Source organism: Caballeronia sp. INDeC2 (assembly GCF_023631325.1).
Taxonomy (GTDB): Bacteria; Pseudomonadota; Gammaproteobacteria; order Burkholderiales; family Burkholderiaceae; genus Caballeronia.
Genome location: NZ_JALQDG010000017.1, coordinates 1 through 102233, shown reverse-complemented (window position 1 = coordinate 102233; position 102233 = coordinate 1). Strand labels below are relative to the sequence as shown.

111 protein-coding genes, 2 tRNA genes and 1 riboswitch are annotated in these 102233 nt (G+C 61.8%); of the genes, 103 read left to right on the top strand and 10 right to left on the bottom strand.

Features of this window, described 5'->3' with window-relative positions; genetic code table 11:
* The 46 genes from tuf (NCS28_RS12675) to dsbD all read left to right on the top strand — a co-directional run.
* Positions 1-1185: elongation factor Tu (gene tuf / locus NCS28_RS12675; protein ID WP_250477167.1), on the top strand; the 1185-nt coding region annotated here is incomplete at its 5' end.
* 67 nt (positions 1186-1252) lie between these two features.
* A tRNA-Trp gene (locus NCS28_RS12670) sits at positions 1253-1328 on the top strand.
* Positions 1329-1362: 34 nt separating this feature from the next.
* Positions 1363-1743: a preprotein translocase subunit SecE gene (gene secE / locus NCS28_RS12665; protein ID WP_008343790.1), complete on the top strand. Its 381-nt coding sequence runs from the start codon at positions 1363-1365 to the stop codon at positions 1741-1743.
* Position 1744: 1 nt separating this feature from the next.
* Positions 1745-2302 carry a transcription termination/antitermination protein NusG gene (gene nusG / locus NCS28_RS12660; RefSeq protein WP_014192489.1) on the top strand — a complete coding sequence of 186 codons (558 nt, stop codon included), beginning with the start codon at positions 1745-1747 and terminating at the stop codon, positions 2300-2302.
* Positions 2303-2449: 147 nt separating this feature from the next.
* Positions 2450-2881 (top strand): 50S ribosomal protein L11, encoded by a 432-nt coding sequence (gene rplK, locus NCS28_RS12655; RefSeq protein WP_062256081.1) that lies wholly within the window; start codon positions 2450-2452, stop codon positions 2879-2881.
* On the top strand, positions 2882-3580 hold the full coding sequence (gene rplA / locus NCS28_RS12650; protein WP_250514131.1) for a 50S ribosomal protein L1: 699 nt from the start codon (positions 2882-2884) through the stop codon (positions 3578-3580).
* Between the two features lie 301 nt (positions 3581-3881).
* Entirely contained in the window at positions 3882-4379 is a 498-nt protein-coding gene (rplJ, locus tag NCS28_RS12645; protein WP_061120230.1) for a 50S ribosomal protein L10, read from the top strand.
* An 83-nt stretch (positions 4380-4462) separates the two neighbouring features.
* Positions 4463-4837 carry a 50S ribosomal protein L7/L12 gene (rplL, locus tag NCS28_RS12640; RefSeq protein ID WP_014192486.1) on the top strand — a complete coding sequence of 125 codons (375 nt, stop codon included), beginning with the start codon at positions 4463-4465 and terminating at the stop codon, positions 4835-4837.
* A 368-nt stretch (positions 4838-5205) separates the two neighbouring features.
* Positions 5206-9312, top strand: a complete 4107-nt coding sequence (rpoB, locus tag NCS28_RS12635) for a DNA-directed RNA polymerase subunit beta (protein ID WP_250514130.1) — start codon at positions 5206-5208, stop codon at positions 9310-9312.
* A 21-nt stretch (positions 9313-9333) separates the two neighbouring features.
* Entirely contained in the window at positions 9334-13575 is a 4242-nt protein-coding gene (gene rpoC, locus NCS28_RS12630; RefSeq protein WP_061120228.1) for a DNA-directed RNA polymerase subunit beta', read from the top strand.
* A gap of 159 nt (positions 13576-13734) precedes the next feature.
* A complete protein-coding gene (gene recQ / locus NCS28_RS12625) occupies positions 13735-15582 on the top strand; it encodes a DNA helicase RecQ (RefSeq protein WP_250514129.1) in 1848 nt (615 codons plus the stop codon).
* A gap of 218 nt (positions 15583-15800) precedes the next feature.
* Positions 15801-16181 carry a 30S ribosomal protein S12 gene (gene rpsL / locus NCS28_RS12620; protein ID WP_006998493.1) on the top strand — a complete coding sequence of 127 codons (381 nt, stop codon included), beginning with the start codon at positions 15801-15803 and terminating at the stop codon, positions 16179-16181.
* Positions 16182-16362: 181 nt separating this feature from the next.
* Positions 16363-16833, top strand: coding sequence for a 30S ribosomal protein S7 (gene rpsG / locus NCS28_RS12615; protein ID WP_006053291.1), 471 nt, complete (start codon positions 16363-16365; stop codon positions 16831-16833).
* Positions 16834-16951: 118 nt separating this feature from the next.
* Positions 16952-19054, top strand: coding sequence for an elongation factor G (gene fusA, locus NCS28_RS12610; RefSeq protein ID WP_250514128.1), 2103 nt, complete (start codon positions 16952-16954; stop codon positions 19052-19054).
* Between the two features lie 67 nt (positions 19055-19121).
* A complete protein-coding gene (gene tuf, locus NCS28_RS12605; protein WP_061120225.1) occupies positions 19122-20312 on the top strand; it encodes an elongation factor Tu in 1191 nt (396 codons plus the stop codon).
* Between the two features lie 140 nt (positions 20313-20452).
* Positions 20453-20764, top strand: a complete 312-nt coding sequence (rpsJ, locus tag NCS28_RS12600) for a 30S ribosomal protein S10 (RefSeq protein ID WP_006998489.1) — start codon at positions 20453-20455, stop codon at positions 20762-20764.
* A 209-nt stretch (positions 20765-20973) separates the two neighbouring features.
* Positions 20974-21633: a 50S ribosomal protein L3 gene (rplC, locus tag NCS28_RS12595; RefSeq protein ID WP_061120237.1), complete on the top strand. Its 660-nt coding sequence runs from the start codon at positions 20974-20976 to the stop codon at positions 21631-21633.
* The gene (rplD, locus tag NCS28_RS12590; RefSeq protein ID WP_035506767.1) at positions 21633-22253 is read left to right on the top strand and encodes a 50S ribosomal protein L4; all 621 of its coding nucleotides are present in this window, start codon (positions 21633-21635) and stop codon (positions 22251-22253) included. The genes rplC and rplD overlap by 1 nt, the downstream gene beginning before the upstream one ends.
* Positions 22250-22564 (top strand): 50S ribosomal protein L23, encoded by a 315-nt coding sequence (rplW, locus tag NCS28_RS12585; RefSeq protein ID WP_035967599.1) that lies wholly within the window; start codon positions 22250-22252, stop codon positions 22562-22564. The genes rplD and rplW overlap by 4 nt, the downstream gene beginning before the upstream one ends.
* A gap of 2 nt (positions 22565-22566) precedes the next feature.
* Complete coding sequence (gene rplB / locus NCS28_RS12580) at positions 22567-23394, top strand: 50S ribosomal protein L2 (protein ID WP_250514127.1); 828 nt, start codon at positions 22567-22569, stop codon at positions 23392-23394.
* A 10-nt stretch (positions 23395-23404) separates the two neighbouring features.
* Positions 23405-23680 (top strand): 30S ribosomal protein S19, encoded by a 276-nt coding sequence (gene rpsS / locus NCS28_RS12575; RefSeq protein WP_035967602.1) that lies wholly within the window; start codon positions 23405-23407, stop codon positions 23678-23680.
* A 12-nt stretch (positions 23681-23692) separates the two neighbouring features.
* Positions 23693-24022 (top strand): 50S ribosomal protein L22, encoded by a 330-nt coding sequence (gene rplV / locus NCS28_RS12570; protein WP_007730533.1) that lies wholly within the window; start codon positions 23693-23695, stop codon positions 24020-24022.
* Positions 24023-24033: 11 nt separating this feature from the next.
* A complete protein-coding gene (rpsC, locus tag NCS28_RS12565) occupies positions 24034-24828 on the top strand; it encodes a 30S ribosomal protein S3 (RefSeq protein WP_035506762.1) in 795 nt (264 codons plus the stop codon).
* 2 nt (positions 24829-24830) lie between these two features.
* Entirely contained in the window at positions 24831-25247 is a 417-nt protein-coding gene (gene rplP, locus NCS28_RS12560) for a 50S ribosomal protein L16 (protein WP_008343852.1), read from the top strand.
* Positions 25248-25257: 10 nt separating this feature from the next.
* Positions 25258-25452, top strand: coding sequence for a 50S ribosomal protein L29 (gene rpmC, locus NCS28_RS12555; RefSeq protein WP_007180130.1), 195 nt, complete (start codon positions 25258-25260; stop codon positions 25450-25452).
* Positions 25449-25721 carry a 30S ribosomal protein S17 gene (gene rpsQ / locus NCS28_RS12550; RefSeq protein WP_008343854.1) on the top strand — a complete coding sequence of 91 codons (273 nt, stop codon included), beginning with the start codon at positions 25449-25451 and terminating at the stop codon, positions 25719-25721. The genes rpmC and rpsQ overlap by 4 nt, the downstream gene beginning before the upstream one ends.
* Positions 25722-26023: 302 nt before the next feature.
* Positions 26024-26392, top strand: a complete 369-nt coding sequence (gene rplN / locus NCS28_RS12545) for a 50S ribosomal protein L14 (RefSeq protein ID WP_006998478.1) — start codon at positions 26024-26026, stop codon at positions 26390-26392.
* Positions 26393-26401: 9 nt separating this feature from the next.
* Complete coding sequence (gene rplX, locus NCS28_RS12540) at positions 26402-26710, top strand: 50S ribosomal protein L24 (protein WP_250514126.1); 309 nt, start codon at positions 26402-26404, stop codon at positions 26708-26710.
* A 14-nt stretch (positions 26711-26724) separates the two neighbouring features.
* On the top strand, positions 26725-27264 hold the full coding sequence (gene rplE, locus NCS28_RS12535; RefSeq protein ID WP_016346472.1) for a 50S ribosomal protein L5: 540 nt from the start codon (positions 26725-26727) through the stop codon (positions 27262-27264).
* 7 nt (positions 27265-27271) lie between these two features.
* Positions 27272-27577, top strand: a complete 306-nt coding sequence (rpsN, locus tag NCS28_RS12530; RefSeq protein ID WP_016346471.1) for a 30S ribosomal protein S14 — start codon at positions 27272-27274, stop codon at positions 27575-27577.
* A 14-nt stretch (positions 27578-27591) separates the two neighbouring features.
* Positions 27592-27987 (top strand): 30S ribosomal protein S8, encoded by a 396-nt coding sequence (rpsH, locus tag NCS28_RS12525; protein ID WP_035506756.1) that lies wholly within the window; start codon positions 27592-27594, stop codon positions 27985-27987.
* 18 nt (positions 27988-28005) lie between these two features.
* Positions 28006-28539 carry a 50S ribosomal protein L6 gene (rplF, locus tag NCS28_RS12520; RefSeq protein WP_250514125.1) on the top strand — a complete coding sequence of 178 codons (534 nt, stop codon included), beginning with the start codon at positions 28006-28008 and terminating at the stop codon, positions 28537-28539.
* 12 nt (positions 28540-28551) lie between these two features.
* The gene (rplR, locus tag NCS28_RS12515; protein WP_008343872.1) at positions 28552-28917 is read left to right on the top strand and encodes a 50S ribosomal protein L18; all 366 of its coding nucleotides are present in this window, start codon (positions 28552-28554) and stop codon (positions 28915-28917) included.
* Positions 28918-28931: 14 nt separating this feature from the next.
* Positions 28932-29450 (top strand): 30S ribosomal protein S5, encoded by a 519-nt coding sequence (gene rpsE / locus NCS28_RS12510; RefSeq protein ID WP_008343875.1) that lies wholly within the window; start codon positions 28932-28934, stop codon positions 29448-29450.
* 10 nt (positions 29451-29460) lie between these two features.
* Positions 29461-29643, top strand: coding sequence for a 50S ribosomal protein L30 (rpmD, locus tag NCS28_RS12505; RefSeq protein ID WP_010106952.1), 183 nt, complete (start codon positions 29461-29463; stop codon positions 29641-29643).
* 31 nt (positions 29644-29674) lie between these two features.
* The gene (rplO, locus tag NCS28_RS12500) at positions 29675-30109 is read left to right on the top strand and encodes a 50S ribosomal protein L15 (protein ID WP_250514124.1); all 435 of its coding nucleotides are present in this window, start codon (positions 29675-29677) and stop codon (positions 30107-30109) included.
* Between the two features lie 41 nt (positions 30110-30150).
* Positions 30151-31497, top strand: a complete 1347-nt coding sequence (gene secY, locus NCS28_RS12495) for a preprotein translocase subunit SecY (RefSeq protein ID WP_008343935.1) — start codon at positions 30151-30153, stop codon at positions 31495-31497.
* Between the two features lie 8 nt (positions 31498-31505).
* The gene (gene infA / locus NCS28_RS12490) at positions 31506-31724 is read left to right on the top strand and encodes a translation initiation factor IF-1 (protein WP_004521905.1); all 219 of its coding nucleotides are present in this window, start codon (positions 31506-31508) and stop codon (positions 31722-31724) included.
* A gap of 20 nt (positions 31725-31744) precedes the next feature.
* Positions 31745-31861, top strand: a complete 117-nt coding sequence (gene rpmJ, locus NCS28_RS12485) for a 50S ribosomal protein L36 (RefSeq protein WP_004199844.1) — start codon at positions 31745-31747, stop codon at positions 31859-31861.
* A 41-nt stretch (positions 31862-31902) separates the two neighbouring features.
* Positions 31903-32268, top strand: a complete 366-nt coding sequence (gene rpsM, locus NCS28_RS12480; protein ID WP_008344037.1) for a 30S ribosomal protein S13 — start codon at positions 31903-31905, stop codon at positions 32266-32268.
* 28 nt (positions 32269-32296) lie between these two features.
* Positions 32297-32701, top strand: coding sequence for a 30S ribosomal protein S11 (rpsK, locus tag NCS28_RS12475; protein WP_035506748.1), 405 nt, complete (start codon positions 32297-32299; stop codon positions 32699-32701).
* A 151-nt stretch (positions 32702-32852) separates the two neighbouring features.
* Complete coding sequence (gene rpsD / locus NCS28_RS12470; protein ID WP_250514123.1) at positions 32853-33476, top strand: 30S ribosomal protein S4; 624 nt, start codon at positions 32853-32855, stop codon at positions 33474-33476.
* Positions 33477-33610: 134 nt separating this feature from the next.
* The gene (locus tag NCS28_RS12465) at positions 33611-34588 is read left to right on the top strand and encodes a DNA-directed RNA polymerase subunit alpha (protein WP_014192467.1); all 978 of its coding nucleotides are present in this window, start codon (positions 33611-33613) and stop codon (positions 34586-34588) included.
* Between the two features lie 139 nt (positions 34589-34727).
* Positions 34728-35123, top strand: coding sequence for a 50S ribosomal protein L17 (gene rplQ, locus NCS28_RS12460; RefSeq protein WP_008344047.1), 396 nt, complete (start codon positions 34728-34730; stop codon positions 35121-35123).
* 152 nt (positions 35124-35275) lie between these two features.
* A complete protein-coding gene (gene cutA, locus NCS28_RS12455) occupies positions 35276-35608 on the top strand; it encodes a divalent-cation tolerance protein CutA (RefSeq protein ID WP_250514122.1) in 333 nt (110 codons plus the stop codon).
* A complete protein-coding gene (dsbD, locus tag NCS28_RS12450; RefSeq protein ID WP_250514121.1) occupies positions 35601-37433 on the top strand; it encodes a protein-disulfide reductase DsbD in 1833 nt (610 codons plus the stop codon). The genes cutA and dsbD overlap by 8 nt, the downstream gene beginning before the upstream one ends.
* 52 nt (positions 37434-37485) lie before the next feature.
* On the opposite strand, the gene hemB is transcribed toward dsbD, so the two are convergent.
* Both hemB and yihA read right to left on the bottom strand, forming a co-directional pair.
* Positions 37486-38484 (bottom strand): porphobilinogen synthase, encoded by a 999-nt coding sequence (gene hemB / locus NCS28_RS12445; protein WP_250514120.1) that lies wholly within the window; start codon positions 38482-38484, stop codon positions 37486-37488.
* 256 nt (positions 38485-38740) lie between these two features.
* Positions 38741-39403: a ribosome biogenesis GTP-binding protein YihA/YsxC gene (gene yihA / locus NCS28_RS12440; RefSeq protein WP_250514119.1), complete on the bottom strand. Its 663-nt coding sequence runs from the start codon at positions 39401-39403 to the stop codon at positions 38741-38743.
* A gap of 302 nt (positions 39404-39705) precedes the next feature.
* Here yihA and NCS28_RS12435 point away from each other — a divergent pair, with 302 nt between their 5' ends.
* The 5 genes from NCS28_RS12435 (at position 39706) to msrQ (ending at position 45787) form a co-directional block, all read left to right on the top strand.
* Complete coding sequence (locus tag NCS28_RS12435) at positions 39706-40380, top strand: c-type cytochrome (RefSeq protein ID WP_250514118.1); 675 nt, start codon at positions 39706-39708, stop codon at positions 40378-40380.
* A gap of 175 nt (positions 40381-40555) precedes the next feature.
* On the top strand, positions 40556-42787 hold the full coding sequence (locus tag NCS28_RS12430; protein WP_250514117.1) for a cytochrome c biogenesis protein ResB: 2232 nt from the start codon (positions 40556-40558) through the stop codon (positions 42785-42787).
* Positions 42788-42791: 4 nt separating this feature from the next.
* Positions 42792-43994 (top strand): c-type cytochrome biogenesis protein CcsB, encoded by a 1203-nt coding sequence (gene ccsB, locus NCS28_RS12425; RefSeq protein WP_250514116.1) that lies wholly within the window; start codon positions 42792-42794, stop codon positions 43992-43994.
* A 149-nt stretch (positions 43995-44143) separates the two neighbouring features.
* Entirely contained in the window at positions 44144-45133 is a 990-nt protein-coding gene (gene msrP / locus NCS28_RS12420; RefSeq protein ID WP_250514115.1) for a protein-methionine-sulfoxide reductase catalytic subunit MsrP, read from the top strand.
* Between the two features lie 3 nt (positions 45134-45136).
* Positions 45137-45787, top strand: a complete 651-nt coding sequence (gene msrQ / locus NCS28_RS12415) for a protein-methionine-sulfoxide reductase heme-binding subunit MsrQ (protein WP_250514114.1) — start codon at positions 45137-45139, stop codon at positions 45785-45787.
* A 46-nt stretch (positions 45788-45833) separates the two neighbouring features.
* Here the strand turns inward: msrQ and lysA are convergent, their stop codons facing one another.
* Positions 45834-47096, bottom strand: coding sequence for a diaminopimelate decarboxylase (lysA, locus tag NCS28_RS12410; RefSeq protein WP_250514113.1), 1263 nt, complete (start codon positions 47094-47096; stop codon positions 45834-45836).
* A gap of 44 nt (positions 47097-47140) precedes the next feature.
* Positions 47141-47449 (bottom strand): LPS translocon maturation chaperone LptM, encoded by a 309-nt coding sequence (gene lptM / locus NCS28_RS12405; RefSeq protein WP_250514112.1) that lies wholly within the window; start codon positions 47447-47449, stop codon positions 47141-47143.
* Positions 47450-47484: 35 nt separating this feature from the next.
* Between lptM and cyaY the strand changes: the two genes are divergently transcribed.
* Positions 47485-47802, top strand: a complete 318-nt coding sequence (gene cyaY / locus NCS28_RS12400) for an iron donor protein CyaY (RefSeq protein WP_250514111.1) — start codon at positions 47485-47487, stop codon at positions 47800-47802.
* 54 nt (positions 47803-47856) lie between these two features.
* Here the strand turns inward: cyaY and NCS28_RS12395 are convergent, their stop codons facing one another.
* Entirely contained in the window at positions 47857-50265 is a 2409-nt protein-coding gene (locus NCS28_RS12395) for a penicillin-binding protein 1A (protein WP_250514110.1), read from the bottom strand.
* 247 nt (positions 50266-50512) lie between these two features.
* Between NCS28_RS12395 and pilM the strand changes: the two genes are divergently transcribed.
* From pilM to ugpQ, 12 genes are all read left to right on the top strand, one after another.
* Entirely contained in the window at positions 50513-51514 is a 1002-nt protein-coding gene (pilM, locus tag NCS28_RS12390; protein ID WP_250514109.1) for a type IV pilus biogenesis protein PilM, read from the top strand.
* Positions 51511-52194: a PilN family protein gene (locus NCS28_RS12385; RefSeq protein ID WP_250514108.1), complete on the top strand. Its 684-nt coding sequence runs from the start codon at positions 51511-51513 to the stop codon at positions 52192-52194. The genes pilM and NCS28_RS12385 overlap by 4 nt, the downstream gene beginning before the upstream one ends.
* Entirely contained in the window at positions 52191-53060 is an 870-nt protein-coding gene (locus NCS28_RS12380) for a type IV pilus inner membrane component PilO (RefSeq protein WP_250514107.1), read from the top strand. The genes NCS28_RS12385 and NCS28_RS12380 overlap by 4 nt, the downstream gene beginning before the upstream one ends.
* A 65-nt stretch (positions 53061-53125) precedes the next feature.
* Positions 53126-54565: a type IV pilus secretin PilQ gene (locus NCS28_RS12375; RefSeq protein WP_250514133.1), complete on the top strand. Its 1440-nt coding sequence runs from the start codon at positions 53126-53128 to the stop codon at positions 54563-54565.
* A gap of 138 nt (positions 54566-54703) precedes the next feature.
* Positions 54704-55210, top strand: a complete 507-nt coding sequence (locus NCS28_RS12370; RefSeq protein WP_502801182.1) for a shikimate kinase — start codon at positions 54704-54706, stop codon at positions 55208-55210.
* Positions 55210-56307 (top strand): 3-dehydroquinate synthase, encoded by a 1098-nt coding sequence (gene aroB / locus NCS28_RS12365; RefSeq protein ID WP_250514105.1) that lies wholly within the window; start codon positions 55210-55212, stop codon positions 56305-56307. The genes NCS28_RS12370 and aroB overlap by 1 nt, the downstream gene beginning before the upstream one ends.
* A 44-nt stretch (positions 56308-56351) precedes the next feature.
* The gene (locus NCS28_RS12360) at positions 56352-57572 is read left to right on the top strand and encodes a deoxyguanosinetriphosphate triphosphohydrolase (RefSeq protein WP_250514104.1); all 1221 of its coding nucleotides are present in this window, start codon (positions 56352-56354) and stop codon (positions 57570-57572) included.
* 45 nt (positions 57573-57617) lie between these two features.
* Positions 57618-58943: a sn-glycerol-3-phosphate ABC transporter substrate-binding protein UgpB gene (gene ugpB, locus NCS28_RS12355; protein WP_250514103.1), complete on the top strand. Its 1326-nt coding sequence runs from the start codon at positions 57618-57620 to the stop codon at positions 58941-58943.
* Positions 58944-58995: 52 nt separating this feature from the next.
* Entirely contained in the window at positions 58996-59880 is an 885-nt protein-coding gene (gene ugpA / locus NCS28_RS12350; protein WP_250514102.1) for a sn-glycerol-3-phosphate ABC transporter permease UgpA, read from the top strand.
* Complete coding sequence (ugpE, locus tag NCS28_RS12345) at positions 59877-60722, top strand: sn-glycerol-3-phosphate ABC transporter permease UgpE (RefSeq protein ID WP_250514101.1); 846 nt, start codon at positions 59877-59879, stop codon at positions 60720-60722. The genes ugpA and ugpE overlap by 4 nt, the downstream gene beginning before the upstream one ends.
* Before the next feature lie 16 nt (positions 60723-60738).
* Positions 60739-61815: a sn-glycerol-3-phosphate import ATP-binding protein UgpC gene (locus NCS28_RS12340; protein WP_250514100.1), complete on the top strand. Its 1077-nt coding sequence runs from the start codon at positions 60739-60741 to the stop codon at positions 61813-61815.
* Between the two features lie 14 nt (positions 61816-61829).
* Positions 61830-62585, top strand: coding sequence for a glycerophosphodiester phosphodiesterase (gene ugpQ, locus NCS28_RS12335; protein WP_250514099.1), 756 nt, complete (start codon positions 61830-61832; stop codon positions 62583-62585).
* A gap of 4 nt (positions 62586-62589) precedes the next feature.
* On the opposite strand, the gene NCS28_RS12330 is transcribed toward ugpQ, so the two are convergent.
* Positions 62590-62967, bottom strand: a complete 378-nt coding sequence (locus NCS28_RS12330; protein WP_250514098.1) for an ElaB/YgaM/YqjD family protein — start codon at positions 62965-62967, stop codon at positions 62590-62592.
* 291 nt (positions 62968-63258) lie between these two features.
* The gene (locus tag NCS28_RS12325) at positions 63259-63984 is read right to left on the bottom strand and encodes an OmpW/AlkL family protein (RefSeq protein ID WP_250514132.1); all 726 of its coding nucleotides are present in this window, start codon (positions 63982-63984) and stop codon (positions 63259-63261) included.
* 204 nt (positions 63985-64188) lie between these two features.
* On the opposite strand from NCS28_RS12325, the gene NCS28_RS12320 reads away from it, so the two are divergent.
* The 3 genes from NCS28_RS12320 to NCS28_RS12310 all read left to right on the top strand — a co-directional run bounded on the left by NCS28_RS12320 (position 64189) and on the right by NCS28_RS12310 (position 71473).
* Positions 64189-64896 (top strand): transposase, encoded by a 708-nt coding sequence (locus NCS28_RS12320; RefSeq protein ID WP_250514097.1) that lies wholly within the window; start codon positions 64189-64191, stop codon positions 64894-64896.
* Positions 64897-65221: 325 nt separating this feature from the next.
* The gene (locus tag NCS28_RS12315) at positions 65222-69925 is read left to right on the top strand and encodes a glutamate synthase-related protein (protein WP_250514096.1); all 4704 of its coding nucleotides are present in this window, start codon (positions 65222-65224) and stop codon (positions 69923-69925) included.
* A gap of 81 nt (positions 69926-70006) precedes the next feature.
* Complete coding sequence (locus tag NCS28_RS12310) at positions 70007-71473, top strand: glutamate synthase subunit beta (RefSeq protein ID WP_250514095.1); 1467 nt, start codon at positions 70007-70009, stop codon at positions 71471-71473.
* 52 nt (positions 71474-71525) lie between these two features.
* Here the strand turns inward: NCS28_RS12310 and NCS28_RS12305 are convergent, their stop codons facing one another.
* Together NCS28_RS12305 and NCS28_RS12300 are read right to left on the bottom strand one after the other, a co-directional pair.
* Positions 71526-71771 carry a hypothetical protein gene (locus tag NCS28_RS12305; RefSeq protein ID WP_250514094.1) on the bottom strand — a complete coding sequence of 82 codons (246 nt, stop codon included), beginning with the start codon at positions 71769-71771 and terminating at the stop codon, positions 71526-71528.
* A gap of 88 nt (positions 71772-71859) precedes the next feature.
* Entirely contained in the window at positions 71860-73602 is a 1743-nt protein-coding gene (locus NCS28_RS12300) for an ABC transporter ATP-binding protein/permease (RefSeq protein WP_250514093.1), read from the bottom strand.
* A 229-nt stretch (positions 73603-73831) separates the two neighbouring features.
* Positions 73832-73956: riboswitch (TPP riboswitch) on the top strand.
* A gap of 184 nt (positions 73957-74140) precedes the next feature.
* Here NCS28_RS12300 and NCS28_RS12295 point away from each other — a divergent pair.
* The 29 genes from NCS28_RS12295 (at position 74141) to tatC (ending at position 95522) form a co-directional block, all read left to right on the top strand.
* Complete coding sequence (locus tag NCS28_RS12295) at positions 74141-75289, top strand: FAD-dependent oxidoreductase (protein ID WP_250514092.1); 1149 nt, start codon at positions 74141-74143, stop codon at positions 75287-75289.
* A gap of 15 nt (positions 75290-75304) precedes the next feature.
* The gene (thiS, locus tag NCS28_RS12290; RefSeq protein WP_250514091.1) at positions 75305-75502 is read left to right on the top strand and encodes a sulfur carrier protein ThiS; all 198 of its coding nucleotides are present in this window, start codon (positions 75305-75307) and stop codon (positions 75500-75502) included.
* Positions 75503-75525: 23 nt separating this feature from the next.
* On the top strand, positions 75526-76332 hold the full coding sequence (locus NCS28_RS12285) for a thiazole synthase (RefSeq protein ID WP_250514090.1): 807 nt from the start codon (positions 75526-75528) through the stop codon (positions 76330-76332).
* Complete coding sequence (gene thiE / locus NCS28_RS12280; protein WP_250514089.1) at positions 76329-77414, top strand: thiamine phosphate synthase; 1086 nt, start codon at positions 76329-76331, stop codon at positions 77412-77414. Before NCS28_RS12285 ends, thiE begins: the two co-directional genes overlap by 4 nt.
* Before the next feature lie 98 nt (positions 77415-77512).
* On the top strand, positions 77513-78328 hold the full coding sequence (locus NCS28_RS12275) for an ABC transporter ATP-binding protein (RefSeq protein WP_250514088.1): 816 nt from the start codon (positions 77513-77515) through the stop codon (positions 78326-78328).
* Positions 78325-79092 (top strand): lipid asymmetry maintenance ABC transporter permease subunit MlaE, encoded by a 768-nt coding sequence (gene mlaE / locus NCS28_RS12270; RefSeq protein WP_250514087.1) that lies wholly within the window; start codon positions 78325-78327, stop codon positions 79090-79092. Before NCS28_RS12275 ends, mlaE begins: the two co-directional genes overlap by 4 nt.
* Positions 79093-79185: 93 nt before the next feature.
* Positions 79186-79770 (top strand): outer membrane lipid asymmetry maintenance protein MlaD, encoded by a 585-nt coding sequence (gene mlaD / locus NCS28_RS12265; protein ID WP_250514086.1) that lies wholly within the window; start codon positions 79186-79188, stop codon positions 79768-79770.
* Between the two features lie 10 nt (positions 79771-79780).
* Positions 79781-80665, top strand: a complete 885-nt coding sequence (locus NCS28_RS12260; RefSeq protein WP_250514085.1) for an MlaA family lipoprotein — start codon at positions 79781-79783, stop codon at positions 80663-80665.
* A 124-nt stretch (positions 80666-80789) separates the two neighbouring features.
* A complete protein-coding gene (locus NCS28_RS12255) occupies positions 80790-81419 on the top strand; it encodes an MlaC/ttg2D family ABC transporter substrate-binding protein (RefSeq protein WP_250514084.1) in 630 nt (209 codons plus the stop codon).
* Entirely contained in the window at positions 81416-81703 is a 288-nt protein-coding gene (locus NCS28_RS12250; protein WP_250514083.1) for an STAS domain-containing protein, read from the top strand. Before NCS28_RS12255 ends, NCS28_RS12250 begins: the two co-directional genes overlap by 4 nt.
* 205 nt (positions 81704-81908) lie before the next feature.
* On the top strand, positions 81909-82835 hold the full coding sequence (locus tag NCS28_RS12245) for an ABC transporter ATP-binding protein (RefSeq protein WP_250514082.1): 927 nt from the start codon (positions 81909-81911) through the stop codon (positions 82833-82835).
* Entirely contained in the window at positions 82832-83587 is a 756-nt protein-coding gene (locus NCS28_RS12240; protein ID WP_250514081.1) for an ABC transporter permease, read from the top strand. The genes NCS28_RS12245 and NCS28_RS12240 overlap by 4 nt, the downstream gene beginning before the upstream one ends.
* Positions 83588-83602: 15 nt before the next feature.
* The gene (locus tag NCS28_RS12235) at positions 83603-83842 is read left to right on the top strand and encodes a BolA family protein (RefSeq protein WP_016346412.1); all 240 of its coding nucleotides are present in this window, start codon (positions 83603-83605) and stop codon (positions 83840-83842) included.
* A 153-nt stretch (positions 83843-83995) separates the two neighbouring features.
* Entirely contained in the window at positions 83996-85267 is a 1272-nt protein-coding gene (murA, locus tag NCS28_RS12230) for a UDP-N-acetylglucosamine 1-carboxyvinyltransferase (protein WP_250514080.1), read from the top strand.
* Positions 85264-85956 carry an ATP phosphoribosyltransferase gene (gene hisG / locus NCS28_RS12225; protein WP_061120179.1) on the top strand — a complete coding sequence of 231 codons (693 nt, stop codon included), beginning with the start codon at positions 85264-85266 and terminating at the stop codon, positions 85954-85956. Before murA ends, hisG begins: the two co-directional genes overlap by 4 nt.
* Positions 85957-86000: 44 nt before the next feature.
* Positions 86001-87323: a histidinol dehydrogenase gene (hisD, locus tag NCS28_RS12220; protein WP_250514079.1), complete on the top strand. Its 1323-nt coding sequence runs from the start codon at positions 86001-86003 to the stop codon at positions 87321-87323.
* A gap of 71 nt (positions 87324-87394) precedes the next feature.
* Positions 87395-88468: a histidinol-phosphate transaminase gene (hisC, locus tag NCS28_RS12215; protein ID WP_250514078.1), complete on the top strand. Its 1074-nt coding sequence runs from the start codon at positions 87395-87397 to the stop codon at positions 88466-88468.
* A 32-nt stretch (positions 88469-88500) separates the two neighbouring features.
* Positions 88501-89088 (top strand): imidazoleglycerol-phosphate dehydratase HisB, encoded by a 588-nt coding sequence (hisB, locus tag NCS28_RS12210; protein WP_035506636.1) that lies wholly within the window; start codon positions 88501-88503, stop codon positions 89086-89088.
* A 38-nt stretch (positions 89089-89126) separates the two neighbouring features.
* A complete protein-coding gene (locus NCS28_RS12205) occupies positions 89127-89747 on the top strand; it encodes a MarC family protein (protein WP_250514077.1) in 621 nt (206 codons plus the stop codon).
* Complete coding sequence (gene hisH, locus NCS28_RS12200; protein WP_250514076.1) at positions 89744-90385, top strand: imidazole glycerol phosphate synthase subunit HisH; 642 nt, start codon at positions 89744-89746, stop codon at positions 90383-90385. The genes NCS28_RS12205 and hisH overlap by 4 nt, the downstream gene beginning before the upstream one ends.
* Positions 90386-90537: 152 nt before the next feature.
* Entirely contained in the window at positions 90538-91290 is a 753-nt protein-coding gene (gene hisA, locus NCS28_RS12195; RefSeq protein ID WP_250514075.1) for a 1-(5-phosphoribosyl)-5-[(5-phosphoribosylamino)methylideneamino]imidazole-4-carboxamide isomerase, read from the top strand.
* A gap of 78 nt (positions 91291-91368) precedes the next feature.
* Positions 91369-92142 carry an imidazole glycerol phosphate synthase subunit HisF gene (gene hisF / locus NCS28_RS12190; RefSeq protein WP_250514074.1) on the top strand — a complete coding sequence of 258 codons (774 nt, stop codon included), beginning with the start codon at positions 91369-91371 and terminating at the stop codon, positions 92140-92142.
* Between the two features lie 3 nt (positions 92143-92145).
* On the top strand, positions 92146-92550 hold the full coding sequence (hisI, locus tag NCS28_RS12185; RefSeq protein WP_250514073.1) for a phosphoribosyl-AMP cyclohydrolase: 405 nt from the start codon (positions 92146-92148) through the stop codon (positions 92548-92550).
* Positions 92547-92915: a phosphoribosyl-ATP diphosphatase gene (locus NCS28_RS12180; RefSeq protein ID WP_250514072.1), complete on the top strand. Its 369-nt coding sequence runs from the start codon at positions 92547-92549 to the stop codon at positions 92913-92915. Before hisI ends, NCS28_RS12180 begins: the two co-directional genes overlap by 4 nt.
* Positions 92916-92947: 32 nt before the next feature.
* Positions 92948-93340 (top strand): DUF4870 family protein, encoded by a 393-nt coding sequence (locus NCS28_RS12175; protein WP_250514071.1) that lies wholly within the window; start codon positions 92948-92950, stop codon positions 93338-93340.
* A 47-nt stretch (positions 93341-93387) separates the two neighbouring features.
* Positions 93388-93750, top strand: coding sequence for a histidine triad nucleotide-binding protein (locus NCS28_RS12170; RefSeq protein ID WP_061120170.1), 363 nt, complete (start codon positions 93388-93390; stop codon positions 93748-93750).
* A gap of 156 nt (positions 93751-93906) precedes the next feature.
* The gene (gene tatA / locus NCS28_RS12165; RefSeq protein WP_250514070.1) at positions 93907-94143 is read left to right on the top strand and encodes a Sec-independent protein translocase subunit TatA; all 237 of its coding nucleotides are present in this window, start codon (positions 93907-93909) and stop codon (positions 94141-94143) included.
* Between the two features lie 36 nt (positions 94144-94179).
* Positions 94180-94701, top strand: coding sequence for a Sec-independent protein translocase protein TatB (gene tatB / locus NCS28_RS12160; RefSeq protein ID WP_250514069.1), 522 nt, complete (start codon positions 94180-94182; stop codon positions 94699-94701).
* A 44-nt stretch (positions 94702-94745) separates the two neighbouring features.
* A complete protein-coding gene (gene tatC, locus NCS28_RS12155; RefSeq protein ID WP_250514068.1) occupies positions 94746-95522 on the top strand; it encodes a twin-arginine translocase subunit TatC in 777 nt (258 codons plus the stop codon).
* 87 nt (positions 95523-95609) lie between these two features.
* Here the strand turns inward: tatC and NCS28_RS12150 are convergent, their stop codons facing one another.
* Positions 95610-96836: a S1C family serine protease gene (locus NCS28_RS12150; RefSeq protein WP_250514067.1), complete on the bottom strand. Its 1227-nt coding sequence runs from the start codon at positions 96834-96836 to the stop codon at positions 95610-95612.
* Positions 96837-96856: 20 nt separating this feature from the next.
* Between NCS28_RS12150 and NCS28_RS12145 the strand changes: the two genes are divergently transcribed.
* The 7 genes from NCS28_RS12145 to NCS28_RS12115 all read left to right on the top strand — a co-directional run bounded on the left by NCS28_RS12145 (position 96857) and on the right by NCS28_RS12115 (position 101964).
* Positions 96857-97603: a Nif3-like dinuclear metal center hexameric protein gene (locus NCS28_RS12145; RefSeq protein ID WP_250514066.1), complete on the top strand. Its 747-nt coding sequence runs from the start codon at positions 96857-96859 to the stop codon at positions 97601-97603.
* 218 nt (positions 97604-97821) lie between these two features.
* Positions 97822-98442 (top strand): ubiquinol-cytochrome c reductase iron-sulfur subunit, encoded by a 621-nt coding sequence (petA, locus tag NCS28_RS12140; RefSeq protein WP_250514065.1) that lies wholly within the window; start codon positions 97822-97824, stop codon positions 98440-98442.
* Positions 98443-99825 carry a cytochrome b gene (locus tag NCS28_RS12135; RefSeq protein ID WP_250514064.1) on the top strand — a complete coding sequence of 461 codons (1383 nt, stop codon included), beginning with the start codon at positions 98443-98445 and terminating at the stop codon, positions 99823-99825.
* Positions 99826-99848: 23 nt separating this feature from the next.
* The gene (locus tag NCS28_RS12130) at positions 99849-100604 is read left to right on the top strand and encodes a cytochrome c1 (protein ID WP_250514063.1); all 756 of its coding nucleotides are present in this window, start codon (positions 99849-99851) and stop codon (positions 100602-100604) included.
* A gap of 93 nt (positions 100605-100697) precedes the next feature.
* Positions 100698-101309: a glutathione S-transferase N-terminal domain-containing protein gene (locus NCS28_RS12125; RefSeq protein WP_008344155.1), complete on the top strand. Its 612-nt coding sequence runs from the start codon at positions 100698-100700 to the stop codon at positions 101307-101309.
* A 63-nt stretch (positions 101310-101372) separates the two neighbouring features.
* A complete protein-coding gene (locus tag NCS28_RS12120) occupies positions 101373-101870 on the top strand; it encodes a ClpXP protease specificity-enhancing factor (protein ID WP_250514062.1) in 498 nt (165 codons plus the stop codon).
* 18 nt (positions 101871-101888) lie between these two features.
* Positions 101889-101964, top strand: a tRNA-Thr gene (locus tag NCS28_RS12115).
* Positions 101965-102233 lie beyond the last annotated feature (269 nt).

The window sequence follows — 102233 nt, the reverse complement described above, 5'->3', positions numbered from 1 at the left end:
AAAGGTAAATTCGAGCGGACCAAGCCGCACGTGAACGTGGGCACGATCGGTCACGTTGACCACGGCAAGACCACGCTGACGGCAGCAATCACGACGGTGCTCACGCAGAAGTTCGGCGGCGAAGCGAAGGCGTACGACCAGATCGACGCGGCGCCGGAAGAAAAGGCACGCGGCATCACGATCAACACCGCGCACGTCGAGTACGAAACGGCTAATCGCCACTACGCACACGTCGACTGCCCGGGCCACGCTGACTATGTGAAGAACATGATCACGGGCGCAGCGCAGATGGACGGCGCAATCCTGGTGTGCTCGGCCGCTGACGGCCCGATGCCGCAAACGCGCGAGCACATCCTGCTGGCCCGTCAGGTGGGCGTGCCGTACATCATCGTGTTCCTGAACAAGTGCGACATGGTGGACGACGCCGAGCTGCTCGAGCTCGTCGAAATGGAAGTGCGCGAGCTTCTGTCGAAGTACGACTTCCCGGGCGACGACACTCCGATCATCAAGGGTTCGGCCAAGCTGGCGCTGGAAGGCGACAAGGGCGAGCTGGGCGAAGTGGCGATCATGAACCTGGCCGACGCGCTGGATTCGTACATCCCGACGCCGGAGCGCGCAGTGGACGGTTCGTTCCTGATGCCGGTGGAAGACGTGTTCTCGATCTCGGGTCGCGGCACGGTGGTGACGGGCCGCGTTGAGCGCGGTGTGGTCAAGGTCGGCGAGGAAATCGAAATCGTCGGGATCAAGCCGACGGTGAAGACGACCTGCACGGGCGTGGAAATGTTCCGCAAGCTGCTCGACCAAGGTCAAGCGGGCGACAACGTCGGTATCCTGCTGCGCGGCACGAAGCGTGAAGACGTGGAGCGTGGCCAGGTTCTGGCCAAGCCGGGTTCGATCACGCCGCACACGCACTTCACCGCTGAGGTGTACGTGCTGAGCAAGGATGAAGGCGGCCGTCACACGCCGTTCTTCAACAACTACCGTCCGCAGTTCTACTTCCGTACGACGGACGTGACGGGCTCGATCGAGCTGCCGAAGGACAAGGAAATGGTGATGCCGGGCGACAACGTGTCGATCACGGTCAAGCTGATCGCTCCGATCGCCATGGAAGAAGGCCTGCGCTTCGCCATCCGCGAAGGCGGTCGTACCGTCGGCGCCGGTGTCGTGGCAAAGATCATCGAGTAAGAGCCAGAGATCTTTTCGGTAGTTAGTGGTTTCGGGGTCGGCGAAGTCCGTCGGCCCCAAATGGTTTAGGGGTATAGCTCAACTGGCAGAGCGTCGGTCTCCAAAACCGAAGGTTGGGGGTTCGATTCCCTCTGCCCCTGCCAAATTCTTGCGCCAAGTGGCGCTGTTTAAGGTGTTATGGCGAATCCTTCCGTCGAAACTGTAAATACTTCCGGCGACAAGTTGATGTTGGTGGCGGGCGTATTGTTGGTCTTGGCCGGGTTCGTTGGGTTCTTCTGGCTCTCGGGCCAAGAATGGTACGTCCGCGGCGCAGCGCTTGCTGTCGGTGTCATCGCGGGTGTCGCAGTCGGTCTCCTCTCTGCGCCGGGCAAAGGGTTCATCGCATTCGCCAAGGACTCGTACAAGGAAGTCCGCAAAGTTGTCTGGCCGACTCGCAAAGAGGCCACCCAGACGACTCTAGTGGTCTTCGCGTTTGTTCTAATCATGGCCATTTTTCTTTGGCTTAGCGATAAGTCGATCGAATGGGTGATTTTCTCGGCGATTCTGGGATGGAAATGATATGAGCGATACTCCGACATCCCCGAGTGGAAAACGTTGGTATGTGGTGCACGCCTACTCCGGCATGGAGAAGAGCGTGCAACGTGCGCTTCAGGAGCGCATTGAGCGTGCAGGCATGCAGGATCAATTCGGTCAGATCCTTGTCCCGACCGAAGAGGTCGTTGAAGTAAAAGGCGGCCATAAGTCGGTCACGGAGCGTCGTTTCTTTCCCGGTTACGTCCTGGTTGAAATGGAAATGACGGACGAAACGTGGCACCTAGTCAAGAACACGGCCAAGGTCACCGGTTTTGTCGGTGGCGCGCGTAACCGCCCCAGCCCCATCTCGCCGCGTGAAGTCGAAAAGATCATGTCGCAGATGCAGGAAGGCGTCGAGAAGCCTCGTCCGAAGACGCTGTTCGAAGTGGGTGAGATGGTGCGTGTGAAGGAAGGTCCGTTCACCGACTTCAATGGCAACGTTGAAGAAGTGAACTACGAAAAGTCCCGAGTCCGTGTCTCCGTCACGATTTTCGGGCGCTCGACACCGGTCGAACTCGAGTTCGGTCAGGTCGAAAAGCTTTAATCGAATACATCGCGCGTGGCTTTCGAGCCATCGCGCGATTCGCGCTTACGGTCCGCGTTCTGACCGTTGAGGAGCGTCAGTAGGCGGCAACGTCGAACACGCGCTATCACTCACCGAACGCTCACGCGTTCAGCAGAGGTTTTCAACATGGCAAAGAAAATCGTCGGCTTTATCAAACTGCAGATTCCTGCAGGTAAAGCCAACCCGTCGCCGCCGGTCGGTCCGGCGCTGGGCCAGCGCGGCCTGAACATCATGGAGTTCTGCAAGGCGTTCAACGCGCAGACTCAAGGTATGGAGCCGGGGCTGCCGGTGCCGGTCGTCATCACGGCATTCGCGGACAAGAGCTTCACCTTCATTATGAAGACGCCGCCGGCTACCGTTCTGATCAAGAAGGCAGCCGCCGTGCAAAAGGGTTCGAGCAAGCCGCACACCGACAAGGTGGGCAACATCACCCGCGCTCAAGCGGAAGAAATCGCGAAGACCAAGATGCCGGATCTTACGGCAGCTGATCTGGATGCAGCCGTGCGCACGATCGCCGGCAGCGCGCGTTCGATGGGCATCACTGTGGAGGGCGTGTAAATGGCTAAGCTTTCTAAGCGCCTTCAGGCATTCGCGAGCAAGGTTGATCGTCAGAAGCTGTACGCGATAGACGACGCGCTGGCTCTCGTAAAGGAATGCGCGAGCGCGAAGTTCGATGAGTCAATCGACGTCGCAGTTCAGCTCGGTATCGACGCGAAGAAGTCGGACCAGGTCGTTCGTGGCTCCGTCGTTCTGCCGGCTGGTACCGGTAAGTCGGTTCGCGTGGCAGTGTTCGCGCAAGGCGACAAGGCTGAACAGGCTCGCGCGGCTGGCGCGGACATTGTCGGCATGGAAGACCTCGCCGAGCAAGTCAAGGCTGGCAATCTGAACTTCGACGTTGTGATCGCTTCGCCGGACACCATGCGTGTCGTCGGTACGCTGGGCCAGATCCTCGGCCCGCGCGGCCTTATGCCGAACCCGAAGGTTGGCACGGTTACGCCGGACGTCGCTCAAGCGGTCAAGAACGCGAAGGCTGGTCAGGTTCAGTTCCGCGTCGACAAGGCCGGTATCATCCACGGCACGATCGGTCGCGCATCGTTCGAACCGGCATCGCTGCGTCAGAACCTTTCCGCGCTGATCGAAGCGCTGCAAAAGGCGAAGCCGGCAACGAGCAAGGGCGTGTATCTGCGCAAGATCGCCGTGTCGAGCACGATGGGCGTTGGCGTTCGCGTGGATCAAGCTACGCTGGCGCAACAGTAAGAATTTCGGGCGCGATCGATTGATCGCGCTTCAAAAGGGCTTTGGGCGGTTGCGAGGCTGCAGTATCGAGTCGAGCAACCGGTTGTCAAAGACCGTTGGTGGCGGTGCAGTAGGCAGGCATCGCCTTAATTCAAGCCAACGCAGATGGCGAACCCGAAACAGTTTTGTAGTGGTTGAAGTTGGTTGTCGATCATCCTGGATGATCACCAATCGATCGAAATACTCCTAACAGTCGGACGCCGTTGTCGAACGTGGTGCATGAGGGTTGTGGCCCGAGTGCATCGAATCTGGAGGTTTAACCGTGCCACTGAACAAAGAAGATAAGCAGGCAGTCGTCGCTGAAGTCGCCGCGCAAGTCGCGAAGGCTCAGACGATGGTGCTCGCTGAGTATCGTGGGATCACGGTTGGCGATCTGACCAAGCTGCGCGCGAAAGCGCGTGAGCAACAGGTGTATCTGCGCGTGTTGAAGAACACGCTGGCGCGTCGCGCCGTCGAAGGTACGCCGTTCGCTCCGCTGGCTGAGCAGATGACCGGTCCTCTGATCTACGGCATCTCGGAAGATGCCATTGCCGCTGCCAAGGTCGTCAACGACTTCGGTAAGGGCAATGACAAGTTGATCATCAAGGCTGGTTCCTACGAAGGCAAAGTGATGGACAAGGCAGGCGTGCAAGCGCTGGCCAACATCCCGAGCCGCGAAGAACTGCTCTCCAAGCTGCTGTTCGTCATGCAAGCACCTGTTTCCGGCTTCGCGCGCGCACTGGCCGCGCTCGCCGAGAAGAAGCAAGGCGAAGCTGCATAACGCACGCACTTGGGCGCCAGTAGCTCAGTTAGGTATTAGCTAGATCGCTAGCTCGATCCGAATTCAATTTAGGAGTATTTCAAATGGCAATCGCAAAAGAAGACATCCTGGAAGCCGTTGGCTCGATGTCGGTTCTCGAACTGAACGAACTGGTAAAGGCGTTCGAAGAGAAGTTTGGCGTGTCGGCTGCTGCTGTCGCAGTCGCTGGCCCGGCAGGTGGCGGCGCAGCTGCTGCAGTCGAAGAGCAGACCGAGTTCACCGTCAACCTGCTCGAAGCAGGCGCGAACAAGGTTTCCGTGATCAAGGCAGTTCGTGAACTGACGGGTCTCGGCCTGAAGGAAGCGAAGGACCTGGTTGACGGCGCACCGAAGCCCATCAAGGAAGCGGTGCCCAAGGCTGCTGCTGAAGAAGCCAAGAAGAAGCTGGAAGACGCAGGCGCGAAGGCTGAAATCAAGTAAGTTTCATTGCGCTATGCGAAGGCTGGCGGTTTTTCACCGCCGGCCTTTTTGTGCTTTGTGGGGACGCAGTTTTTATGCTTGTCGGCAAGCATAAAAGTCTCCACAGAAGCCAAAGAAAACACTCGGAGCGGCAGAATCTTCCGATCGTTCTCTTTGTCTTCTGAAGCGACTGCAGAAGGCAAGTTTGGTCGGGTAGCGGGAAACACAGGCATCCGCTGCCGTCAGCCAGCGGTTGGTAGCGGCCAACCACCAAGCTTCTAGATTCGCGCGTCCTCCCCGGACACGTGCGCGAGTCTCAGTCGGTGAACACCGGGCTGTGACATCGAGGTATCCCGCCTCGGTAACGCCCGCCGTGATTCGGAGATCGTATGCAATATTCCTTCACCGAGAAGAAGCGTATTCGCAAGAGTTTCGCGAAGCGCCCCATCGTTCACCAAGTTCCCTTTTTGCTGGCGACCCAGCTTGAATCATTCCAGACGTTTCTGCAAGCAGACACGTCGTCTTCGCAGCGCAAGTCAGAAGGCTTGCAGGCTGCGTTCACCTCTGTTTTCCCGATCGTTTCGCACAACGGCTTTGCGCGGCTCGAGTTCGTCAGCTACATGCTGTCGTCGCCGGCGTTCAACATCAAAGAATGCCAGCAGCGCGGCCTGACGTACTGCTCGGCCCTGCGCGCGAAAGTGCGTCTGGTTTTGCTGGACAAGGAATCGCCGAGCAAGCCGGTCGTCAAGGAAGTGAAGGAGCAGGAAGTGTACATGGGCGAAATTCCGCTCATGACGCCGACGGGTTCGTTCGTCATCAACGGAACGGAGCGCGTGATCGTGTCGCAGCTCCACCGTTCGCCTGGCGTGTTCTTCGAGCACGACAAGGGCAAGACGCACAGCTCCGGCAAGCTGCTGTTCTCTGCGCGCATCATTCCTTACCGCGGTTCGTGGCTCGACTTCGAGTTCGACCCGAAGGACGTGCTGTACTTCCGCGTCGACCGTCGCCGCAAGATGCCGGTCACGATTCTGCTGAAAGCGATCGGCATGACGCCGGAGCAGATCCTCGCGAACTTCTTCGTGTTCGACAACTTCGGCCTGATGAGCGAAGGCGCGCAAATGGAATTCGTTCCCGAGCGCCTGCGCGGTGAAGTCGCGCGTTTCGACATCCAGGACCGCGATGGCAACGTGATCGTCACGAAGGACAAGCGGATCAACGCGAAGCACATTCGCGACCTCGAGAACGCCAAGACGAAGTTTATCTCGGTGCCGGAAGAGTATCTGCTCGGCCGCGTGCTGGCGAAGAACGTGATCGATCCGGAAACGGGCGAAGTGATCGCGAACGCCAACGAGGAAATCACGGAAACGGTCCTCGAAAAGCTGCGCGAGGCGAAGGTCAAGGACATCCAGACGCTCTACACGAACGACCTCGACCAGGGACCGTATATCTCGTCGACGCTACGTATCGACGAAACCGCCGACAAGATGGCCGCCCGCATCGCGATCTATCGCATGATGCGCCCGGGCGAGCCGCCGACCGAAGAAGCGGTCGAGGCGCTGTTCAACCGTCTGTTCTACAGCGAAGATGCGTACGACCTGTCGAAGGTCGGCCGCATGAAGTTCAATCGCCGCGTCGGTCGTGACGAAATCGTCGGCCCGATGACGCTGCAGGACGACGACATCCTCGCGACGATCAAGATCCTCGTCGAGTTGCGTAACGGCAAGGGCGAAGTGGACGACATCGACCACTTGGGCAATCGTCGTGTGCGTTGCGTCGGCGAACTCGCGGAGAACCAGTTCCGCGCCGGTCTCGTGCGCGTCGAGCGCGCGGTGAAGGAACGCCTCGGCCAAGCCGAAAGCGAAAACCTGATGCCTCACGATCTGATCAACTCGAAGCCGATTTCTTCGGCGATTCGCGAGTTCTTCGGTTCGTCGCAGCTCTCGCAGTTCATGGACCAGACCAACCCGCTGTCGGAAATCACGCACAAGCGTCGTGTTTCCGCACTGGGCCCGGGCGGTCTGACGCGCGAGCGCGCGGGCTTCGAAGTCCGCGACGTGCATCCGACGCACTATGGCCGCGTGTGCCCGATCGAAACGCCGGAAGGTCCGAACATCGGTCTGATCAACTCGCTCGCTCTCTACGCGCACCTGAACGAGTACGGCTTCCTCGAAACGCCGTACCGCAAGGTCGTGGACAGCAAGGTGACCGACCAGATCGACTACCTGTCGGCAATCGAAGAAGGCCGTTACGTGATCGCTCAGGCGAACGCCGCAGTGGCCGACGACGGCACGCTGACCGACGAACTCGTGTCGTCGCGCGAAGCGGGCGAAACGCTGATGGTTACGCCGGATCGCATCCAGTACATGGACGTGGCGCCGTCGCAGATCGTGTCGGTGGCTGCATCGCTGATTCCGTTCCTCGAGCACGACGACGCGAACCGCGCGTTGATGGGCTCGAACATGCAGCGTCAGGCCGTGCCGTGTCTGCGTCCTGAGAAGCCGGTCGTCGGTACGGGCATCGAGCGTACGGTCGCGGTCGACTCGGGTACGACCGTGCAGGCGCTGCGTGGTGGCGTGGTCGATTACGTCGACGCGGGCCGTATCGTGATTCGCGTGAACGACGACGAAGCCGTCGCCGGCGACGTCGGCGTGGACATCTACAACCTGATCAAGTACACGCGTTCGAACCAGAACACGAACATCAACCAGCGTCCGATCGCGAAGGTCGGCGACAAGGTCTCGCGCGGCGACGTGCTGGCCGACGGCGCATCGACGGATCTGGGCGAGCTCGCGCTCGGCCAGAACATGCTGGTCGCGTTCATGCCGTGGAACGGCTACAACTTCGAAGACTCGATCCTGATCTCGGAAAAGGTCGTCGCGGACGATCGCTACACGTCGATCCACATCGAAGAATTGAACGTCGTTGCTCGCGACACGAAGCTCGGACCGGAAGAAATCACGCGCGATATTTCGAACCTCGCGGAAGTGCAGCTTGGCCGTCTCGACGAGTCGGGCATCGTGTACATCGGCGCGGAAGTCGAAGCGGGCGACGTGCTGGTCGGCAAGGTCACGCCGAAGGGCGAAACCCAGCTGACGCCGGAAGAAAAGCTGCTGCGCGCGATCTTCGGTGAGAAGGCGTCGGACGTGAAGGACACGTCGCTGCGCGTGCCGTCGGGCATGAGCGGCACGGTCATCGACGTGCAGGTGTTCACCCGCGAAGGCATCACGCGGGACAAGCGCGCGCAACAGATCATCGACGATGAATTGAAGCGCTATCGCCTCGACCTGAACGACCAGCTTCGTATCGTGGAAGGCGACGCGTTCCAGCGTCTCGCGCGCATGCTGAACGGCAAGGTCGCGAACGGCGGTCCGAAGAAGCTCGCGAAGGGCACGAAGATCGACCTCGCGTATCTCGAAGATCTCGACCACTACCACTGGTTCGACATCCGCCTCGCGGACGAAGAAGCAGCGGCGCAGTTGGAAGCGATCAAGGACTCGATCGAGCAGAAGCGTCACCAGTTCGACCTCGCGTTCGAAGAGAAGCGCAAGAAGCTCACGCAAGGCGATGAACTGCCGCCGGGCGTGCTCAAGATGGTCAAGGTATATCTCGCCGTGAAGCGTCGCCTGCAGCCTGGCGACAAGATGGCGGGTCGTCACGGTAACAAGGGTGTCGTGTCGAAGATCGTGCCGATCGAAGACATGCCGTATATGGCCGATGGCCGTCCGGCCGACGTCGTGCTGAATCCGCTCGGTGTGCCGTCGCGGATGAACGTGGGTCAGATTCTCGAAGTGCATCTGGGCTGGGCCGCGAAGGGTCTCGGCTGGCGTATCGGCGAGATGATGCAGCGTCAGGCGAAGATCGAAGAACTGCGTCAGTTCCTCACGCAGATCTACAACGAGTCGGGCCGCAAGGAAGAGCTGGAAAGCTTCTCCGACGACGAGATCGTCGAACTGGCGAAGAACCTGCGCGAAGGCGTGCCGTTCGCAACGCCGGTGTTCGACGGTGCGACGGAAGACGAAATGTCGCGCGCGCTGAATCTGGCCTACCCGGACGAGATCGCAACGAACCTCGGCATGACGCCGTCGAAGAACCAGGTCACGCTGTACGACGGCCGCACCGGCGAAGCATTCGAGCGCACGGTCACGGTCGGCTACATGCACTACCTGAAGCTGCACCACTTGGTCGACGACAAGATGCACGCGCGTTCGACCGGTCCGTACTCGCTCGTCACGCAGCAGCCGCTGGGTGGTAAGGCGCAGTTCGGTGGCCAGCGCTTCGGTGAAATGGAAGTGTGGGCGCTCGAGGCGTATGGCGCTTCGTATGTGCTGCAGGAAATGCTGACGGTCAAGTCGGACGACGTGACGGGCCGGACCAAGGTTTATGAGAACCTGGTCAAGGGCGATCACGTGATCGACGCGGGCATGCCGGAATCCTTCAACGTGTTGGTGAAGGAAATCCGCTCGCTCGGTATTGATATCGATCTGGACCGCAACTAATCGGACTACGGAGAGAAAGCAATGAAAGCTCTGCTCGATCTATTCAAGCAAGTCCAACAAGAAGAAGTTTTTGATGCGATCAAGATCGGCCTCGCGTCGCCCGACAAGATTCGTTCTTGGTCGTTCGGCGAAGTGAAGAAGCCTGAGACCATCAACTACCGCACGTTCAAGCCGGAGCGGGATGGTCTGTTCTGCGCGAAGATTTTTGGTCCGATCAAGGACTACGAATGCCTGTGCGGCAAGTACAAGCGCCTGAAGCACCGCGGCGTGATCTGCGAGAAGTGCGGCGTCGAAGTGACGCTGGCGAAGGTGCGTCGCGAACGCATGGGCCACATCGAACTGGCCTCGCCCGTCGCCCACATCTGGTTCCTGAAGTCGCTGCCGTCGCGTCTGGGCATGGTGCTCGACATGACGCTGCGCGACATCGAGCGCGTGCTGTACTTCGAAGCCTATGTGGTGATCGATCCGGGCATGACGCCGCTGAAAGCGCGGCAGATCATGACGGAAGAGGATTACTACAACAAGGTCGAAGAGTACGGTGACGAATTCCGTGCCGAAATGGGTGCGGAAGGCGTTCGCGAGCTGCTGCGCGCGATCAACATCGACGAACAGGTCGAAATGCTGCGCACCGAACTCAAGAACACGGGTTCGGAAGCGAAGATCAAGAAGTACGCGAAGCGCCTGAAGGTGCTCGAGGCTTTCCAACGCTCGGGCATCAAGCCTGACTGGATGGTGCTCGAAGTGCTGCCGGTGTTGCCGCCGGAACTGCGTCCGCTGGTGCCGCTGGATGGCGGCCGTTTCGCGACGTCGGATCTGAACGACCTGTATCGCCGCGTGATCAACCGTAACAACCGGTTGAAGCGTCTGCTCGAACTGAAGGCGCCTGAAATCATCGTCCGCAACGAAAAGCGGATGCTGCAGGAAGCCGTCGATTCGCTGCTCGACAACGGCCGCCGTGGCAAGGCGATGACCGGCGCGAACAAGCGTCCGCTGAAGTCGCTCGCCGACATGATCAAGGGTAAGGGCGGCCGTTTCCGTCAGAACCTGCTCGGTAAGCGCGTCGACTACTCGGGCCGTTCGGTGATCGTGGTCGGTCCGACGCTCAAGCTGCATCAGTGCGGTCTGCCGAAGCTGATGGCGCTCGAACTGTTCAAGCCTTTCATCTTCAACAAGCTGGAAGTGATGGGCGTCGCGACGACCATCAAGGCTGCGAAGAAGGAAGTCGAGAACCAGACGCCGGTGGTGTGGGACATCCTCGAAGAGGTGATCCGCGAGCATCCGGTGATGCTGAACCGCGCGCCTACGCTTCACCGTCTCGGCATTCAGGCTTTCGAGCCGGTGCTGATCGAAGGCAAGGCGATCCAGCTGCACCCGCTCGTCTGCGCGGCGTTCAACGCCGACTTCGACGGTGACCAGATGGCCGTTCACGTGCCGCTGTCGCTCGAAGCGCAGATGGAAGCGCGCACGCTGATGCTGGCGTCGAACAACGTCCTGTTCCCGGCGAACGGCGATCCGTCGATCGTGCCGTCGCAGGATATCGTGCTGGGCCTTTACTACGCGTCGCGTGAAGCGATCAACGGCAAGGGCGAAGGCATGACGTTCACGGGCGTGTCGGAAGTGATCCGCGCGTACGAGAACAAGGAAGTCGAACTGGCTTCGCGCGTCAACGTGCGTATCACCGAAATGGTGGCGAACGAGGACACGAGCGAAGGCGCGCCGGCGTTCGTGCCGAAGATCTCGCTGTACGCGACGACGGTCGGCCGTTCGATCCTGTCGGAGATTCTGCCGCCGGGCCTGCCGTTCTCGGTGCTGAACAAGCCGCTGAAGAAGAAGGAAATCTCGCGCCTGATCAACACGGCGTTCCGCAAGTGCGGTCTGCGCGAGACGGTGATCTTCGCCGACCAGCTGATGCAGATGGGCTTCCGTCTCGCGACGCGCGCCGGCATTTCGATTTGCGTGGACGACATGCTCGTGCCGCCGCAGAAAGAGACGATCGTCGGCGACGCAGCGAAGAAGGTGAAGGAGTACGACCGTCAGTACATGTCGGGTCTCGTCACCGCGCAGGAACGCTACAACAACGTGGTCGACATCTGGTCGGCGACGTCGGAAAGCGTTGGCAAGGCGATGATGGAGCAGCTCGCGACGGAACCCGTCACCGACCGTGACGGCAACGAGACGAAGCAGGAGTCGTTCAACTCCATCTACATGATGGCCGACTCGGGCGCTCGCGGTTCCGCGGTGCAGATTCGTCAGCTCGCCGGTATGCGCGGCCTTATGGCGAAGCCGGACGGCTCGATCATCGAGACGCCGATTACCGCGAACTTCCGCGAAGGCCTGAACGTGTTGCAGTACTTCATCTCGACGCACGGCGCTCGTAAGGGTCTGGCGGATACGGCGCTGAAGACCGCGAACTCGGGTTACCTGACGCGGCGTCTGGTGGACGTGACGCAGGATCTGGTTGTCGTCGAAGACGATTGCGGCACGTCGAACGGCGTGGCGATGAAGGCGTTGGTCGAAGGCGGCGAAGTCGTCGAAGCGCTGCGTGACCGTATTCTCGGTCGCGTTGCGGTGGCGGACGTCGTCAATCCGGAAACGCAGGAAACGCTGTACGCGTCGGGCGATCTGCTCGACGAAGACGCGGTCGAGGAAATCGAACGCCTCGGCATCGACGAAGTGCGCGTGCGCACGCCGCTGACCTGCGAAACGCGCTACGGCCTGTGCGCCGCGTGCTACGGCCGCGACCTCGGCCGCGGTTCGCGCGTGAACGTCGGTGAGGCAGTCGGCGTGATCGCTGCTCAGTCTATCGGTGAGCCGGGTACGCAGCTGACCATGCGTACGTTCCACATCGGTGGTGCGGCGTCGCGTGCGGCGGTTGCTTCGACGGTCGAAGCGAAGTCGAACGGTACGGTGCGCTTCACGGCCACGATGCGCTACGTCACCAACGCGAAGGGCGAGCAGGTCGTCATTTCGCGTTCGGGCGAGGCGATCATTGCGGACGACTTCGGTCGCGAGCGTGAACGCCACAAGGTGCCGTACGGCGCGACGCTGCTGCAACTCGACGGCGCGCAGATCAAGGCCGGTGCGCAACTGGCTCAATGGGATCCGCTGACGCGTCCGATCATCACCGAGTGGGGCGGCACGGTGAAGTTCGAAAACGTCGAGGAAGGCGTGACCGTTGCGAAGCAGATCGACGACGTGACCGGTCTTTCGACCCTGGTCGTGATCGACGTGAAGCGTCGCGGCTCGCAGGCTTCGAAGAGCGTGCGTCCGCAGGTGAAACTGCTCGACGCGAACGGCGAGGAAGTGAAGATCCCGAACACCGAGCATTCGGTGCAGATCGGCTTCCAGGTCGGCGCACTGATCACCGTGAAGGACGGTCAGCAAGTGCAGGTCGGTGAAGTGCTGGCTCGTATCCCGGTTGAAGCGCAAAAGACGCGTGACATTACCGGTGGTCTGCCGCGCGTGGCCGAACTGTTCGAAGCGCGCTCGCCGAAGGACGCGGGTATTCTCGCGGAAGTCACGGGCACGACGTCGTTCGGTAAGGACACGAAGGGCAAGCAGCGTCTCGTCATCACGGATCTCGAGGGCAATCAGCACGAGTTTCTGATCGCGAAGGAAAAGCAGGTGCTGGTGCACGATGGTCAAGTCGTCAACAAGGGCGAAATGATCGTCGACGGTCCTGCCGATCCGCACGACATCCTGCGTCTGCAGGGTATCGAGGCGCTGTCGCGCTACATCGTCGACGAAGTGCAGGACGTGTACCGTTTGCAGGGCGTGAAGATCAACGACAAGCACATCGAAGTGATCGTGCGTCAGATGCTGCGTCGTGTGCAGATTGTCGACAACGGCGATACGCGCTTCATTCCGGGCGAGCAGGTCGAGCGTTCGGACATGCTGGACGAAAACGACAAGATGATCGCGGAAGACAAGCGTCCGGCGACGTACGACAACGTGCTGCTCGGTATCACGAAGGCATCGCTGTCGACCGACTCGTTCATCTCGGCGGCATCGTTCCAGGAAACGACGCGCGTGTTGACCGAAGCGGCGATCATGGGCAAGCGCGACGATCTGCGTGGCCTGAAGGAAAACGTGATCGTCGGCCGTCTGATTCCGGCCGGTACGGGTCTCGCGTTCCACAAGGCGCGGAAGGCCAAGGAATCGTCGGATCGCGAGCGTTTCGACCAGATCGCGGCCGAAGAGGCATTCGACTTTGGTACACCGGAAACCCCGGCAGCGGAGCAGCAGCCGCATACCAACGAGTAAGCGTCTTTTACCCGTAGTCGCTACGAACCGCTCAGCTTCGGCTGGGCGGTTTTTTTTTGCCTCTTCCATTCGGCTAACGATTTATTCCTGCGCCTCGGTACGCGTGGATGCGTTGGTAGAATTCGTTATCTCTCACGTCGCAGTACGCACTCTTCCTCCATGGCTCGGTCGCTCGAAATACTCAACGAAATCTTCGGCTATCCCGCATTTCGCGGACAACAGGCGGAGATCGTCGAGCATGTCGCGAACGGCGGCGATTCGCTCGTGCTGATGCCGACGGGCGGCGGCAAGTCGCTGTGCTATCAGATACCGTCGCTCGTGCGCAGCGAGGCCGGGCTCGGCGCGGGCATCGTCGTGTCGCCATTGATCGCGCTGATGCAGGACCAGGTCGCGGCGCTGACGGAAGTCGGCGTGCGCGCCGCATATCTGAATTCGACGTTATCGGGCGCCGAGGCCGCGGCCACCGAGCGCGCGCTGCGCGAAGGCGACATCGATCTCCTTTACGTCGCCCCAGAACGCCTGATGACGCCGCGCTTTCTCGAACTGCTCGAACGCGCGCGCGTCGGGCTTTTCGCTATCGACGAAGCGCATTGTGTGTCGCAATGGGGGCACGACTTCCGTCCCGAGTACATCCAGCTTTCCGTGCTGCACGAGCGGTTTCCGGATGTGCCGCGCATCGCGCTTACCGCAACCGCCGACGCGATCACGCGCGATGAAATCGTCCATCGGCTCGCATTGGACGATGCGCGCATTTTCGTCTCCAGCTTCGATCGGCCGAACATTCGCTTTCGGATCGTCGAGAAGGACAACGCGCGCTCGCAGCTGCTCGACTTCATCCGCGCCGAGCATACGAACAAGGACGGCACGACCGATGCGGGTGTCGTGTATTGCCTGTCGCGCCGCAAGGTCGAGGAAACCGCGGAGTGGCTGAAAGGCCAGGGCATCCGCGCGCTGCCTTACCACGCGGGCATGGAATTCGAGACGCGTCAGAAGCATCAGGAGATGTTCCAGCGCGAAGAAGGCATCGTCATGTGCGCGACGATCGCGTTCGGCATGGGCATCGACAAGCCGGACGTGCGCTTCGTCGCGCATCTGGATTTGCCGAAGAGCGTCGAGGGCTATTACCAGGAGACGGGACGCGCCGGCCGCGACGGTATGCCGGCGAACGCGTGGATGGCGTACGGGCTGGGCGACGTCGTGCAACAGCGCAAGATGATCGACGAATCCGAAGCCGATGACGCGCACAAGCGCGTGCAGACCGGCAAGCTCGACGCGCTCCTGGGTCTGTGCGAGGTGGCGTCGTGCCGTCGCGTGCGCCTGCTCGCGTACTTCGGCGAGACGAGCAAGCCGTGCGGCAACTGTGACACCTGCCTCGAGCCGCCCGCGTCCTTCGACGCCACTCGCGAAGCGCAGATGGCGCTGTCGTGCGTGTATCGCGCGCACAAGGCGAGCGGGTTCCATTTCGGCGCGGGGCATCTCATCGATATTCTGCGTGGCACCCGCAGCGAGAAGGTTTTGCAGCGCGGGCACGAGAAGATTTCAACCTTCGGCGTCGGTGCCGCGCTGTCCGAGCAGGAGTGGCGCGCGGTGTTCCGGCAGCTCGTGGCGTTCGGCTACCTCGCCGTCGATCACGACGGTTTCGGCGCGCTCGTGCTGACCGACGCCAGCAAGCCCGTGCTGAAAGGCGAAGAGCATGTCACGCTGCGCAAATACGTAAAGCCGACGCGAGCCCGCCAGTCTTCCAGTCGCACGGGCGAACGCGCGGATCCGACAGCCGGCATGTCGGCGCGCGAGAAGGCGCGCTGGGAGCGTCTGCGTGCCTGGCGCGCGGAGACCGCGAAGAGCGACGGCGTGCCGGCCTACGTCATTTTCCACGACGCCACGCTCGCGGAGATCGTCCGCAGCGACCCCGATACCATCGACGATTTGCGTCATATTCCGGGCATCGGCGTGCGCAAACTCGAACGCTTCGGCGACGAATTGCTCTCCGTCGTCGGCTCCGATTGATGTCCGGCTTGCGAAAAGCCCGCGAAATCGTCGCAACCTATTGACCCAATTGCGATTTCCGGAATATCATGCTTGGTTCTCGTTCTTGGTCCGACTTCGGATCTGGCTTAGTGCCGGGTACGGACGGCGGAATTCACCGGCGAGATCGCCAAACGCGCCGTTCTTTTCGCTTTGCCCGAAAGAATTGCGCGGATTTTGTTCATTTTTAGGATTAAACAATGCCAACCATCAATCAACTGGTTCGCAAAGGCCGCGCGTCGGAAACGACGAAGAGCAAGTCGCCGGCCCTGCAGGACTGCCCTCAGCGTCGCGGCGTGTGCACTCGCGTGTACACCACGACGCCGAAGAAGCCGAACTCGGCACTCCGTAAAGTTGCCAAGGTTCGTCTGACGAACGGCTTCGAAGTCATTTCGTACATCGGTGGTGAAGGCCACAACCTGCAAGAGCACTCGGTCGTGCTGATCCGCGGCGGCCGTGTGAAGGACTTGCCGGGTGTGCGTTACCACATGGTTCGCGGCTCGCTGGATACCCAGGGCGTCAAGGACCGTAAGCAAGCTCGCTCGAAGTATGGTGCGAAGCGCGCGAAGGCCGGCAAGTAAGTCTCGGCCGGAAGTAAGAATCAGGTCGCCGCAAGGCGGTTAAGGCGATGGTGCCGGAAGTGCCGGTGCTGTCGAGTAAGTGGTCACCCGGCCAAGCTGGTTTAGTCGAATAGATGGATCGGGTTTGTTGGTGGCCGCGGAGTTGAAAACCAGCTCCAACTGAAAAAGTAAAGGAAGAATCATGCCGCGTCGTCGCGAAGTCCCCAAGCGGGAAGTGTTGCCGGATCCGAAGTTCGGTAACGTAGATGTAGCCAAGTTCATGAATGTGCTGATGCTCTCCGGCAAGAAGTCGGTTGCCGAGCGTATCGTGTACGGCGCTTTTGAACAGATCCAGACCAAGGGTGGCAAGGACCCGCTGGAAGTGTTCACGGTTGCGCTCAACAACGTGAAGCCGGTGGTCGAAGTGAAGAGCCGTCGCGTTGGTGGTGCCAACTATCAGGTTCCGGTCGAAGTGCGTCCCTCGCGTCGTATGGCATTGGCGATGCGTTGGTTGCGTGAAGCCGCGAAGAAGCGCAGCGAAAAGTCGATGGCCCTGCGTCTGGCGGGTGAACTCTCCGAAGCGGCCGAAGGCCGTGGCGGCGCGATGAAGAAGCGCGATGAAGTTCACCGCATGGCAGAGGCCAACAAGGCATTCTCGCACTTCCGTTTCTAAGCTCCCGCTCGTAGAGCAAACGGAAAAATCAGGGCGGGTGCGCTACCCCAGGCGCCTCGCCCGTTTGTGTTAGGGCGCGCTCGCACTCGCTGGCGCGTCGACCGAAAAAGGATCCAAAGTGGCTCGCAAGACACCTATCGAGCGCTACCGCAATATCGGTATCAGCGCTCACATCGACGCCGGCAAAACGACGACGACCGAGCGCATCCTGTTCTACACGGGCGTGAACCACAAAATCGGTGAAGTTCACGACGGCGCAGCAACGATGGACTGGATGGAGCAGGAGCAGGAGCGCGGCATCACCATCACGTCGGCTGCTACCACGGCCTTCTGGAAGGGCATGGGCGGCAACTATCCCGAGCACCGCATCAACATCATCGACACCCCGGGGCACGTCGACTTCACGATCGAAGTGGAGCGCTCGATGCGCGTCCTCGACGGCGCGTGCATGGTCTACTGCGCAGTGGGCGGCGTGCAGCCGCAGTCGGAAACCGTGTGGCGCCAGGCTAACAAATACAAGGTTCCCCGTCTCGCGTTCGTCAACAAGATGGACCGTACGGGCGCGAACTTCTTCAAGGTCTACGATCAGCTGAAGAACCGCCTGAAGGCGAACCCGGTTCCCGTCGTCGTGCCGATCGGCTCGGAAGAAAACTTCAAGGGCGTGGTCGATCTTCTGAAGATGAAGGCGATCATTTGGGACGAAGCGTCCCAGGGCACGAAGTTCGACTACGTCGAAATCCCCGCTGAACTCGTCGACACGTGCAACGAGTGGCGCGAGAAGATGATCGAGTCGGCTGCCGAAGCCAGCGAAGAGCTGATGGAAAAGTACCTCGGCGGCGAAGAGCTGAGCGAAGCGGAAATCGTCAAGGCGATCCGCGACCGGACCATCGCGTGCGAAATCCAGCCGATGCTGTGCGGCACCGCGTTCAAGAACAAGGGCGTGCAGCGCATGCTCGACGCCGTCATCGACTTCCTGCCGTCGCCGGTCGACATTCCGCCGGTTACGGGCGAACTCGAAAGCGGCGAGAAGGCCGAGCGCCGTGCCGCCGACGACGAAAAGTTCTCGGCGCTGGCGTTCAAGATCATGACGGACCCGTTCGTCGGTCAGCTGATCTTCTTCCGTGTGTACTCGGGCATCGTGAATTCCGGTGACACCGTGCTGAACGCGACCAAGGACAAGAAGGAACGTCTGGGCCGTATTCTGCAGATGCACGCGAACCAGCGCGAAGAAATCAAGGAAGTGCGGGCGGGCGATATCGCGGCCGCCGTCGGCCTGAAGGAAGCGACCACTGGCGACACGCTGTGCGACCCGCAGAACCCGATCGTGCTCGAACGCATGATTTTCCCGGAGCCGGTGATTTCGCAGGCTGTCGAGCCGAAGACCAAGGCTGACCAGGAAAAGATGGGCCTGGCGCTGAACCGTCTCGCGCAGGAAGACCCGTCGTTCCGCGTTCAAACGGACGAGGAATCGGGCCAGACGATCATTTCGGGCATGGGCGAGCTCCACCTCGAAATTCTCGTCGACCGCATGAAGCGCGAATTCAACGTGGAAGCAACGGTCGGCAAGCCGCAGGTTGCATACCGCGAAACGATTCGCACGACCGCAGCGGATGTCGATGGCAAGTTCGTCAAGCAGTCGGGTGGTCGCGGCCAGTACGGTCACGCGGTCATCACGCTCGAGCCGAACGAGCAGGGCAAGGGCTACGAGTTCCTGGACGAGATCAAGGGCGGCGTGATTCCGCGCGAATACATCCCGGCCGTGGACAAGGGTATCCAGGAAACGCTGAAGTCGGGCGTGCTGGCTGGCTTCCCGGTGGTCGACGTGAAGGTTCACCTGACGTTCGGTTCGTACCACGACGTGGACTCGAACGAAAACGCGTTCCGCATGGCCGGCTCGATGGCCTTCAAGGAAGCAATGCGCAAGGCGAGCCCGGTCATCCTCGAACCGATGATGGCCGTGGAAGTCGAAACGCCGGAAGACTACATGGGCAACGTGATGGGCGACCTGTCGGGCCGTCGCGGTATTGTCCAGGGCATGGAAGACATGATTGGCGGCGGCAAGATCGTTCGCGCCGAAGTGCCGCTGTCGGAAATGTTCGGCTACTCGACGTCGCTGCGTTCGCTGACGCAAGGCCGTGCCACGTACACGATGGAGTTCAAGCACTACGCTGAAGCTCCGCGTAACGTCGCGGACGCGATCATCAACGCCAAGGGTAAGTAAAACCCGCAAGCAATTCGGCGCAAGCCACAAGCTTTAACCGATAACCAAACTTTGAAAGAAGGTAATCATGGCAAAAGGTAAATTCGAGCGGACCAAGCCGCACGTGAACGTGGGCACGATCGGTCACGTTGACCACGGCAAGACCACGCTGACGGCAGCAATCACGACGGTGCTCACGCAGAAGTTCGGCGGCGAAGCGAAGGCGTACGACCAGATCGACGCGGCGCCGGAAGAAAAGGCACGCGGCATCACGATCAACACCGCGCACGTCGAGTACGAAACGGCTAATCGCCACTACGCACACGTCGACTGCCCGGGCCACGCTGACTATGTGAAGAACATGATCACGGGCGCAGCGCAGATGGACGGCGCAATCCTGGTGTGCTCGGCCGCTGACGGCCCGATGCCGCAAACGCGCGAGCACATCCTGCTGGCCCGTCAGGTGGGCGTGCCGTACATCATCGTGTTCCTGAACAAGTGCGACATGGTGGACGACGCCGAGCTGCTCGAGCTCGTCGAAATGGAAGTGCGCGAGCTTCTGTCGAAGTACGACTTCCCGGGCGACGACACTCCGATCATCAAGGGTTCGGCCAAGCTGGCGCTGGAAGGCGACAAGGGCGAGCTGGGCGAAGTGGCGATCATGAACCTGGCCGACGCGCTGGATTCGTACATCCCGACGCCGGAGCGCGCAGTGGACGGTTCGTTCCTGATGCCGGTGGAAGACGTGTTCTCGATCTCGGGTCGCGGCACGGTGGTGACGGGCCGCGTTGAGCGCGGTGTGGTCAAGGTCGGCGAGGAAATCGAAATCGTCGGGATCAAGCCGACGGTGAAGACGACCTGCACGGGCGTGGAAATGTTCCGCAAGCTGCTCGACCAAGGTCAAGCGGGCGACAACGTCGGTATCCTGCTGCGCGGCACGAAGCGTGAAGACGTGGAGCGTGGCCAGGTTCTGGCCAAGCCGGGTTCGATCACGCCGCACACGCACTTCACCGCTGAGGTGTACGTGCTGAGCAAGGATGAAGGCGGCCGTCACACGCCGTTCTTCAACAACTACCGTCCGCAGTTCTACTTCCGTACGACGGACGTGACGGGCTCGATCGAGCTGCCGAAGGACAAGGAAATGGTGATGCCGGGCGACAACGTGTCGATCACGGTCAAGCTGATCGCTCCGATCGCCATGGAAGAAGGCCTGCGCTTCGCCATCCGCGAAGGCGGTCGTACCGTCGGCGCCGGTGTCGTGGCAAAGATTATCGAGTAAGATATCGGGCTTGCTCGATTGAAGTTGCAGTAGCGCAGTAAAAATCGGAACCGGACGCTCGCCCCCAGCGAAAGTCCGGTTCCACGCTCTTTTGCCTAATGTGCGGTGCAATACCGCCTCGCTCTTTTCAAGGACTCGTCATGCAGAACCAGAAAATCCGTATTCGTCTGAAGGCTTTCGACTATCGCCTGATCGATCAATCGGCAGCCGAAATCGTCGATACCGCGAAGCGGACTGGCGCGATCGTTCGTGGCCCGGTGCCGCTGCCGACGCGTATTCAGCGTTTTGACATCCTGCGTTCGCCGCACGTCAACAAGACGTCGCGCGACCAGCTCGAAATCCGTACCCACCAGCGCCTGATGGACATCGTCGACCCGACGGACAAGACCGTCGACGCGCTGATGAAGCTCGATCTGCCGGCTGGCGTCGACGTCGAAATCAAGCTGCAGTAAGTCCCGAAGTTTGTCTGGTGCGCCTGCTGGCGCGTCAGAAGGTGCTAAGTCTTTGATTGCTTGCAGGATTCGAAAAGCCTTGTTATACTCCAAGGCTTTTCGCGCCTATTCGCACGAAGAGGACGCAAGCAAGCCGCCCCAGTTTCTCGTAACGAAGCCGGCATTTGTAAATCAGCCCCGACCAATCGCAGTTGGGAATGGAGAAAACGATGAGCCTTGGACTCGTAGGTCGCAAGGTTGGCATGACCCGTATCTTCACGCCTGAGGGGGACTCGATCCCTGTCACCGTGCTGGACGTGTCGGACAACCGCGTGACGCAGATCAAGACCGTTGAAACGGATGGTTATACCGCCGTTCAGGTTGCATTCGGTGCTCGCCGCGCATCGCGCGTGACGAAGCCGCTGGCGGGTCACCTCGCCAAAGCCGGCGTTCAAGCTGGTGAAATCCTCAAGGAATTCCATATCGAAACGGCCAAGGCAGGCGAACTGTCGAACGGCGCCGTGATCGGTACGGATATTTTCGAAGTCGGCCAGAAGGTCGATGTGCAAGGCACGTCGATCGGTAAGGGTTATGCCGGCACGATCAAGCGCTACAACTTTGCCTCGGGCCGCGCAACGCACGGTAACTCGCGTTCGCACAATGTCCCGGGTTCGATCGGTATGGCGCAGGATCCGGGTCGTGTGTTTCCTGGTAAGCGCATGACGGGTCACCTCGGTGACGTCACCGTCACGGTTCAGAATCTCGAAATCGCCCGCATCGACGCTGAGCGCAATCTGCTGCTCGTCCGCGGTGCTGTTCCGGGTGCGAAGGGCGGCAAGGTCTTCGTGACCCCGGCCGTCAAGACGCGTGCTGTGAAAGGAGCGAAATAATGGAACTTAAGCTCCTGAATGCCAATGGTCAGGAAGGCGCTGGCGTGAACGCATCGGACGTCGTGTTCGGTCGCGATTACAACGAAGCCCTGATTCACCAGATCGTCGTCGCTTATCAGGCGAACGCACGTAGCGGCAACCGCGCGCAGAAGGACCGCGAGCAGGTCAAGCACACCACCAAGAAGCCGTGGCGTCAGAAGGGTACGGGCCGCGCTCGTGCAGGTATGTCGTCGAGTCCGTTGTGGCGTGGCGGTGGTCGCATTTTCCCGAACTCGCCGGAAGAAAACTTCTCGCACAAGGTCAACAAGAAGATGCATCGCGCAGGCCTCTGCTCGATCTTCTCGCAGCTGGCTCGCGAAGGCCGTATCGCCGTGGTCGAAGACCTCGCGCTCGAAGCCCCGAAGACCAAGCTATTGGCCGATAAATTCAAGGCGATGGGTCTCGAATCCGTGTTGGTCATCACCGATACGGTCGACGAGAACCTGTACCTCGCGTCGCGCAACCTGGCCCACGTGGCGGTTGTCGAGCCGCGTTACGCCGACCCGCTCTCGCTGATCTACTTCAAGAAGATTCTGATCACGAAGGCTGCGGTCGCTCAGATCGAGGAGTTGCTGTCATGAGCGAAGTTCGCAAAAACGATCATCGTTTGATGCAAGTTCTGCTCGCGCCGGTGATCTCCGAAAAGGCGACTCTGGTTGCCGACAAGAACGAACAAGTCGTGTTCGAAGTCGCGCCGGACGCCACGAAGCAGGAAGTCAAGGCTGCTGTCGAGCTGCTGTTCAAGGTCGAAGTCAATTCCGTCAACGTGCTCGTCACGAAGGGCAAGGCAAAGCGCTTTGGCCGCTTCAACGGCAAGCGCAAGGACGTGAAGAAGGCGTACGTCTGCCTGAAGCCCGGCCAGGAAATCAACTTTGAAGCGGAGGCCAAGTAATCATGGCAATCGTGAAAGTTAAGCCGACCTCGCCGGGTCGCCGCGCGATGGTCAAGATCGTCAACAAGGATCTGCACAAGGGCAAGCCGTACGCAGCGCTGCTCGACTCGCAATCCAAGTCGGCGGGCCGTAACAACAACGGCCGAATCACCACGCGTCACCAGGGTGGTGGTCACAAGCAGCACTATCGTATCGTCGATTTCCGTCGCAACAAGGACGGCATCCCGGCAAAGGTCGAGCGTCTCGAGTACGACCCGAACCGTAGCGCGAACATCGCGCTGGTTCTGTACGCGGATGGCGAGCGTCGCTACATCATCGCGCCGAAGGGCGTGGCGGTTGGCGCGCAGTTGATGTCCGGTTCGGAAGCGCCGATCCGCGCAGGCAACGCCCTGCCGATCCGCAACATCCCGGTCGGTACGACGATCCACTGCATCGAAATGCTGCCGGGCAAGGGCGCGCAAATCGCGCGTTCGGCTGGTACGTCGGCCATGCTGCTGGCTCGCGAAGGCGTCTACGCGCAGGTTCGTCTGCGTTCGGGTGAAATCCGCCGCGTGCACGTCGAGTGCCGCGCGACGATTGGTGAAGTTGGCAACGAAGAGCATAGCCTCCGTCAAATCGGTAAGGCAGGCGCGAACCGCTGGCGCGGTATCCGCCCGACGGTGCGCGGCGTTGCAATGAACCCGGTCGATCACCCGCACGGCGGTGGTGAAGGTAAGACGGCAGCAGGTCGCGATCCGGTAAGCCCGTGGGGCACGCCGACGAAGGGTTATCGCACTCGCAGCAACAAGCGCACGACGACGATGATCGTCCAGCGCCGTCACAAGCGTTAAGGAGTAGGCAATGACACGTTCTGCTAAAAAAGGTCCGTTCTGCGACGCTCATTTGCTGAAGAAAGTTGAGTCGGCCGCATCTACGCGTGACAAGAAACCAATCAAGACCTGGTCGCGTCGTTCGACGATTCTGCCGGACTTCATCGGTCTGACGATCGCCGTACACAACGGCCGTCAGCATGTTCCGGTGTATGTGACGGAAAACATGGTCGGCCACAAGCTTGGCGAGTTCGCACTGACCCGTACGTTCAAGGGTCACGCGGCCGACAAGAAGGCCAAGAAATAAGGGGCTATCAAGATGGAAGTGAAAGCAATTCATCGCGGTGCCCGCATCTCGGCGCAGAAAACGCGCCTTGTGGCTGACCAGATTCGTGGTTTGCCGGTCGACAAGGCGCTGAACGTTCTGACGTTCTCGCCGAAGAAGGCGGCGGGTATCGTCAAGAAGGTCGTGCTGTCTGCGATCGCGAATGCGGAACACAACGAAGGCGCCGATATCGACGAGCTCAAGATCACGAGCATTTACGTCGACAAGGCTGCTTCGCTGAAGCGTTTCACCGCACGCGCTAAGGGTCGCGGTAACCGCATCGAGAAGCAATCCTGTCACATCACTGTGACGGTCGGGAATTAAGGAGCCATACGATGGGACAGAAAATTCATCCGACTGGCTTCCGTTTGGCCGTCAGCCGCAATTGGGCTTCGCGCTGGTACGCGAACAACAACAATTTCGCGGCGATGTTGCAGGAAGACATCGGCGTTCGTGAATACCTGAAGAAGAAGCTGAAGAACGCTTCGGTCGGTCGCGTCGTCATCGAGCGTCCGGCGAAGAACGCGCGCATCACGATTTACAGCTCGCGTCCGGGCGTCGTCATCGGCAAGAAGGGCGAGGACATCGAATCGCTGAAGGCTGAACTGCAGAAGCGCATGGGCGTTCCGGTTCACGTCAACATCGAAGAGATCCGCAAGCCGGAAACCGATGCTCAGCTGATCGCTGACTCCATCACGCAGCAGCTCGAGCGCCGGATCATGTTCCGTCGCGCGATGAAGCGCGCGATGCAGAACGCAATGCGTCTTGGCGCCCAGGGCATCAAGATCATGAGCGCGGGCCGTCTGAACGGTATCGAAATCGCTCGTACCGAGTGGTATCGCGAAGGTCGCGTGCCCCTCCATACGCTGCGTGCGGATATCGACTACGCGACGTCGGAAGCGAAGACCACGTACGGCATCATCGGCGTGAAGGTGTGGGTCTACAAGGGCGACACCCTGGGCCGCAACGAAGCGCCGGTGGTGGAAGAAGTGGCGGAAGAAAAGCGTCCGCGCCGCAACGCACGTCCGGGTGGCGATCGCCGTCCGCGCCGTGACGGTGAAGGCGCTCCGGCTGGCGCGCGTCGTGGTGCACCCCGTCGCGCTGGCGGTGACGCGAAGACTGGAGAATAACGATGCTGCAACCGAAACGCAGAAAGTATCGCAAAGAGCAGAAAGGTCGTAATACCGGCAAGGCGACGCGCGGCAACGCCGTGTCGTTCGGTGAATACGGTCTGAAGGCTATCGGTCGCGGCCGTTTGACCGCGCGTCAAATCGAAGCGGCACGTCGTGCAATGACGCGTCACATCAAGCGTGGCGGCCGGATCTGGATCCGTATATTCCCGGACAAGCCGATTTCGCAGAAGCCGGCCGAAGTGCGTATGGGTAACGGTAAGGGTAACCCGGAGTACTACGTCGCTGAAATTCAACCGGGCAAGATGCTGTACGAAATGGACGGTGTCTCCGAAGAACTGGCGCGCGAAGCGTTCCGTCTGGCTGCAGCCAAGCTGCCGCTCAAGACGAACTTCGTCGTGCGTCAGCTCGGCGCCTAAGGAGTAAATGATGAAGGCATCTGAACTTCACCAGAAAGACCAGGCCGCGCTCAACAAAGAGCTGTCGGACCTGCTGAAGGCGCAATTCGGCCTGCGTATGCAACTCGCGACCCAGCAGCTCACGAACACGAGCCAGCTGAAGAAGGTCCGTCGCGACATCGCACGTGTGCGCACCGTCCTGACTGAGAAGGCGAACCAGAAATGAACGATAGCGTAAAAACCTCGCTCAAGCGGACGCTGGTCGGCAAGGTCGTCAGCAACAAGATGGACAAGACGGTCACCGTTCTGGTCGAGCACCGCGTGAAGCATCCGATCTACGGCAAGTACGTCGTGCGTTCCAAGAAGTACCACGCGCATGATGACGCGAACACGTACAACGAAGGCGATCTCGTCGAAATCCAGGAAACCCGTCCGATTTCGAAGACGAAGGCTTGGGTTGTGTCGAAGCTGGTTGAAGCGGCTCGCGTGATCTAAAGCCGAAGTAGTAGTACCGCGATGCAGTAGTACATCGTGTCGCAGTAAGTTTCGCTTGCAAGACCGGGATTATTTGTTATAATCTCGGTCTTCCCTCTTTGTGGGAGCCCCGTCGCGGGCGAAACTGGTGGGGGAAGCCGGTTCGGGCGCCAGCCTGAATCGACAGATTCACCGGATTGCGATGGCGGGTTTCGTCTGCCCTCGCTGCCTGTTCTAACCCAAGCAGCCAGTTGGCTGACGGGACCAAGACTGACCGGCTGTGCCATGGTGGCGCGACCGGATTAAGTTGGGAAAGATAAACCATGATCCAGACCGAAACTCGGCTTGAAGTGGCCGACAACACGGGTGCGCGTGAAGTCATGTGCATCAAGGTGCTCGGCGGTTCGAAGCGTCGTTACGCTAGCATTGGCGACATCATCAAGGTGACCGTCAAGGAAGCGACGCCGCGCGGACGCGTGAAAAAGGGCGAAATCTATAACGCCGTGGTCGTTCGTACGGCCAAGGGCGTGCGTCGCCAGGATGGCTCGCTCATCAAGTTCGACGGCAATGCCGCCGTTCTGTTGAATACGAAGCTCGAGCCGATCGGCACGCGTATTTTCGGGCCGGTTACGCGTGAACTGCGTAGCGAACGATTCATGAAGATCGTTTCGCTCGCGCCGGAAGTGCTGTAAGGAGTCGCGATGAACAAGATTCGCAAGGGTGACGAAGTCATCGTCATCACCGGCAAGGACAAGGGCAAGCGCGGCACCGTGCTGGCCGTTGCGGAAGACCGTGTCACAGTCGAGGGCATCAACCTCGTCAAGAAGCACGTGAAGCCGAACCCGATGAAGGGTACGACGGGCGGTGTGGAAGCCAAAACGATGCCGCTGCATATTTCGAACGTCGCATTGGTCGACGCGGATGGCAAGGCATCGCGTGTGGGCATCAAGGTCGAAGACGGAAAGAAGGTTCGCTTCTTGAAGTCGACCGGCGCCACGCTCAACGCCTGACGCGGAGTTAAAAAATGGCTCGTCTGCAAGAGATTTACAAAGAAAAGGTTGTGCCGCAACTCGTCGAAAAGTTCGGCTACAAGTCTGTCATGGAAGTGCCGCGCATCACCAAGATCACCCTGAACATGGGTCTTGGCGAAGCCGTCGCCGACAAGAAGATCATCGAAAACGCCGTGGGCGACCTGACGAAGATCGCTGGCCAGAAGCCGGTTATCACGAAGGCGCGCAAGGCAATCGCAGGCTTCAAGATTCGTCAGGGCTACCCGATCGGCGCGATGGTCACGCTGCGCGGCCAAGCGATGTACGAATTCCTCGATCGTTTCGTGACGGTTGCGCTCCCGCGTGTGCGTGACTTCCGTGGCGTGTCGGGCCGTGCATTCGACGGTCGTGGCAACTACAACATCGGTGTGAAAGAGCAGATCATTTTCCCCGAAATCGACTACGACAAGATCGACGCGCTGCGTGGGCTGAACATCAGCATCACGACCACCGCGAAGACTGACGACGAAGCAAAGGCGCTGCTCGCCGGCTTCAAGTTCCCGTTCAGAAACTGAGGTTACCGTGGCTAAACTGGCACTGATCGAACGTGAAAAGAAGCGCGCGCGCCTGGCAGCCAAGTACGCTCCGAAGCGTGCTGAGCTGAAGGCTGTGATCGATGACGCAAGCAAGTCGGACGAAGAGCGTTACTTCGCGCGTCTGGCGCTGCAACAACTGCCGCGTAACTCGAACCCCACTCGCAAGCGTAACCGCTGCGCGATCACGGGTCGCCCGCGTGGCACGTTCCGTAAGTTCGGACTCGCACGCGGCAAGATTCGTGAAATCGCTTTCCGCGGCGAAATCCCTGGCCTGACCAAGGCGAGCTGGTAATAGGAGAAACATAAATGAGCATGAGTGATCCTATCGCCGATATGCTGACTCGCATCCGCAATGCGCAGATGGTCGAGAAGGTTTCGGTGACTATGCCCTCGTCAAAAGTCAAGGTTGCGATTGCGCAGGTTTTGAAGGACGAAGGTTATATCGACGACTTCGCAGTGAAGGCTGAAGGCGCGAAGATCGAATTGAACATCGCGTTGAAGTACTACGCTGGCCGTCCGGTGATCGAGCGCCTCGAGCGCGTCTCGAAGCCTGGTCTGCGCGTGTACCGCGGTCGCAACGACATTCCGCAGGTCATGAACGGCTTGGGCGTTGCCATCGTATCGACGCCGAAGGGTGTGATGACCGACCGGAAGGCGCGCCAGAACGGCGTCGGCGGCGAAGTCATCTGCTACGTCGCTTAACGCCTAAGGAGAAGAAACATGTCTCGAGTAGGTAAAAGCCCGATCCCGCTGCCGCAAGGCGCGGAAGTGGCCATCAAGGGCGACGTCATCACCGTTAAGGGCCCGCTCGGCACGATCTCGCAACCGGCCAACAAGCTGGTGAGCGTGACGAACGACAACGGCACGTTGAAGCTCGCGCCGGCCGACGAAAGTCGTGAAGCGAACGCGATGTCTGGCACGATGCGCGCCCTGGTGGCGAACATGGTGCACGGCGTCACCAAGGGTTTCGAGCGCAAGCTGACGCTGGTTGGCGTCGGTTATCGTGCGCAAGCGCAAGGCGACAAGCTGAATCTGTCGCTGGGTTTCTCGCACCCCGTGGTGCACCAGATGCCGGAAGGCGTCAAGGCTGAAACCCCGTCGCAGACCGAAATCGTGATCAAGGGGATCGACAAGCAGAAAGTCGGACAGACCGCAGCAGAAGTGCGCGGCTATCGCCCGCCGGAGCCCTACAAGGGCAAGGGTGTGCGCTATTCCGACGAGGTCGTGATCCTCAAAGAAACGAAGAAGAAGTAAGGGTGCGCAATCATGGATAAGACTCAATCTCGCCTGCGCCGCGCTCGTCAGACGCGTATCAAGATCGCTGAGCTGCAGGTTCCGCGTCTGGCCGTGCATCGCACGAATACGCATATCTACGCGCAAGTGTTCTCGGCATGCGGTACGAAGGTCGTGGCAAGCGCCTCGACGCTCGAAGCTGAAGTGCGCGCTGAACTCGCCGACAAGTCGGGCAAGGGCGGCAACGTCAACGCTGCGACCCTGATCGGCAAGCGTATCGCCGAAAAGGCCAAGGCTGCCGGCATCGAATCCGTCGCCTTTGACCGCTCGGGTTTCCGCTACCACGGCCGCGTGAAGGCGCTGGCTGATGCGGCGCGTGAAGCCGGGCTCAAGTTCTAAGGGAAGAATTCGTCATGGCAAAGATGCAAGCGAAAGTTCAGGCTGACGAACGCGACGACGGCCTGCGCGAAAAGATGATTTCGGTCAACCGCGTGACCAAGGTCGTGAAGGGTGGCCGTATTCTCGGCTTCGCCGCACTGACCGTGGTTGGCGACGGCGACGGCCGGATCGGCATGGGCAAGGGCAAGGCCAAGGAAGTTCCGGTTGCCGTTCAAAAGGCAATGGAACAGGCCCGCCGCAACATGTTCAAGGTGCCCCTGAAGAACGGCACGCTGCAACATGAAGTGCACGGAAAGCATGGCGCATCGGCGGTTCTCCTCGCTCCGGCGAAGGATGGTACCGGCGTGATCGCTGGCGGCCCGATGCGCGCAGTGTTCGACGTGATGGGCGTGCAAAACGTTGTGGCCAAGAGCCACGGTTCGACGAACCCGTACAACCTCGTTCGTGCAACGCTGGACGGCCTGCGCAAGCAGTCGACCCCGGCCGACATCGCGGCGAAGCGTGGTAAGTCCGTCGAAGACATTCTGGGCTAAGGTGGTCACCATGTCTGAAAAAACTGTCAAGGTTCAGCTCGTCAAGAGCCTGATCGGGACCCGCGAAACGCACCGCGCGACGGTGCGTGGCCTCGGCCTGCGTCGCCTCAACTCGGTCTCCGAGCTGCAGGACACGCCGGCAGTGCGCGGGATGATCAACAAGGTTTCGTACCTCGTTAAGGTCATCGGCTAAGCGGCTGACCCTAGGATCCAAGGAGTTGAACATGGAATTGAATAACCTGAAGCCGGCAGAAGGCGCGAAGCACGCTAAGCGTCGCGTCGGTCGCGGTATTGGTTCGGGCCTCGGCAAGACCGCTGGCCGCGGCCATAAGGGTCAGAAATCGCGTTCGGGCGGCTTTCACAAGGTCGGCTTCGAAGGCGGTCAGATGCCTCTGCAGCGTCGTCTGCCGAAGCGTGGCTTCACCTCGCTGACGAAGGAATTCGTCGGTGAAGTGCGTCTCTCTGATCTGGAGAAGCTGCCGGTCGACGAAATCGATCTGTTGGCGCTGAAGCAAGCGGGTCTGGTCGGCGAGCTCATCAAGAGCGCGAAGATCATCAAGACCGGCGAGATCACGCGCAAGGTCACGGTGAAGGGCCTGACGGCAACGAAAGGCGCCCGTGAGGCAATCGAAGCCGCTGGCGGCTCGCTCGCCGAGTAACGCGCTTTCGCCGTTACTAGCACTAGCATCGGAGAAGGTACTTGGCTAACAGCCCGAGTCTCGCAAAAACCGGTCGAAGCGCGGCGAAATTCGGCGATCTTCGCCGGCGTGCAGTGTTTCTGCTGCTGGCGCTGATCGTCTACCGCATTGGTGCGCATATTCCGGTACCCGGCATCGATCCGGATCAACTGGCCAAGCTGTTCCAAAGCCAGTCAGGCGGCATCCTGGGCATGTTCAACATGTTCTCGGGTGGCGCGCTGTCGCGATTCACGATCTTTGCGCTGGGCATCATGCCCTACATCTCGGCGTCGATCATCATGCAGTTGCTGTCGATCGTATCGCCGCAGATGGAGGCGTTGAAGAAGGAAGGGCAGGCGGGACAACGGAAGATCACGCAGTACACGCGTATCTTCACGGTGGTTCTGGCGACCTTCCAGGCGTTCGGTATCGCGGTCGCGCTGGAAAATCAGCCGGCTCTGGTACTGGATCCCGGCATGGTGTTCCGGCTGACGACGGTCGTCACGCTGGTGACGGGCACGATGTTCCTGATGTGGCTCGGTGAGCAGATCACGGAGCGCGGTCTCGGCAACGGCATCTCGATCATCATCTTCGGTGGTATCGCGGCGGGTTTCCCGAACGCAATCGGTGGTCTGTTTGAGCTGGTTCGCACCGGTTCGATGAGCATCATCTCGGCGATCATCATCGTCGTGTTGATCGCGGCGGTCACGTATCTGGTCGTGTTCATCGAACGCGGTCAGCGCAAGATCCTCGTGAACTACGCGAAGCGCCAGGTCGGTAACAAGATTTACGGCGGACAGTCGTCTCATCTGCCGCTGAAGTTGAACATGTCGGGTGTGATTCCGCCGATCTTTGCGTCGTCGATCATTCTCTTCCCGGCAACCATCCTGAACTGGTTCAGTTCGGGTACGCGCACCAACTGGTTCGCAAACACGCTGCACAACGTGGCCGAGGCGCTGAAGCCAGGTCAACCCGTGTACGTGCTGCTGTATGCGTTGGCGATCGTTTTCTTCTGCTTCTTCTACACCGCACTGGTGTTCAACAGCCGGGAAACAGCCGACAACTTGAAGAAGAGCGGTGCTTTCGTTCCGGGTATTCGCCCGGGCGATCAGACTGCACGGTATATCGACCGCATCCTCACGCGTCTGACGCTGGCTGGTGCGATCTACATCGTATTTGTGTGCCTGCTGCCTGAGTTTCTGGTGTTGCGCTGGAACGTGCCGTTTTATTTTGGTGGAACGTCGCTGCTGATCATTGTCGTCGTCACGATGGACTTCATGGCTCAGGTGCAGTCGTACGTTATGTCGCAACAATATGAATCGCTGCTCAAGAAGGCAAACTTCAAGGGTGGCAACGTCCCGATGCGTTAATAAGGACTATGGCCAAAGACGATGTTATCCAGATGCAGGGTGAGGTCATCGAAAACCTTCCCAACGCTACTTTCCGGGTGAAATTGGAAAATGGCCATGTCGTCCTGGGACATATTTCCGGAAAGATGCGGATGCACTACATCCGCATCCTGCCGGGCGACAAGGTTACGGTTGAATTGACGCCTTACGATCTGTCTCGTGCGCGGATCGTGTTCCGGGCGAAGTGATTTGAAAAAAGGGTAATATCATGAAAGTGATGGCATCGGTTAAGCGCATTTGCCGCAATTGCAAGATCATCAAGCGCAAGGGCGTTGTGCGCGTGATTTGCAGCTCTGATCCGCGCCACAAACAGCGTCAAGGCTGAACGCCGCGCTTTTGCTTGCGCTTTTTGTTTGAGGAAAAACAATGGCTCGTATCGCAGGGGTTAACATCCCGAATCACCAGCATACCGAGATCGGCCTGACGGCAATCTTCGGCATCGGTCGCACGCGTTCCCGCGGCATTTGCACGGCAGCTGGTGTGGAATTTTCGAAGAAGGTCAAGGACCTCACTGACGCAGACCTCGAAAAGCTGCGTGACGAAGTGGGCAAGTTCATCGTCGAAGGCGACCTGCGCCGTGAAGTGACGATGAATATCAAGCGCCTGATGGACTTGGGTTGCTACCGCGGCATGCGCCATCGCAAGGGTCTGCCCCTGCGTGGCCAGCGTACGCGCACGAATGCACGTACCCGCAAGGGTCCGCGTCGTGCAGCGCAATCGCTGAAGAAGTAAGCGGAACTGACAGTTACAGGAAAACGTAATGGCTAAGGCTTCGAACAACTCCGCGGCGCAACGCGTTCGCAAGAAGGTCAAGAAGAACGTCGCCGAGGGCGTGGTTCACGTTCACGCGTCGTTCAACAACACCATTATCACGATCACTGACCGTCAAGGTAACGCGCTGGCATGGGCGACCTCGGGTGGTCAGGGCTTCAAGGGCTCGCGTAAGTCGACGCCGTTTGCAGCTCAGGTCGCAGCCGAATCGGCTGGCCGCGTGGCATTGGAATACGGCGTGAAGAACCTCGAAGTGCGGATCAAGGGCCCCGGCCCTGGCCGTGAATCGGCGGTGCGCGCGCTGCATGGTCTTGGTATCAAGATCACCGCGATCTCCGACGTGACGCCGGTCCCGCACAACGGCTGCCGTCCGCCGAAGCGCCGTCGTATCTAAAGTCCGACGACGCGACCGCATGTTTCCTGTCGATGCGCAAGTATCGGCGGGTTTCGTGCGTTATGAAGTTTTGACTAAGCCCACCGTTCGACCCAAGGGGTTCGGACTAGCGCAGACGAAAGTGTGCGTGATCAATATTTAAGGATGCAAAGTGGCACGCTATACCGGTCCCAAAGCAAAGCTGTCCCGCCGTGAAGGCACTGATCTGTTCCTGAAGAGCGCACGCCGCTCCCTCGCCGACAAGTGCAAGCTCGACAGCAAGCCCGGCCAACACGGCCGCACCTCGGGCGCGCGTACGTCCGACTACGGCACCCAGTTGCGCGAAAAGCAGAAAGTGAAGCGTATCTACGGCGTTCTGGAGCGTCAGTTCCGCCGCTACTTCGCTGAAGCCGATCGCCGCAAGGGTCCGACGGGCGAAAACCTGCTGCAGTTGCTCGAGTCGCGTCTCGACAACGTCGTATATCGCATGGGCTTCGGCTCGACGCGCGCCGAAGCGCGCCAGCTCGTGAGCCACAAGTCGATCGTGGTGAACGGCCAAGTCGTGAACATCCCGTCGATGCAAGTGAAAGCGGGCGATGTCGTGTCCGTGCGCGAGCAGTCGCGCAAGCAGGCCCGTATCGTCGAAGCCCTGTCGCTGGCCGAGCAAGGCGGAATGCCGAGCTGGGTGTCGGTCGACGCGAAGAAGTTCGAAGGCACGTTCAAGTCGATGCCGGAGCGTAGCGATATCGCTGGCGACATCAACGAAAGCCTGATCGTCGAATTGTATTCGCGTTAATCGCGGCGGTAATGGATTGACAGCCGGGGAGCCTGATTGCTCGTGGCAAGGGGTGGCCTCGGCTGTTTATTTTCAGGTTGTTACCGGTCAGCCTTATCGGTGTAACGAGCCGAGGGTATTGAAAAGGAAAACCTATGCAAACCAGTTTGTTGAAGCCCAAGATCATTGCAGTTGAATCGCTTGGTGAAAACCATGCGAAGGTGGTTATGGAGCCGTTCGAACGCGGCTATGGCCACACCTTGGGTAACGCGCTTCGGCGCGTGCTGCTGTCGTCGATGATCGGCTACGCGCCGACCGAAGTGACGATCGCAGGCGTCGTGCATGAATACTCGACGCTCGATGGTGTGCAAGAGGATGTGGTCAACCTGCTGTTGAACCTGAAGGGCGTCGTCTTCAAGCTGCACAACCGTGATGAAGTCACGGTGACGCTGCGCAAGGAAGGTGAAGGTCTCGTCACGGCCGGCGATATCGAACTCGCGCACGACTGCGAGGTCATCAACCCGGAACACGTGGTCGCGCACCTGTCGAAGGGCGGCAAGCTCGACGTTCAGATCAAGATCGAAAAGGGACGCGGCTACGTGCCGGGCAATGTGCGTCGCTACGGCGAAGAGTCGGCGAAGATCATCGGCCGTATCGTGCTGGACGCGTCGTTCTCGCCGGTTCGCCGCGTGAGCTATGCCGTCGAGAGCGCGCGTGTCGAACAGCGTACCGACCTCGACAAGCTCGTGATGAACATCGAGACGAACGGCGTGATTTCGCCGGAAGAAGCGATCCGCCAGTCGGCTCGTATTCTGGTCGATCAGTTGTCGGTGTTCGCAGCGCTCGAGGGCACTGAAGCGGCAGCGGAAGCGCCGTCGCGCGCGCCGCAGATCGATCCGATCCTGCTGCGTCCGGTGGATGACCTCGAACTCACCGTTCGTTCCGCGAACTGTCTGAAGGCCGAGAACATCTATTACATCGGCGATCTGATCCAGCGCACGGAAAACGAGCTGTTGAAGACGCCGAACCTGGGCCGCAAGTCGCTGAACGAAATCAAGGAAGTGCTGGCATCGCGCGGTCTGACGCTCGGTATGAAGCTCGAAAACTGGCCGCCGGCTGGTCTCGACAAGTAACAGGCGAAGTCGCTGCGCAACTTTGCAAAGACGCGGATTCTGCTTTAAAATCCGCGTCTTGCGTTATTTTCGACCGGCCCGTGCGCTGATTTAGGGCGCAATAGAAGAGCTGGATCAAAACTCGTTAAAGGAACTGAAAATGCGTCATAAGCATGGTCTGCGGAAACTGAACCGCACGAGCAGCCATCGTCTGGCAATGCTCCGCAATATGTCGAATTCGCTCATCGAGCACGAAGTCATCAAGACGACGCTGCCGAAGGCCAAGGAACTGCGTAAGGTCGTCGAGCCCCTCATCACGCTGGGCAAGAAGCCTTCGCTCGCGAACCGCCGTCTGGCGTTCAATCGCCTGCGCGATCGTGATTCCGTCGCGAAGCTGTTCGACGTCCTCGGCCCGCGCTACGCGAACCGTCCGGGCGGCTATCTCAGCATCCTGAAGTTCGGTTTCCGCGTCGGCGACAACGCGCCGATGGCGCTGGTCCAGTTGATGGATCGCCCGGAAGTCGAAGAGACGGAAGAAGTGCAAGAAGCGGAATAAATTCCGTTTTCAGTTGTTCGCAGAAAGGCCAGGCTCAAGCTTGGCCTTTTTGCTTTCTGCGTGCGACGTCGCGGCACGCCGATGCGTAAAAGTGCGTGTCAGTCGCGGATGCTACGATACGAAGAGAGCCTGCCGTCTTTCGGAGTACCCGCATGAATGTCCCCGTCGTTCTGATGCTCTCCACGCTGCCTGACACCGCCGCCGCCGATGCGCTCGCGCAAGCGGCGCTCGACGCGCGGCTCGCCGCCTGCGTGACGAGCCTCGGCGCGGTGTCGTCGCAGTATCACTGGAAGGGCGCGGTGGAGTCGTCGAAGGAAGTGCAGTTGTTGTTCAAGACGAGCGTCGCGCGCAGCGAAGAGTTGCAGCGCTTCGTCGAGGCTCGACATCCATATGAAACACCCGAAATCCTCGTCTGGCAGGTGGATGCATCGCCGGCCTACGGTCAGTGGGTCAACGCAGAAACGCAGCGTCCTCTTCATGTTTGAGTTTTCCCGTCTTTTCGCGCGGCGATTCTTCGGCGCATTCCTGTTTCTCGCAGCGCTCGCCATGCTTTCGGGCGGCGCGCACGCAGCCGACGATTTCCTCGATCCTGATATCGCGTTCAAGTTCAGCGCATCGGAAAAGCCCGGCGAAGTGGACGTACGCTACAAGATCGCCGATGGCTATTACATGTACCGTGAGCGCTTCGCGTTCGCGGTGAAGAGCGGCGATGCGACCATCGCCGCGGCGCAACTTCCGGCGGGCACAGTCCACTTCGATCAGACGTTCAACAAGGACGTCGAGACCTATCGCGGCGAATTGCACATCCGCATTCCCGTCACGCAGGCGAAGGGTCCTTTCGAGCTCGCGGTGACGTCGCAAGGATGCGCGGATCAGGGCATCTGCTATCCGCCGATGGAGAAGACCTATCGCGTCAGGGGCGACGCGCTGCAACCGGCGGGCGCCGCGCCGACTTCCGCCAGAGCTGACAACGGTAGCTCGTGGTTCGACCGCGCGACCAGCGCAGACTACGCGCAGTCCATCCTCGAAGGCGGCGGATTCTTCGCGGTCGTCGGACTGTATTTCCTGGCCGGCATGGTGCTGAGCCTCTTGCCGTGCTCATATCCGATGATCCCGATACTGTCCGCGATCATCGTCGGCGAAGGCGCGCGCGTGACGCGTTCGCGCGGATTCGCGTTGTCAGTCTCATATGTGATCGGCATGGCGCTCGTGTACACGGTGCTCGGCATCGTTGCCGCGCTGATCGGACAAAGCCTCGGCGCGTGGCTGCAAAACCCTTGGGTGCTCGGCGCGTTCGGCGTGCTGCTCGCGGCGTTCGCTGTCGCGCTGATTTCGGGCGTCGATATCGCGTTGCCTGAACGCTGGCAAAGCGGCGTGAACGAGGCGTCGCAGAAGCGCAGCGGCGGCAAGTTCGCAGCGGTCGCGGTGATGGGCGCGTTGTCCGCGCTCGTCGTCGGCGCGTGCATGACAGCGCCGCTTTTCGCGGTACTCGCGTTCATCGCGCACACCGGCAACGCCGTACTCGGCGGCGCGGCGCTCTTCGCGATGGGTATCGGGCTGGGCGTGCCGCTTCTGATCATCGGCTTGGGCGCGGGATCGGTTTTGCCGCGCGCAGGCGCGTGGATGGACGGCGTGAAGGTGTTCTTCGGCGTCGTGTTGCTCGCGGCCGCGCTGTGGATCGTGTGGCCGGTCATCGGCGGCGTCGGGCAGATGCTGCTCGCCGCGCTGTGGCTTTTGATCGCGGCTGCATCCCTCGGATTGTTCTCGTCGGGCACGTCGGCGGTTGTCGGCGTCTGGAAGCGACTCGGACGCGGGCTCGCCACAGCGTTCGCGATTTGGGCTGCGACGTTGCTCGTCGGCCTGGCCGCGGGTTCGACGGATCCGCTGCGCCCGCTCGCCGTGCTCGCTTCCCGGGGTGCGTCGTCCGCGCCTGCGAATGCGCAAGCTGAAGCACCGACGTTCGCGCCGGTACGTTCGTCGGCGGAACTGGATTCGGCTGTGAAGGCCGCCGCGCGACCAGCGATGCTCGACTTCTACGCCGATTGGTGCGTGTCCTGCAAGGAAATGGAGAAGCTGACTTTCTCCGATGCACGCGTGCAAGCGCGGCTCGCGCAAATGAATCTTCTGCGCGCGGACGTGACCGCCAACAACACCGACGACCAGGTGCTCCTCAAGCGCTTCAAGCTCTTCGGGCCGCCGGGCATCATCTTCTTCGATGCGCAGGGCAACGAAGTCGCCCGCGTCGTCGGGTACGAATCGGCCGATACGTTCCTGAAGAGCCTCGACAAAGTCGGGCCGTCGAACGGATAAAAGGAGGGCGATGCATCGAGCATCGCCCTCTTCGTAACGCAAGCAAGAAAACTTACTTCGACGCGCGCAGAATCCGCGCCGCATCCAACGCGAAGTACGTCAGCACGCCATCCGCGCCCGCGCGCTTGAACGCGAGCAGCGCTTCCATCATCACCTTGTCGTGATCGATCCAGCCGTTCTGCGACGCGGCCTTGATCATCGCGTACTCGCCGCTCACCTGATACGCGTACGTCGGAAAGCGGAATTCGTCCTTCACGCGGCGCACGATGTCGAGATACGGCATGCCCGGCTTGACCATCACCATGTCCGCGCCTTCTTCGATGTCCATACGCACTTCGCGCATCGCTTCATCGGAGTTGGCCGGGTCCATCTGATAGGTCATCTTGTTGCCCTTGCCGAGATTCGCGGCCGAGCCGACCGCGTCGCGGAAAGGGCCATAGAACGCCGACGCGTACTTCGCCGCGTACGCCATGATGCGCGTGTGGATGTGATCTTCGCTCTCGAGCATCTCGCGGATCGCGCCGATGCGACCGTCCATCATGTCCGACGGCGCCACGATATCCACACCCGCTTCCGCCTGCGTGCGCGCTTGCTCGACGAGGATTTCGCTCGTTTCGTCGTTTTTCACGTAGCCTTCCTCGTCGAGCACGCCGTCCTGGCCATGGCTCGTGTACGGATCGAGCGCGACGTCGGTCAACACGCCGACCATCGGGAAGTTCTTTTTCAGCTCGCGCACGGCGCGAGGAATGAGGCCTTCCGGGTTCGTGGCTTCGCGGCCGTCGGGCGTCTTGATCGACGGCTCGATCGCCGGAAATAGCGACAGCACCGGCACGCCCAGTTCGACGCACTGTTCGGCAACCTTCATCAGCAGATCGACGGACGTGCGCTCGACGCCGGGCATCGACGGCACCGCTTGCCGCACATTCGTGCCTTCGACGATGAACACCGGATAGATGAGGTCGTTCGTCGTGAGGAGATTTTCGCGCATCAGACGGCGCGAGAAGTCATCGCGGCGCATCCGGCGCGGGCGATGGTGAGGATAGAAGCTCATGTCTTGACTCGAATTTGGAGTGGTCTTCGGGGGCGATCGAAAACGGCTTTAGAAATGCGTAAATCCTTACCGGACAAGCACTTGGACGCGTCTGAAACCGTTTTGAGACAATGGTATATCATACCGATCGAGCGAGGCGCTTGCCGCCGGACTCCCCGCTTCTCCTCCCTGAGCGGGTGCCTGTCGATGTTCGATTAGGCTGTTAACCCGCCGTCATGCGGCGGGTTTTTTTATGCCGCCGCGTGCGCGCGACCGCTCACTCGGCTGCGCTTACGGACGCGTTCTCACCGGCTTCCCCGGGCATCAACCAGCTTTCGATCTGTTCGTGCGCCTCTTCCAGTCCCGTGCGCTTGAGCGCGGAGAAGAGTTGCACGGTGAGTTCGCCGCGATAGCCCGCATCCTTGTATTCAGTCAGCGATTTCTTCGTCGCGCGCAGGGCGTTGGTCATCTCCTGTCGCGTCAATTTGTCGCATTTTGTGAGCAGCGTGTGGATCGGCTTTCCCGTCGGCGCGAACCAGTCGATCATGATGCGATCGAGTTCGGTGAGCGGGCGGCGCGAATCCATCATCAGGATCATGCCGCGCAGTTGTGCCCGGCTCTGGAGATACGTCGACAGCAGACGCTGCCAGTGTTCTTTCGCGGCTCCCGGCACTTCGGCGTAACCGTATCCGGGAAGATCGACGAGAAAGCCGGTCGGATCGGCTTCCGGCCCGACCGAGAAGTAGTTGATATGCTGCGTGCGTCCCGGCGTTTTACTGGCGAACGCGAGCCGCTTTTGGTTGCACAGTACGTTAATGGCCGTCGATTTTCCCGCGTTCGAGCGTCCCCCGAACGCGATTTCGGGCTGCGGCGTCGGCGGCAGATCGCGCAGATGATTGACGGTCGTGAAGAAGCGGGATTGGTGAAGCAGAAATGACATGGCGGGCCCAATCGAAAGAGCTGCGAAAACTTCAAGCCTTGAGAACCCGGCAAATACTGGGCATGCCCCGACTGGCGTCTTTGCGTGGAGCGGGTTATTGTACAATACGACGGATTTTTAAAGACCAGCACGGGCACGCAAGACCCAAGCCGCAGGCGGCACCCACAGAGGAGCGAGACAGTTTTCGGGGCACTTTTTGAGCCTCTTCGTTCAGCGAGTTCGGGTATCTTGCGGCGATAATCGGTCGCCGTCGTTTTTTGCAGAACCTCACATTCTCACAAGACGAAAAACAGGGTACGCGAATGAACCGACTGTACAGGTCTCTGGTGGTGATTCGGGCAGCGGCGGCTTTCGGTGCGGGTTTGAGTGGACTAGCAGTATCGATGTCGGTGAATGCGGCGGAGCCCGCGCAGGCGGCGAAGCCCGATGCGGCGCGAGGTCAGGCCATCGCGACCCAGGTGTGCGCGGCGTGTCACGCAGCGGACGGCAACAGCGCCGGCGCCGCGTTTCCGAAGCTCGCGGGCCAGCATGCCGAATACATCGTCAAGCAATTGAAGGATTACAAGACGCAGCCGGGCGCGAAGGCGCCGGCGCGCAACAATCCGATCATGGCGGGCATTGCGAGCGCGCTGTCGGATCAGGACATGGTGAACGTCGCGGCGTACTTCGCGTCGCAGAAGGCCAAGCCCAACTACGCGCGCGACAAGAACGACGTCGCGCTGGGCCAGAAGATCTACCGCGGCGGCATCGCGGACAAGGGCGTGCCGGCGTGCGCCGCTTGCCACGGCGCAACTGGCATGGGCATTCCGGTGCAGTATCCGCGGCTGTCGTGGCAATGGGGCGACTACACGGTCGCGCAGTTGAACGCCTTCGCATCGGGACAACGCGCCAACAGTGAACCGATGCACCAGATTTCCTCGCGCCTGAACGAAGCGGAGATGAAGGCGGTTGCCGACTACATCGCCGGCTTGCATTAAACGCGCAACAGTCAGCGTCCAGCGGTTCCCGGCGGCTAACGCGGGAATCGCCCATACTACGAAGCCGGTCCCGGAAGATCCGAGAAGACCGGCGCGAGAACAAAAAAAGGGTGGGACGTCGGTCGATGAGACCGCCAGCGTCTCCACCCTTTTTTGCTGTCCAGCCGGAGTTTGAATGAGCGTCACCACATCGAGTTTGCAGTCGAAGTCGGCCCGCCGGGCCATCAGGCATTTCGTCGAACTCGTCAGTTCGATGCGCTTCGCCATCGCGTTGCTCGTCATTCTGGCGATCGCGAGCATCATCGGCACGGTGCTCACGCAAGAAGACCCGTATCCCAACTACGTGAATCAGTTCGGTCCGTTCTGGGCCGACATCTTCCGCGGCCTGAGCCTCTACAACGTGTACAGCGCGTGGTGGTTCATGCTCATCCTGATCTTCCTCGTGATCTCGGTGTCGCTGTGCGTCGTGCGCAACAGCCCGAAGATGATCGCGGACTTGAAGAGTTGGAAGGATCGCGTGCATGAAGGCGGCCTGCGCGCGTTCCACCACAAGGGCGAGTTCACGGTTTCGACGAACCGCGCGCAGACGGCCGCGACGCTCGAACGGCTCGCCGCGAAAATGGGCTATCGCACCGTGACGCGCCAGACCGACAACGGCGCGACGCTCATCGCGGGCAAGCGCGGCGCGATGACGAAGATCGGCTATATCTCGGCGCACGTCGCGATCGTCGTGATCTGTATCGGCGGGCTGCTCGACAGCAATCTGCCCATCAAATTGCAGATGTGGATGTTCAACAAGACGCCGATCAACAGCAACGCCGTTATTAACGACATTCCGCGCGAGCATCGTCTTTCGACGTCGAACCCGACGTTCCGCGGCTACGCGTGGGTGCCGGAAGGGCAGAACGTCGGCACGGCGATTCTGAATCAGCAGGACGGCTCGATCATTCAGGATCTGCCGTTTTCGATTCAGTTGAACAAGTTCATCGTCGACTACTACTCGACCGGCATGCCGAAGCTCTTCGCGAGCGACATCGTCGTGATCGATCACAAGACGGGCAAGCGCATTCCGGCGCGCGTCGAGGTGAACAAGCCGTTCACCTACGACGGCATTTCGATCTATCAATCGAGTTTCCAGGACGGCGGCTCGAAGCTCGAAATGACCGCATGGCCGATGACCGGCGGCAGCGCGAAGACCGAGCCTTTCAACGGCACTATCGGCGGCACATCGCCCATCGGGACGCAGTTCACCGGCGCGCAAGGCGAGACCGTCGAGTTCACGGATTTCCGCGCGATCAACGTCGAAAACATGACCGACGGGAGCGGCACGCCGGACGCACGCGGCGTCGGCAAGAAGGAAACGCTGCGCGACGCGTTCGACGAGCGTCTCGGCTCCGGCGCGAAAACTTCGAAGCCGACGGACCTGCGCAACATCGGCCCTTCGGTGCAATACAAGGTGCGCGGCACGGACGGTCAGGCACGCGAATACAGCAACTACATGCTGGCCGTCGACGTGAGCGGCCAGCGCATGTTCCTCGCGGGCATGCGCTTGAGCCCGAACGATCCGTTCCGCTACCTGCGCATTCCCGCCGACGAACAGGGCACGATCAAACAGTGGATGGACTTGCGCGCCGCGCTGGCCACGCCCGCGACGCGCGCCGCAGCCGCGCACCGTTTCGCGCTGCGTTCGGTACCGCAGGAAAATCGCGAATTGCAGGAACATCTGGAAGAAAGCGCGGTTCGCGTGCTGAATCTTTTCGCCGGCGTCGACGAAAGCGGCAAGGCAACGACGAATCCGCAGATGATTGGCGGCTTTCAAAGCATCGCGACGTTCATCGACCATTCGGTGCCGAAGGGCGAGCAGGAAAAAGCGGCGGGCCTTTTGATGCGCATGCTCGAAGGCGCGATGTGGGACGTATGGCAGATTTCCCGAGAGCAAAACGGCCAGCCCGACGCTAAAGTGGATGAGAAGAACTCTGCGTTCGTCCAGTCGTCCATCAACGCGCTTTCCGACAGCTTTCTATACGGTTCGCCCGTCTTTCTGCAACTGGACAACTTCAGGCAAGTGCAAGCTTCGGTATTCCAGTTGACGCGCGCGCCCGGTAAAAATCTGGTGTATCTTGGCAGCCTTCTGCTGGTGGTCGGGATTTTCTCGATGTTCTATGTCCGCGAACGCCGGCTCTGGTTCTGGCTCAAAGATGCAGGGCAGGGCGGCGCGAGCGTGCTGATGGCGATGTCCACGGCGCGCCGGACGTTCGATTTCGAGAACGAGTTCGTACGCACGCGCGCGCAGATCGCGGCGGCGCTCGACGCGAAGCCGGCAGAACCGGCCGATCCGTCACCGGCATCCAGTGCGCCCCAGCACTCGCAATCCGAGACTCCGAGCTCGGAAGTTTCGACACGGTAAGATCATGGACCTCACACAGACTTCCTCCCACGCCTCCGCAAAGACGGAACGTCCGGCATCGGGCCTTCCCGATGTCGCCGTGTTCGACGATCGTCCGTTCCTGCGCCGTCTGACGCCGATCGACTGGCTCTTCGCCCTCGCGATGGTCGCTGGCGCGGGTTTCGCGCTGAACCGCTACCACGCGTATATGGACGTGTACGACATGGCCGTGCTGATCGGCGCCGTGCCCACCTTCGTCGTGCTCGGATGGCGCTGGAAGCCGGTGCGCTTGCTGATCGCGATGATCGCGGTGCTCGCGCTGTTTTCGATCCAGCTTTATCAGCACGATCTCGCGCGCGCCGACACTAATTTCTTCCTCAAGTACTTCCTGTCCAGCCAGTCCGCGATTTTGTGGATGAGCGCGCTCTTTATCCTCGCGACGCTCTTTTATTGGATCGGCCTCGTGACACGCTCGCAAACGGGCGGCGCGATCGGCTCGCGCATGACGTGGGTCGCGGTGCTGATGGGCTTCACCGGCCTGATGGTGCGCTGGTACGAGTCGTACATGATCGGCTCCGATGTCGGCCATATTCCGATCTCGAACCTGTACGAAGTGTTCGTGTTGTTCTGCCTGATCACGGCGCTGTTCTACCTCTACTACGAACAGCATTATTCGACGCGTCAGATGGGCGCGTTCGTGCTGCTCGTGATCAGCGCGGCGGTCGGCTTCCTGATGTGGTACTCGATCGCCCGCGACGCACAGCAGATTCAACCGCTCGTGCCCGCGCTGCAAAGCTGGTGGATGAAGATTCACGTGCCGGCGAACTTCATCGGCTACGGCAGCTTCGCGCTTTCGGCGATGGTTTCCGTCGCGTATCTCGCGAAACAGCGTGGCTTCATGGCTGACCGCCTGCCGTCGCTCGAAGTGCTGGACGACGTGATGTACAAGTCGATCGCCGTCGGGTTCGCTTTCTTCACCATCGCGACGATTCTCGGCGCGCTGTGGGCCGCGGAAGCGTGGGGCGGTTACTGGAGCTGGGATCCGAAGGAAACGTGGGCGCTGATCGTCTGGCTGAACTATGCGGCGTGGCTGCACATGCGCCTCATGAAGGGCCTGCGCGGCGCGGCGGCGGCGTGGTGGGCGCTGACCGGCCTGATCGTTACGACGTTCGCGTTCCTCGGCGTGAACATGTTCCTGTCGGGCTTGCATAGCTACGGCAAGCTCTGACCGGTCGGATCGACTATCGAAAAACCGCCATGCATCGCGCTGGCGGTTTTTTTTCGTTTCGCGGTGGAATACGGGCATCCGGAATGCTGTTTTCCACGTATGAGCATTCAGCGGCGGCGTCCTGCGCGTCGCAAATGGAAGGAACGCACATGTGGATGAGAAAAAATCGCGATTTGTACGGCGACGACATCGCGAGCCATGAAATCACGCCGCGCGACGTGTTCGAGAATCGCCGACGTGCGCTGCGCTCGATCGGGGCGTTCGCCGCAACAGGTCTCGCTGGCACAAGCAGCCTCGCCCACGCGACGCTGACTTCGCCGGACGCCAAAGGCCAGAAGCTCGCGGCGAAGACCAACTCGAAGTTCGTCGCGCTGGACAAGGCGACGTCGTTCAAGGACATCACGAGCTACAACAACTTCTACGAGTTCGGCACTGACAAGGGCGATCCCGCCGAGCACGCGGGCACGCTGCGTCCGCGTCCGTGGAAGGTGTCGGTGGAAGGCGCGATCAAGAACCCGAAGGTCTACGACATCGACGATATTCTGAAGCTCGCGCCGCTCGAAGAACGCGTCTACCGGTTGCGCTGCGTCGAAGGCTGGTCGATGGTGATTCCGTGGATCGGCGTGTCCTTGTCCGAGCTCATCAAGCGCGCCGAGCCGACGGGCAACGCGAAGTACGTGCAGTTCATCACGCTCGCCGATCCGTCGCAGATGCCGGGACTCTCGACGCCGATTCTCGAATGGCCGTACTCGGAAGGCCTGCGAATGGACGAGGCGATGAATCCGCTCACGCTCCTGACCGTCGGCTTATACGGCCAGGTGCTGCCGAACCAGAACGGCGCGCCGGTGCGCGTGGTCGTGCCGTGGAAGTACGGGTTCAAAAGCGCGAAGTCGCTCGTGAAGATCCGCTTCGTCGAAAAGCAGCCGCCGACGAGCTGGAACCTCTACGCGCCCAGCGAATATGGCTTCTTTTCGAACGTCAATCCGAGCGTCGATCATCCGCGCTGGAGTCAGGCGACGGAGCGGCGCATCGGCGAGGACGGTTTCTTTTCGCCGAAGCGCAAGACGCTCATGTTCAACGGCTACGGCGATCAGGTCGCGTCGCTGTATCAGGGCATGGATCTCAAGAAGAACTTCTGAACGATGCCGACCGCTTCCGAGATCAAAGGCACGCGGGCGAGCGCCGGCGTTCGCTGGCTTGTTCCCGCGAAACTCGCCGTTTTCATCGCGATGCTGTTTCCGCTCGCGCGTCTCGTGCTGCTCGGCGTGACGGGCGGCCTGGGCGCGAATCCGATCGAATTCATCACGCGTTCGACCGGTCTCTGGACGCTCGTCTATCTGTGCATCACGCTCGCGATCACGCCGGTGCGCCGCATGACCGGCATCACGGCGCTCGCGCGCTTTCGCCGGATGATCGGGCTGTACGCGTTCTTCTTCGCCGTGCTGCACTTCACGACGTATATCTGGTTCGACAAATGGTTCGATGTCGCCGCGATGCTGAAGGACATCGGCAAGCGGCCGTTCATCACGGTGGGCTTCGCGGCGTTCGTGCTGCTGATTCCGCTCGCGGCCACGTCGCCGAAAGTCATGGTGAGAAAGCTCGGCCGTCGCTGGCAGACCTTGCATCGGACGATCTATCCAATCGCCGCGCTCGCCATCCTGCACTTCTGGTGGATGAAGGCGGGCAAGCACGATTTCGAGCTGCCGAAGATCTACGGCTCGATCGTGATCGTGCTGCTCGGCTGGCGCGTGATCGCGTGGCTTCGAACGCGAGCGACACGGCGGCGCGCATAAAAAAAGCGATGCCTCGGCATCGCTTTTCGTCGAAGCGCGCGACGCTTCAGTCCGGCAGAATCGATTCTCCGGCGAACAACTGCTTCACGTCCTCACGTTCGCGCACGAGACGCGCGCGTTCGCCGTCGACCATGATTTCGGCGGCCCGCGGACGCGTGTTGTAGTTCGAGCTCATCACGAAGCCGTACGCGCCCGCGGAGCAGATCGCGAGCAGATCGCCCGGTTCGATGGCCAGTTCACGATCACGCCCGAGCCAGTCGCCGCTTTCGCACACAGGGCCGACGACATCGTACTTGTGCGCCTGCGCGTCACGCTTCACGACCGGCACGATGCGATGAAACGCCTCGTACATCGCGGGCCGCGCGAGATCGTTCATCGCGGCATCGACGATGGCAAAGTTCTTTTCCTCGCCCGGCTTCAGAAACTCGACGCGCGTCAACAGCACGCCCGCATTGCCGACGAGCGAACGCCCCGGCTCGAAATACACTTCGCGCTGACCGTGGCCGCGCTTCTCGATGTGATCGAGCACGGTCTTCACGAACTCGCCGATATCGGGCGGCGTTTCATCGTCGTACGTGATGCCGAGACCGCCGCCGACATCCACGTGACGAATGCTCATGCCGTCCGCTTCGATCTGCTCGACGAGTTCGAGCAGCTTGTCGACTGCATCGAGATACGGGCTGATCTCGGTGATCTGCGAGCCGATGTGGCAATCGATGCCGAGGACGTCGAGATTCGCCATTGCATGCGCTTGGGCGTAGGTCGCGCGGGCATCGCTGAACGCGACGCCGAACTTGTTCGACTTGAGGCCCGTCGAGATGTACGGATGCGTCTTCGCATCGACGTCGGGATTCACGCGCAACGAAACCGGCGCCTTCTTGCCGAGCGATGCCGCGACTTCGTTCAACGCGTGCAACTCGGGAATCGACTCGACGTTGAAGCACTTCACGCCCGCTTCGAGCGCCTCGCGCATTTCCGCCGCCGATTTGCCGACGCCCGAAAACACCGTGTTCTCCGCCTTGCCGCCCGCCGCAAGTACCCGCGCGAGCTCGCCCGACGACACGATGTCGAAGCCCGCGCCCATGCGCGCGAACACGTTGAGCACCGCGAGATTGCTGTTCGCCTTCACCGCGACGTGAACCGTCGCGCGACGGCCGGCGCAGGCATCGGCGTAGGCGTGATAGGCGCGCGTCAGCGCATCGCGCGAATAGACGTAGAGCGGCGTGCCGAACTGCTCCGCGAGCGACGCGGCTGAGACGCCTTCGGCGTGCAGCACGCCGTCGACGTAATGGAATGCGGAATCACTCATGCGTGGAATCGAATGCGCCCGTGAAGGCATCGAAAATCGAGGGATCAGTAAGCGGACGACGCCGCTTTCGGCGCCGATGCGGCGTTAGGGCTCGTCTTCAGGTCGGTCTCGGGCGAGAGCGACAGCGGCTCGCCCGAGGTATCCGGAACGCTGCCCGAGCGCGATGCAGTCTCGCTGCCCGGAGCGACGTTCGAAGGCGGCGTATTCTGGAGATCGTTGGGACGTTGCGGCAGCGGAGGCACGTTCGGCAGATAAAGCGGACCGCGTTGCCCACAACCGCCGAGCGCGATGGTTGCCGCGGCGCCGATGCTCAAAGCCGCTACAATCGCGCTCATCCTGAAAACGACTCGCATGACCGTCCCTATACGTTTAATCGATGGAGTTTAGCATGACAGACCAGGAATACCTGACGCTGGCGGAGGCCGCGCTGACGGCCATCGAGCGCTCGGTCGACGCAGCCGAAGCCGATATCGAATTCGAGCGCAGCGGCAATGTTTTGACGCTGGAATTCGAGAATCGCACGAAGGTGATCGTGAACCTGCAACCGCCGAAACACGAGATCTGGCTGGCGGCGAAGGCGGGCGGTTTTCATTACAAATACGTCGACGGCGCCTGGCGCGACACGCGCGACAACAGCGAATTCTTCGCCACCCTCAGCAAATATTCGAGCGAACAGGCCGGCGAGCCGATCAGATTCAAGCCGTAAAAAAAGCGAGCGGACCGTGTAGTCCGCCCGCTTCGATCGTTGCAGGGGGCGCGGTTACTGCCCCTTGAACAGATTCATGATGTCCTGCTTTTCCTGTTCGCCGACTTCGGGCGCCGGCGCCGTCACGCCGGATACGCCTTCCTGCGGCGGCGCCTGACTCACGCCGATGGTCGCGACAAAGCCGTGGCCCGGCGTCATGTCGTCGTAGTACAGCTCGTTGCCGAGCGATGTGATGTCGGGCGGCGTCATCGGCTTGTACTCGGGCACGCCCTTCAAAGCCTTGCTCATGTAATCCATCCAGACCGGCAGCGCGAGGCCGCCGCCGGTTTCCTTGTCGCCGAGGCTGTGCGGATTGTCATAGCCGATCCACGCAATCGCAACGAGCGTGCGCTGATAACCGGCGAACCACGCATCGCGCGAATCGTTTGTCGTGCCCGTCTTGCCGGCGAGATCGCCGCGCTTCAACTGATTCGTTTTCGAGCCCGTGCCGTGCTGCGCGACGCTCTGCAACAGGCTGTTCATCACGAACGCGTTGCGCGGCGTGATTGCGAGCGGCGCACTTTGCTGCGCGACGAGCGGCTGCGGATGCGACACGACGCGGCCGTACGGATCGGTGATATCGGTGATCAGATACGGATTCACGCGATAACCGCCGTTCGCGAACACCGCATAGCCCGCCGCCATTTGCAGCGGCGTGACGAGACCCGCACCGAGCGCCATCGGCAGATAGGCGGGATGACGGTCCGCATCGAAGCCGAAGCGCGTGACGTACTGCTGCGCGTACTTCGTGCCGATATGACTCAGGATGCGGATCGACACCATGTTCTTCGAGCGTTGCAGCGCGGAGCGCATCGTCATCGGGCCGTCGAAGCCGCCGCCGTAGTTCTTCGGCTCCCACGCCTGGCCGCCGGTCTCGGCGGCGCTAAAGAAGAGCGGGCCGTCGTTGATGATCGTCGCGGGCGAAAGACCTTTCTCGAGCGATGCCGAATAGATGAACGGCTTGAAGCTCGAACCCGGCTGACGCCATGCCTGCGTGACGTGATTGAACTTGTTCTTGTTGAAGTCGAAGCCGCCGACGAGCGCCCGGATCGCGCCGTCCTGCGGCACCATCGACACGAGCGCGCCTTCGACCTGCGGCAGTTGCGTGATGACCCAGTCGCCGTCGTCGTCCTTCATGAGACGCACGATCGCGCCCGGACGAATGCGCGAATTCGGCTGCGCGCGTGCGCTCAGCGCGAACTGCACGAAGCGCAGATCGTTGCCGGTGATCGTCGCCGTGTTGCCGTCGATGAAGCTCGCCTTCACTTCCTTCGGATTCGCCGACGTCACCACGGCCGCGACGATCTCGCCGTTGTCGGGATGCTCGGCGAGCGCATCGTCGATGGCTTGCTCGCGGTCGTCCGCATTCGACGGCAGATCGATATAGCCTTCCGGTCCGCGATAACCATGCCGGTGCTCGTAGTCCATCAAACCCTTGCGCACCGCGCGATAGGCGGCGTCCTGATCGGCGGAATCGATCGTCGTCACGACGTTCAGTCCGCGCGTGTACGCTTCCTCGCGGTATTGCGCGTACATCATCTGGCGCACCATTTCCGCGACGTACTCGGCGTGCACGCTGAACTCGCGGCCCTGTCCCTTCACGACGAGCGGCTGATTCACCGCCTGGTCGTAGTCGGCCTGCGTGATGAAGTTCAGCTCGCGCATGCGTTGCAGGATGTACTCCTGCCGCACTTTCGCGCGCTTCGGGTTGACGACTGGGTTATACGCCGACGGCGCTTTCGGCAAACCCGCGAGCATCGCGGCCTCGGCGAGCGTCACGTCCTTCAGATCCTTGCCGAAGTAGACTCGCGCCGCGCTCGCAAAACCGTACGCGCGCTGGCCGAGATAGATCTGATTCATGTAGACCTCGAGAATCTGATCCTTCGTCAGCGCGCGCTCGATTTTGTACGCGAGCAGCATCTCGTAGATCTTGCGCGTGTAGGTCTTCTCGCTCGACAGGAAGAAGTTGCGCGCGACCTGCATCGTGATCGTGCTTGCGCCCTGCGACGCGTGGCCGTTCGTCAGCGCGACGGAGCCCGCACGCAGAATGCCGGTGAGATCGACGCCGCCGTGATCGTAGAAGCGCGAGTCCTCGATCGCGAGCACTGCTTTTTTCAGATGATCGGGCACATCCCGGATGCGCACGACGCTGCGGCGCTCCTCGCCGAATTCACCGATCAGAACGTGATCCGCCGTATAGATGCGCAGCGGCACCTTCGGCTTGTAGTCGGTGAGCGCTTCGAGCGAAGGCAGGTTCGGCATCGCGACGACGAGCGCGTAGCCGAGCACGAGGCCCGCGCAGACGACGAGCGCGAACACGCTGACGAGAAATCCGAGCATGAGCCGAGCCCACCATGAGCGCTTGGCTTTCTTCGGCCTCTCGGGCGGCGGGGACGGCGGGTTGATAGGGGAAGAGGATTGCATTGGCACCACCAAAAACGGTCACGCGATTATAGCGGTCCGGGTTTGAGACTTTTCTGAAGCCTTTCAGCGCGTTGGTCACGTGCGCTCGCCGCCTTCTTCAAGATACGCGCGATCGTTCACGGAAGCATCCTTCTATCGTGAGCGTTGGCCATTCGGCCGAGTGTTCGCCGCCGATCACGCTCGCGACAATCCTTCCACGTCAAGCGCCCGAACGGTTCGGTGCGCAAGTGAATGGAAGGAGTGGCTCATGAATAAGGAAAACGCGCTGCGCGGCACGATGCTGACGGTCACGCGGCGCTACGCGGCGGGCATCGATGTTGGCGAGGACGCCGTGCGGCTCGCTATCGTCAGCAGGCGATTGCGAGCGAACGCGGCGGTGTGCGTCGAACATCTGGATTCGGTGGCGTTGCCGTCGGGCGCGGTGATCGACGGCGATTTCGTCGATCGCGCGGCTATCGTCGCGGCGTTGCGCGAGGCGTTCGCGCGTCTGCCGGAAAGCAGCGCGTGGCGGGCGCTGCGCTGCGCGATGGGATTGCCCGCGTCGGCGACGCTCACGACGCAGATTCCGCTCGCGCGTCTGATCGACACCCATGAACAGCTCGCGGACGCCATCGGCGGCGATCCGCGCGGCATGCTCGAACCGGCGGTGCTCGCGGAAGCCGAACGCGCGGCGGGCATCGAACGCGGCGCGCTGGCGGTGGACTGGTCCGTGCAGGCCCGGGAGGACGGCGAGGCGCTGGTCGCGATCGCGGCCACGGCGCGTCGGCACGTGGAGGCGCGCGTCGAAACGGCGGCGCAGGCGGGCATCGCGCTGTCCGCCATCGACGGCGAACCGGCGGCCGCGTTGCGCGCGATGCGCCATGCCGGCTCGATCGAACTGGACGCCGATGCGCGCTATCTCGTCTGCTGGCTGGAAAGCACCGGGCTGCATGGCTGGCTCGTCGGCGGGCGTGGCGTCGAGAACGAAGTGCGCTATCCGGCGCCGGAACATCGGAGTATTTCCGACGCGCTGCACGAGCTCGCGGGACAGGAGGCGCCGCTCGACTGCATCTATGTCGGCGGACAGCTCGAGTTAATGGCGCACGCGAGCCTTCCGCTGCCCGTTTTGGGCAAGACCTTCGGCTGCGCGGCGCTGCCTTTCGAGGCCGCGCCGTACTGCAACGGCGCCGCCGACATCCAGGCCGCGCACCGGCATTCGCCGCGCTTCGCGGTCGCGTTCGGGCTGGCCTTGCGCGAGGTGATGCAATGAGCGCCGCCATGCTCGATGGATTCAACCTGCTTCCGTATCGCGCACGAAAGCGCCGCGAAGTGCGGCGTCAGCGGCTGGCGCTGCTTGGCGCGGTGAGTCTTGCCGGCTGCGCGGCCGTGGGCGCCGTGGCCGGCTGGGATACGTTCGAGCGCGTTCGTCTGGACGAGCGACGCATCGCGCTGGAGGCGTCGCTGCGTACATCGGGCGCGCAGATCGACGAACGCGCGCGACTCGTTCGCGCCGAGTCGGAGCGGCGGCGCGCGCGTGAGGCCGCGCAGCCGCTCGCCTTGCCGCGGGGGCGCGTTCTCGCGCTGCTCGAAGCGCTCGCCGATACGCCTTTGCAGCGCGGCGTCGCGCTTCAACGCGTGACGCAGCGAACGAACGAGGTCGAACTTGCCGCGCTCGCGCCCGATTCGCAGGCGGCCGCGCAATGGCTCAAGCGGCTGGAACGCTTGCGCGGCGTGCAGGCCGTGGAAGTGATCGAGATGAAGCGGCGCGCGGATCCGGCGGCGTCGGGCAAGCGTGGCGCATCGACACCTGTCGGCGATCGTTCCGCACATTTCGAGTTCGTGGCGCTCGTGCGTTACGCGCCGGATCATTCGCGCGATGAAGCCGCGTCGCGTCAGGCGCATCCGATATTGGCCGCCGCTCGTCCGGTTACGCAGGAGAAACGTCCATGAGCACGATCCCGATGAACTCCGCTGCGAAGACTAGTGCGCGCGGTGCGCCGTCGATCCTGCAGCCGCTCGACGAATGGTCGCGGCGCCGAACCATGTGTGTCGCGATTGCGTTGGGTCTGCTCGTCTTTGTGCTCGGTCTGCGCGCCTGGCGGACGTTGGACGCGAGCCAGCTCGATGCGAGCCGCGTCGCGTGGACGGCGACGCAGGCGAAGGTGCAGGACGCGGGGCGTATCGCCGCGGAACTGCCCGATTTGCGAGCGCGGGCGGCTTCGGGCCGTATGGAGCCGGAGCAGTGGAGCGCCGCCGACGCGTTGCGCGCCATCGCGGATCTGGCGGCGCAGAGCGGTTTGCGCGTCGCGGATATCGAGCCGGTTGCGGTGAAGGGTAGCGAGCCGAAGGTGCGCGAGCCGATTCCGGAGCGCGCACTCAGGCTGCGCGCCGACGGCGCCTTCCCCGAAATGCGACGCTTCCTGGGCGCGCTCGCCGGGCTGCCTCGCCTTGTCGTGCCCGAAAACGTGCAGATCAAACGACAGCCGGGCACGCTCGCCATCGAGGCGACGCTGCGCATCTTCGAAACGTTGCCGGCGGTCTCGGCCGCTGCGGCGTCGCGCGCCGATGCGTTCGTCGTCGATCCATTCGGCGATGCGGAGACGGCGTCGCAGGGCGGCGACATGCTGCTCGTGGGCACATTCGTCGGGCGACGTCGCACGATGGCGCTGCTGCAAAGCGGCCGCGACGTTGATAGCTTCACGCCCGGGCAGAAGATTGGTGACGAATGGATCGGGCGCGTGATGCCGCGTGCGATCGAACTCGCCCGTGCCGACGGCATGTCGCGCGAGTTGACGATTGCGGAGGATCGCAAGTGAGCCAGTTCGCGAAGCTTTCACGCCGATGCGCGGGTGCGGGCGTGGCCGTGCTGCTGTTCGCGCACATGGCGCTCGCAGCCGAAAGCGCCGATACGATCATCGCGCCCTTGCCGCCGCTGCCTGCATCGTTCGATGTACAGCCTGTCGATCAGCCCGTATCGGATGCACCCGTCGTCCAGAACGCCGAGGCCGCCGCGCCCGCAAAGCCCGCAGCCGAAACCGCGGAAGCACTGGAAGGCCCGCCCGTGCCCTTGCCGGAACTCGAACGATTGAGCCGCGCAAAGCCCGACGCAAACGACGACGGCAAGCCGATCACCCTCGATCTGAAAAACGCCGACCTCGGCGCCGCGCTGCACGCATTTGCGCGCTTTACGGGCTTGAATATCGTCGCGAGCGAAAAGGTGCGCGGACAGGTGTCGATGAACCTCGTCGCCGTGCCGTGGCGCCGCGCGTTCGACACGCTCCTCGAAGTCAACGGTCTCGCGATGGAGCGGCACGGCAACGTGATCTGGGTCGCGCCGCTCGCCGAACTTGCCGCGCGCGAGAAGCTGCGCTTCGAAGCGCACGCGCGCGCCGCGGATCTCGAACCGCTCGCGAGCCGTACGTTCGTGCTGCGCTATTCGCGCGCGGAAGAGCTTCGCAAGATGCTGACCGGCTCGGGCAGTCAGCGTGTGCTGTCGAAGCGCGGCTCGGCCATCGCGGATGCGCGCACGAACCTGCTCTTCGTCACCGACCTCGACGCGCGCGTCCAGCAGATCGCCGAGCTGATCTCGCTCATCGACAAGCCGACGGCGCAGGTGATGATCGAAGCGAAGATCGTGGAGGGCGAGGCGGGGTTGTCGCGCAATCTCGGCGTCAAGCTGGGCGTCGCGTCGCAAAACGATCCCGCGACCGGGTTGGCGGGCGGCAAGGACGGTGTGGTATACGATCTGTCGGCGGGGCCGATCAACGGTTTCGAGGCGGCGACCTCCGGGCTCACGCTGTTCGTCGCTCAGGCCACCCGACTGCTCAATCTCGAACTGAGCGCGCTGGAGGCGGAAGGGCGCGGGCAAATCGTCTCGCGTCCGCGTGTCGTGACGGCAGACCGGATGAAATCCATCGTCGAGCAGGGCATGGATGTGCCGTATCAGGCGAAGGTCGGCAACGGCATGTCGGGCGTGCAGTTTCGGCGCGCAACGCTCAAACTGGAGGTTGAGCCGCAGATCACGCCGCACGGCCACGTCATTCTCGATCTCGACATCACGAAAGACAGTCTCGGCGAGCAAACGGCGAACGGACCGGCCATCCACACGAAGCATGTCCAGACGCGCGTGGAAGTGGAAAACGGCGGCACGGTGGCGATCGGCGGCATTTATTCCGACGACGAGCGCGACGACACAACCGGTGTGCCGGTACTGTCGAAACTGCCGGTGATCGGCTGGCTCTTCCGTCACGACGCGCGACGCAGCTCGAAGAGCGAACTCGTCATATTGATCACGCCGCGTGTGATCGCGTCGAGCGGCTGAGCGCAGGCGCACGGGCGGCGCGACTCGACAAAGCGGGCGGTTTGCCCTTAAGCTGCCGCACGAAGAAATACGATACTGTAAAAGGATCCTAGGTTGCAGGAAGGGCACGCGAACGCGAACATTTTTTTCGTCGGACTCATGGGGGCGGGTAAAACCACCGTGGGCCGTGCGGTTGCGCGCCGTCTGCAGCGCTCGTTCATTGATTCGGATCTGGAGATCGAGGCGCGCACGGGCGCTCGGATCCCGGTGATCTGGGAGCTCGAAGGCGAGGCGGGTTTTCGTCAGCGCGAGGCGAACGTCATCGACGAGCTTTCGCAGCGTAGCGGCATCGTGCTCGCGACGGGCGGCGGCGCGGTGCTGCGGCCGGAGAATCGCGAACATCTGAAGAATCGCGGCATCGTCATCTATCTGCGTGCCAATCCGCACGATCTCTGGCAACGCACGCGGCGCGACAAGAATCGTCCGTTGTTGCAGACCGAAGATCCGCGCGGCAAGCTCGAAGCACTCTTTCAGGCGCGCGATCCGCTGTATCACGAATGCGCGCATTTCGTCGTGGAAACGGGGCGGCCGACCGTCAACGCGCTCGTCAATATGGTCCTGATGCAACTGGAGGTCGCCGGCGTCGTCAAGTCGGCTGAGTCATAATGTCCGCCATGATTACCCCAACGATCACCGTCAGCGTCGAACTGGGCGAGCGCGCCTATCCCATTCATATCGGTGCGGGCCTGATCGGCCGCACGGAACTCTTCGCGCCTCATATCAAGGGCGCGTCGGTTGCGATCGTCACGAATTCCACCATCGATCCGCTCTACGGCGATCAGTTGCGCGCCGCGCTCGAACCGCTCGGCAAGAAGGTGACGACCGTAGTGCTGCCGGACGGCGAAGCGCACAAGAACTGGGAAACGCTCAACACGATCTTCGATGCGCTCCTCACCGAACGCGCCGATCGCAAAACCACGCTGATCGCGCTCGGCGGCGGTGTCGTCGGCGACATGACCGGTTTCGCGGCGGCGTCCTACATGCGCGGCGTGCCGTTCATTCAAGTGCCGACCACGCTGCTTTCGCAAGTGGATTCGTCGGTCGGCGGCAAGACTGGCATCAATCATCCGCTCGGCAAGAACATGATCGGCGCGTTCTATCAGCCGCAGGCGGTCATCGCGGATATCGGCGCGCTGCACACGTTGCCGGAGCGCGAACTCGCGGCGGGCATCGCGGAAGTCATCAAGACCGCGGCGATCAAAGACGCCGAGTTCTTCGAATGGATCGAAAGCAATATCGACGCGCTGAATCGCCGCGACGACGCTGCCCTCGCGCACGCGGTAAAGCGTTCGTGCGAGATCAAGGCGTCGGTCGTCGCGTCGGATGAGCGCGAAGGCGGCCAGCGCGCCATTCTCAATTTTGGCCACACGTTCGGCCATGCGATCGAAGCCGGGCTCGGCTACGGCGAATGGCTGCATGGCGAGGCGGTCGGCTGCGGCATGGTGATGGCGGCGGATCTGTCAGTGCGCCTCGGCAAGCTCGACGAAGCCGCGCGCCGGCGTCTCGTGCGTGTGATCGAAGCGGCAAAACTGCCGGTCACGGCGCCGCAACTCGGCGACGACCGCTACGTCGATCTGATGAAGATCGACAAGAAGGCCGAAGCTGGCGAGATCAAATTCATTCTGCTGACCCGCTTCGGCGCGACCGAAATCACGAGCGCGCCCGATCAGGCCGTGCGCGCGACGCTCGCCGCCAGCGTCTGATCCACGCGAGCGGCGGCTAGAACCAAGACGATGCGGAGCAGCCGGTGAGCGACAAAGAACAGCAACTTCCGCCGGGCACGCCGCCGACGCTCGCGTTCGAAGCGCATCTCGCGCCGTATGCGGCGCACGCGTCGCAATCGCGCGGGCGGCGCTTCGCCGAAACGCCACCGGCGGCGCGCACCGAGTTCCAGCGCGATCGCGATCGCATCGTGCATTCGACCGCATTTCGCAGGCTCGAATACAAGACGCAGGTCTTCGTCAATCACGAAGGCGATCTCTTCCGCACGCGTCTCACGCACAGTCTCGAAGTCGCGCAGATCGCGCGTTCGGTCGCGCGCAACCTGAGGCTGAACGAGGATCTCGTCGAAGCCATCTCGCTCGCGCACGATCTCGGCCACACGCCGTTCGGTCACGCCGGACAGGATGCGCTGCACGAATGCATGCGCGATCACGGCGGCTTCGAACACAATCTGCAAAGCCTCGCCGTGGTCGATCAGCTCGAAGAGCATTACGGCGCCTTCAACGGCCTGAACCTCTGCTTCGAGACGCGCGAAGGCATACTCAAGCATTGCTCGCGCGAAAACGCACGCAAGCTGGGCGAACTCGGCGAACGCTTTCTCACGGGCAAGCAGCCGTCGCTCGAAGCGCAGATCGCGAATGTCGCCGATGAAATCGCGTACAACAATCACGATGTGGACGATGGTCTGCGCTCCGGCCTCATCACGCTCGATCAGCTTTCCGAAGTGAGTCTCTGGCACACGCATTACGATGCGGCGCGTGCCGACTATCCGGACATCGAAGGGCGCCGGCTCATCCACGAGACGATCCGCCGCATCATCAATACGTTGATCGTCGATCTGATCGAGGCGACGGGCCGCAATCTCGAACGCGTCGCGCCGCAATCGCTCGACGCTGTGCGCGATGCGCCGCCGCTCGTCGCGCACACCGATGAAGTCGCGGCGCAGGCGGCGCAACTCAAGCGCTTTCTGTTCAAGAACCTGTACCGGCACTATCGCGTGATGCGCATGGCCAACAAGGCGAAGCGCGTGGTGACGGGCCTTTTCGAGGCCTTCACCGACGATCCGCGTCTCTTGCCGCCCGCGTATCAGGCGCGCGGACCGGTGACGGAGGAATCCGCGAACGACGCGCCTTCATCGAGCCACGACAGCTCGCAGGCGCGGCTCATCGCGCATTACATCGCGGGCATGACCGATCGCTATGCATTGAAAGAGTACCAACGCCTGTTTGTCATCGACAACAATTAATATCGCGCGTTTCCAAGCGCGAAATCCTCGAACGGAGACTCATCGATGAGCTGCAAGCCCTTGTTCCGCACGATCTCGGCCGCGGCCGTTCTGGCCTTCGGCGCTAGCACCGCAGCGCACGCCGCGACCGAAATCCAGTTCTGGCACGCGATGGAAGCCGCGCTGGGTGAGCGTGTGAACGACATCGCCAACGACTTCAACAAGTCGCAGAGCGATTACAAGATCGTCCCCGTGTTCAAGGGCACGTATGACCAGGCGCTCGCGGCAGGCATCGCGGCGTATCGCAGCGGCAACGCGCCCGCCATCCTGCAGGTCTACGAAGTCGGCACCGCGACGATGATGCAGGCGAAGAAGGCTGTCATCCCGGTCTACGACGTCTTTAAGCAGGCGGGCGTTCCGCTCGACGAAAAGGCCTTCGTGCCGACCATTTCCGGCTATTACAGCGACGCGAAGACCGGCCATCTGATCTCGATGCCGTTCAACAGCTCGACGCCTGTTCTGTACTACAACAAGGACGCGTTCAAGAAAGCCGGTCTCGATCCGAACCAGCCGCCCAAGACCTGGGCCGATGTCGAAGCCGACGCGAAGAAGCTCAAGGCCGCCGGTTATTCGTGCGGTTACTCGTCGGGCTGGCAAAGCTGGATTCAGCTCGAGAACTACAGCGCGTGGCATGCCGCGCCGTTCGCGACCAAGAACAACGGCTTCGACGGTCTCGACGCCAAGCTCGATTTCAACAAGCCGCTGCAGGTCGCGCACATCCAGTTCCTGCAGAACATGGCGAAGGAAGGCACGTTCACCTATGTCGGCCGCAAGGACGAGCCGGTGTCGAAGTTCTATAGCGGCGACTGCGGCATCATCACGAATTCGTCGGGCTCGCGCGCGACCATCGCCAAGTTCGCGAAGTTCGATTACGGCGTCGGCATGATGCCGTACGACGCGAGCGTGAAGGGCGCGCCCCAGAACGCGATCATCGGCGGCGCGAGTCTGTGGGTGTTGTCGGGCAAGGATCCGGCTGTCTATAAGGGCGTCGCGAAATTCCTTGCGTATCTTTCGACGCCGCAAGTCGCGGCGAAGTGGCATCAGGACACGGGCTATCTGCCGGTCACGCAGGCCGCGTACGAGCTTACGCAGAAGCAGGGCTTCTACGACAAGAATCCCGGCGCGGACATCGCGATCAAGCAGATGCTGAACAAGCCGCCGCTGCCTTACACGAAGGGTCTGCGTCTGGGCAACATGCCGCAGATCCGCACGATCGTCGACGAAGAACTGGAGCAGGTCTGGGCCGAGAAGAAGACGCCGCAGCAGGCGCTCGACGCGTCGGTGCAACGCGGCGACGAACTGCTGCGCCGCTTCGAGAAGACCGGCAACTAAAGCGCATGCGCCCGCGATCGTCGCGGGCGCTTTTCGTTCGGGACATCAACGCATGGAAAAACGGTCTCGTTTCGATACGAGCGTCTTGCCGTATCTGCTCGTCGCGCCGCAGCTCGCTATCACGGCGCTGTTCTTTCTCTGGCCCGCGGGCGAAGCGCTCTGGCAGTCCACGCAGAGTCAGGACGCGTTCGGCACGTCGAGCGAGTTCGTCGGGCTGGCGAACTTCAGGCAGTTGTTCGCCGATCCGCTCTATCTCTCGTCGTTCAACACGACGATGATCTTCTGCGCGCTCGTCACGGTGTCGGGCCTCGTGATCTCTCTCCTGCTCGCCGCATGCGCCGATCGCGTGACGCGCGGCGCGAAGGCGTATCAGACGCTCCTCATCTGGCCGTACGCGGTCGCGCCGGCGATCGCCGCCGTGCTGTGGTCGTTCCTGTTCAACCCGAGCATCGGGCTCGTGACGTATGCGCTCGCCAAGCAGGGCATCGTCTGGAATCATGCGCTCAACGGCACGCAGGCGATGTTCCTCGTCGTGCTCGCGTCGGTGTGGAAGCAGGTCAGCTACAACTTCCTGTTCTTCTACGCGGGCCTTCAGGCGATTCCGCAATCGCTGATCGAAGCCGCCGCTATCGACGGCGCCGGGCCCGTGCGACGCTTCTTCGGCATCGCGCTGCCGCTCTTGTCGCCGACGTCGTTCTTCCTGCTCGTCGTGAACCTCGTCTACGCGTTCTTCGATACCTTCCCCGTCATCGATGCCGCCACCGGCGGCGGCCCCGCGCAATCGACCAAGACGCTCATCTACAAGATTTTCGCGGAAGGCTTCCAAGGACTCGATATCGGCAGCTCGGGCGCGCAATCAGTCGTACTGATGGCGATCGTCGTCGCGTTGACGGTGATCCAGTTCCGCTTCGTCGAACGCAGGGTGCAATATTCATGATCGAAAACCGTCGCGGCTTCGATATCTTCTGTCACGCCGTGCTGTTGCTCGGCGTCGCGCTGATCGTGTTTCCAGTGTACGTCGCGTTCTGCGCGGCCACGATGAACTCGAAGGAAGTGTTCAGCGTGCCGCTCTCGCTGATTCCGAGCACGCATCTCTTCGAGAACGTCGCGACTATCTGGACGCACGGCAGCGGCAATGCGGCCGCGCCGTTCGGTCTCATGCTGCTGAACAGCCTCGTGATGGCGCTCGTGATTTCGATCGGCAAGATCGCGGTGTCGATCGTCTCCGCGTACGCGATCGTGTTCTTCCGCTTTCCGATGAAGAACCTCGCGTTCTGGCTCATCTTCATCACGCTGATGTTGCCGGTCGAAGTGCGCATCTTCCCGACGGTGCAGGTCGTCTCGTCGATGCATCTGTCGAACACGTATGCGGGGTTGACGTTGCCGCTGATCGCATCCGCTACGGCGACGTTTCTCTTCCGCCAGTTCTTCATGACGCTGCCCGACGAGCTGATGGAAGCGGCGCGCATCGACGGCGCAGGTCCGCTGCGTTTCTTTTGGGACGTCGTGCTGCCGCTTTCGAAGACGAACATCGCGGCGCTCTTCGTCATCACGTTCATCTACGGCTGGAATCAGTATCTCTGGCCGATTCTCATCACCAACGAAGTCTCGCTGCAGACGGCGGTGGTCGGCATCAAGAGCATGATCGCGTCGGGCGACACAGCGACCGAATGGCATCTCGTGATGACGGCGACGCTGCTCGCGATGCTGCCGCCGCTCGCGGTCGTCCTGACGATGCAGCGCTGGTTCGTGCGCGGACTCGTGGACTCAGAGAAATAACGGAGAAGGCTGATCGATGGCCGCATTGAATCTCAAAGGCGTAAAGAAAACGTACGACGGCTCGAACTATGTGCTCCACGGCATCGACGTGGCGATCGACGATGGCGAGTTCGTCGTGATGGTCGGCCCGTCGGGCTGCGGAAAATCGACGCTGCTGCGCATGGTCGCGGGACTCGAAAGCGTATCGGAAGGCGCGATCGAGATCGGCGGAAAAGTCGTGAACAGGCTGGAGCCGAAAGATCGCGATATTGCGATGGTCTTTCAGAACTACGCACTTTATCCGCACATGAGCGTCGCGCAGAATATGGCGTATGCGCTGAAGATCGGCGGCGCGGACAGGAAGACCATCGAGGCGCGCGTGGCCAATGCGGCACGCATACTCGAGCTCGAACATCTGCTCGCGCGCAAGCCGCGCGAACTGTCGGGCGGGCAGCGGCAGCGCGTCGCAATGGGCCGCGCGATCGTGCGCGAACCGGCGGTGTTTCTGTTCGACGAACCGCTTTCGAATCTCGACGCCAAACTGCGTGTGCAGATGCGCCTCGAAATTCAGCGGCTGCACGCGCGTCTCGCGACCACGAGCCTGTACGTCACGCACGATCAGATCGAAGCCATGACGCTCGCGCAGCGCGTCATCGTGATGAACAAGGGGCATGCCGAACAGATCGGCGCGCCGACCGAGGTGTACGAGCGCCCGGCAACGGTATTCGTCGCGAGTTTCATCGGCTCGCCGGCCATGAATCTGCTCGAAGGCCGGTTGTCGGAAGATGGCGCGACTTTTATCGTCGCAGGCGACGGACCTGCATTGCCTGTATCCAACGTGAATAGCGCAATGCATGGGCGCGAGTGGATCGTCGGCATTCGTCCGGAGCACATGACGCCGGGCAGCCACGACTCGCCGGGCGCGACGCTCGAAGTCGATTCGGCCGAACTGCTCGGCGCGGACAATCTTGCGCACGGCAAGTGGGGCAAGCAAGACGTGGCGGCGCGCTTGCCGCATGAACATCGTCCGCAGCGTGGCGAGCGGCTCCGGGTGTCGTTGCCCGCGCGGCATCTGCATTTCTTCGATCCGGCGACGGGACGGCGCGCCAATTGAATGGAGCACACGCGATGAGAACCTGGCCCTATCCCGCGATCGTCGCGCATCGCGGCGGCGGCAAGCTCGCGCCGGAGAACACGCTCGAAGCGATCGACGTGGGCGCGCGCTTCGGCCACAGGATGATTGAGTTCGACGCGAAACTCTCCGCCGACGACATCGTCTTCCTGCTGCACGACGACGCGGTCGACCGCACGTCGAACGGGCGCGGCGCGGCGAAGGCGATGACTTACGCGCAACTGCGCGCGCTCGATGCGGGCACGTGGTTCGGCGTGGAATTCGCCGGCGCGCGCATGCCGACGCTCGCGCAAGTGCGCGAACGATGCGCGAAACACGGGCTCGCAGCGAACATCGAGATCAAGCCGAGTCAGGGGCGCGACGTGGAAACCGGCGTGCTGGTCGCGCGCGAGGCGGCGCGGTTGTGGGCGGATGCGGAACCGGCACCGCTGTTGTCATCGTTTTCATATGCGGCGCTCGAAGCCGCACGCGATGCCGCGCCGAATCTTCCGCGCGGCATGTTGTACGAACGTGTTACGGAGAATTGGCGCGCGCAGACCGCGTCGCTATCGTGCGTGTCGTTGCACGCGAACCATCGCTCACTCGACGAAACGCTCGTTGCGCAGATCAAAGACGCGGGTTTGCGCATACTCGCCTACACGGTGAACGATCCGGCGCGCGCGCGGCAGCTCGCGCAGTGGGGCGTCGATGCGATCTGCACGGACCGCATCGACATTATTGGCGCGGATTTTCTGACCGCGTCGTCCGATTGAAACGTCAGCGCGCGCGTGCGAGCAACACGCCCGCGACCAGCGCCAGACCGCCGACGAGCGCGATCGTTTGCCAGGGCTTTTCGTGGAGGTAGGCGTCCGCGTCTTGGATGGCTGCGCCGGCGCGCTCGCGCAGGACTGCGTGAGTGTCGTTCAGACGGGCGCGGGCGCTGTCGAGGCGGTCGCTAATCTGCGCGCGCAGCGCTGCCGCATCGGCCGACGTGCCTTCGGCTAGCGTGCTTTCGAGTTCGTTGAGCAGCGTGCGGAGCTCGGAGCCGATGTCCTCGGCCGCTTCACGGCCATGCCGCGCCATGCGGCGTGCGCGGCGGCTCGTTGTGCTCCATGAATCTCCGATGGCGTCTCGCGTGTTAGGCAGTGCGTTCATAGATCGCTCCGATGGATGAGTCGTGGATGGCCCGCATAATGGCGGGGAAAACCCATCATGCAGCAAATTCAATGCCGATGCTTCGACGTTGCGCAATGCTTCGGTAAGGGCGACCGCGCAATGCCTTGCGTTCGCATCGACGCGTAAGAACTGCGGGCGATTCTTCGACGAAGGTCACATTTACAAGCGCGTGCAAAAAAGAGAATGCCGGCATGGGTTAAAGATGCCGGCATTCTCTTTCTTTCTGCAAGACGCTTTTATCGTCGTTACATGCTTATGCGCAGTTTGACTTTAGAAACGATAGCCGACGCGCAAATATGTGACGATCGGGTTGAGCGTGATTTTTGCCTGCGACTGGACATTGAGCGTGCCGACAGGCGTTTGAGCCTGCGTGTTCAGCTTCGCCGTGGCCTTCAAAGGAATGAACGACACGGAAAATCCGGCGAACCAATGTTCTGTGAAATTGTAAGTCGCGCCGACGTTAAACACGGGCGCCCACGAACTATCCGTGTCGACCGTGGTCGGACCATGCAGGACCGAGCCTTCGAATTGCTGGTTCGTGATCTGGGCGTCGGTGAACCAGGTGCGCGTCACACCAAGGCCAACGAACGGACGGAACTTCGCCGTAGGAGCATTGAAGAAGTATTTGAACAGCAGCGTCGGGCTCCACTGCTTCGCGCTACCGAGCTTTCCGTACTGCGACAAGGTGCCTTTGCCTTCGAGATCGAAGGTTGGCGGCACGCCCATTTCGAGTTCTGCCGCGATGTGGTCGGTGGCGAAGTACCCCAATGTGAAGCCGGCCGTGTCAGCGCTCGAGATGCCGGCGCCGGTGCCGGGAACGTCGATATTGAGTGGAGATCCGCCTACACTTGTTTCTTTGAGCGGACCACTGCTGTCTTGCGGGGCAAAGTGAAACCAGCCTGCTGTTGCATAGAAGGACCCAGCAGATTGCGCATGTGCCGCGGTGGACACACATGCTAATGCCGCGATCCCCGTGATGACTTGTTTTATTTTCAATTTGTGCTCCTCCAAAAAAGCACGCTCATTATGAACACAACATTTCACATTAACCATAGCGATGCCGTAGAGCATTTTCCCTAGGGCAAAGAGCGGCTTTGGGGCCTCGTAGCACGGCACTTGCATGGGTTGTCCGCGCTACCGTAACGGCTCCGAAAGGCCCCCTATCGGGGTAACACAAATGCGACCAACGGAATATCCAGAATGGCACGGCTTGCACGACTCTACGTTCCCGAACAGCCGCAGCATGTCATCCTGCGTGGTCTCGACCAGCAACCTGCCTTCGTCGACGACCAGGACTACGAGCTCTTCATCGACTGCTTGAGGACTGCTTCACGTGATCATCACCTCTCCATCCACGCCTACGCGCTGATGCCGCAAGCGGTGCATCTGCTCGTCACGCCCCGCGACGAGTCCAGCTTGCCCAAAGCGATGCAAGCCGTGGGACGTCGTTACGTAGCGCACTTCAATCGCCGTTACACACGGCGCGGCACGCTATGGGAAGGCCGCTATCGTGCCACGGTCATCGAGGGCGAACGTTACTTTTTGCTCGCCACGCGCGTCGTCGAAATGGCGCCCGTTCGTGCGCAACTCGTCGCCGCGCCGCAGGACTACAAGTGGTCCAGCTTCCGTCATCATGTCGGGCTCACGCTGGATGGACTTATTACCGATCATCCGCTTTTCTGGTCGCTCGGCAACACGCCGTTCGAGCGTCAGCACGCCTACAAGGAACTGTGCGAACAACCGCTCGACGAGCGCGAGGCCAATCGTCTCTTGCAAGCGACGCTCAAAGGCTGGGTATTGGGCAGCGATGCCTATCGCGAGTGGGCCTCGCATGCCGCCAACCGCCGGGTGTCGCCGCTGCCGCGCGGACGTCCACGCAAGATCCGCGAAACCCCACAGCCTCAATAACGGCCTTCGGTGGCGAACCTGAAGCCGAAAATGAAACGGCGTCTCGAATTTTCGAAGTGCGCCGTTTCTTTTTTCTTGTCTACGATGCGTCCCCAATTTAATGGGGCAGGTTTGCACCATATCGATAATTGGTGCCGCATCATCAAGTTTTATTTGCCATCTTTTTGATTCGTCGCGTATATTTCGATTTCCGGCGATTGCCGCGGTGCAGCGAGCCGCGCACGACCGTGCTTCGTGACGCATCCACGCTGAAAAAAACGGACGCGAGCGAGAAGAAATTGGTTCAACGGCCGAGTCGGCCCCTCACAGTAGAGACGGTGTCCCCATGAACGATCATCAGCAACCGGCAGCCGGTTCGCTTCCCGCCGCGCAGGGCATGTACGACCCTGCGAACGAGCATGACGCCTGTGGCGTCGGCTTCGTCGCCCATATCAAGGGGAAAAAGAGCCACGAGATCATTCTGCAGGGTCTCAAGATTCTCGAAAATCTCGATCACCGCGGCGCGGTCGGCGCCGATCCGCTGATGGGCGATGGCGCCGGCATCCTGATCCAGGTGCCGGACGGCTTCTATCGCGAGGAAATGGCCAAGCAGGGCGTGACGTTGCCGCCGGCTGGCGAATACGGCGTCGGCATGATCTTTCTGCCGAAGGAACATGCGTCGCGTCTAGCGTGCGAGCAGGAACTCGAACGCACGGTGAAGGCCGAAGGCCAAGTGGTGCTGGGCTGGCGCGACGTGCCCGTCGATTCCAACATGCCGATTTCGCCGACCGTGAAGGCGAGCGAGCCGCTGATCCGCCAGATCTTCATCGGCCGCGGCAAGGACATCGTCGTGACGGACGCGCTCGAGCGCAAGCTGTACATCATCCGCAAGACGGCGAGCCATCGCATCCAGGCGCTGAAGCTCAAGCACGGCAAGGAATACTTCGTGCCGTCGATGTCGTCGCGCACCGTCGTCTACAAGGGCTTGCTGCTGGCCGGTCAGGTCGGCGTGTACTACCGCGACTTACAGGACGAGCGCGTCGTGTCGGCGCTCGCGCTCGTGCACCAGCGCTTCTCGACCAACACGTTCCCGGCGTGGGAACTCGCGCACCCGTATCGAATGATCGCGCACAACGGTGAAATCAACACCGTGAAGGGCAACGTCAACTGGCTGAACGCGCGCACCGGCGCGATCGCGTCCTACGTGCTCGGCGACGATCTGCCGAAGCTCTGGCCGCTGATCTATCCGGGCCAGTCGGACACGGCGTCGTTCGACAACTGTCTCGAACTGCTCGTGATGGCCGGCTACCCGCTCGTCCACGCAATGATGATGATGATCCCGGAAGCGTGGGAACAACACACGCTGATGGACGACAACCGTCGCGCGTTCTACGAATACCACGCCGCGATGATGGAGCCGTGGGACGGCCCCGCCGCGATCGCGTTCACGGACGGCCGCCAGATTGGCGCCACGTTGGACCGTAACGGCCTGCGTCCGGCGCGCTATCTCGTCACGGACGACGACCTCGTGATCCTCGCGTCGGAATCCGGCGTGCTGCCCATTCCGGAATCGAAGATCGTCAAGAAGTGGCGTTTGCAGCCGGGCAAGATGTTCCTGATCGACATGGAGCAGGGCCGCATCATCGAGGACAAGGAGCTCAAGGACAATCTGTCCAACGCGAAGCCGTACAAGAGCTGGATCGACGCCGTGCGCATCAAGCTCGACGAAATCGAGCCGAAGGCCGAAGACGTCGAAACGCAGCGTCGCGAGGCCGCCGCGCTGCTCGATCGCCAGCAGGCGTTCGGCTACACGCAGGAGGACCTCAAGTTTCTGATGGCGCCGATGGCGCAGTCGGGCGAAGAGGCTGTCGGCTCGATGGGCAACGACTCGCCGCTCGCGGTCATGTCGAACAAGAGCAAGACGCTCTACAACTACTTCAAGCAGTTGTTCGCGCAAGTGACGAACCCGCCGATCGATCCGATCCGCGAGAACATGGTGATGTCGCTCAACTCGTTCATCGGTCCGAAGCCGAACCTGCTCGACACGACCAACATCAACCCGACGATGCGCCTCGAAGTGTCGCAGCCGGTGCTCGACTTCAAGGACATCGCGAAAATCCGCGCGATCGACAAGTACACCGGCGGCAAGTTCAGCTCGTACGAACTGAACATTTGCTATCCGGTGGCGTGGGGCAAGGAAGGTATCGAGGCGCGCATCGCGTCGCTGTGCGCGGAAGCGGTCGACGCCGTGAGGTCCGGCTACAACATCCTGATCGTGTCCGATCGCAAGATGGACCGCGACAACGTCGCGATCCCGGCGCTGCTCGCCACGTCGGCGATTCACTCGCATCTCGTCGCGCACGGTCTGCGCACGAGCACGGGTCTCGTCGTGGAAACGGGCTCGGCGCGTGAGACGCATCACTTCGCGCTGCTCGCGGGCTACGGCGCGGAAGCCGTTCACCCGTACCTCGCGCTGGAAACGCTCGCCAACATGGCCGACGGCCTGAAGGGCGATCTTTCCGCCGACAAGGTCATCTACAACTTCACGAAGGCGGTCGGCAAGGGCTTGCTGAAGGTCATGTCGAAGATGGGCATTTCGACGTACATGTCCTACACCGGCGCGCAGATTTTCGAAGGCGTCGGTCTGTCGACGGAGCTGGTCGAGAAGTATTTCAAAGGCACGGCGAGCAAGGTCGGCGGCATCGGCCTGTTCGAAGTGGCGGAAGAGGCGATCCACCTGCATCGCGACGCATTCGGCGATAACCCTGTCCTCGCGACCATGCTCGACGCGGGCGGCGAGTATGCGTACCGCGTGCGCGGCGAAGAACACATGTGGACGCCGGACGCGATCGCCAAGCTGCAGCACTCGGCACGCAGCAACTCGTATCAGACGTACAAGGAATACGCGCACATCATCAACGACCAGACGAAGCGTCACATGACGTTCCGTGGCCTGTTCGAGTTCAAGGTCGAGCCGTCGAAGGCGATTCCGCTCGACGAAGTCGAGTCGGCGAAGGACATCGTGAAGCGCTTCGCGACGGGCGCGATGTCGCTCGGCTCGATCAGCACGGAAGCGCACGCCACGTTGGCTGTCGCGATGAACCGCATCGGCGGCAAGTCGAATACCGGCGAAGGCGGCGAGGACGAAACGCGCTATCGCAACGAGCTGCGCGGCATTCCGATCAAGAACGGCGACACGCTGCAATCGATCATCGGCAAGGAAGTCATCAGCGACATCCCGCTGAAGGACGGCGATTCGCTGCGCTCGAAGATCAAGCAGGTCGCGTCCGGCCGTTTCGGCGTGACGGCGGAATATCTTTCGTCGGCAGATCAGATCCAGATCAAGATGGCGCAGGGCGCGAAGCCGGGCGAAGGCGGTCAGTTGCCGGGACATAAGGTGTCCGATTACATCGGCAAGCTGCGCTATTCGGTGCCGGGCGTCGGCCTGATCTCGCCGCCGCCGCACCACGACATCTATTCGATCGAAGACCTCGCACAGTTGATTCACGATCTGAAGAACGTGAATTCGGCGTCGAGCATTTCGGTGAAGCTGGTGTCGGAAGTCGGTGTCGGCACGGTTGCCGCCGGGGTCGCGAAGGCGAAGGCGGATCACGTCGTGATCGCGGGTCATGACGGCGGCACGGGCGCATCGCCGCTGTCGTCGCTAAAGCACGCGGGCACGCCGTGGGAACTCGGCCTCGCCGAAACGCAGCAGACGCTGGTGCTGAACCGGCTGCGCGGCCGCATCCGCGTGCAGGCCGACGGCCAGATGAAGACCGGCCGCGACGTCGTGATCGGCGCGCTGCTCGGCGCGGACGAGTTCGGCTTCGCGACGGCGCCGCTCGTCGTCGAAGGCTGCATCATGATGCGCAAGTGCCATCTGAACACGTGCCCGGTCGGCGTCGCGACGCAGGATCCGGTGCTGCGCGCGAAGTTTTCGGGCCAGCCCGAACATGTGGTCAACTTCTTCTTCTTCGTCGCGGAAGAAGTGCGCGAAATCATGGCGCAGTTCGGCATCCGCAAGTTCGATGATCTGATCGGCCGCGTCGATCTGCTCGACATGAAGAAGGGCATCGAGCACTGGAAGGCGAAGGGTCTCGACTTCTCGCGCATCTTCTATCAGGTGCCGGTGGGCGAAGACGCCGCGCGCAAGCATGTCGACGTGCAGGATCACGGTCTCGACAAGGCGCTCGATCACGTGCTGATCGAGAAGTCGAAGGCGGCGATCGAGAAGGGCGAGCACGTGTCGTTCATCCAGCCGGTGCGCAACGTGAACCGCACGGTCGGCGCGATGCTGTCCGGTCTGATCGCGAAGAAGCACGGTCACGACGGCCTGCCCGACGACTCGATCCATATCCAGTTGAAGGGCACGGCAGGCCAGAGCTTCGGCGCGTTCCTCGCGAAGGGCGTCACGCTGGATCTCGTCGGCGACGGCAACGACTATGTCGGCAAGGGCCTGTCGGGCGGGCGCATCATCATCCGCCCGACCAACGACTTCCGCGGCAAGTCCGAGGAAAACATCATCTGCGGCAACACGGTGATGTACGGCGCGATCGAAGGCGAATCGTATTTCCGCGGCGTGGCGGGCGAGCGCTTCTGCGTGCGTAACTCGGGTGCGACGGCGGTCGTCGAAGGCACGGGCGATCACGGCTGCGAATACATGACGGGCGGCACGGTCGTCGTGCTCGGCGAGACGGGGCGCAACTTCGCAGCGGGCATGTCGGGCGGCATCGCGTTCGTGTACGACCCGGACGGCACGTTCGCCGGCAAGTGCAACAAGTCGATGGTCGCGCTCGACCCGGTGCTGCAGCAGGCCGAGCAGGAGCGCACGGTGGATCGCGCGCTGTGGCACGGCGGCAAGACCGACGAAGCGCTGCTCAAGGGACTGATCGAGCGTCACTTCCAGTTCACCGGTTCGCCGCGTGCGAAGTCGCTGCTCGAGAGCTGGGATGCGGCTCGCCGCCAGTTCGTCAAGGTGTTCCCGACCGAATACAAGCGCGCGCTCACCGAGCTCGGCGCGAAGAAGTCGAAGGACGCCATCGCGGCTTAAGGCCCGAATCGCAATGTTTAGAAAGGCTCTCCGGTGCGTGTGCATCGGGGAGCGCGATCCTCACCAAATACAGAGAAAGAAATGGGCAAGGCAACCGGTTTTCTCGAATTCGAACGCCGCCACGAGGCATACGAAGCACCGCTGACCCGCGTCAAGCACTACAAGGAATTCGTCGCCGCGCTGACGGATGAAGACGCCAAGATTCAAGGCGCGCGCTGCATGGATTGCGGCATCCCGTTTTGCAACAACGGCTGCCCGGTCAACAACATCATTCCGGACTTCAACGATCTCGTGTTCCAGCAGGACTGGAAGAGCGCGATCAACGTGCTGCATTCGACCAACAATTTCCCGGAGTTCACGGGCCGCATCTGTCCGGCTCCGTGCGAAGCGGCGTGCACGCTCGGCATCAACGACGATCCGGTGGGCATCAAGTCGATCGAACACGCGATCATCGACAAGGCATTCGCCGAAGGCTGGGTCGTGCCGCAGCCGCCGAAGCACAAGACGGGCAAGAAGGTCGCGGTCGTCGGTTCGGGCCCCGCGGGCCTCGCGGCCGCGCAACAGCTCGGGCGCGCGGGTCACGAAGTGGTCGTGTTCGAGAAGAACGATCGCATCGGCGGACTGCTGCGTTACGGCATTCCCGACTTCAAGCTGGAGAAATGGCTGATCGACCGCCGCATGCGTCAGATGGAAGCCGAAGGCGTGTCGTTCCGCACGAACGTGTTCGTCGGTCGTGATCCGCTGCCGGCATACATCGGCAACACGGCGAAGGAAACGATCACGCCGGACGAACTGAAGGAACAGTTCGACGCGGTCGTGATCGCGGGCGGCTCGGAAACGCCGCGCGATTTGCCGGTGCCGGGCCGCGAGCTGGAAGGCATCTACTACGCGATGGAATTCCTGCCGCAGCAGAACAAGGTCAACGCCGGCGACAAGCTGACGGATCAACTGCTCGCGAAGGGCAAGCATGTCGTCGTGATCGGCGGCGGCGATACGGGTTCGGACTGTGTGGGCACGTCGAATCGTCATGGCGCGAAGAGCGTGGCGCAGTTCGAACTGCTCGCGCAGCCGCCCGAGGAAGAAAACAAGCCGCTCGTGTGGCCGTATTGGCCGATCAAGCTGCGCACGTCGTCGTCGCATGAGGAAGGTTGCGAGCGCGACTGGTCGGTGGCGACGAAGCGCTTCGAAGGCAAGAACGGCAAGGTCGAGAAGCTGATCGCGGTGCGCGTCGAGTGGAAGGGCGGCAAGATGCAGGAAGTGCCGAATTCCGAATTCGAACTGAAGGCCGATCTCGTGCTGCTGGCGATGGGTTTCACCCAGCCGGTGTCGCCGGTGTTGGAGTCGTTCGGCGTCGAGAAGGATGCGCGCGGGAATGTGCGTGCCGCGACTGAAGGCGAGAAGGCGTATTACACGTCGGTGGACAAGGTGTTCACGGCGGGCGATATGCGCCGTGGTCAGTCGCTGGTCGTCTGGGCGATCCGTGAAGGACGTCAGTGCGCGCGATCGGTCGATGCGTATCTGATGGGGTCGAGCGAGTTGCCGCGATAGGTCTCGGCGATGCTTGATGAAAAGGCCACGCGACTGCGTGGCCTTTTTGCTTCTACGCGGCGCGCATCCGATGATGAATTTTTTTTGCGAGCGCTGCCTTTGCGTCGATCGAATCGACCATGTCGTTGGCGGCGTTCATCAAACGGCGCAGATCGCTGCTCGGAATCGCGCTCGCGTCCTGGAATACGACGATCGAATCGAAGCGCTCGATGTATTGATCGTCGACGAAACGCGCAGGAAAATTCGATACGCCTGAGTGGGGTCTCGAGCGTCGTGAAGCGTGAAGTTCTTCAAGCAAATCAACTACATCGAAAAATAGGAGAAACCGCACCGGTGATTGCTCACGGTGCGGTTTTCGGATTCAGTCGCAAAAGAGAGAAGAGGCCTCAAACCTCCGCCATCGCCCTCTCGATCTCGATCTTGTAATCATGGAACATCGCCACCGATTCGCGATGCGCCACGCTCAGAATCGCCGCCTTCGGCAGCCGCTCGACCAGCGTGTTGTAGATATGCAGTTCGTTCTCCGCGTCGAGCGCGCTGGTCGCTTCATCGAGGAACACGAAGTCCGGCTTGTGAAGCAGCACGCGTGCCGCGGCGAGACGCTGCTGTTCACCAGGCGACAAACTTCGCGCCCAGTGCGCGCTCTCTTCCAGCCGATCCGCATACGCTTCGAGATTGCACAGACGCAGCACTTCGCGCGATTCGTCATCGCTGAACGTGCCGCCGGACGACGGATACGCAAGCGCCGCACGCAGCGTGCCGATCGGCAGATAGCTCATCTGCGGGATGAACATCATCTTCGCGTCGACCGGCGCGTCGATGGTGCCGTCGCCGAACGGCCACAAGCCCGCGAGCGCGCGCATCAACGTGCTCTTGCCCGATCCCGACGGCCCCACGACGAGCCAGCGCGAGCCGGGCTCGATCGACACGTTCGCCACGCGCGAGAGCGGCGTGCCGTTGGGAAGCGCGAGCATGAGGCCGTTCGTCGTGAGCGAAGGCGTGCTCGTGTAGTGCAGGTTGATGCCGCCGTGCTCCGTCGCCGGCGACGTTTCCTCGCGGATATGCGTCGAGCGCATCACGCGCTTGAATTCGCGCAGACGGTTGACGGTAGCGCGCCATTCGACCAGCGTCGAATAACTGTTGATGAACCATGAAAACGAATCGCTGACGGTGCCGAACGCCGATGAAATCTGCATCAGCACGCCAAACGAAAACGCGCCCGCGAAGTAGCGCGGCGCGGCGACCATGATCGGAAAGATGATCGCGATCTGCCCGTAAAAGCTCAGCACGAAGGTCATGCGCTTCGTGTACTTCATGATGAGCCACCAGTTGTCGCGGATGCGCTGGAAGATGGTCTTGGCGTTGGCGGTTTCGGTGGAGATGCCGTCGTAGAACGCTATCTGCTCGGCGTTTTCGCGCACGCGAATCAGCCCGAAGCGGAAATCCGCTTCCACCTTCTGCTGCTGATAGTTGATCGACACGAGCGGATGCCCGACCTTCTGGATGATCAGCGAGCCGAGAATCGCGTAGAGCGCGGCGGCCCACACCATGTAGCCGGGAATCGTGATCGGCGTGGCGCCGAGCGAGAAGGTGAGCGCGCCCGCGAGCGTCCAAAGAATCGTGATGAAGGTGACGAGCGTGACGAGCGTAGAAAGCAGGTCGAGCGACAGCGAAAGCGTGGTGGTGGCGAAGGACTGGAGGTCGTCGGAGATCCGCTGGTCGGGGTTGTCGGCGAGGCGATCGCGCTCGATTCGGTAGAACGCCTTATCGCCGAGCCATTGCTCCAGAAACCGGTTCGTGAGCCACTGCCGCCAGCGAAACGCGAGCATCTGCCGCAGATAGCGCCCGTACACCGCAAGCAGGATGTACGCGAACGCGAGGCCCGTGAAGATCAGCAGCAGATGCGGAAAGTCCCTGACGTTCTTGTTCTGCAGCGCGTTGTAGAAGTCGGCGTTCCAGCTGTTGAGCCGGACATTGATCCACACGACCGTCATGTTGATCGCGATGATCGCGACGAGCAGGCCCCACGCGATACCGCGCTCCTCCGAAACCCAGTAGGGCTTGATGAGGCTCCAGGCCGAGACTTCGTCGGCCTTCTGCTGTGTGCTTTCGGTACGAATGTTGGTCATGAGCTTCCTGCTGATGCGCCCCGAGGCGCCCGATTATTTCGTCCGCGGCCACGCCGCGCGCGCCTTTTCCGGCCCCGCAGATTGTTCCGGGATTCTCTTAACGCTCGCTTAATTCGCGCGATCGTTCGGCGGACCATGTTCGCGGCATTGTGCCAGAGTGCCGGCACGCGCGATAAAAGGCGGGCAATCCCGGTTTGCAGCGGCTTCGCCTTTCATGTTTTAATGATCCTTGACGAAACAGGGGTGCTTCGCGCGCATCGGCGGCCGGAACGGTCGGCAGCGCGGCGAGGCTGAGAGAGACCCTTTGCACCCGATCCGGGTAATACCGGCGAGGGAAGTTTCCGGAGAACGCGCGAATCCCGCGCCGTTCCTCCAGTCTCTTCCAGTATTTCCTATCCGCCCGGCACGTTTTGTCCGATGCCGGGCCGGTCTCTCCGCTGATTTCGTCCTCGTGATGTGGCGCCGCGCCAGCACGGTCGAGATCGCGTACGCGTCTCCTCGTTTCCGGTGTAGCGCCACGGACTTTGGAGACATCGAATTGAACAGGATCGAACAGGGCGCGCAGGGCCGGCAGGATGTGGCCGTCGTCGGCGGCGGGCTCGTCGGGCGGCTCGTCGCCTGGCAGCTCGCGGGCGCGGGCCATGACGTCGCGCTCTACGAACGCGGCGACGCAGCGGGCACGCAATCGGCCGCGTGGGTCGCCGCAGCGATGCTCGCCCCGCTCGCGGAAGCGGCGAGCGCGGAGCCGCTCGTCGTGGGGCTCGGGGCGGCATCGCTCGAACGCTGGCCGCATCTCATCGCGCAATTGCCCGAGCCGGTCTTCTTTCAGCGCAACGGCACGCTCGTCGTCTGGCACGGCGCGGATCGCGCGGAAGCGCCGCTCTTCGAGCGCCGTCTGCGCGCCAATTCGCCCGCCGATCTGCTCGATGGCGGGTTCGTCAAGCTCACGGGCGCGCAGGTCGCGCAAGCCGAGCCCGCGCTCGGGTCGCGCTTCGCGCAAGGCTGGCTGCTGCCGAACGAGGGCCAACTGGATAACCGTCAGGCCTTGAGCGCCCTCGCGGCCGGCCTCGCTGCGCGCGGCGTGCGCACGCACTGGAACACGCCGGTCGACGCCATGCCCGACGACCGCTGGATCATCGATTGCCGCGGTCTGGGCGCGAAGCCCGCGTGGCCCGCGCTGCGCGGCATCCGCGGCGAAGTCGCGCGCGTGCACGCGCCGGGCATCGGGCTTTCGCGTCCCGTGCGCTTGCTGCATCCGCGCTATCCGCTCTATATCGCGCCGAAGGAGAACGATGTGTACGTGATCGGCGCGACGGAAGTGGAGGGCGAAGACATGTCGCCCGTCAGCGTGCGCTCGGCGCTCGAACTGCTGAGCGCCGCTTTCGCCGTGCATCCGGGCTTCGGCGAGGCGCGCATTCTCGAACTGAATTCGCATTGCCGGCCGACGTTGCCGGATCATCGGCCGGCTATCGTCTGGGACGGGGCGCGGACCTTGCGCGTGAACGGTTTGTATCGACACGGCTTCATGATCGCGCCCGAAGTCGCGGACGCCGCGAGCCGTCTGGCCGAAGCGCTCGTTTCCGGCGACGTCGCCGATGCCGAAACCTTCTCCGATTTCCGCGGCGCCGCGCGCTGGCCCGAGCTGCTGCACGGCGCGTTCTCGGTCGCGCCCGCGCTGTCGCATTGAGCAAGAGACAAAGCCATGAACATCCACATCAATCAGCGCGTCTTCGATTTGCCCGACGACGTCACCGTCACCCAGGCGCTCGCCGCGTTCGGCGCGAAGCCGCCGTTCGCGGTCGCGCTGAACGGCCAGTTCGTCGCGCGCGGCGAGCACGCGACGAAACTGCTTGCCGCGGGCGACAAGCTCGACGTCGTGTCGCCCGTCGCGGGCGGCTGAATTCCGAACCGAAGGATCGAATCATGACCATATCCACCGCCGATGTCCTCACGCTCTACGGCGAGACCTTTCCGAGCCGCGTGCTGCTCGGCACGTCGCGTTATCCGTCGCTGCAATCGCTTTCCGACTCCATCGACGCCGCGCGGCCGGGCATGGTCACGGTCGCGTTGCGCCGCCAGTCGGAAACGGGCGAAGCTGGTTTTTTTGATGTGCTGAAGCGCCACGGCGTCGCGCTGCTTCCCAACACGGCCGGATGCCAGAGCGTCGACGAGGTGCTCACGACCGCCCGCATGGCGCGCGAAGTGTTCGAGACGCCCTGGATCAAGCTGGAGCTGATCGGCGACGACTACACGCTGCAGCCCGATCCGATCGGCCTCGTCGAAGCGGCGGCGAAGCTGATCCGCGAAGGCTTCAAGGTGCTGCCGTATTGCACGGAGGATCTCGTGATCGGCCGGCGCCTGCTCGATGCGGGCTGCGAGGCGCTGATGCCGTGGGGCGCGCCGATCGGCACCGGGAAAGGTGTGACCAATCCGTACGGGCTGCGCACGCTGCGCGAGCGGCTGCCGGACGTGCCGCTGATCGTCGATGCCGGTCTCGGTGTGCCGTCGCACGCGTGCCAGGTGATGGAATGGGGCTTCGACGGCGTGCTGCTCAATACGGCGGTATCGCAGGCGACTTTCCCGCCGCAGATGGCGCGGGCCTTCGCGCTCGGCGTCGAAGCGGGGCGCATGGCATTCCTAGCCGGGCCGATGGCCGAACGCGACAGCGCGCAGGCGAGCACGCCGGTCGTCGGCATGCCGTTCTGGCATCAGGACGGAGGCGTGGCATGAGCTTGCTGAATCGCGAAGTTTTTTGGCCGCCGGCCGATGAGCTGATCGAAGTCGCCGAGCGGATTCGCGCGCGTCTGGGCGAATGGCCCGCAGCCGAAACGCGCTGGCGCATCTGCCTGACCGCACCGGAATCGCCGAAGGCCGGCGATTTGATCGTCCTGACCGAATCGCACGATGCGCACTCTGAATTGCTCGCGAACAGCGGCGCCGCGCTGCTCGACGCGCGCGATGGCCGCGTCACGCTGCATCGCGGCGACGAACGCTTTGCACTGGAAGGCGAATGGTCCGATGATTGGCTGGCCGCGCTTGCCGCCTTCCTCGATTGCAACTTCGAACCGCACGACGCGCTCACGCTCGCGCTCGCCTGGCGCGCGGGCGACGAGAACAAGGCCGACGCATGGCCCGTGGATTTCGCGACCTTCCCGCGCGTCGCCGATTTGCCGTCGGCGCCCGAAGGCGGCTTCCCCGCTTGTCCCGATCGCCTCGGCTTGTATCCGGTGCTGCCGAGCGCCGACTGGGTCGAACGCGTGCTGGATCTCGGCGTGCGCACCGCGCAGTTGCGCCGCAAATCGACCGACGCTGCCGACTTGACGTGCGAAATTGCCAGCTCGATCGAAGCGGGGCGTCGGCATGAAGCGCAGCTTTTCATCAACGACCATTGGCGCGAGGCGATCGCCGCGGCCGCGTACGGCGTGCATCTCGGCCAGGAAGACGTGCAGACGGCCGATCTGAACGCGATCGCGAAGGCCGGCGTGCGACTCGGACTGTCGACGCACGGCTATTACGAGATGCTGCGCGCGCTGCATTTCAAACCGAGCTATCTCGCGCTCGGCGCGGTTTTCCCGACCACGACGAAAGTCATGCCGACCAAACCGCAAGGCCTCGCGCGGCTCAGGCGCTACGTGCAACTTCTGTCGGGACGCGTGCCGCTCGTCGCGATCGGCGGAATCGACGCCCGGGTGATGCCGGATGTCCTCGCAACAGGCGTCCGCAGCGCGGCGGTCGTGCGCGCGGTCACCGAAGCGCCGGACACGGCAGCGGCGGTTTCGTCATTGCAACAAATGTTTGCAGGTCAATGGTGAAAGATCCCAAAAACGAAGGAGAGCAGACCTAGGCAAAGCACCGATTGCGCGCAGGCCCTATAATTCGGCCTCTTGCGTCAACGGAATTCTCCTACCCAGTGCCTGCTTCCTCCGAGACTTTGCTAGAGCTGCGCGACGTCGATTTCGGCTACGGCGACCGGCTCGTACTGTCGAATCTGAACATGCGTTTCACGCGTGGGCAGGTGGTCGCGGTCATGGGCGGCTCAGGCTGCGGCAAAACCACGACCTTGCGCCTGGTCGGCGGCCTCGTGAGAGCGAGCCGTGGCCAGGTCGTATTCGACGGGCAGAACGTCGGTGCCCAGACGCGCGACGGGCTGTACGCGCTGCGCCGCAAGATGGGCATGCTGTTCCAGTTTGGCGCACTGTTTACGGATCAGACCGTGTTCGAGAACGTGGCGTTTCCGCTGCGCGAACACACGGATCTGCCCGAAGCGCTGATCCGCGATCTCGTGCTGATGAAGCTGAACGCCGTCGGTCTGCGCGGCGCGCGCGATCTGGCGCCGTCGGAAATCTCGGGCGGCATGGCGCGCCGCGTGGCGCTCGCCCGCGCGATTGCGCTCGATCCGCAGCTCATGATGTACGACGAGCCCTTCGCCGGCCTCGATCCCATCTCGCTCGGCATCACGGCGCAACTCATCCGCACGATCAACGACGCGCTCGGCGCAACGTCCATTCTCGTCACGCACGACGTGCCGGAATCGTTCGCCATCGCGGACTACGTGTATTTCATTGCGAACGGCGGCATTCACGCCGAAGGCACGCCGGCGGAGCTGCGCGCATCGCAGGATCCGACCGTCCGCCAGTTCATCGACGGCACGCCGGACGGCCCGTTCAAGTTCCACTACGCGAGCACGCCGCTCGCCGCGGATTTCGGCATCGGAGGGCAGGCATGATCAGCGCGCTCGGACGCTGGGTGCTGGACGGTTTCGGCACCGCGGGCTATGCGACGCGCATGTTCCTGCGCCTCGTGCTCGAATTCTTTTCGCTGTTGCGGCGGCCGCGGCTCGTCACGAAACAGATCCACTTCGTCGGCAATTATTCGCTCGTCATCATCGCGGTGTCGGGGTTGTTCGTCGGCTTCGTGCTCGGCTTGCAGGGCTATTACACGCTGAGCCGCTACGGCTCGGAGCAGGCGCTCGGCCTGCTGGTTGCGCTGTCGCTCGTGCGCGAGCTCGGGCCGGTCGTCACGGCGCTGTTGTTCGCGGGGCGCGCGGGCACGTCGCTCACCGCCGAAATCGGGCTGATGAAGGCGGGCGAGCAGCTCACCGCGATGGAAATGATGGCCGTCGATCCGCTCAAGGTCGTCGTCGCGCCGCGCATGTGGGCGGGCATCATCGCCATGCCGGTGCTGGCCGCCATTTTCAGCGCGGTGGGCATCATCGGGGGCTACGTCGTCGGCGTGATGCTGATCGGCGTCGATCCGGGCGCGTTCTGGTCGCAGATGCAAGGCGGTGTGGACGTGTGGCGCGATGTCGGCAATGGCGTCATCAAGAGCATCGTGTTCGGCTTCGCGGTGACGTTCATCGCGCTGTTCCAGGGCTACGAGGCGAAAGCGACGCCAGAAGGCGTGTCGCGAGCGACGACGAAGACCGTCGTGTACGCGTCGCTCGCCGTGCTCGGACTCGATTTCCTGCTGACCGCATTGATGTTCAGCTAATGGACCAAGCGCAGGCGCCGGGCAAGGCGCGGGCGTTGTGAAGGGCACAGACCGTCACACGCCATCTGCGGAAAGATTCTCTTTGGGAAGACGATGAAAAAGACTGCTCTCGACTTTTGGGTCGGCCTCTTTGTGGTGCTTGGTTTCGTGGCGCTGCTCTTTCTTGCGCTGAAGGCGGGCAACATGAGCTCCCTGTCGTTCCAGCAAACCTACGCGGTGAAACTGAAGTTCGACAACATCGGCGGGCTCAAGGCGCGCGCACCGGTCAAAAGCGCGGGCGTGACGGTCGGGCGCGTCGGCGGCATCAGCTTCGACTCGAACACCTATCAGGCCGTCGTCACGATCGATATCGACAAGCAGTATCAGTTTCCGAAGGATTCGTCCGCGAAGATCCTGACGTCGGGTCTGCTCGGTGAGCAGTACATCGGCCTCGAGCCGGGCGGCGACGATCAAATGCTCAAGAACGGCGACACCATCACGATGACGCAATCGGCCGTGGTGCTCGAAAACCTGATCGGCCAGTTCCTCTACAACAAGGCGGCGGATTCGGGCGCGTCGAAATCATCGGCGGCGCCGGCAGCGCCCGCGCCCGCACCGGCTTTCCCGGGCGCGGCGAGCGCGATGGGCGCATCGGGTGCGGCAGGGGCGAACGCCGCCTCGGCCGCTCCGGCTCAATAAGGAGAACAGCATGCAGGCGATGGGGATGCGGCGCGCAATCATCGTGGCGGGCGCAATCGCGCTCGCCGGTTGCGCGACGGTGACGACGCCGACCAAAGGGGACCCGCTCGAGAGCTACAACCGTACGATGTTCACGATCAACGATACCGTCGATCAGTACGCGTTGAAGCCGGTCGCGAAGGGTTACGTGTGGGCCGTGCCGGAGCCGGTGCGCAACAGCGTGACGAACTTCTTCTCGAATATCGGTGACGTCTACATTGCCGCGAACAATCTGCTGCAGTTGAAGATCGCGGATGGCGTGTCGGACATCATGCGCGTCGCGATCAATACGGTGTTCGGCGTCGGCGGCCTGTTCGACGTCGCGACCATCGCGAAGCTGCCGAAGCACTCCGGCGATTTCGGTCTGACGCTCGGGCACTATGGCGTACCGGCCGGCCCGTATGTCGTGCTGCCGCTGCTCGGGCCGAGCACCGTGCGGGATTCCGCTGGTCTCGTCGTCGATTATTTCGGCAATCCGCTCACCTATGTGAGCCCCGATTCGGTGAGCTGGGCGCTCTATGGCGTGAACCTCATCAATGTGCGCGCGAACTTGCTCGGCGCGACCGACGTGCTCGCCGATGCTGCTCTCGACAAGTACTCGTTCGTGCGTAACGCGTACTTGCAACGCCGTCAGTACCTGATCTCCGGCGGCGAAAGCAACATGCCGGATTACGGCGAAGCGCCCTTGCCGAATTACGACGATGAGGGCGCGGCTGCTGCGGCAGGTGCATCGGCCACAGCGGCTCCGGCTTCGGGCACGGCCGCTGCGCCTAAGCCCGCCAGCGGACCCAGCAATACGGTGCCGGGCAACCAATACGTCCCGCCGTCCGGTTTCCCTTCATTCCGCTTGCGTTGAGCGGGTTGTCGCTAACGCGCGGTAACATATCTAACGACGTTTCTTACGCTTTCGATACCGCGCCGCCTGAACTCGGATCAGCCGGCGCGCTCAAACCGAAGCCTCAACTTTTGCAGGATCTGTGATGAAAAAACTTCTACTTCTTCCCCTCTTCGCGATGTTCATGGCGGTGTGCGGCGTGGCCTCGGCGCAGAGCGTCGATTCGAGCGCGCCCGACACGCTAATCAAGACGGTGACGCAGCAGGTCCTCGACGAGATCAAGTCGGATTCGAAGATTCAATCGGGCGATATCAACAGGATCACCGAACTCGTCAACCAGAAGATCCTGCCGTACACGGATTTCACGCGCACGACGCGCCTCGTGATGGGCCGCAACTGGAACTCGGCGACGCCGGAACAGCAAAAGCAGATCGTCGAGCAATTCAAGATGCTCCTGATCCGCACCTACTCGGGCGCGCTCGCGCAAGTGCGCAATCAAACGGTGCAGTACAAGCCGTTCCGCGCGAATCCGGACGACACCGACGTCGTGGTCCGCTCCGTCGTGATGAACAACGGTTCGCCGGTCGAGCTCGACTATCGCCTGTACAAGACGGCGCAAGGGTGGCGCGTGTACGACATCAACGTGCTCGGCGCCTGGTTGATCCAGGCATATCAACAGCAGTTCAACGAACAGATCTCGCAGAACGGCGTGGGCGGCCTGCTTCAGTTCCTGACGCAGCGTAACCAGCAGCTGGCGAGCGGCAAGGCATCGTGAGCACGGTAGCCACGAGCGGCCGGTTTCAGACGGCCGCAACGCTGACCCACGAGAGCGCCAAGGCGGCGCTCGAATCGGGGCTGTCGCGCATCGCAGCAGGCGCGACCGAAGTCGACTGCGCGCCGCTCACGCAGTTCGACTCCTCCGCGCTCGCCGTGCTGCTCGCATGGCAGCGCGCCGCGTCCGCTCGCGGCGCCGCTCTGGGCGTCGTCAATCTTCCTTCCGGGCTCGTCAGTCTTGCGCGAGCCTACGGCGTCGATACGCTCCTCTCGTTCCGACATTGATCCTGTTCTGACTCTCGTGCAGAACGCGGCAGCACGTTTCGCTGCCGCAAACAGGATCGCTCCGAAGTCGGCCCCAGCCGCTTTGCCCTATAATCAAACGTTTTTTTCGGCCTCGAACCCGGCCCCTTTTGGTCCAAGTCCGGGTCCGTCAAGCGAAAATCCGCACATTTGAGGCGCGGCCGTGCGCGGCGCGCGCACTGTCTACATGTCAGCCATAGAAATCCGAAACGTCAGGAAGCGCTACAAGGATCTCCAGGCGCTCAAAGGCGTGAGCCTCACGGTGGAAGAGGGCGAGTTCTTCGGCTTGCTCGGTCCCAACGGCGCGGGCAAAACCACGTTGATCAGCATTCTGGCCGGCCTCGCGCGTGCCGATAGCGGCACGATCTCCGTGCGCGGCCACGATGTCGTCAGCGACTTCCGGGCGGCGCGGCGCGCGCTCGGCGTTGTGCCGCAAGAATTGGTGTTCGATCCGTTCTTCACCGTGCGCGAGTCGCTCCGCATTCAGTCGGGCTACTTCGGTTTGCGCAACAACGACGACTGGATCGACGAAGTCATGGCCAATCTCGATCTCACCGAGAAAGCCGACGTCAACACGCGCGCGCTGTCGGGCGGGATGAAGCGCCGTGTGCTCGTTGCGCAGGCGCTCGTGCATCGTCCGCCCGTGATCGTGCTCGACGAGCCTACCGCCGGCGTCGATGTCGAACTGCGTCAGACGCTCTGGAAGTTCATTTCGCGCCTGAATCGCGAAGGTCACACCATCGTTCTGACGACGCACTATCTCGAAGAAGCCGAATCGCTATGCGACCGGCTCGCGATGCTCCGTCGCGGTGAAGTCGTCGCGCTCGAGCGCACGAGCACGCTGCTGCAGCGTTTCTCGGGCATGCAGTTGTATCTGCGTCTGTCGAACGCGGCGTTGCCCGCCGACTTGCGCGCGCTCGAAGTCGATCCGCACGCGGTGTCGGGCACGCAGCATTTGCTGCGCCTCGCGAGCTACGACGATGTCGAGCCGATTCTCGCGAAATGCCGCGCGGCAGGCTGCACGTTCGATGAAATCGAAGTGCGCAAGGCCGATCTGGAAGACGTGTTCGTGCAGGTGATGAACGAGCCGGAAGTGGTCGAGGGGCTTTCATGAGCGGTTTCCAGACGTTGTTCTACAAGGAGCTGCTGCGCTTCTGGAAGGTTTCGTTTCAGACCGTGCTCGCGCCGGTCGTCACGGCGCTGCTCTATCTGACCATCTTCGGTCACGCGCTGTCGGGGCACGTGCAGGTTTATCCGGGCGTCGGCTATACGAGCTTTCTCGTGCCCGGCCTCGTGATGATGAGCGTGCTGCAGAACGCGTTCGCGAACAGTTCGTCGTCGCTGATCCAGTCGAAGATCACCGGCAATCTCGTGTTCGTGCTGCTGCCGCCCATCGCGCATTGGGAAATGTTCTTCGCGTATGTGCTGGCATCGGTCGTGCGCGGGCTGTGCGTGGGCTTCGGCGTGTTCATCGTGACGATATGGTTCATCCCGATGTCTTTTTCCGCGCCGTTCTACATCATTGCGTTCGCGATCCTCGGTTCGGGCATTCTCGGCACGCTGGGTCTGATCGCGGGCATCTGGGCCGACAAGTTCGATCAACTGGCAGCGTTTCAGAACTTCCTGATCATGCCGCTCACGTTTCTTTCCGGCGTGTTTTACTCGACACATACGCTGCCGCCCGTGTGGCGCGCGGTGTCGCATCTGAATCCGTTCTTCTACATGATCGACGGCTTTCGTTACGGCTTCTTCGGCCTGTCCGACGTGAATCCGCTGGTGAGTCTCGGCATCGTCGGCGGATTTCTGGCCGTGCTGGCGCTCGTCGCCGTGCGTTTGCTCGCGAGCGGCTACAAGCTGCGTCACTAATTCAAGGAGACTTCCATGTTGCCGACTCCGGAGCAGGTGAAGGACTACATCGCTGGCGGCTTGCCCTGCCAGCATCTCGAAGTGGAAGGCGACGGCCAGCACTTTTTCGCGACCATCGTGAGCGATGCGTTCGTCGGCAAGCGGCTGATCGCGCGTCATCAACTGGTTTATGCGGCGCTCGGCGAGCGCATGCGCGAGGAGATTCATGCGCTGAGCATGAAGACCCTCACACCCGACGAGTGGAAATCGGCCTGAGTCCACCCGGCGAAGCCAATCAGGTCAACACGACTCAACTTACGTAACACCGGCATCACCGGAAGACAAAGGCAGTAAAGAGTGCGATTCATTCAAGACAACCGCGGCGCCGAAAGCGGCTCCGCAGCAGGAAGCTCGGTCGAAGGACAAGCAATGGATAAATTGGTCATCACGGGGGGCGCGAAGCTCTCTGGCGAAATCACCGTATCGGGCGCGAAGAACGCGGCTTTGCCCATTCTTTGCGCAAGCCTTCTCACCGCCGACGACGTCCATCTGTCGAACGTGCCGAATCTTCAGGACGTGCGCACGATGGTCAAGCTGCTGCGGCAGATGGGCGTGCAGTCCGAAGTATCGGGCGACGGTCGCGTGAGCCTCAATGCATCGAAGGTCGACAAGCTGGTCGCGCCGTACGAAATGGTCAAGACGATGCGCGCGTCGATTCTCGTGCTCGGGCCGCTCGTCGCGCGCTTCGGCGAGGCGAAGGTGTCGTTGCCCGGCGGCTGCGCGATCGGCGCGCGTCCCGTCGATCAGCACATCAAGGGCCTGCAGGCGATGGGCGCCGAGATCAACATCGAGCACGGGTTCATCGAAGCGCGCGCGAAGCGTCTGAAGGGCGCGCGCATCATCACCGACATGATTACCGTCACCGGCACCGAAAACCTGCTGATGGCGGCGGTGCTGGCCGAAGGCGAGACGGTCATCGAGAACGCGGCGCGCGAACCGGAAGTGAGCGACCTTGCGCATCTGCTCGTGAAGATGGGCGCGAAGATCGACGGCATCGGCACTGATCGGCTCGTGATTCAGGGCGTCGACAAGCTGCACGGCGCGAAGCATGACGTCGTGCCGGATCGCATCGAGGCCGGCACGTTCCTGTGCGCGGTCGCGGCTGCGGGCGGCGATGTCACGCTGCGTCGCGTGAGCGCGCATCTGCTGGACGCCGTGACGGCCAAGCTGCGCGAAGCGGGCGTCAGCATCGAGGAAGGCGACGACTGGATGCGCGTGCGCATGGACAAGCGCGCCGGCGCGGTGAATATCCGCACGTCGGAATATCCCGCGTTCCCGACGGACATGCAGGCGCAGTTCATGGCGCTCAACACGATCGCGAGCGGCACGTCGCAAGTCGTCGAGACGATTTTCGAGAACCGCTTCATGCACGTGCAGGAGCTGAACCGTCTCGGCGCGAGCATCACGATCGACGGCAATACGGCGCTCGTCAACGGCGTCGAGAAACTCTCGGGCGCGAAGGTCATGGCAACCGATCTGCGCGCGTCCGCGAGTCTCGTGATCGCGGCATTGTGCGCCGACGGCGAAACGCTGATCGACCGCATCTACCATCTGGATCGCGGCTACGACCGCATGGAATCGAAACTGACGGCGGTCGGCGCGAACGTGCGCCGCATCAAAGGCAGCGGGAGCGAGCAATGAGCTCGTTGCCGCAGACGTCGTCGTCGGTGGAGCCGAGCGCGCCCCTCACGCTCGCGCTGTCGAAAGGGCGTATCTTCGAGGAAACGCTGCCGCTGCTCGCCGCCGCCGGCGTGCAGGTGGCCGAAGATCCGGAGAGCTCGCGCAAGCTGATCCTGCCGACCACGAACCCGAACCTGCGCGTGATCATAGTGCGCGCGACCGATGTGCCGACCTACGTCGAATACGGCGCGGCGGACTTCGGCGTCGCGGGCAAGGACGTGTTGATCGAGCACGGCGGCAGCGGTCTGTATCAGCCGATCGATCTCGACATCGCGCGTTGCCGGATGTCGGTGGCCGTGAAGGCGGGCTTCGATTACGCGAGCGCGGTGCGCCAGGGCGCGCGTTTGCGCGTCGCGACGAAGTACACCGAGACCGCGCGTCAGCATTTCGCGGCGAAGGGCGTCCACGTCGATCTGATCAAGCTGTACGGTTCGATGGAGCTCGCGCCGCTCGTCGGGCTTGCGGATGCGATCGTCGATCTGGTCAGTTCGGGCGGCACGCTGCGGGCGAACAATCTCGTCGAGGTCGAAGAGATCATGCAGATTTCATCGCGCCTCGTCGTGAACCAGGCGGCGCTCAAGCTGAAGCGCGCGGCGCTCAAGCCGTTCCTCGACGCCTTCGAGCGCGCCACGGTCGCAACAGGAAATTAGGCGGGCCGCACGACGCGGCGCGCCATCAGCAAACGGAAACCAGCATGTCTATCAAGATTCGCAAACTCGATTCCAGCACCGATGGTTTTCACAAGGCGCTGCGTGCGGTTCTCGCTTTCGAAGCGAGCGAGGACGAGGCAATCGAGCGTTCGGTCGCGCAGATTCTCGCGGATGTGAAGGCGCGCGGCGATGCCGCCGTGCTCGAATACACCAACAAGTTCGATCGTCTGAAGGCGGATAGCGTCGCGGCGCTCGAATTGCCGCTGTCCGAAATGGAAGCCGCGCTCGAAGGGCTCGAGCCGAAGCGCCGCGCGGCGCTCGAAGCGGCGGCGGCGCGCGTGCGCGGCTATCACGAGAAGCAGCGCATCGAGTGCGGCAGCCATAGCTGGCAATACACCGAAGCCGACGGCACCGTGCTCGGCCAGAAAGTCATGCCGCTCGATCGCGCGGGCATCTACGTGCCGGGCGGCAAGGCGGCGTATCCGTCGTCGGTGCTGATGAACGCGATTCCGGCGCGCGTCGCGGGCGTGAAGGAAATCGTGATGGTCGTGCCGACGCCCGACGGCGTGAAAAATCCGCTCGTGCTCGCGGCGGCGCTGCTCGGCGGCGTGGATCGCGTGTTCACGATCGGCGGCGCGCAGGCGGTCGGCGCGCTCGCGTACGGCACGCAAAGCGTGCCCGCGGTGGACAAGATCTGCGGTCCGGGCAACGCGTATGTCGCCTCGGCGAAGCGTCGCGTGTTCGGCACGGTCGGCATCGACATGATTGCGGGGCCGTCCGAGATTCTCGTTATCTGCGACGCCACGACCGATCCCCGCTGGGTCGCGATGGACCTCTTCTCCCAAGCCGAGCACGACGAGCTCGCGCAATCCATCCTGCTGTGCCCTGACGACAACTTCATCCAGCGTGTCGAGGATGCGATCGTCGAACTGCTTCCGTCGATGCCGCGCCGCGACGTCATTCAGCGTTCGCTCGAAGATCGCGGCGCGCTCATCAAGGTGAAGGACATGGAGCAAGCGTGCGCGATCGCGAACGACATCGCGCCGGAGCACCTCGAAATTTCCGCGCTCGATCCGCATCAGTGGGCCGCGCAGATTCACAATGCCGGCGCGATGTTCCTCGGCCGCTACACGAGCGAAAGTCTCGGCGACTACTGCGCCGGTCCGAACCACGTGCTGCCGACATCGCGCACCGCGCGCTTTTCGTCGCCGCTCGGCGTGTACGATTTCATGAAGCGTTCGAGCGTGATCGAAGTGAGCGCGGACGGCGCGCAGACGCTCGGCGAGATCGCGGCGGAGCTGGCGTACGGTGAAGGCCTGCAGGCGCACGCGCGCAGCGCGGAATACCGGATGAAAAACCTCGGCTGACAAAAGCCGGACCGAACGAAAGAGGCGGCCTGAGAGCCGCCGCCCACCGGTGAGAGAGACGCCGGCAAATCATGACCACACCACAAGACATCATTCGTCCCGACGTCCTCGCGATGACGAGCTATCCCGTGCCCGACGCCACGGGCCTGATCAAGCTCGACGCGATGGAAAATCCCTACAGCCTGCCCGCCGATCTCGCCGAACGTCTCGGCGCGCATCTCGCAGGCGTCGCGCTGAATCGCTATCCGGCTCCGCGCCCCGCGGATTTGCTCGCGAAGATCAAGCGCAAGATGCAGTTGCCCGACGCATGCGACGTGCTGCTCGGCAACGGCTCGGACGAGCTGATCAGCATGATGTCGGTCGCGTGTTCGAAGCCGGGCGCGAAGGTCGTCGCGCCGGTGCCGGGGTTCGTGATGTACGAAATGTCTGCGAAGTTCGCGCATCTGGAGTTTATCGGCGTGCCGCTGAGGCCGGACTTCACGCTCGACGCCGACGCGCTGATCGCCGCCATCGACGAACATGCGCCCGCGCTCGTCTATCTCGCGTACCCGAACAACCCGACCGGCACGCTCTACGACGACACCGACATGGCGCGTGTGATCGAAGCGGCGAGCAAGAGTCTCGTCGTAATCGACGAGGCGTATCAGCCGTTCGCCGGGAGGAGCTGGATGCCGCGCGCGGCGGAGTTCGATAACGTCGTCGTGATGCGGACCGTCTCGAAGCTCGGGCTTGCGGGCATCCGCCTGGGTTACATGGCGGGCCGCCCTTCGTGGATCATGCAGTTCGACAAGGTGCGCCCGCCATACAACATCAATGTGCTGACGCAGGCGACCGCGGATTTCCTGCTCGATCACCTCGACGTGCTCGACGCTCAAGCCGCCGATCTACGCGCGCAACGCGCTCAGCTCGCGCGGGAAGTCGCCGCGCTGCCGGGCATGACGGTTTTTCCGAGCGCGGGCAATTTCCTGCTCGTGCGTGTGCCGGACGCGGCGGTTGCTTTCGAAACCCTCCTTACTTCGCGGGTTTTGATAAAAAACGTGGGTAAAATGCATCCTTTGCTGACCAATTGCGTGCGTTTGACGGTCGGAACGGCCGAGGAAAACGCACACATGGTCGCGGCGCTGAAAAAGCTCGCACCGAACTGAATCCCCACCTTCGAAAGTCTCAAGGAATCACCATGCGCATTGCGGAAGTCGTTCGCAACACCAGCGAAACGCAGATCCGTGTGAAGCTCGACCTGGACGGCACCGGCAAGCAAAAGCTCGCCACCGGCGTCCCGTTCCTCGATCACATGCTCGACCAGATCGCCCGTCACGGGCTCATCGATCTCGACATCGAAGCGCATGGCGACCTCCATATCGACGATCACCATACCGTCGAAGACACCGGGATCACGCTCGGGCAGGCGGTGGCGAAGGCCATCGGTGATCGCAAGGGCATTCGCCGCTACGGGCATTCGTACGTGCCGCTCGACGAAGCGCTGTCGCGCGTCGTGATCGATTTTTCCGGCCGGCCGGGTCTCGAATTCCACGTGCCGTTCACGCGCGCGCGCATCGGCACGTTCGACGTCGACCTCACCATCGAATTTTTCCGCGGCTTCGTGAATCACGCCGGCGTGACGCTGCATATCGACAACCTGCGCGGCATCAATGCGCATCATCAGGTCGAGACCGTGTTCAAGGCGTTCGGCCGCGCGCTGCGCATGGCCGTCGAAATGGACGAGCGCGCGGCGGGGCAGATTCCGTCGACCAAAGGCAGTCTCTGATCGACTCACGCTGATTCGGCGCGCGCGTCGAGAACTCGATGGATCTGTTCAAGTCGTTCATATCGTTGCTCGCGCTGATCAATCCGGTCGGCGCGATACCTTTTTTTCTCAGCCTGACGGCGCAGCAATCCGACATCGAAAAGCGCAACACGATTCGCGTCGCGTCGATTTCGGTGTTCTGCGTAATAGCGGTGACGGCGTTGCTCGGGCAGCAGATCATCGCGTTCTTCGGCATTTCGGTCGGATCGTTCGAAGTGGGCGGCGGCATCATCATGTTGCTCATGGCGATCAGCATGTTGAACGCGCAGGTCGGCAACGCGCGCTCGACGGTGGAAGAACGCATGGAAGCCGAGGAACGCAACAGCATCGCGGTCGTGCCGCTCGCGATTCCGCTGCTCACCGGGCCGGGTTCCATCAGCACGGTGATCGTCTATGCTGCCAATGCGCAGCACTGGTACGACCGCTTCGGGCTCGTCGTGCTGGGCGCGATCATCGCGGGGCTGTGCTTCGGCGCGCTGAATCTCGCCGAGCCGATCGCGCGCTGGGTCGGGCGCACGGGAATCAACATCGGCACGCGTCTCATGGGTTTGATGTTGTCCGCATTGGCGGTGGAGTTCATCGTCAACGGGTTGAAGGCCTTGATGCCATCTTTGAAATGACTACTTCGATTGCGATTGTTGATTACGGAATGGGCAACCTGCGCTCGGTCTACCAGGCGCTGAAAAAGGCTGCACCCGAGGCGAACGTGGCGATCGTCGATCAGCCGCAAGGCATCCATTCGGCGGATCGGGTCGTGCTGCCCGGACAGGGCGCGATGCGCGACTGCATGGCGCATCTGGCCGAATCCGGGCTTCAGGAAGCGGTGATGCAGGCGGCGCGCGAAAAGCCGATGCTCGGCGTGTGCGTCGGCGAGCAGATGCTCTTCGACTGGAGCGAGGAAGGCGATACGAAGGGCCTGGGTCTCTTGCCCGGCAAAGTCGTGCGCTTCCAGCTCGACGGTCAGTTGCAGGACGACGGCTCGCGCTTCAAGGTGCCGCAAATGGGCTGGAATCGCGTTCGTCAGACGCAAGCGCATCCGATCTGGGACGGCGTCGCGGACGGCGCGTTCTTCTACTTCGTGCACAGCTACTACGTGGTGCCGGACAATCCGTCCCACACGTCCGGCGAAACCGTGTACGGCAGCGCATTTACGTCGGCGGTTGCGCGCGACAATATCTTCGCGACCCAATTCCATCCGGAAAAGAGCGCGGACGCCGGTCTGCGCCTGTATCGGAATTTCGTGCACTGGAACCCGTGAAATGGCGCGCACGCTAGCGTTTTCGCCTATTCCTACGGGCGCATGACCGTTGCAAGACTTGTACTACACTAGCGAGACGGCTCGCAGCACAGGCACGAAAGACCGCACGTGCGCCGTTTTGATTAACTCCACCCAGAAAATACGCGATACCTATGCTGCTCATTCCGGCCATCGATCTTAAGGACGGTCAGTGCGTGCGCCTCAAGCAAGGCGATATGGACCAGGCGACCATTTTTTCAGAAGATCCGGCAGCGATGGCCCGACATTGGGTCGATCGCGGCGCGCGACGGCTGCATCTGGTCGATCTGAACGGCGCGTTCGCCGGCAAGCCGAGAAACGGCGACGCAATCCGCGCGATCCTCGACGAGGTGGGCAGCGAGATTCCCGTGCAACTGGGCGGCGGCATCCGCCATCTGGAAACCATCGAGCGCTATCTGGACGACGGCCTGTCGTACATCATCATCGGCACCGCGGCGGTGAAGAATCCGGGCTTCCTGCAGGATGCGTGCAGCGCGTTTGGAGGGCACATCATCGTCGGGCTGGACGCGAAGGACGGCAAGGTCGCGACCGACGGCTGGAGCAAGCTCACGGGTCACGAGGTCGTCGATCTCGGCCGCAAGTTCGAGGACTACGGCTGCGAATCGATCATCTATACCGATATCGGCCGGGACGGAATGCTTCAGGGCATCAACATCGACGCGACCGTGCGGCTCGCGCGGGCGGTGAAGATTCCGGTGATCGCGAGCGGCGGGCTGTCGAGCATCGCGGATATCGAATCGCTCTGCGAGGTCGAGGACGAGGGCGTCGAAGGGGTGATCTGCGGCCGCGCGATCTATTCCGGCGATCTCGATTTCAAGGCCGCGCAGACGCGTGCCGACGCGCTGCGCGAAGCCGACGGCGCTTGAAGACGCCTGAGCGCGAGCACATCTGAGCAGCACTCCGGGCGGCCGCGACGCCGCCCTTAATTTGTAAGTGGCAAGAACATGGCTCTCGCAAAACGCATCATTCCGTGTCTCGACGTGACCGCCGGTCGCGTCGTCAAGGGCGTCAACTTCGTCGAACTGCGCGATGCGGGCGATCCCGTCGAAATCGCGCGTCGATACGACGATCAAGGCGCCGACGAACTCACGTTTCTCGATATCACTGCGACCTCCGATCAACGCGATCTGATTCTGCCGATTATCGAGTCGGTGGCCTCGCAGGTGTTCATTCCGCTGACCGTCGGCGGCGGCGTGCGCGCGGTCGAGGACGTGCGGCGTCTGCTCAACGCGGGCGCGGACAAGATCAGCATGAATTCGTCGGCGGTCGCGAATCCTCAGCTCGTGCGCGACGCGTCGGACAAGCACGGCTCGCAGTGCATCGTCGTTGCGATCGACGCCAAGCGGGTGTCGGCCGAGGGCGAGGCGCCGCGCTGGGAAGTGTTCACGCATGGCGGCCGCAAGGCGACGGGCATCGACGCGATCGATTGGGCGCGCAAGATGGCCGAGTACGGCGCGGGCGAAATTCTTTTGACCAGCATGGATCGCGACGGCACCAAGGCCGGATTCGATCTCGCGTTGACGCGGGCCGTGTCGGACGCGGTGCCGGTACCGGTGATCGCATCGGGCGGCGTCGGATCGTTGCAGCATCTCGCGGATGGCATCGTCGAAGGCCACGCGGACGCAGTGCTGGCCGCGAGCATCTTTCACTACGGCGAGCATACCGTCGGCGAGGCAAAGCGCTTCATGGCCGATCACGGCATTTCGGTGAGGACGTAAGCGATGAGCGATCAAATGACCTGGCTCGACCACGTGAAGTGGGACGCGAACGGCCTCGTGCCGGTGATCGCGCAGGAAGCATCGACCAACGACGTGCTGATGTTCGCGTGGATGAATCGCGAGGCGCTCGCGAAGACCGTTGAGCTGAAGCGCGCGGTGTACTTCTCGCGTTCGCGTCAGCGGCTGTGGTTCAAGGGCGAGGAGTCGGGTCACGTCCAGCACGTCCACGACGTGCGCCTCGATTGCGACGAAGACGTCGTGCTGCTCAAGGTCGAGCAGGTATCGGGCATCGCGTGCCACACCGGCCGCCATTCCTGTTTTTTCCAGAAATTCGAGGGCACGGCGGACAGCGGCGAGTGGGTCGCCGTCGAGCCGGTCCTGAAAGACCCAGAAAGCATCTACAAATGACGCAAGCCAATACGCTCGACACGCTGCTGCGCCTCGCCTCCGTTATCGACAGTCGCAAAGGCGGCGATCCGGAACAATCCTACGTTTCGCGACTCTTTCACAAAGGCGACGACGCGGTCCTGAAAAAGATCGGCGAGGAAGCAACGGAAGTCGTGCTCGCCGCGAAGGACGCGCGTCATGGCGGCGCGCCGAAAGCGCTCGTCAGCGAAGTCGCCGATTTGTGGTTTCATTGTCTCGTGATGCTGTCGCATTTCGACCTGAGCCCCGCCGATGTCGTCGCGGAACTGGAACGTCGCGAAGGCTTGTCGGGGATCGAGGAAAAAGCGCTGCGCAAGTCGCGCGAGCGCGAGCAAAGCGGCAGCTGACGAGCGTCTCGCTTCGAGCGAAGGAGGGCAGCATGAACCGGCAGTACGAACCCTATCCGCCACCCGTCGTTCAGAACTCGGATGACCCGGAGCGTCTGCGCAACATGCGCACGTTCACGCACGTTTTGTACGCGTTGTATGCCGTCTACTGGCTGACCGGTGGGCTGACCGGCCTGGTCGCGATCATCCTCAACTACGTCAAACGAAGTGACGCAGCCGGCACGCCGTACGAGGATCACTTCACCTGGCAGATCCGCACGTTCTGGTGGGCGGTGCTGGGCCACGTGATCGGATTTGCGACGATCTGGATCGGCATCGGCTTCCTGATTCTCGCCGCGGTCAGCATCTGGACGCTTTATCGCATCATCAAGGGCTGGTTGTATCTCTATGAGAACAAGACGATCGAACCGCGCGCGTGGTTTTGAGTCCGCTTTGATCAATCCGGTCCGGCAACGGGAGACACGGGATATACATGAGTCAAGACAACTGCATTTTCTGCAAGATCGCCACTGGCCAACTGCCGAGTACGAAGGTCTATGAGGACGACGAGTTCGTCGCCTTCAACGACATCAACCCGGCCGCGCCGGTGCATGTGCTGGTGATCCCGCGCAAGCATATTGAAACACTTTCCCACTGCACAGAAAGTGACAGTCCGCTGCTTGGTAGAATGGTGAGCCTCGTCGGACGATTGGCGAAAGATCTGGGTGTCTCCTACACGGGAGGGAACACCGGTTTTCGCACGGTAATTAATACCGGACCGGGCGGCGGGCAGGAGGTGTATCACATCCACGCGCATTTGTTGGCCGGCGAGCGCCCGTGGCGCCGAATGGGGTAATGCCGTGATCTATGTCGGCGTTTTCCTTTCCAGTGAAATATTGGGCGAGCAAAATCGATAGTTCAGGTTGAGGCGATCAGTCTTGGCCGAGGCCGCAAGGCCAGTCTTCCGTCCTCGGCACCCAAATCGGGGCGGAATTACGGAGAGTTTTCATTCATGGGTTCGTTAAGCATTTGGCATTGGTTGATCGTTTTGCTGATCGTGGCGCTTGTGTTCGGCACGAAGAAGCTGCGCAATATCGGCGGCGATCTGGGCGGCGCGGTGAAAGGTTTCAAGGAAGGCATGCGCGAAGGCGACACGCCGGCAAATACGGGCGATCAGCGCGAGCTTCCGCGGAACGGCGCCGTCGACGTCGAGGCGAAGGACAAGTCCCGTTCGGGCGACTACCGCTAATCCGTCCGCCGACGGTAACCCTCCACTTTTCGTTCAATGCTCGATCTCGGTCTGACCAAAATGGCGGTCATCGGCGTCGTTGCGCTGGTGGTCCTCGGGCCGGAGCGCTTGCCCGGCGTCGCTCGCACCGCGGGGGCGCTGTTCGGACGCGCGCAGCGTTATATCAACGACGTCAAATCGGAAGTCGCGCGCGAGATGGAACTCGATGAGCTGAAGAAAATGCGCACCGAGTTCGAAACCGCGGCCTCCAACGTCGAATCGACGATTCAGGACACGCTGCGTCGCCATGAATCCGAATTGAACGATGCATGGAAAGAGGGCACGTCGGTCACGCCGAGCATCGCGGGCGAATCGGCGGACAGCACCGCGTCGGACAAGCCCTGGGCGAGCACGTCTTCATCGACGTCGACCAGGCGCAAGAACTGGCGCGTGAAGCAGGCCGCGATTCCCAACTGGTACAAGCGCACGACTTCTCGTCGCACGCGGGTCCAATCGGGCGCGGCGCGCGTCGCTCGTCATACGCCTGCCACCCTGCGCCGGCAGACGAAGTTCTTCTGAGCGAGCCGCGCTTCCTTCATCGATGATTTCTACCGAGGGCCGGCGTGAGCGACCCGCAACACATTAAAGAAGAGCCCGTCGAAGAGACGTTCATTTCGCATCTGGTCGAATTGCGCGACCGCATCATTCGCGCGGGCGCTTCGGTCATCGTCGTATTCATCGCGCTGGTGTACTGGGCGCCGGACATCTTCAAGCTTCTCGCCCGTCCGCTGATGCAGAACCTGCCAGCCGACGGCAAGATGATCGTCACCGACGTCACCGGCTCGTTCTTCGTGCCGATGAAGGTGACGATGCTCGTCGCCTTCGTGATCGCGCTGCCGTTCGTGCTGTATCAGGTCTGGGCTTTCGTCGCGCCGGGGCTGTATCAGCACGAGAAGAAGCTCGTCGGGCCGCTCGTTTTCAGCAGCTACACGCTTTTCCTGTGTGGCATGGCGTTCGCGTACTTCGTCGTGTTTCCCACGATTTTCCGCGTGATGGCGCACTACAACGCGCCGCTCGGCGCGGAGATGACGACGGATATCGACAACTATCTGAGCTTCGTGCTGACGATGTTCATCGCGTTCGGGGTGACGTTCGAAGTGCCGATCGTCGTCGTGCTGCTCGCGCGCATGGGCGTTGTATCGATCCAGAAGCTCAAGCAGATCCGCCCCTACGTGATCGTCGGCGCGTTCGTCATTTCGGCGGTCGTCACGCCGCCCGACGTTTTCTCGCAGCTGATTCTCGCGATTCCGCTCGTCATTTTGTACGAGGCGGGCATCATCGCGGCGCGGCTCGTGATCGGCAAGGAGCCGGTCAAGAACGAGGAGCCGGCGGCGGAATAAGTGCGGCGTGTTGTCGCAGCGGCGGCTTACAAAAAAGGCAGCTTCGGGTAATCGAAGCTGCCTTTTTGTTTTCGTGGATGCGGCGGTTTATTCGTCGCCCTGGTCACCCTGATCGCCTTGATCTTCGTCCGGCATCTGCGGCGCGCGCGGTGGCGCGGGACGCTTGCCGATCATCACGTTGAGGTCCAGTTCCTTGTTCTTGCGCATCAGGTGAACCTTCACCGACGTGCCCGGCTTGATCTGCGCGACGACGTTGAGCAGGCGCGTGGTGTCGGTGATGGTGTCGTCGTTGATGGACACGAGAATGTCGCCCGGCTTGATGCCCGCCTTGTCGGCCGGGCCGCCTTGCAGCACGCCCGCGACGATCGCGCCGGATTTCTGATCAAGGCCGAACGATTCGGCAATCTCCGGCGTCACGTCCTGCGGCTCGACGCCGATCCAGCCGCGCGTGACCGTACCAGTCGTGATGATGCTTTCGAGCACGCTGCGCGCGGTCGACACGGGAATCGCGAAGCCGATGCCGAGCGAGCCGCCGCTGCGCGAATAGATCGCCGTGTTGATGCCGAGCAGGTTGCCGTTCACGTCCACCAGCGCACCGCCCGAATTGCCGGGATTGATGGCGGCATCCGTCTGGATGAAGTTCTCGAACGTGTTGATACCGAGGTGATTGCGCCCGAGCGCGCTGACGATGCCCATCGTGACCGTCTGGCCTACGCCGAACGGATTGCCGATCGCGAGCACGACATCGCCGACGCGCGTCTGATCCATCCGGCCGAGTGTGATGCTCGGCAGGTTGGTCATGTTGATCTTCAGCACGGCGAGGTCGGTTTCCGGATCGACGCCGATCACTTTCGCGCTGGACGTGCGACCGTCCGCGAGCGCGACTTCAATTTGATCCGCCCCGTCGACGACATGCTGGTTCGTTAGAATGTAACCTTCCGAGCTGACGATGACGCCGGAGCCGAGATTCGACGCCGGCGGCTCGTCGCTCTTGCGTTTGTTCTTGTCGCCGAAGAAATAGCGGAACAGCGGGTCTTTCGCACGCGGATCGGGCGGCAGATTGCCGTCCTTGCTGGAGAACACGTTCACGACGGCCGGCATCGCCTTTTGCGCGCCTTCCGAGTAGGACGATTGAACCGGGCGCGAGCCGATGCTCGGCGCCACTTCCTGCAACGCGACGATCGGCTCGGCAAGCTGCTTGCCGAATTGACCCTGACGTTGAAGCCACTGCGGTTTCAAGGTCGCGATGATGAACATCAGGGCCAAAAGCACGGTGACCGCTTGGGCAAAAAATAGCCAGAAGCGTCTAAGCATTTGAAGGGATAGAGGATTTCATGGATCGGATCGAACTCGAATTGTATCTGAACAATCTGCTGGAAATCGGCCGCTTCAAGGACTATTGCCCGAACGGTCTGCAGGTTGAAGGCGCGCGCCGCGTGCAGAAGATCGCGACCGGCGTGACGGCCTCACAGGCGTTCCTCGAGGCCGCGCTGGAATGGGGCGCGGACACCGTGCTCGTGCATCACGGCTATTTCTGGCGCAACGAGGCGCCGCAGATCACGGGGCGCAAGTACCGCCGGTTGCGCACGCTGATCGCCAACGACATCAATCTCTTTGCTTATCATCTTCCGCTCGATTCGCACCCGGAAGTGGGCAACAACGCGCAGATCGGCGCGCGGCTCGGACTGATCGCCGATGGGCGTTTCGCCGATCAGGACCTCGGCTGGGTCGCGACGCTCGCGATGCCGCTTTCGCTCGAGCATTTCAGCGCGATGGTCGAGAACGCGCTTGGCAGGAAGCCGCTCGTATTCGGCGATACGGATAAGGAATTGCGACGCGTGGCGTGGTGCACGGGCGGCGCGCAGGGTTATTTCGAAGACGCGATTGCGGCGCGCGCGGACGTATATCTGAGCGGCGAGGTCTCGGAGCAGACCATGCATATCGCGGCGGAATCGGGCGTGGCGTACATCGCGGCCGGGCATCACGCGACGGAGCGCTACGGCGTGCAGGCGCTGGGCGCGCATTTGTCGGAGCAGTTCGATATCGAACATCTTTTTATCGATATCGATAATCCGGTTTAATACGCTGTTAAGCCGGTGCGCCCATTATTTGGCGCTTGCAGTTGCCTTAAATGAACGCTTCACGATATTGCGCGGAAAACGTGGGGAAAACCCTGAAGCATCAATCACTTCGAGTGATTTTTGCTAGTCAGCCCTTGTAAATGCTAACTCCATTCGCGCACACTAACGGCGAACAACTGATGTGACGGTATAAATCCAACTCAGAATTGGGGCGTGTGATGCGAGACAAGGATGAAAAACGCGTCGACGGCGGCCGCCGTACCTGGCTGATTGCGACGACCGCAGCAGGTGGTTTCGGAGCTGTGGCAACCGTAGTTCCTTTTGTGGGTTCGTTTGCTCCATCGGAGAAGGCCAAGGCGGCGGGCGCGCCCGTCGAGGTCGATATCAGCGGACTCAAGCCGGGCGAAATGATGACGGTCGCCTGGCGCGGCAAGCCGGTGTGGATCGTCAATCGCACCGACGAAATGCTGGCCGACGTCAAAAAAGCCGACAACGAAGTGGCCGACCCGAAGTCCAAAATGGAATTTTCGATGCCGTTGCCGGAGTACTGCAACAACGAGTATCGCTCGCGCGCCGATCACAGAAACATTCTCGTGGCGGTCGCCGTGTGCACGCATCTCGGCTGCACGCCGACGCCGCGTTTCCAGGAGGGTGCGCAACCCAATCTCCCCGATAACTGGCCGGGCGGCTTCCTTTGCCCGTGCCACGGCTCCACCTACGACATGGCGGGCCGCGTCTTCAAGAACAAGCCCGCGCCGCAGAACCTGGACATTCCGCCGTTCATGTTCACATCCGCGACGCAACTCGTGATCGGCAAGGACGAAAAGGGAGAGGCGTAAATGGCGACCGCAGACAAGGAAGTGGAGACAACGGGGTTGACCGGTTGGATCGACCGCCGGTTTCCGATGACCTCGACCTGGAAGAAGCACGTATCCGAGTACTACGCGCCGAAGAACTTCAACTTCTGGTACTTCTTCGGCTCGCTCGCGCTGCTGGTGCTGGTGAATCAGATCGTCACCGGCATTTTCCTGACGATGAACTACAAGCCCGATGCGACGCTCGCGTTCGCATCGGTCGAGTACATCATGCGCGAGGTGCCGTGGGGCTGGCTCATCCGTTATATGCACTCGACGGGCGCGTCCATGTTCTTCGTCGTCGTCTATCTGCACATGTTCCGCGGGCTGATGTACGGGTCGTACCGCAAGCCGCGCGAACTCGTCTGGATCTTCGGGTGCGCGATCTTCCTGTGCCTCATGGCCGAAGCGTTCTTCGGCTATCTGCTGCCGTGGGGGCAGATGTCGTTCTGGGGCGCGCAGGTGATCGTGAATCTGTTCTCGGCGATTCCGTTCATCGGCCCGGATCTGTCGCTGTGGATTCGCGGCGATTACGTCGTGTCGGATGTCACGCTGAACCGCTTCTTCGCGTTCCACGTGATCGCGATTCCGCTCGTGCTGATCGGGCTCGTGGTCGCGCATCTGGTCGCGCTGCACGAAGTCGGCTCGAACAATCCGGACGGCATCGAGATCAAGGCGAAGAAGGGGCCGGACGGCATTCCGCTCGACGGTATTCCGTTTCATCCGTATTACTCGGTGCACGACTTTATGGGCGTGTGCGTGTTTCTGCTGATCTTCGCGGCGATCATCTTCTTCGCGCCGGAAATGGGCGGCTACTTCCTCGAAGCCAACAACTTCGTACCGGCCAACCCGCTGCAGACGCCACCCGAGATCGCGCCCGTGTGGTACTTCACCGCGTTCTACGCGATGCTTCGCGCCACCACCGATCCGTTCAAGATCGTGCTAATGATCGTCATCGCACTACTCGGGCTGCTCGCATTGGTGAAGGGGCGCGGCAAGTGGCGCCTCGGCCTTCCGGTGCTCGCGGTCCTCGTGCTGATTTTCATGGCGCTGACTGAATCGAAGTTCTGGGGCGTGGTCGTGATGGGCACGGCGGTCGTGTCATTGTTCTTCCTGCCGTGGCTCGATCGCAGTCCGGTGAAGTCCATCCGCTATCGGCCGCTCTTCCACAAGGTCTTTTACGCGATCTTCATCTTCGCGTTCCTGATGCTCGGCTTTCTGGGAACGCGACCGCCATCGCCGGCCGCGACGCTGATTGCGCAAATCTGCGCGCTGATTTACTTCGCGTTCTTTCTCGGCATGCCTTTCTGGACGCCGCGCGGCAGATTCAAGACGCCGCCTGAGCGAGTGCACTACAAACCTCACTGAGCGCACGTCCGGAGACGAATACGATGAAAAAATGGCTCTCTACAATAGCGATGATCGGTGCGGCGCTGCTCGCGTTCGGCGCGGCGCCGGCGTTTGCGCAGGAAGAGGCGGTGCTCGATCGGGCGCCTGACAGCTCGGACAATCTCGCGTCCTTGCAACATGGCGCCCAAGTTTTTGTAAACTACTGCCTGAACTGCCACAGCGCGACTTTGATGCGGTACAACCGGTTAGCCGATATCGGCATCAGTGAAAAGCAGATTCAGGAGAACCTGCTCTTCTCGACGGACAAGGTCGGCAACACGATGTCCATCGCGATGCGCCCGGAAGACGCGAAAGCGTGGTTCGGCGCGTCGCCGCCGGATCTGTCGGTGGAAGCGCGGGCGCGCGGCAACGACTGGCTCTATACGTACTTGCGGAGCTTTTATCGCGACCCGACGCGGCCGACCGGCTGGAACAACCGCGTGTATGAGAATGTCGGCATGCCGCACGTTCTCTGGACCCTGCAGGGCATTCGCGATGCGAAATTCGAGACCGATACGGACGAAAAGACCGGCGAAAAGGTAAGAAGATTCGTCGGTTACACTCAGGTTACGCCTGGTGCCTTGTCATCCGTGGATTATGATTCAACTGTGGCCGATCTCGTTTCGTACATGTCGTGGATGGCGGAACCCGCGCAGCAGACGCGCAAGCGGCTCGGTGTCTGGGTTCTGCTGTTCCTGGCGCTCCTGAGTTTCCTCGCGTGGCGCCTGAACGCGGCATACTGGAAAGATATCAAATAGCGCGCCTTCGACGGCGTGGGTCGGCGCGATGACGTTTTCCGCGAGAAAACGCCGCGGCCGGCCCTTCGAGTTTACTGAAGGAACTTTAAAAACATGATGGTTCTGTATTCCGGCACTACTTGCCCGTTCTCCCAGCGCTGCCGGCTGGTGTTGTTCGAAAAGGGCATGGATTTCGAGATTCGCGACGTTGACCTGTTCAACAAGCCGGAAGACATCGCGGTGATGAACCCGTACGGACAGGTGCCGATTCTCGTCGAGCGCGACCTGATCCTGTACGAGTCGAATATCATCAACGAATATATCGACGAGCGTTTCCCGCACCCGCAACTCATGCCGGCAGATCCGGTCCAGCGCGCCCGCGCGCGCCTGTTCCTGCTGAACTTCGAGAAGGAACTGTTCGTTCACGTCGGCACGCTCGAAAACGAAAAGGGCAAGGCCGCCGAGAAGAATCACGAGAAGGCGCGCAGCGCGATCCGCGATCGCCTCACGCAACTCGCCCCGATCTTTCTGAAGAACAAGTACATGCTGGGCGAGGAGTTCTCGATGCTCGACGTCGCGATCGCGCCGCTCTTGTGGCGTCTGGATCACTACGGCATCGAATTGTCGAAGAACGCCGCACCGTTGATGAAGTACGCCGAGCGGATTTTCAGCCGCCCGGCTTATATTGAAGCGCTGACGCCTTCCGAAAAGGTGATGCGTCGATAGTTTGAGTGCGTAGGAACGCGGCGGCGCGGTTTCGTGCGGCCGCATTCCGGCAGAGGAAAGTTGATGCAAGAGATTTCCACCAAGCCGTATCTGTTGCGCGCGCTGTACGAGTGGTGCACGGATAACGGTTTCACGCCCCATATCGCCGTGCGGGTCGATGCCGCCACGCGCGTGCCGCGTCAGTTCGTGCGCAACGACGAGATCGTATTGAACATCAGTTTCGAGGCCACGAGCCAGCTGCAGATGGGCAACGAGTGGATCGAGTTTAGCGCGCGGTTCTCCGGCAAGTCGCACAAGATCGAGGTGCAGGTCGCGAACGTGCTCGCAATTTACGCGCGCGAGAACGGACAGGGGATGGCGTTCCCGGTCGAGCAGACGCATTCCGGCTCTGAGTTGACCAGTACGTCCGTCGGAGCACGATCGCCTGAGCGTGAGACACGCCACATCGAGGAACCTGTCGACGAACGTGCGGATTCCGCGTCGGAGCATGAGCCGCAAACGGACACGGATGACGACGCTTCGAAATCAGCTGCGAGGTCTCACCTCAAAGTCGTTAAATGAAGTAGAATCTCGTCCTTCGCCGGCTTAGCTCATCTGGTAGAGCAGTTGATTTGTAATCATCAGGTGGCGGGTTCGAGTCCTGCAGCCGGCACCAAGACTTACGCCGACGGGTCGTGCGATGTCCGCACGACCCGTTTGCTTTGAGTCGGCAGGATCAGTAGGTTGAGTCGATAAGAAATGCTTGAAATTCTTGTTGACACGAACCGAAGGGTTGTTCATAATCTTGTTTCTCTGCTGCTGATGCAGCGACGCAAGACGGTGGTGAGGTAGTGACTGTCCTGCGATGTGCTCTTTAAAAACTAACAGCCGATAAGTGTGGGCGCTTGATTGCTGGGTGCGGCCGGTTCTTCGGAGCTGGTAATG

Bases quoted from the DNA above. Each gene is read 5' to 3' on its own strand.
- NCS28_RS12430 (WP_250514117.1), top strand. From the start codon at position 40,556: ATGAGCGTCACCACATCGAGTTTGCAGTCGAAGTCGGCCCGCCGGGCC.
- NCS28_RS12315 (WP_250514096.1), top strand. From the start codon at position 65,222: ATGAACGATCATCAGCAACCGGCAGCCGGTTCGCTTCCCGCCGCGCAG.
- petA (WP_250514065.1), top strand. From the start codon at position 97,822: ATGCGAGACAAGGATGAAAAACGCGTCGACGGCGGCCGCCGTACCTGG.
- thiS (WP_250514091.1), top strand. From the start codon at position 75,305: ATGAACATCCACATCAATCAGCGCGTCTTCGATTTGCCCGACGACGTC.
- NCS28_RS12375 (WP_250514133.1), top strand. From the start codon at position 53,126: ATGGCGCTCGCAGCCGAAAGCGCCGATACGATCATCGCGCCCTTGCCG.
- thiE (WP_250514089.1), top strand. From the start codon at position 76,329: ATGAGCTTGCTGAATCGCGAAGTTTTTTGGCCGCCGGCCGATGAGCTG.
- aroB (WP_250514105.1), top strand. From the start codon at position 55,210: ATGTCCGCCATGATTACCCCAACGATCACCGTCAGCGTCGAACTGGGC.
- tuf (WP_061120225.1), top strand. From the start codon at position 19,122: ATGGCAAAAGGTAAATTCGAGCGGACCAAGCCGCACGTGAACGTGGGC.
- NCS28_RS12285 (WP_250514090.1), top strand. From the start codon at position 75,526: ATGACCATATCCACCGCCGATGTCCTCACGCTCTACGGCGAGACCTTT.
- NCS28_RS12205 (WP_250514077.1), top strand. From the start codon at position 89,127: ATGGATCTGTTCAAGTCGTTCATATCGTTGCTCGCGCTGATCAATCCG.
- rplA (WP_250514131.1), top strand. From the start codon at position 2,882: ATGGCTAAGCTTTCTAAGCGCCTTCAGGCATTCGCGAGCAAGGTTGAT.
- hisD (WP_250514079.1), top strand. From the start codon at position 86,001: ATGTCTATCAAGATTCGCAAACTCGATTCCAGCACCGATGGTTTTCAC.
- NCS28_RS12150 (WP_250514067.1), bottom strand. From the start codon at position 96,836: ATGCTTAGACGCTTCTGGCTATTTTTTGCCCAAGCGGTCACCGTGCTT.
- NCS28_RS12145 (WP_250514066.1), top strand. From the start codon at position 96,857: ATGGATCGGATCGAACTCGAATTGTATCTGAACAATCTGCTGGAAATC.
- NCS28_RS12175 (WP_250514071.1), top strand. From the start codon at position 92,948: ATGAACCGGCAGTACGAACCCTATCCGCCACCCGTCGTTCAGAACTCG.
- NCS28_RS12120 (WP_250514062.1), top strand. From the start codon at position 101,373: ATGCAAGAGATTTCCACCAAGCCGTATCTGTTGCGCGCGCTGTACGAG.
- lptM (WP_250514112.1), bottom strand. From the start codon at position 47,449: ATGCGAGTCGTTTTCAGGATGAGCGCGATTGTAGCGGCTTTGAGCATC.
- tatA (WP_250514070.1), top strand. From the start codon at position 93,907: ATGGGTTCGTTAAGCATTTGGCATTGGTTGATCGTTTTGCTGATCGTG.
- ugpB (WP_250514103.1), top strand. From the start codon at position 57,618: ATGAGCTGCAAGCCCTTGTTCCGCACGATCTCGGCCGCGGCCGTTCTG.
- pilM (WP_250514109.1), top strand. From the start codon at position 50,513: ATGAATAAGGAAAACGCGCTGCGCGGCACGATGCTGACGGTCACGCGG.
- rpsQ (WP_008343854.1), top strand. From the start codon at position 25,449: ATGAACGATAGCGTAAAAACCTCGCTCAAGCGGACGCTGGTCGGCAAG.
- NCS28_RS12240 (WP_250514081.1), top strand. From the start codon at position 82,832: ATGAGCGGTTTCCAGACGTTGTTCTACAAGGAGCTGCTGCGCTTCTGG.
- rplP (WP_008343852.1), top strand. From the start codon at position 24,831: ATGCTGCAACCGAAACGCAGAAAGTATCGCAAAGAGCAGAAAGGTCGT.
- NCS28_RS12130 (WP_250514063.1), top strand. From the start codon at position 99,849: ATGAAAAAATGGCTCTCTACAATAGCGATGATCGGTGCGGCGCTGCTC.
- rplR (WP_008343872.1), top strand. From the start codon at position 28,552: ATGGATAAGACTCAATCTCGCCTGCGCCGCGCTCGTCAGACGCGTATC.
- rpsS (WP_035967602.1), top strand. From the start codon at position 23,405: ATGACACGTTCTGCTAAAAAAGGTCCGTTCTGCGACGCTCATTTGCTG.
- nusG (WP_014192489.1), top strand. From the start codon at position 1,745: ATGAGCGATACTCCGACATCCCCGAGTGGAAAACGTTGGTATGTGGTG.
- rplV (WP_007730533.1), top strand. From the start codon at position 23,693: ATGGAAGTGAAAGCAATTCATCGCGGTGCCCGCATCTCGGCGCAGAAA.
- rplW (WP_035967599.1), top strand. From the start codon at position 22,250: ATGAGCGAAGTTCGCAAAAACGATCATCGTTTGATGCAAGTTCTGCTC.
- rplF (WP_250514125.1), top strand. From the start codon at position 28,006: ATGTCTCGAGTAGGTAAAAGCCCGATCCCGCTGCCGCAAGGCGCGGAA.
- murA (WP_250514080.1), top strand. From the start codon at position 83,996: ATGGATAAATTGGTCATCACGGGGGGCGCGAAGCTCTCTGGCGAAATC.
- secE (WP_008343790.1), top strand. From the start codon at position 1,363: ATGGCGAATCCTTCCGTCGAAACTGTAAATACTTCCGGCGACAAGTTG.
- cutA (WP_250514122.1), top strand. From the start codon at position 35,276: ATGAATGTCCCCGTCGTTCTGATGCTCTCCACGCTGCCTGACACCGCC.
- NCS28_RS12380 (WP_250514107.1), top strand. From the start codon at position 52,191: ATGAGCACGATCCCGATGAACTCCGCTGCGAAGACTAGTGCGCGCGGT.
- rplB (WP_250514127.1), top strand. From the start codon at position 22,567: ATGGCAATCGTGAAAGTTAAGCCGACCTCGCCGGGTCGCCGCGCGATG.
- rpsL (WP_006998493.1), top strand. From the start codon at position 15,801: ATGCCAACCATCAATCAACTGGTTCGCAAAGGCCGCGCGTCGGAAACG.
- rplD (WP_035506767.1), top strand. From the start codon at position 21,633: ATGGAACTTAAGCTCCTGAATGCCAATGGTCAGGAAGGCGCTGGCGTG.
- NCS28_RS12260 (WP_250514085.1), top strand. From the start codon at position 79,781: ATGCAGGCGATGGGGATGCGGCGCGCAATCATCGTGGCGGGCGCAATC.
- rpmJ (WP_004199844.1), top strand. From the start codon at position 31,745: ATGAAAGTGATGGCATCGGTTAAGCGCATTTGCCGCAATTGCAAGATC.
- hemB (WP_250514120.1), bottom strand. From the start codon at position 38,484: ATGAGCTTCTATCCTCACCATCGCCCGCGCCGGATGCGCCGCGATGAC.
- msrP (WP_250514115.1), top strand. From the start codon at position 44,144: ATGTGGATGAGAAAAAATCGCGATTTGTACGGCGACGACATCGCGAGC.
- NCS28_RS12245 (WP_250514082.1), top strand. From the start codon at position 81,909: ATGTCAGCCATAGAAATCCGAAACGTCAGGAAGCGCTACAAGGATCTC.
- hisA (WP_250514075.1), top strand. From the start codon at position 90,538: ATGCTGCTCATTCCGGCCATCGATCTTAAGGACGGTCAGTGCGTGCGC.
- rpmD (WP_010106952.1), top strand. From the start codon at position 29,461: ATGTCTGAAAAAACTGTCAAGGTTCAGCTCGTCAAGAGCCTGATCGGG.
- ugpE (WP_250514101.1), top strand. From the start codon at position 59,877: ATGATCGAAAACCGTCGCGGCTTCGATATCTTCTGTCACGCCGTGCTG.
- hisG (WP_061120179.1), top strand. From the start codon at position 85,264: ATGAGCTCGTTGCCGCAGACGTCGTCGTCGGTGGAGCCGAGCGCGCCC.
- tatB (WP_250514069.1), top strand. From the start codon at position 94,180: ATGCTCGATCTCGGTCTGACCAAAATGGCGGTCATCGGCGTCGTTGCG.
- hisC (WP_250514078.1), top strand. From the start codon at position 87,395: ATGACCACACCACAAGACATCATTCGTCCCGACGTCCTCGCGATGACG.
- NCS28_RS12255 (WP_250514084.1), top strand. From the start codon at position 80,790: ATGAAAAAACTTCTACTTCTTCCCCTCTTCGCGATGTTCATGGCGGTG.
- NCS28_RS12385 (WP_250514108.1), top strand. From the start codon at position 51,511: ATGAGCGCCGCCATGCTCGATGGATTCAACCTGCTTCCGTATCGCGCA.
- NCS28_RS12395 (WP_250514110.1), bottom strand. From the start codon at position 50,265: ATGCAATCCTCTTCCCCTATCAACCCGCCGTCCCCGCCGCCCGAGAGG.
- rpoB (WP_250514130.1), top strand. From the start codon at position 5,206: ATGCAATATTCCTTCACCGAGAAGAAGCGTATTCGCAAGAGTTTCGCG.
- rpsJ (WP_006998489.1), top strand. From the start codon at position 20,453: ATGCAGAACCAGAAAATCCGTATTCGTCTGAAGGCTTTCGACTATCGC.
- rpoC (WP_061120228.1), top strand. From the start codon at position 9,334: ATGAAAGCTCTGCTCGATCTATTCAAGCAAGTCCAACAAGAAGAAGTT.
- NCS28_RS12300 (WP_250514093.1), bottom strand. From the start codon at position 73,602: ATGACCAACATTCGTACCGAAAGCACACAGCAGAAGGCCGACGAAGTC.
- NCS28_RS12180 (WP_250514072.1), top strand. From the start codon at position 92,547: ATGACGCAAGCCAATACGCTCGACACGCTGCTGCGCCTCGCCTCCGTT.
- yihA (WP_250514119.1), bottom strand. From the start codon at position 39,403: ATGTCATTTCTGCTTCACCAATCCCGCTTCTTCACGACCGTCAATCAT.
- rplX (WP_250514126.1), top strand. From the start codon at position 26,402: ATGAACAAGATTCGCAAGGGTGACGAAGTCATCGTCATCACCGGCAAG.
- msrQ (WP_250514114.1), top strand. From the start codon at position 45,137: ATGCCGACCGCTTCCGAGATCAAAGGCACGCGGGCGAGCGCCGGCGTT.
- NCS28_RS12125 (WP_008344155.1), top strand. From the start codon at position 100,698: ATGATGGTTCTGTATTCCGGCACTACTTGCCCGTTCTCCCAGCGCTGC.
- rplN (WP_006998478.1), top strand. From the start codon at position 26,024: ATGATCCAGACCGAAACTCGGCTTGAAGTGGCCGACAACACGGGTGCG.
- rpsH (WP_035506756.1), top strand. From the start codon at position 27,592: ATGAGCATGAGTGATCCTATCGCCGATATGCTGACTCGCATCCGCAAT.
- NCS28_RS12170 (WP_061120170.1), top strand. From the start codon at position 93,388: ATGAGTCAAGACAACTGCATTTTCTGCAAGATCGCCACTGGCCAACTG.
- rplK (WP_062256081.1), top strand. From the start codon at position 2,450: ATGGCAAAGAAAATCGTCGGCTTTATCAAACTGCAGATTCCTGCAGGT.
- rpsC (WP_035506762.1), top strand. From the start codon at position 24,034: ATGGGACAGAAAATTCATCCGACTGGCTTCCGTTTGGCCGTCAGCCGC.
- NCS28_RS12435 (WP_250514118.1), top strand. From the start codon at position 39,706: ATGAACCGACTGTACAGGTCTCTGGTGGTGATTCGGGCAGCGGCGGCT.
- ugpQ (WP_250514099.1), top strand. From the start codon at position 61,830: ATGAGAACCTGGCCCTATCCCGCGATCGTCGCGCATCGCGGCGGCGGC.
- hisI (WP_250514073.1), top strand. From the start codon at position 92,146: ATGAGCGATCAAATGACCTGGCTCGACCACGTGAAGTGGGACGCGAAC.
- rplQ (WP_008344047.1), top strand. From the start codon at position 34,728: ATGCGTCATAAGCATGGTCTGCGGAAACTGAACCGCACGAGCAGCCAT.
- hisB (WP_035506636.1), top strand. From the start codon at position 88,501: ATGCGCATTGCGGAAGTCGTTCGCAACACCAGCGAAACGCAGATCCGT.
- NCS28_RS12340 (WP_250514100.1), top strand. From the start codon at position 60,739: ATGGCCGCATTGAATCTCAAAGGCGTAAAGAAAACGTACGACGGCTCG.
- rplC (WP_061120237.1), top strand. From the start codon at position 20,974: ATGAGCCTTGGACTCGTAGGTCGCAAGGTTGGCATGACCCGTATCTTC.
- rpsG (WP_006053291.1), top strand. From the start codon at position 16,363: ATGCCGCGTCGTCGCGAAGTCCCCAAGCGGGAAGTGTTGCCGGATCCG.
- infA (WP_004521905.1), top strand. From the start codon at position 31,506: ATGGCCAAAGACGATGTTATCCAGATGCAGGGTGAGGTCATCGAAAAC.
- rplE (WP_016346472.1), top strand. From the start codon at position 26,725: ATGGCTCGTCTGCAAGAGATTTACAAAGAAAAGGTTGTGCCGCAACTC.
- hisH (WP_250514076.1), top strand. From the start codon at position 89,744: ATGACTACTTCGATTGCGATTGTTGATTACGGAATGGGCAACCTGCGC.
- recQ (WP_250514129.1), top strand. From the start codon at position 13,735: ATGGCTCGGTCGCTCGAAATACTCAACGAAATCTTCGGCTATCCCGCA.
- rpmC (WP_007180130.1), top strand. From the start codon at position 25,258: ATGAAGGCATCTGAACTTCACCAGAAAGACCAGGCCGCGCTCAACAAA.
- rpsM (WP_008344037.1), top strand. From the start codon at position 31,903: ATGGCTCGTATCGCAGGGGTTAACATCCCGAATCACCAGCATACCGAG.
- rpsE (WP_008343875.1), top strand. From the start codon at position 28,932: ATGGCAAAGATGCAAGCGAAAGTTCAGGCTGACGAACGCGACGACGGC.
- NCS28_RS12370 (WP_502801182.1), top strand. From the start codon at position 54,704: ATGGGGGCGGGTAAAACCACCGTGGGCCGTGCGGTTGCGCGCCGTCTG.
- cyaY (WP_250514111.1), top strand. From the start codon at position 47,485: ATGACAGACCAGGAATACCTGACGCTGGCGGAGGCCGCGCTGACGGCC.
- NCS28_RS12235 (WP_016346412.1), top strand. From the start codon at position 83,603: ATGTTGCCGACTCCGGAGCAGGTGAAGGACTACATCGCTGGCGGCTTG.
- NCS28_RS12320 (WP_250514097.1), top strand. From the start codon at position 64,189: ATGGCACGGCTTGCACGACTCTACGTTCCCGAACAGCCGCAGCATGTC.
- NCS28_RS12135 (WP_250514064.1), top strand. From the start codon at position 98,443: ATGGCGACCGCAGACAAGGAAGTGGAGACAACGGGGTTGACCGGTTGG.
- dsbD (WP_250514121.1), top strand. From the start codon at position 35,601: ATGTTTGAGTTTTCCCGTCTTTTCGCGCGGCGATTCTTCGGCGCATTC.
- ugpA (WP_250514102.1), top strand. From the start codon at position 58,996: ATGGAAAAACGGTCTCGTTTCGATACGAGCGTCTTGCCGTATCTGCTC.
- ccsB (WP_250514116.1), top strand. From the start codon at position 42,792: ATGGACCTCACACAGACTTCCTCCCACGCCTCCGCAAAGACGGAACGT.
- lysA (WP_250514113.1), bottom strand. From the start codon at position 47,096: ATGAGTGATTCCGCATTCCATTACGTCGACGGCGTGCTGCACGCCGAA.
- NCS28_RS12310 (WP_250514095.1), top strand. From the start codon at position 70,007: ATGGGCAAGGCAACCGGTTTTCTCGAATTCGAACGCCGCCACGAGGCA.
- NCS28_RS12330 (WP_250514098.1), bottom strand. From the start codon at position 62,967: ATGAACGCACTGCCTAACACGCGAGACGCCATCGGAGATTCATGGAGC.
- rplL (WP_014192486.1), top strand. From the start codon at position 4,463: ATGGCAATCGCAAAAGAAGACATCCTGGAAGCCGTTGGCTCGATGTCG.
- NCS28_RS12465 (WP_014192467.1), top strand. From the start codon at position 33,611: ATGCAAACCAGTTTGTTGAAGCCCAAGATCATTGCAGTTGAATCGCTT.
- rplO (WP_250514124.1), top strand. From the start codon at position 29,675: ATGGAATTGAATAACCTGAAGCCGGCAGAAGGCGCGAAGCACGCTAAG.
- rpsK (WP_035506748.1), top strand. From the start codon at position 32,297: ATGGCTAAGGCTTCGAACAACTCCGCGGCGCAACGCGTTCGCAAGAAG.
- mlaD (WP_250514086.1), top strand. From the start codon at position 79,186: ATGAAAAAGACTGCTCTCGACTTTTGGGTCGGCCTCTTTGTGGTGCTT.
- hisF (WP_250514074.1), top strand. From the start codon at position 91,369: ATGGCTCTCGCAAAACGCATCATTCCGTGTCTCGACGTGACCGCCGGT.
- mlaE (WP_250514087.1), top strand. From the start codon at position 78,325: ATGATCAGCGCGCTCGGACGCTGGGTGCTGGACGGTTTCGGCACCGCG.